109 protein-coding genes, 5 pseudogenes and 1 riboswitch (1 of these 115 cut by a window edge) are annotated in these 111088 nt (G+C 73.4%); of the genes and pseudogenes, 57 read left to right on the top strand and 57 right to left on the bottom strand.

Annotated elements, in window-relative coordinates; translation table 11 throughout:
- The first annotated feature begins 324 nt into the window (after positions 1 to 324).
- A complete protein-coding gene (locus KUM32_RS03580) occupies positions 325 to 1230 on the top strand; it encodes a CAP domain-containing protein (RefSeq protein ID WP_217140287.1) in 906 nt (301 codons plus the stop codon).
- 6 nt (positions 1231 to 1236) lie between these two features.
- Here the strand turns inward: KUM32_RS03580 and KUM32_RS03585 are convergent, their stop codons facing one another.
- The 5 genes and pseudogenes from KUM32_RS03585 to KUM32_RS03605 form a co-directional block, all read right to left on the bottom strand.
- Positions 1237 to 2547: a HAMP domain-containing sensor histidine kinase gene (locus tag KUM32_RS03585; RefSeq protein WP_217140288.1), complete on the bottom strand. Its 1311-nt coding sequence runs from the start codon at positions 2545 to 2547 to the stop codon at positions 1237 to 1239.
- The gene (locus KUM32_RS03590) at positions 2544 to 3233 is read right to left on the bottom strand and encodes a response regulator transcription factor (RefSeq protein WP_217140289.1); all 690 of its coding nucleotides are present in this window, start codon (positions 3231 to 3233) and stop codon (positions 2544 to 2546) included. Before KUM32_RS03590 ends, KUM32_RS03585 begins: the two co-directional genes overlap by 4 nt.
- Positions 3234 to 3286: 53 nt before the next feature.
- A complete protein-coding gene (locus KUM32_RS03595) occupies positions 3287 to 3805 on the bottom strand; it encodes a hypothetical protein (RefSeq protein ID WP_254404989.1) in 519 nt (172 codons plus the stop codon).
- A gap of 127 nt (positions 3806 to 3932) precedes the next feature.
- A pseudogene (locus tag KUM32_RS03600) lies at positions 3933 to 4373 on the bottom strand (cellulose binding domain-containing protein); the annotation flags it as partial.
- A 114-nt stretch (positions 4374 to 4487) separates the two neighbouring features.
- On the bottom strand, positions 4488 to 4754 hold the full coding sequence (locus tag KUM32_RS03605; protein WP_217140290.1) for a hypothetical protein: 267 nt from the start codon (positions 4752 to 4754) through the stop codon (positions 4488 to 4490).
- Positions 4755 to 4995: 241 nt separating this feature from the next.
- Between KUM32_RS03605 and KUM32_RS03610 the strand changes: the two genes are divergently transcribed.
- Together KUM32_RS03610 and KUM32_RS03615 are read left to right on the top strand one after the other, a co-directional pair.
- Positions 4996 to 6096 carry a DUF475 domain-containing protein gene (locus KUM32_RS03610; protein WP_217140291.1) on the top strand — a complete coding sequence of 367 codons (1101 nt, stop codon included), beginning with the start codon at positions 4996 to 4998 and terminating at the stop codon, positions 6094 to 6096.
- Between the two features lie 116 nt (positions 6097 to 6212).
- Complete coding sequence (locus tag KUM32_RS03615) at positions 6213 to 6635, top strand: DUF350 domain-containing protein (protein ID WP_217140292.1); 423 nt, start codon at positions 6213 to 6215, stop codon at positions 6633 to 6635.
- 12 nt (positions 6636 to 6647) lie between these two features.
- Here the strand turns inward: KUM32_RS03615 and KUM32_RS03620 are convergent, their stop codons facing one another.
- The 9 genes from KUM32_RS03620 to KUM32_RS03660 all read right to left on the bottom strand — a co-directional run bounded on the left by KUM32_RS03620 (position 6648) and on the right by KUM32_RS03660 (position 14475).
- Positions 6648 to 8081 carry a WGR domain-containing protein gene (locus tag KUM32_RS03620; RefSeq protein WP_217140293.1) on the bottom strand — a complete coding sequence of 478 codons (1434 nt, stop codon included), beginning with the start codon at positions 8079 to 8081 and terminating at the stop codon, positions 6648 to 6650.
- 98 nt (positions 8082 to 8179) lie between these two features.
- A complete protein-coding gene (locus KUM32_RS03625; protein WP_217140294.1) occupies positions 8180 to 9340 on the bottom strand; it encodes an oxygenase MpaB family protein in 1161 nt (386 codons plus the stop codon).
- 13 nt (positions 9341 to 9353) lie between these two features.
- Entirely contained in the window at positions 9354 to 10469 is a 1116-nt protein-coding gene (locus KUM32_RS03630; RefSeq protein ID WP_217140295.1) for a polyprenyl synthetase family protein, read from the bottom strand.
- Positions 10462 to 10755 (bottom strand): polyprenyl synthetase, encoded by a 294-nt coding sequence (locus KUM32_RS03635; RefSeq protein ID WP_217140296.1) that lies wholly within the window; start codon positions 10753 to 10755, stop codon positions 10462 to 10464. The genes KUM32_RS03630 and KUM32_RS03635 overlap by 8 nt, the downstream gene beginning before the upstream one ends.
- A gap of 138 nt (positions 10756 to 10893) precedes the next feature.
- Positions 10894 to 11085 (bottom strand): hypothetical protein, encoded by a 192-nt coding sequence (locus KUM32_RS03640; protein ID WP_217140297.1) that lies wholly within the window; start codon positions 11083 to 11085, stop codon positions 10894 to 10896.
- A gap of 49 nt (positions 11086 to 11134) precedes the next feature.
- Positions 11135 to 12211 carry a polyprenyl synthetase family protein gene (locus KUM32_RS03645; protein ID WP_217140298.1) on the bottom strand — a complete coding sequence of 359 codons (1077 nt, stop codon included), beginning with the start codon at positions 12209 to 12211 and terminating at the stop codon, positions 11135 to 11137.
- Between the two features lie 139 nt (positions 12212 to 12350).
- A complete protein-coding gene (gene ykgO, locus KUM32_RS03650) occupies positions 12351 to 12473 on the bottom strand; it encodes a type B 50S ribosomal protein L36 (RefSeq protein ID WP_217140299.1) in 123 nt (40 codons plus the stop codon).
- A gap of 29 nt (positions 12474 to 12502) precedes the next feature.
- Positions 12503 to 12667 carry a 50S ribosomal protein L33 gene (gene rpmG / locus KUM32_RS03655; protein WP_217140300.1) on the bottom strand — a complete coding sequence of 55 codons (165 nt, stop codon included), beginning with the start codon at positions 12665 to 12667 and terminating at the stop codon, positions 12503 to 12505.
- A gap of 380 nt (positions 12668 to 13047) precedes the next feature.
- The gene (locus tag KUM32_RS03660; protein ID WP_217140392.1) at positions 13048 to 14475 is read right to left on the bottom strand and encodes an FAD-dependent monooxygenase; all 1428 of its coding nucleotides are present in this window, start codon (positions 14473 to 14475) and stop codon (positions 13048 to 13050) included.
- Positions 14476 to 14521: 46 nt separating this feature from the next.
- Between KUM32_RS03660 and KUM32_RS03665 the strand changes: the two genes are divergently transcribed.
- Both KUM32_RS03665 and KUM32_RS03670 read left to right on the top strand, forming a co-directional pair.
- Entirely contained in the window at positions 14522 to 15199 is a 678-nt protein-coding gene (locus KUM32_RS03665; protein ID WP_217140301.1) for a TetR/AcrR family transcriptional regulator C-terminal domain-containing protein, read from the top strand.
- Positions 15200 to 15361: 162 nt separating this feature from the next.
- The gene (locus KUM32_RS03670) at positions 15362 to 16198 is read left to right on the top strand and encodes a lysozyme (protein WP_217140302.1); all 837 of its coding nucleotides are present in this window, start codon (positions 15362 to 15364) and stop codon (positions 16196 to 16198) included.
- Between the two features lie 36 nt (positions 16199 to 16234).
- On the opposite strand, the gene KUM32_RS03675 is transcribed toward KUM32_RS03670, so the two are convergent.
- From KUM32_RS03675 to KUM32_RS03685, 3 genes are all read right to left on the bottom strand, one after another.
- Positions 16235 to 16957: an FAD binding domain-containing protein gene (locus KUM32_RS03675; RefSeq protein WP_217140303.1), complete on the bottom strand. Its 723-nt coding sequence runs from the start codon at positions 16955 to 16957 to the stop codon at positions 16235 to 16237.
- A 184-nt stretch (positions 16958 to 17141) separates the two neighbouring features.
- Positions 17142 to 17945, bottom strand: coding sequence for an alpha/beta fold hydrolase (locus KUM32_RS03680; protein WP_217140304.1), 804 nt, complete (start codon positions 17943 to 17945; stop codon positions 17142 to 17144).
- 187 nt (positions 17946 to 18132) lie between these two features.
- On the bottom strand, positions 18133 to 18903 hold the full coding sequence (locus KUM32_RS03685; RefSeq protein WP_217140305.1) for a bifunctional 2-polyprenyl-6-hydroxyphenol methylase/3-demethylubiquinol 3-O-methyltransferase UbiG: 771 nt from the start codon (positions 18901 to 18903) through the stop codon (positions 18133 to 18135).
- A gap of 185 nt (positions 18904 to 19088) precedes the next feature.
- On the opposite strand from KUM32_RS03685, the gene KUM32_RS03690 reads away from it, so the two are divergent.
- On the top strand, positions 19089 to 19694 hold the full coding sequence (locus tag KUM32_RS03690; RefSeq protein ID WP_217140306.1) for a flavodoxin family protein: 606 nt from the start codon (positions 19089 to 19091) through the stop codon (positions 19692 to 19694).
- A gap of 119 nt (positions 19695 to 19813) precedes the next feature.
- Positions 19814 to 20377, top strand: a complete 564-nt coding sequence (locus tag KUM32_RS03695) for a Dps family protein (RefSeq protein ID WP_217140307.1) — start codon at positions 19814 to 19816, stop codon at positions 20375 to 20377.
- A gap of 428 nt (positions 20378 to 20805) precedes the next feature.
- Here KUM32_RS03695 and KUM32_RS03700 read toward each other — a convergent pair whose 3' ends face one another.
- Positions 20806 to 20970, bottom strand: coding sequence for a hypothetical protein (locus KUM32_RS03700; protein ID WP_217140308.1), 165 nt, complete (start codon positions 20968 to 20970; stop codon positions 20806 to 20808).
- A gap of 33 nt (positions 20971 to 21003) precedes the next feature.
- Positions 21004 to 21360: a PRC-barrel domain-containing protein gene (locus tag KUM32_RS03705; protein WP_217140309.1), complete on the bottom strand. Its 357-nt coding sequence runs from the start codon at positions 21358 to 21360 to the stop codon at positions 21004 to 21006.
- A 220-nt stretch (positions 21361 to 21580) separates the two neighbouring features.
- Between KUM32_RS03705 and KUM32_RS03710 the strand changes: the two genes are divergently transcribed.
- The 3 genes from KUM32_RS03710 to KUM32_RS03720 all read left to right on the top strand — a co-directional run bounded on the left by KUM32_RS03710 (position 21581) and on the right by KUM32_RS03720 (position 23834).
- Positions 21581 to 21934: an STAS domain-containing protein gene (locus KUM32_RS03710; protein WP_217140310.1), complete on the top strand. Its 354-nt coding sequence runs from the start codon at positions 21581 to 21583 to the stop codon at positions 21932 to 21934.
- Complete coding sequence (locus KUM32_RS03715) at positions 21931 to 22860, top strand: anti-sigma factor RsbA family regulatory protein (RefSeq protein WP_217140311.1); 930 nt, start codon at positions 21931 to 21933, stop codon at positions 22858 to 22860. The genes KUM32_RS03710 and KUM32_RS03715 overlap by 4 nt, the downstream gene beginning before the upstream one ends.
- A 131-nt stretch (positions 22861 to 22991) precedes the next feature.
- Positions 22992 to 23834, top strand: a complete 843-nt coding sequence (locus tag KUM32_RS03720) for an RNA polymerase sigma factor SigF (protein WP_217140312.1) — start codon at positions 22992 to 22994, stop codon at positions 23832 to 23834.
- 289 nt (positions 23835 to 24123) lie between these two features.
- On the opposite strand, the gene KUM32_RS03725 is transcribed toward KUM32_RS03720, so the two are convergent.
- The gene (locus KUM32_RS03725) at positions 24124 to 25158 is read right to left on the bottom strand and encodes a Ku protein (protein WP_217140313.1); all 1035 of its coding nucleotides are present in this window, start codon (positions 25156 to 25158) and stop codon (positions 24124 to 24126) included.
- A gap of 221 nt (positions 25159 to 25379) precedes the next feature.
- Here KUM32_RS03725 and KUM32_RS03730 point away from each other — a divergent pair, with 221 nt between their 5' ends.
- Positions 25380 to 26501, top strand: a complete 1122-nt coding sequence (locus KUM32_RS03730) for a peptidoglycan bridge formation glycyltransferase FemA/FemB family protein (protein WP_217140314.1) — start codon at positions 25380 to 25382, stop codon at positions 26499 to 26501.
- Positions 26502 to 26509: 8 nt separating this feature from the next.
- Here KUM32_RS03730 and KUM32_RS03735 read toward each other — a convergent pair whose 3' ends face one another.
- Positions 26510 to 27250, bottom strand: coding sequence for a class I SAM-dependent methyltransferase (locus KUM32_RS03735; RefSeq protein WP_217140315.1), 741 nt, complete (start codon positions 27248 to 27250; stop codon positions 26510 to 26512).
- A gap of 521 nt (positions 27251 to 27771) precedes the next feature.
- Between KUM32_RS03735 and KUM32_RS03740 the strand changes: the two genes are divergently transcribed.
- Both KUM32_RS03740 and KUM32_RS03745 read left to right on the top strand, forming a co-directional pair.
- On the top strand, positions 27772 to 29397 hold the full coding sequence (locus tag KUM32_RS03740) for an amidohydrolase (RefSeq protein WP_217140316.1): 1626 nt from the start codon (positions 27772 to 27774) through the stop codon (positions 29395 to 29397).
- An 83-nt stretch (positions 29398 to 29480) separates the two neighbouring features.
- Positions 29481 to 29858: pseudogene (locus KUM32_RS03745) on the top strand (type 1 glutamine amidotransferase); the annotation flags it as partial.
- 15 nt (positions 29859 to 29873) lie between these two features.
- On the opposite strand, the gene KUM32_RS03750 reads toward KUM32_RS03745, so the two are convergent.
- Positions 29874 to 31049, bottom strand: coding sequence for a GDSL-type esterase/lipase family protein (locus KUM32_RS03750; RefSeq protein ID WP_217140317.1), 1176 nt, complete (start codon positions 31047 to 31049; stop codon positions 29874 to 29876).
- 55 nt (positions 31050 to 31104) lie between these two features.
- On the bottom strand, positions 31105 to 31674 hold the full coding sequence (locus tag KUM32_RS03755) for a TetR/AcrR family transcriptional regulator (protein ID WP_217140318.1): 570 nt from the start codon (positions 31672 to 31674) through the stop codon (positions 31105 to 31107).
- Positions 31675 to 31745: 71 nt separating this feature from the next.
- Here KUM32_RS03755 and KUM32_RS03760 point away from each other — a divergent pair, with 71 nt between their 5' ends.
- The 8 genes and pseudogenes from KUM32_RS03760 to KUM32_RS03795 all read left to right on the top strand — a co-directional run bounded on the left by KUM32_RS03760 (position 31746) and on the right by KUM32_RS03795 (position 38718).
- A complete protein-coding gene (locus tag KUM32_RS03760; protein WP_217140319.1) occupies positions 31746 to 32237 on the top strand; it encodes an FBP domain-containing protein in 492 nt (163 codons plus the stop codon).
- A gap of 326 nt (positions 32238 to 32563) precedes the next feature.
- The gene (locus tag KUM32_RS03765) at positions 32564 to 33514 is read left to right on the top strand and encodes a GlxA family transcriptional regulator (protein WP_217140320.1); all 951 of its coding nucleotides are present in this window, start codon (positions 32564 to 32566) and stop codon (positions 33512 to 33514) included.
- Between the two features lie 136 nt (positions 33515 to 33650).
- On the top strand, positions 33651 to 34598 hold the full coding sequence (locus tag KUM32_RS03770; RefSeq protein WP_217140321.1) for a hypothetical protein: 948 nt from the start codon (positions 33651 to 33653) through the stop codon (positions 34596 to 34598).
- A 141-nt stretch (positions 34599 to 34739) separates the two neighbouring features.
- Positions 34740 to 35027 carry an SCO0607 family lipoprotein gene (locus KUM32_RS03775; RefSeq protein WP_217140322.1) on the top strand — a complete coding sequence of 96 codons (288 nt, stop codon included), beginning with the start codon at positions 34740 to 34742 and terminating at the stop codon, positions 35025 to 35027.
- A 208-nt stretch (positions 35028 to 35235) separates the two neighbouring features.
- Positions 35236 to 36048, top strand: coding sequence for a hypothetical protein (locus KUM32_RS03780; protein WP_217140323.1), 813 nt, complete (start codon positions 35236 to 35238; stop codon positions 36046 to 36048).
- A gap of 116 nt (positions 36049 to 36164) precedes the next feature.
- Positions 36165 to 37028 (top strand): DMT family transporter, encoded by an 864-nt coding sequence (locus KUM32_RS03785; protein ID WP_217140324.1) that lies wholly within the window; start codon positions 36165 to 36167, stop codon positions 37026 to 37028.
- An 80-nt stretch (positions 37029 to 37108) separates the two neighbouring features.
- Positions 37109 to 37363: pseudogene (locus tag KUM32_RS03790) on the top strand (arginine-ornithine antiporter); the annotation flags it as partial.
- Between the two features lie 92 nt (positions 37364 to 37455).
- Positions 37456 to 38718 (top strand): arginine deiminase, encoded by a 1263-nt coding sequence (locus KUM32_RS03795; protein ID WP_217140325.1) that lies wholly within the window; start codon positions 37456 to 37458, stop codon positions 38716 to 38718.
- A gap of 7 nt (positions 38719 to 38725) precedes the next feature.
- Here the strand turns inward: KUM32_RS03795 and KUM32_RS03800 are convergent, their stop codons facing one another.
- Complete coding sequence (locus KUM32_RS03800; protein ID WP_217140326.1) at positions 38726 to 39004, bottom strand: hypothetical protein; 279 nt, start codon at positions 39002 to 39004, stop codon at positions 38726 to 38728.
- Between the two features lie 372 nt (positions 39005 to 39376).
- On the opposite strand from KUM32_RS03800, the gene KUM32_RS03805 reads away from it, so the two are divergent.
- The gene (locus KUM32_RS03805) at positions 39377 to 39832 is read left to right on the top strand and encodes a hypothetical protein (RefSeq protein WP_217140327.1); all 456 of its coding nucleotides are present in this window, start codon (positions 39377 to 39379) and stop codon (positions 39830 to 39832) included.
- Between the two features lie 23 nt (positions 39833 to 39855).
- Here KUM32_RS03805 and KUM32_RS03810 read toward each other — a convergent pair whose 3' ends face one another.
- Both KUM32_RS03810 and KUM32_RS03815 read right to left on the bottom strand, forming a co-directional pair.
- Positions 39856 to 42240, bottom strand: coding sequence for a glycoside hydrolase family 65 protein (locus KUM32_RS03810; RefSeq protein ID WP_217140328.1), 2385 nt, complete (start codon positions 42238 to 42240; stop codon positions 39856 to 39858).
- Between the two features lie 48 nt (positions 42241 to 42288).
- Entirely contained in the window at positions 42289 to 44673 is a 2385-nt protein-coding gene (locus KUM32_RS03815; protein WP_217140329.1) for a phosphoketolase, read from the bottom strand.
- Positions 44674 to 44986: 313 nt separating this feature from the next.
- Here KUM32_RS03815 and KUM32_RS03820 point away from each other — a divergent pair, with 313 nt between their 5' ends.
- Both KUM32_RS03820 and KUM32_RS03825 read left to right on the top strand, forming a co-directional pair.
- Positions 44987 to 45718, top strand: a complete 732-nt coding sequence (locus KUM32_RS03820) for a TetR family transcriptional regulator (protein ID WP_217140330.1) — start codon at positions 44987 to 44989, stop codon at positions 45716 to 45718.
- 93 nt (positions 45719 to 45811) lie between these two features.
- The gene (locus KUM32_RS03825) at positions 45812 to 47386 is read left to right on the top strand and encodes an MDR family MFS transporter (RefSeq protein WP_254405000.1); all 1575 of its coding nucleotides are present in this window, start codon (positions 45812 to 45814) and stop codon (positions 47384 to 47386) included.
- 82 nt (positions 47387 to 47468) lie between these two features.
- On the opposite strand, the gene KUM32_RS03830 is transcribed toward KUM32_RS03825, so the two are convergent.
- Positions 47469 to 47981: a GNAT family N-acetyltransferase gene (locus KUM32_RS03830; RefSeq protein WP_217140332.1), complete on the bottom strand. Its 513-nt coding sequence runs from the start codon at positions 47979 to 47981 to the stop codon at positions 47469 to 47471.
- 375 nt (positions 47982 to 48356) lie between these two features.
- Between KUM32_RS03830 and KUM32_RS03835 the strand changes: the two genes are divergently transcribed.
- Entirely contained in the window at positions 48357 to 48812 is a 456-nt protein-coding gene (locus KUM32_RS03835) for a flavodoxin family protein (protein ID WP_217140333.1), read from the top strand.
- 329 nt (positions 48813 to 49141) lie between these two features.
- Here KUM32_RS03835 and KUM32_RS03840 read toward each other — a convergent pair whose 3' ends face one another.
- The 5 genes from KUM32_RS03840 to KUM32_RS03860 form a co-directional block, all read right to left on the bottom strand.
- Positions 49142 to 49960, bottom strand: coding sequence for an ABC transporter ATP-binding protein (locus tag KUM32_RS03840; protein ID WP_217140334.1), 819 nt, complete (start codon positions 49958 to 49960; stop codon positions 49142 to 49144).
- A complete protein-coding gene (locus KUM32_RS03845; protein WP_217140335.1) occupies positions 49957 to 50994 on the bottom strand; it encodes an iron ABC transporter permease in 1038 nt (345 codons plus the stop codon). The genes KUM32_RS03840 and KUM32_RS03845 overlap by 4 nt, the downstream gene beginning before the upstream one ends.
- A complete protein-coding gene (locus KUM32_RS03850) occupies positions 50991 to 51995 on the bottom strand; it encodes an ABC transporter substrate-binding protein (protein ID WP_374227478.1) in 1005 nt (334 codons plus the stop codon). Before KUM32_RS03850 ends, KUM32_RS03845 begins: the two co-directional genes overlap by 4 nt.
- Positions 51996 to 52160: 165 nt before the next feature.
- Positions 52161 to 52347: riboswitch (cobalamin riboswitch) on the bottom strand.
- 67 nt (positions 52348 to 52414) lie between these two features.
- Positions 52415 to 53347 (bottom strand): M56 family metallopeptidase, encoded by a 933-nt coding sequence (locus KUM32_RS03855; protein ID WP_217140337.1) that lies wholly within the window; start codon positions 53345 to 53347, stop codon positions 52415 to 52417.
- 6 nt (positions 53348 to 53353) lie between these two features.
- A complete protein-coding gene (locus KUM32_RS03860; RefSeq protein WP_217140338.1) occupies positions 53354 to 53740 on the bottom strand; it encodes a BlaI/MecI/CopY family transcriptional regulator in 387 nt (128 codons plus the stop codon).
- 221 nt (positions 53741 to 53961) lie between these two features.
- On the opposite strand from KUM32_RS03860, the gene KUM32_RS03865 reads away from it, so the two are divergent.
- The gene (locus KUM32_RS03865; RefSeq protein ID WP_374227479.1) at positions 53962 to 55257 is read left to right on the top strand and encodes a phytase; all 1296 of its coding nucleotides are present in this window, start codon (positions 53962 to 53964) and stop codon (positions 55255 to 55257) included.
- 22 nt (positions 55258 to 55279) lie between these two features.
- Here KUM32_RS03865 and KUM32_RS03870 read toward each other — a convergent pair whose 3' ends face one another.
- Both KUM32_RS03870 and KUM32_RS03875 read right to left on the bottom strand, forming a co-directional pair.
- Positions 55280 to 56968, bottom strand: a complete 1689-nt coding sequence (locus KUM32_RS03870) for a hypothetical protein (RefSeq protein ID WP_217140339.1) — start codon at positions 56966 to 56968, stop codon at positions 55280 to 55282.
- Positions 56969 to 57089: 121 nt separating this feature from the next.
- Positions 57090 to 57770, bottom strand: a complete 681-nt coding sequence (locus KUM32_RS03875) for a lytic polysaccharide monooxygenase (protein WP_217140340.1) — start codon at positions 57768 to 57770, stop codon at positions 57090 to 57092.
- A gap of 356 nt (positions 57771 to 58126) precedes the next feature.
- Here KUM32_RS03875 and KUM32_RS03880 point away from each other — a divergent pair, with 356 nt between their 5' ends.
- From KUM32_RS03880 to KUM32_RS03930, 11 genes are all read left to right on the top strand, one after another.
- Positions 58127 to 58783 (top strand): bifunctional 2-polyprenyl-6-hydroxyphenol methylase/3-demethylubiquinol 3-O-methyltransferase UbiG, encoded by a 657-nt coding sequence (locus tag KUM32_RS03880; RefSeq protein ID WP_217140341.1) that lies wholly within the window; start codon positions 58127 to 58129, stop codon positions 58781 to 58783.
- Positions 58784 to 58890: 107 nt separating this feature from the next.
- Positions 58891 to 59223, top strand: coding sequence for a gas vesicle protein GvpO (gene gvpO / locus KUM32_RS03885; RefSeq protein WP_217140342.1), 333 nt, complete (start codon positions 58891 to 58893; stop codon positions 59221 to 59223).
- A 36-nt stretch (positions 59224 to 59259) separates the two neighbouring features.
- A complete protein-coding gene (locus KUM32_RS43200) occupies positions 59260 to 59793 on the top strand; it encodes a gas vesicle protein (protein WP_254404991.1) in 534 nt (177 codons plus the stop codon).
- The gene (locus KUM32_RS03895; RefSeq protein WP_217140343.1) at positions 59790 to 60386 is read left to right on the top strand and encodes a hypothetical protein; all 597 of its coding nucleotides are present in this window, start codon (positions 59790 to 59792) and stop codon (positions 60384 to 60386) included. Before KUM32_RS43200 ends, KUM32_RS03895 begins: the two co-directional genes overlap by 4 nt.
- Positions 60383 to 61321, top strand: coding sequence for an SRPBCC family protein (locus tag KUM32_RS03900; protein WP_217140344.1), 939 nt, complete (start codon positions 60383 to 60385; stop codon positions 61319 to 61321). The genes KUM32_RS03895 and KUM32_RS03900 overlap by 4 nt, the downstream gene beginning before the upstream one ends.
- A 753-nt stretch (positions 61322 to 62074) precedes the next feature.
- Positions 62075 to 63172, top strand: coding sequence for a substrate-binding domain-containing protein (locus tag KUM32_RS03905; protein WP_217140345.1), 1098 nt, complete (start codon positions 62075 to 62077; stop codon positions 63170 to 63172).
- A gap of 118 nt (positions 63173 to 63290) precedes the next feature.
- Complete coding sequence (locus tag KUM32_RS03910) at positions 63291 to 64622, top strand: ABC transporter substrate-binding protein (RefSeq protein WP_217140346.1); 1332 nt, start codon at positions 63291 to 63293, stop codon at positions 64620 to 64622.
- A gap of 25 nt (positions 64623 to 64647) precedes the next feature.
- A complete protein-coding gene (locus KUM32_RS03915; RefSeq protein WP_217140347.1) occupies positions 64648 to 65637 on the top strand; it encodes a carbohydrate ABC transporter permease in 990 nt (329 codons plus the stop codon).
- Positions 65634 to 66497, top strand: a complete 864-nt coding sequence (locus tag KUM32_RS03920) for a carbohydrate ABC transporter permease (RefSeq protein WP_217140348.1) — start codon at positions 65634 to 65636, stop codon at positions 66495 to 66497. Before KUM32_RS03915 ends, KUM32_RS03920 begins: the two co-directional genes overlap by 4 nt.
- A gap of 59 nt (positions 66498 to 66556) precedes the next feature.
- The gene (locus tag KUM32_RS03925) at positions 66557 to 67537 is read left to right on the top strand and encodes a hydroxyacid dehydrogenase (RefSeq protein WP_217140395.1); all 981 of its coding nucleotides are present in this window, start codon (positions 66557 to 66559) and stop codon (positions 67535 to 67537) included.
- Complete coding sequence (locus KUM32_RS03930) at positions 67534 to 69429, top strand: DUF2264 domain-containing protein (RefSeq protein ID WP_217140349.1); 1896 nt, start codon at positions 67534 to 67536, stop codon at positions 69427 to 69429. The genes KUM32_RS03925 and KUM32_RS03930 overlap by 4 nt, the downstream gene beginning before the upstream one ends.
- 484 nt (positions 69430 to 69913) lie before the next feature.
- Here KUM32_RS03930 and KUM32_RS03935 read toward each other — a convergent pair whose 3' ends face one another.
- The 4 genes and pseudogenes from KUM32_RS03935 to KUM32_RS03945 all read right to left on the bottom strand — a co-directional run bounded on the left by KUM32_RS03935 (position 69914) and on the right by KUM32_RS03945 (position 72619).
- Positions 69914 to 70303 (bottom strand): DUF4406 domain-containing protein, encoded by a 390-nt coding sequence (locus tag KUM32_RS03935; RefSeq protein WP_217140350.1) that lies wholly within the window; start codon positions 70301 to 70303, stop codon positions 69914 to 69916.
- Between the two features lie 269 nt (positions 70304 to 70572).
- Positions 70573 to 70866 (bottom strand): annotated as a pseudogene (locus KUM32_RS45190) (Tn3 family transposase); the annotation flags it as partial.
- 156 nt (positions 70867 to 71022) lie between these two features.
- Positions 71023 to 71994 (bottom strand): CU044_5270 family protein, encoded by a 972-nt coding sequence (locus tag KUM32_RS03940; protein ID WP_217140351.1) that lies wholly within the window; start codon positions 71992 to 71994, stop codon positions 71023 to 71025.
- Positions 71987 to 72619: an RNA polymerase sigma factor gene (locus KUM32_RS03945; protein ID WP_217140352.1), complete on the bottom strand. Its 633-nt coding sequence runs from the start codon at positions 72617 to 72619 to the stop codon at positions 71987 to 71989. The genes KUM32_RS03940 and KUM32_RS03945 overlap by 8 nt, the downstream gene beginning before the upstream one ends.
- Before the next feature lie 100 nt (positions 72620 to 72719).
- Here KUM32_RS03945 and KUM32_RS43205 point away from each other — a divergent pair.
- The 3 genes and pseudogenes from KUM32_RS43205 to KUM32_RS03955 all read left to right on the top strand — a co-directional run.
- Positions 72720 to 72870: pseudogene (locus KUM32_RS43205) on the top strand (metallophosphoesterase); the annotation flags it as partial.
- A 441-nt stretch (positions 72871 to 73311) separates the two neighbouring features.
- Positions 73312 to 73542, top strand: a complete 231-nt coding sequence (locus tag KUM32_RS03950) for a hypothetical protein (RefSeq protein WP_217140353.1) — start codon at positions 73312 to 73314, stop codon at positions 73540 to 73542.
- 137 nt (positions 73543 to 73679) lie between these two features.
- Positions 73680 to 75959: a catalase gene (locus tag KUM32_RS03955; protein WP_217140354.1), complete on the top strand. Its 2280-nt coding sequence runs from the start codon at positions 73680 to 73682 to the stop codon at positions 75957 to 75959.
- Positions 75960 to 76013: 54 nt separating this feature from the next.
- Here KUM32_RS03955 and KUM32_RS03960 read toward each other — a convergent pair whose 3' ends face one another.
- Positions 76014 to 76895 (bottom strand): YegS/Rv2252/BmrU family lipid kinase, encoded by an 882-nt coding sequence (locus tag KUM32_RS03960; protein ID WP_217140355.1) that lies wholly within the window; start codon positions 76893 to 76895, stop codon positions 76014 to 76016.
- Positions 76896 to 76936: 41 nt separating this feature from the next.
- Positions 76937 to 78571: an FAD-binding oxidoreductase gene (locus tag KUM32_RS03965; protein ID WP_217140356.1), complete on the bottom strand. Its 1635-nt coding sequence runs from the start codon at positions 78569 to 78571 to the stop codon at positions 76937 to 76939.
- A gap of 69 nt (positions 78572 to 78640) precedes the next feature.
- On the opposite strand from KUM32_RS03965, the gene KUM32_RS03970 reads away from it, so the two are divergent.
- Together KUM32_RS03970 and KUM32_RS03975 are read left to right on the top strand one after the other, a co-directional pair.
- Complete coding sequence (locus KUM32_RS03970; RefSeq protein WP_217140357.1) at positions 78641 to 79258, top strand: TetR/AcrR family transcriptional regulator; 618 nt, start codon at positions 78641 to 78643, stop codon at positions 79256 to 79258.
- A complete protein-coding gene (locus KUM32_RS03975) occupies positions 79255 to 80838 on the top strand; it encodes a glycerol-3-phosphate dehydrogenase/oxidase (protein WP_217140358.1) in 1584 nt (527 codons plus the stop codon). The genes KUM32_RS03970 and KUM32_RS03975 overlap by 4 nt, the downstream gene beginning before the upstream one ends.
- Positions 80839 to 80874: 36 nt before the next feature.
- On the opposite strand, the gene KUM32_RS03980 is transcribed toward KUM32_RS03975, so the two are convergent.
- Together KUM32_RS03980 and KUM32_RS03985 are read right to left on the bottom strand one after the other, a co-directional pair.
- Positions 80875 to 81153, bottom strand: a complete 279-nt coding sequence (locus KUM32_RS03980; protein ID WP_308408587.1) for a hypothetical protein — start codon at positions 81151 to 81153, stop codon at positions 80875 to 80877.
- A 166-nt stretch (positions 81154 to 81319) separates the two neighbouring features.
- The gene (locus KUM32_RS03985) at positions 81320 to 81748 is read right to left on the bottom strand and encodes an ATP-binding protein (RefSeq protein WP_217140359.1); all 429 of its coding nucleotides are present in this window, start codon (positions 81746 to 81748) and stop codon (positions 81320 to 81322) included.
- Positions 81749 to 82188: 440 nt separating this feature from the next.
- Here KUM32_RS03985 and KUM32_RS03990 point away from each other — a divergent pair, with 440 nt between their 5' ends.
- Positions 82189 to 84942, top strand: coding sequence for a SpoIIE family protein phosphatase/ATP-binding protein (locus KUM32_RS03990; protein ID WP_217140360.1), 2754 nt, complete (start codon positions 82189 to 82191; stop codon positions 84940 to 84942).
- A gap of 75 nt (positions 84943 to 85017) precedes the next feature.
- Here the strand turns inward: KUM32_RS03990 and KUM32_RS03995 are convergent, their stop codons facing one another.
- Entirely contained in the window at positions 85018 to 85191 is a 174-nt protein-coding gene (locus tag KUM32_RS03995) for a CsbD family protein (protein WP_217140361.1), read from the bottom strand.
- Between the two features lie 152 nt (positions 85192 to 85343).
- On the opposite strand from KUM32_RS03995, the gene KUM32_RS04000 reads away from it, so the two are divergent.
- On the top strand, positions 85344 to 85490 hold the full coding sequence (locus KUM32_RS04000; protein WP_217140362.1) for a hypothetical protein: 147 nt from the start codon (positions 85344 to 85346) through the stop codon (positions 85488 to 85490).
- An 83-nt stretch (positions 85491 to 85573) separates the two neighbouring features.
- Here KUM32_RS04000 and KUM32_RS04005 read toward each other — a convergent pair whose 3' ends face one another.
- On the bottom strand, positions 85574 to 86179 hold the full coding sequence (locus tag KUM32_RS04005) for a TetR/AcrR family transcriptional regulator (protein ID WP_217140363.1): 606 nt from the start codon (positions 86177 to 86179) through the stop codon (positions 85574 to 85576).
- A 690-nt stretch (positions 86180 to 86869) separates the two neighbouring features.
- On the opposite strand from KUM32_RS04005, the gene KUM32_RS04010 reads away from it, so the two are divergent.
- On the top strand, positions 86870 to 88234 hold the full coding sequence (locus KUM32_RS04010) for an FAD-dependent oxidoreductase (RefSeq protein ID WP_217140364.1): 1365 nt from the start codon (positions 86870 to 86872) through the stop codon (positions 88232 to 88234).
- A gap of 262 nt (positions 88235 to 88496) precedes the next feature.
- On the top strand, positions 88497 to 89609 hold the full coding sequence (locus KUM32_RS04015; RefSeq protein ID WP_217140365.1) for an ABC transporter substrate-binding protein: 1113 nt from the start codon (positions 88497 to 88499) through the stop codon (positions 89607 to 89609).
- Between the two features lie 97 nt (positions 89610 to 89706).
- Here the strand turns inward: KUM32_RS04015 and KUM32_RS04020 are convergent, their stop codons facing one another.
- The 4 genes from KUM32_RS04020 to KUM32_RS04035 are packed head-to-tail and all read right to left on the bottom strand — an operon-like array spanning position 89707 to position 91859.
- Complete coding sequence (locus tag KUM32_RS04020; protein ID WP_217140366.1) at positions 89707 to 90081, bottom strand: hypothetical protein; 375 nt, start codon at positions 90079 to 90081, stop codon at positions 89707 to 89709.
- Positions 90082 to 90124: 43 nt separating this feature from the next.
- Positions 90125 to 90649: a roadblock/LC7 domain-containing protein gene (locus tag KUM32_RS04025; protein ID WP_217140367.1), complete on the bottom strand. Its 525-nt coding sequence runs from the start codon at positions 90647 to 90649 to the stop codon at positions 90125 to 90127.
- 38 nt (positions 90650 to 90687) lie between these two features.
- Positions 90688 to 91467, bottom strand: a complete 780-nt coding sequence (locus KUM32_RS04030) for a hypothetical protein (RefSeq protein WP_217140368.1) — start codon at positions 91465 to 91467, stop codon at positions 90688 to 90690.
- Entirely contained in the window at positions 91464 to 91859 is a 396-nt protein-coding gene (locus tag KUM32_RS04035) for a hypothetical protein (protein ID WP_217140369.1), read from the bottom strand. The genes KUM32_RS04030 and KUM32_RS04035 overlap by 4 nt, the downstream gene beginning before the upstream one ends.
- 321 nt (positions 91860 to 92180) lie before the next feature.
- Here KUM32_RS04035 and KUM32_RS04040 point away from each other — a divergent pair, with 321 nt between their 5' ends.
- Positions 92181 to 93284: a YihY/virulence factor BrkB family protein gene (locus KUM32_RS04040; RefSeq protein ID WP_217140370.1), complete on the top strand. Its 1104-nt coding sequence runs from the start codon at positions 92181 to 92183 to the stop codon at positions 93282 to 93284.
- Positions 93285 to 93325: 41 nt separating this feature from the next.
- Here the strand turns inward: KUM32_RS04040 and KUM32_RS04045 are convergent, their stop codons facing one another.
- Positions 93326 to 94120 (bottom strand): SDR family NAD(P)-dependent oxidoreductase, encoded by a 795-nt coding sequence (locus KUM32_RS04045; protein WP_217140371.1) that lies wholly within the window; start codon positions 94118 to 94120, stop codon positions 93326 to 93328.
- Between the two features lie 193 nt (positions 94121 to 94313).
- Here KUM32_RS04045 and KUM32_RS04050 point away from each other — a divergent pair, with 193 nt between their 5' ends.
- From KUM32_RS04050 to tgmB, 7 genes are all read left to right on the top strand, one after another.
- A complete protein-coding gene (locus tag KUM32_RS04050; RefSeq protein WP_217140372.1) occupies positions 94314 to 95459 on the top strand; it encodes a hypothetical protein in 1146 nt (381 codons plus the stop codon).
- Between the two features lie 177 nt (positions 95460 to 95636).
- The gene (locus KUM32_RS04055) at positions 95637 to 96197 is read left to right on the top strand and encodes a (2Fe-2S)-binding protein (protein WP_217140373.1); all 561 of its coding nucleotides are present in this window, start codon (positions 95637 to 95639) and stop codon (positions 96195 to 96197) included.
- Positions 96194 to 97183, top strand: coding sequence for a xanthine dehydrogenase family protein subunit M (locus tag KUM32_RS04060; RefSeq protein ID WP_217140374.1), 990 nt, complete (start codon positions 96194 to 96196; stop codon positions 97181 to 97183). Before KUM32_RS04055 ends, KUM32_RS04060 begins: the two co-directional genes overlap by 4 nt.
- 25 nt (positions 97184 to 97208) lie before the next feature.
- Entirely contained in the window at positions 97209 to 99338 is a 2130-nt protein-coding gene (locus KUM32_RS04065) for a xanthine dehydrogenase family protein molybdopterin-binding subunit (protein WP_217140375.1), read from the top strand.
- Between the two features lie 183 nt (positions 99339 to 99521).
- Entirely contained in the window at positions 99522 to 99842 is a 321-nt protein-coding gene (locus tag KUM32_RS04070) for a YkvA family protein (RefSeq protein ID WP_217140376.1), read from the top strand.
- Positions 99843 to 99960: 118 nt separating this feature from the next.
- On the top strand, positions 99961 to 100152 hold the full coding sequence (gene tgmA / locus KUM32_RS04075; RefSeq protein WP_073728776.1) for a putative ATP-grasp-modified RiPP: 192 nt from the start codon (positions 99961 to 99963) through the stop codon (positions 100150 to 100152).
- A gap of 16 nt (positions 100153 to 100168) precedes the next feature.
- Positions 100169 to 101155, top strand: a complete 987-nt coding sequence (gene tgmB / locus KUM32_RS04080; RefSeq protein WP_217140377.1) for an ATP-grasp ribosomal peptide maturase — start codon at positions 100169 to 100171, stop codon at positions 101153 to 101155.
- A 108-nt stretch (positions 101156 to 101263) separates the two neighbouring features.
- On the opposite strand, the gene KUM32_RS04085 is transcribed toward tgmB, so the two are convergent.
- Positions 101264 to 101479: a hypothetical protein gene (locus tag KUM32_RS04085; RefSeq protein WP_217140378.1), complete on the bottom strand. Its 216-nt coding sequence runs from the start codon at positions 101477 to 101479 to the stop codon at positions 101264 to 101266.
- Between the two features lie 108 nt (positions 101480 to 101587).
- Positions 101588 to 102049, bottom strand: coding sequence for a hypothetical protein (locus tag KUM32_RS04090; protein ID WP_217140379.1), 462 nt, complete (start codon positions 102047 to 102049; stop codon positions 101588 to 101590).
- A gap of 249 nt (positions 102050 to 102298) precedes the next feature.
- Between KUM32_RS04090 and KUM32_RS04095 the strand changes: the two genes are divergently transcribed.
- On the top strand, positions 102299 to 103312 hold the full coding sequence (locus KUM32_RS04095; RefSeq protein ID WP_217140380.1) for a GlxA family transcriptional regulator: 1014 nt from the start codon (positions 102299 to 102301) through the stop codon (positions 103310 to 103312).
- Positions 103313 to 103334: 22 nt separating this feature from the next.
- Here KUM32_RS04095 and KUM32_RS04100 read toward each other — a convergent pair whose 3' ends face one another.
- The 3 genes from KUM32_RS04100 to KUM32_RS04110 all read right to left on the bottom strand — a co-directional run bounded on the left by KUM32_RS04100 (position 103335) and on the right by KUM32_RS04110 (position 106433).
- Positions 103335 to 103598: a DUF5133 domain-containing protein gene (locus KUM32_RS04100; protein ID WP_217140381.1), complete on the bottom strand. Its 264-nt coding sequence runs from the start codon at positions 103596 to 103598 to the stop codon at positions 103335 to 103337.
- 384 nt (positions 103599 to 103982) lie between these two features.
- Positions 103983 to 105752 carry an ABC transporter ATP-binding protein gene (locus KUM32_RS04105; protein ID WP_217140382.1) on the bottom strand — a complete coding sequence of 590 codons (1770 nt, stop codon included), beginning with the start codon at positions 105750 to 105752 and terminating at the stop codon, positions 103983 to 103985.
- 138 nt (positions 105753 to 105890) lie between these two features.
- Entirely contained in the window at positions 105891 to 106433 is a 543-nt protein-coding gene (locus KUM32_RS04110; RefSeq protein WP_217140383.1) for a hypothetical protein, read from the bottom strand.
- A gap of 563 nt (positions 106434 to 106996) precedes the next feature.
- Between KUM32_RS04110 and KUM32_RS04115 the strand changes: the two genes are divergently transcribed.
- The gene (locus tag KUM32_RS04115; RefSeq protein ID WP_217140384.1) at positions 106997 to 107224 is read left to right on the top strand and encodes a DUF397 domain-containing protein; all 228 of its coding nucleotides are present in this window, start codon (positions 106997 to 106999) and stop codon (positions 107222 to 107224) included.
- 103 nt (positions 107225 to 107327) lie between these two features.
- Positions 107328 to 108248, top strand: a complete 921-nt coding sequence (locus KUM32_RS04120) for a helix-turn-helix transcriptional regulator (protein WP_217140385.1) — start codon at positions 107328 to 107330, stop codon at positions 108246 to 108248.
- A 108-nt stretch (positions 108249 to 108356) separates the two neighbouring features.
- Here KUM32_RS04120 and KUM32_RS04125 read toward each other — a convergent pair whose 3' ends face one another.
- The 3 genes from KUM32_RS04125 to KUM32_RS04135 form a co-directional block, all read right to left on the bottom strand.
- Complete coding sequence (locus KUM32_RS04125; RefSeq protein ID WP_217140386.1) at positions 108357 to 109175, bottom strand: SAM-dependent methyltransferase; 819 nt, start codon at positions 109173 to 109175, stop codon at positions 108357 to 108359.
- Positions 109176 to 109321: 146 nt separating this feature from the next.
- Positions 109322 to 110602 (bottom strand): ABC transporter substrate-binding protein, encoded by a 1281-nt coding sequence (locus KUM32_RS04130; RefSeq protein ID WP_217140387.1) that lies wholly within the window; start codon positions 110600 to 110602, stop codon positions 109322 to 109324.
- Positions 110599 to 111088, bottom strand: the final stretch of a protein-coding gene (locus tag KUM32_RS04135) for a branched-chain amino acid ABC transporter permease (protein WP_217140397.1). It continues 605 nt past the right edge of the window; 490 of the gene's 1095 nt are visible here — the last part of the coding sequence; its start codon lies beyond the right edge, outside the window; the stop codon is at positions 110599 to 110601. Before KUM32_RS04135 ends, KUM32_RS04130 begins: the two co-directional genes overlap by 4 nt.

Genomic DNA, 111088 nt, shown 5'->3' on the forward strand with positions numbered 1-111088 from the left:
GCGGTACGCCATGTGAGCCGGGCCACTCCTGACCCCGTGCGGTGGGGTCCCCCTCCTCCTCTCCCCCCTTCCCCCGCCACCGCCACCGCCTCCTCACCTCGCTCCCCCGCCCACCGCCCGTCGGGTCCGTCGCCCGGCCCGGGACCTCAACGGACTTTGGGGGCTCTTTTAAGGCTTTCTGAAGATGGCCTTCTCGCTGCCACTTCCCCGCCGGAGGGGTCCTAGGCTCTCGACCACCCCCCACGGTCCCGGTGGGCGCGATCGCGTCCACCGGGTACGGGGTGGTGTGCCGTCAGCCGAAGACAAGCCGAGGTGTCCTTGCGTATGGGTTCCCACCGAGCCGCTCGCCCGTCCCGTTCCCACGCCCGCCCCCGTGGCGGACTCAGAACACGCGGTACCGCGCTGGTGCTCGGCGCCGTCACTGTGACGGCGGGTGTCGGGGTCACCCTGACCGTCTCCGGGGGCGAGGACGGCGGCACCGCGGACCGGGTCACCACGAGGGCCGCCGGTGAGGCCGCGGGCGCCCGGGACGCCGCGGGCGGCGCGGCGCCGCTCGCGTCGCCGTCGGCGAGCCCGCGTGCCACGGCGTCCGGCTCGCCGTTCGCGAGTACCGAGCCGGACGGGGGTACCGAGCCGACCGGCAAACCGGCCAAGGCGGCCGGCTCGGCCACCGGACCGGCGAAGACGGCCGGGCCCGCGTCCGGGGCACCCGACAAGGCGACGGCGCGAAGCCGCGGCGACCGCCCGTCGGACGGCGGCAGCGGCTCCGGTGCGGGCACCCGGTCGGGGCCTGCTTCGGATCCGGGATCGGGGTCGGGTCCGGATTCGGGTTCCGGTGGGGCGGGCGACAGCCCCGAGGCGCGGGTTCTGGCGCTCGTCAACGAGGAGCGCGCCGCGGCCGGCTGCTCGCCGGTCACGGCGAACGACCGGCTGACCCGTGCCGCCGACGAGTACAGCGACGTCATGGCCGGCAGCGGCGTGCTGTCCCACACGGGACCCGACGGCTCCACCATGGCGAGCCGTGTCGAGGCCGCCGGTTACCAGTGGTCCGCGGTGGGCGAGAACATAGCCCAGGGGCAGAGCGACGCGGCCTCGGTGATGGACTCCTGGATGAACAGCGCGGGACACCGCGCGAACATACTCAACTGCTCCTTCAAGGAGCTCGGCGTCGGTGTCCACTTCGGCGACGGCGGCCCCTGGTGGACGCAGGACTTCGGCACCGGCCTCTGAAGCGCTTCAGCGTCCGCCGTCGGCGAGCGCGAACGACACCCGTACCCGCGCGCCGCCCAGTGGCGCGCGGTCGATGGACAGTTCACCGTCCGCCGCGCGCGACGCCCGGGCCACGATGTCCAGGCCGAGTCCCGTGGAGCCGCCGACGCTGACACCCCGGGTGAGTGCCGCCTCCGGGTCCGCCACGCCCGGCCCGGCGTCGTCGACCGTCAGGACGACGTGCCGGTCCGTCCGCTCCACACGGACGACGAAGGCGGTGCCCTGCGGGGTGTGCCGGAACACGTTGCCGATCAGCGCGTCGACGACGGCCGCGAGGTCGTCCTCGGAGAAGGCCACGGGCGCCGGGCGCGGCGTGAGCGAGCGCTCGCACAGGCGTTCCTGCTGGGCGGCGAGGACCGACCAGAAGTCCAGGCGCGTGGCGACCACTTCGGCGACGTCGCACGGTTTCGACGTACCGGTCCCCGCCCCGCCGGGCTGCGTCGCCGCCAGCGGCGTGCGCGCCGCGGCGATGATCGAGTCCAGCTCGCTCTCCAGCTCCCCCGCCGCCTGCCTGACCCGCCGGGCGCTGGGCGTCGCCCCCATCCGGTCGGCCTCCAGGTAGAGGGCGGTCAGCGGGGTGCGCAGCCGGTGGGAGAGGTCGGCGACCAGCTCCCGCTCGACGGCGAGCAGGTCGACGACCCGGTCGGCCATGGTGTTGAACGCCACCCCGGCCTCCTGGAGTTCGGGCGGCCCGTCGGGCTCCACCCGTACGTCGAGATCGCCGGAGCCGAGGGCGAGCGAGGCGCGCTCGAGGCTGCGGGAGGAGCGGACGACGCGGGCGCCGAGCCGGTCGGCGACCAGGACCGATCCACCGACCAGGCCCAGCGCGAGCAGGGCCATCACGCCCCACGAGGCGGCCACGCCCCGGGTGAGATCCGCGGCGGGCACATAGGCCTCGACGACCGCCACCCGGTCGCCCCGCAGGACGACGGGCTGGAGGTAGACCCAGCCGTCCGCGGTGTCGACGGCGAGCGTCTCACGCCCCCGCACGGCCCGGTCGAGGGCGTCCGTCGGCGCGTGCGGGGTCCCGACGAAGCCGCCGCCGGGCAGCCGTACGGCGAGTTGGTCGGACGAGCCGAGTTCCGCCACGGCCTGCTGGACGTCGGTACGCCGGGTGGTGAGGGCGAGGACCGGCGACAGGGCCGCGGCGCGCTGCTCGGCGGCGGTGGTGACCCGGTCGCGGGCCTGTTCGCGGACGAGGAGGGCGAGCGGGATGAGGAACGACAGCGCCACCATCGAGGTGACGGCCAGCGCGATGCCGGCGAGGGCACGCCTCATGGCGCGCTGACCAGTTTTATGCCGATCCCGCGCACGGTGCGGAGGTAACGGGGCGCTCGCGGGTTCTCCCCCATCTTGCGGCGGAGCGCGGAGAGGTGGACGTCCACCGTCTGGTCCTCCAGGTACGGCTGCTGCCACACCTCGGCGAGGATGCGCTGCCGGGACATGACCTGGTCGGCGTTGGCGGCCAGGTAGGCGAGCAGGTCGAACTCGCGGCGGGTGAGCGGCAGTTCCCGGCCGGCGAGGTGCGCGGTGCGGGCCGTGGGGTCGATGCGCAGGTCGGCGACCTGGAGGACCGGCTGCCGTGCGGTCCGGACGTCGGCGGGCACGGAGCGGCGCAGCACGGCCGCGAGTCGGGCCGCGAGCTGGCCGCCGGAGAACGGTTTCACCATGTAGTCGTCGGCTCCGGCGTTGAGCAGCCGGATGATCTCGGCGTCGTCGTCGCGGGCGGTGGCGACCAGCACCGGGACGCGGGAGACGCCCCGGATCATCCGCAGTACGTCCAGCCCGTCCAGGTCGGGCAGTCCGAGGTCGAGCACCACGATGTCGGGCGGGCTCTGGGTGATGTCGCGCAACGCCTCGAATCCCTGGTGGGCGGTCCTCACCGCGTAGCCGTGCCCGGTCAGGACCTCGATCAGCGCGGTCCGGATCACGGGGTCGTCCTCGACGACAAGTACGGAGGCCATGGGCAGGCACGTTAGCCGGTCCGTCACCATGGTGTCGTGCCCCGCCTCCTGCGTTACCTGATCATCTGGCTGTCGTGCACGGCCGCCAGCGTCACGGCCGTCATCATCACGATCCACTTCGTGGTGGGCTCGACGCGGCCGACCGCGCCGGTCGCGCAGTCGGCCCCGGAGGAGCTTCCGGCGTCCCCCCGGCCCACCGCGTCGAAGACGGCGAAGCGCTCCCCCAGCCCGTCGGCGACCAGCCGGGAACCCGGCCCGACGCCGTCCCGCACCCGTACGGGCGAGAAGACGCGCGAGCCGAGTCGGACACCTGCGCCGACGCCGACGCCGACCGCCCGCGCCACGCCCCCGGAGCCGTCGGCGGGAGGGGGAGAACCGGGGTGCGAGGAGGGCGGGTCCGGCGTGTACACCGTGCCGTCCGAGGGCGGCAAGGCGACCGTGCGCTTCGGCGCCGGCGGGGTGTGCCTGATCTCGGCCGTGCCGGACCAGGGCTTCACGGTGAGTACGGGCCAGGGCGCGCCCGAGACGCTGACGGTGACGTTCTCGGCGAGCCGCCACCGGTCGGAGATCACCGCGACGACGCGGCCGCGGAGCCAGGCCAGTGTCCGCGAGGTGTCGTTCTGACGCCCGTCGCCCGTCGGGCGCCCGGTGCCGGGCGGCGGGGGCGCGCGGCCCCCGCCGTCCGGTGCGCGCGTACGGTCACGTCGCGCGGCAGGCGGTGCCGTTGAGGCTGAAGGCGGCCGGGGCGGTGTTGGTGGCGCCCTTCCCGGCGGTGAAGCCGAGGGTGACCGTGCCGCCGGCGGGGATGGTGGCGGTGTAGGAGGCCGGAGCGACGCTCACCGCGCCGGCGTTCTGGGTGGCGGTGCCTCCCCACATGTTCGTGATGGTCTGGCCGTCCGCGAAGGCGAAGGCGAGTGTCCACGGGCCGAGGGAGGAGCTCCCGGTGTTGCGGACGGCGATCTCGCCCTGGAAGCCCCCGGGCCACTCGCCGACGACGCGGTATCCGACGGAGCAGGCGGTGCCCGGGGTGCCGCCGCCCGCGTCGGTCGTGACGTCCACGGTGGCGGAGCGGGCCGAGCGGTTGCCCGCCGCGTGGCGGGCGTAGACGGCGAAGGTGTAGGCGGTGTCGGCGGTGAGGCCAGGTGATCACCGCGCCGGGCGGGCGGCCCGAGCCGGCCCCCGGGGCCGCACACGACCGGCTGCTCGCGGCTCTGGTCGCACACCGGGGGCGCCGGCGCACACACCGGGGAGCCGTCAGGGCAGGTCGCCCCGCCAGTCGAAGCGCCGGGGGGCGCCCGGCCTCGGCCCGTACGCGCAGTGGCCGCCCGCCCCGTAGCGGCCCATCTCCGTGGCCAGTGACACTCCCCGGCCGCGCTCCTCCTCCGTGAGGTCGGTGACGTCCAGCAGCAGACCGTCCAGCGGCCCGCCCACCAGCTGCGCGTAGACGCGGCCGGCCCGCGGCCCGGGGTTGTCGTGGTCCGCGCCGTACACCCTGCCCCGCATGAACTCCACCTCATCCATGACGGGCAGCCTCGCATCCGCCACTGACAACGGCGCGGCCGGACAGGAAGGGGCGCCCTCAGAGCGGCGGGTCGTCCAGCGGTTCCAGCCGGCAGCGGGCCCCTTCCCGGGCTGTCGCGGCCCGTGCGGCGCCGGACACCGCGGGAACGGCGAACGATCGTGGTAGACATCGTGGGTGAGGGGCACTGGCAGGGAAGACCCGTTCCGGCACAGCGCGACAACAGGAGTGAGTGAGTAGCCCGTGCTATTGAAGACGTTCCGTTGGGCCTTCGCCGTCACCGCCCTGGGCCTGGCCGCCGGAGTGCTGTACGACGGGTGGACCGCCTTCGGTCTCGTCGCCATCCTCGCCGTGCTGGAGATCTCCCTGTCGTTCGACAACGCGGTGATCAACGCCGGGATCCTGAAGAAGATGAGTGCCTTCTGGCAGAAGATCTTCCTCACCGTCGGCATTCTCATCGCCGTCTTCGGTATGCGCCTGGTGTTCCCGGTCGTGATCGTGGCGGTCAGCGCCCGGCTGGGGCCGATCGAGGCCGTCGACCTCGCGCTCACCGACAAGGACCGCTATCAGGAGCTGGTGACGGACGCCCATCCGTCGATCGCCGCCTTCGGTGGCATGTTCCTCCTGATGATCTTCCTCGACTTCGTCTTCGAGGACCGGGACGTCAAGTGGCTGGGCTGGCTGGAGCGTCCGCTGGCCAGGCTCGGCAGGGTCGACATGCTGTCGGTGTGCATCGCCCTGATCGTGCTGCTCGTCTCCTCGATCACCTTCGGCGCCCACGCTCACCAGCACGGGGGCGTGCATGCCGACAAGGCGGAGACGGTCCTGCTCGCCGGTGTCGCCGGCCTGATCACCTACATGGTGGTGGGTGGTCTCTCCGGGTTCTTCGAGGACAGACTCGAACAGGAGGAGGAGCGCGGGCACGCGGCCGAGGCGGAGGCCGAACATGCGGGCAGGTCCCGCTCGTCCGTCGCCCTCACCGGCAAGGCCGCGTTCTTCATGTTCCTCTACCTGGAGGTCCTGGACGCGTCGTTCTCCTTCGACGGCGTCATCGGCGCCTTCGCCATCACCAACGACATCGTGCTGATGGCCCTCGGTCTCGGCATCGGCGCCATGTACGTCCGGTCCCTGACCGTCTACCTGGTCCGTCAGGGCACCCTCGACGACTACGTCTACCTGGAGCACGGCGCCCACTACGCCATCGGCGCCCTCGCCCTCATCCTGCTGGTCACCATCCAGTACCAGATCAACGAGCTCATCACCGGCCTCATCGGCGTGGTCCTGATCGGTTCGTCCTTCTGGTCCTCCGTGCGCCGCAACCGCGCGCTCGCGGCGGCTTCCTGACGCGGCGGCCGGTCGGTCGTACCGCAGGGGCCGGGTGGCCGAACGGGTGCGCTACATTTTGCATCGCCTTGACCGCGATCATTCACGATCTCTCACGCTACGGAGCCGGCATCCCCATGAGCGACATCGTCAACGGACTGGGCCGGGCCACCGCCTACGGCGGCCTGGGTCTGGTCCTCCTGGTCCTCGGCATCGTCCTGGTGGACGTGCTGACGCCCGGAAAGCTCGGCCGGCAGATCTGGGAGCAGCGCAACCGCAACGCCGCCGCGGTGCTCAGCTCCGCGCTGCTCGGTATCGGCGGCATCGTGTTCACCTCCATCTGGACGACCTACGAGGACTTCGGCAAGGGCCTGGTCTCGACGGCGGCGTTCGGCCTGCTGGGGCTCGTGATGATGGCCGTGGCCTTCCTGGTGGTCGACCTGATCACGCCGGGGCGGCTCGGCGCGACGCTGGTCGAGCCGGAGCCCCACCCGGCCGTGTGGGTGACGGCGTCCTGCAACCTCGCGGTCTCCGCCGTCATCTCGGCCTCCATCGCCTGAGGCCGCCCCCGGTCACACAAGACGCCTGATGTCCCCGCGCACCCGGTAGAAACCGCCCGACGCGGCGTGCAGGGCGTCGACCACGTAGCGTGCGCCCGGTTCCCGGATCGCCCTCGGGAACTGGACGTTCCACGACGGGTCGTACCCTTCCGACACCACGTGGATCCGGGTCCGGCCGTTCTCCTGGACGCACTCCACGACCACCGAACCCGCGGGTGCCGCGGCGACGGTCGTCACCGAACCGGCCGCGGTGGCGGGCGCGTACGTCGGCAGCGCGGCGGCGAGCTTGACGTCACGGGCGACGGGCACCGAGCCCTGCTGGGCGGCGGTGACCGCCGCCTCGCTCGCGTCCACGCACACCAGGGAACCGTCCGTGGTGACCAGGAAGAGCCGCTCGTCCCGGTACTGCATCGACAGGGCCGAGCCGCCGCCCGTGCCCAGCTTCCACAGCCGCGTGCCGTCCCGGTCGAAGCAGTACACCGAGGAGGCCGAGTCCCCGGCGAAGACGAACCGGCCGCCGGGCGAGGTGGCGCACGAGTACACCGGGCTGTCGCAGTGGTAGGTCGCCTCGATGGCGCCGGTGGCCTTCGACAGTCGCTGGACCGTGTGGCGCCCGGTACCCGCGTACACCGCGTCGTCCTCCTGCCAGCCGAAGAGCACGGCGCCCTGCGTGGGCGTGTGCCACAACTCGGTGCCGCCGTCCGGGGAGTGGGCCGTGACGCCGTGCGTGTGCCCGTGGTAGACGGCCCGGTCGTCGGCGCGCACCATCCACGCGTGCTCGCCGCGCCCGCCGCGCGCCCACTGGTGCTCGTCCTCGTGGTCGATCACGGTGAGCCGCCCGGCTCGGTCCGCGACGTTCAGCACGCCCTCGTGGATGTCGAGCCAGAAGATGTCCACGTCGGCCGCGATGTCGTAGGCCGCGAACGGCAGTTTGGACGACAGGTCGTACACCCGGCCGTCGTCGCAGCCGGCGTAGATCCAGAAGTCGTCGGCGACCAGGCACTTGACGCCGTCCGGCAGCTGGTAACGGGCGAGGACCTCGCCTCCGTGCGCGAGGGTGTAGACGTCGCCCGCCTGGTTCCCCACCCAGCAGCGCTCCTCGTCGATGTGGATGCCGAACGCGGCGGAGCCCGTGCGGAAGCGCCACAGGACGGGGGCGACGGCGCGGGCCGTGGACGGCGCCGAGGTCACCTGGCGGCGCGTGACCGCGCGGGGCGCCCGCTGCCCCTGCACGGCGGGGGCGTAGCCCTTGCGCACCTTCTCGCTGATCTTCTTCGCGGCCGCCGCCTCGGCCTTCTGGGCGGTGGGGAAGGTCGACGTCTGGGTCTGCCCCGCGGCACCGATCCGGCCGTAGCGCACCGTCACGACCTGCCCCTGGACGGTGACTTCGTAGAACTTGTGCGCGCCCCCGCCGTCCTGCGACAGCTCCAGATACGTCTTCGTCATGGCAGACCTCTCCCCGGATCGGCCCGCGGTGCGTCCGCGGGTCCCACTGACTGAACCGTAGAAGATCCCACTGACAATCGGGCGGCGCGCCCGGTGGCTCAGGAGACGGTCGCGGGCGGCGGGGTCCAGCGGCTGGTGCGGGAGGCGGCGCCGGCGACGCCGTACTCCTTCCTGAGCTGTTCGGGGATGGCGTAGTGCATGACGCGTCCGCGGGTGAGGGAGGACAGTTCGAGGATCGTGGTGAGGTGGCCGAGGCGGTCGAGCGCCCAGGCTCCCAGGGGGGAGCGGTCCTCGATCGTCTCCAGGACACCGAGCAGGTGCGGGGCGGCCGTCACGAGGGTGTCCCAGGGGCTGCGGGGCACGTCCAGCCAGTCGGCGCACGTGTCGCCGACGAGGTAGCGGATCAGGGCGGGGACGACCGGGTCGAAGAGGGTGCCGGGGACGACTTCCTCGTACAGGTCGATCAGCTGCCTCGTCAGGTGGGCGCCTTCCTCGGACGGGCCCATGTGGCGCAGCATGTAGAGGTCGAGGAACCGCCGCCCCTCGTCGAGCGTGGTGGGGACGGCCGTCTGGTCGACGCCGAGCATGGCGCCGACCACGCGCCACGCGTAGAAGTAGGCGTCCGCCCCCTCGGCGGACATGTGGATGCCGAGACGGTGCAGGCTGTCCAGGACGAGCAGGGAGAAGAACATCTGCCCGCCGATCATGTCCTCCTGGCAGATCGGCGCGCCGAGGGTCTCGGTGTCCCAGCGGTTCTCCCGTTTCAGGTGGTGGCGGACGGCGGCGTGCAGCAGGCGTACCTTCTGCGCTGCCGGGATGAACCGGCCCCCGGCTTCGAACGCGTCCGGACGCATGAGGTAGACGGTGAACTGGCCGGTCTCCGCCATCCGTTTGGAGGGGTAGCTCAGCCCGTGGGTGGCCGACAGCAGCTTGGCCACGTGCGGGACGACGTAGCAGGCGGGCATGGACGCGAACGACAGGGCCGTGGCGATGTGCACGTTGTTGTCGAGGAAGAACAGGCGGGCCTTCTCCATCTCGGACCAGTCCACCCAGTCGGGCGGTGTGCCGGTCACCCGCAGGTACTCCCGGGCCACCCCGGGCAGGCCCTCCGGTGGTTGCTGGCCGGTGGTGGAGACGTGGCGCATCAGGGAGTTGAACATGCCGACCTCGCCGCGCTCGAACAGGGTGGCGACGACGGCGTCGGCGAGTTCGTCGCCGTCGTGGCGGAGGGCGTCCATCGACGTCTCGGTGAAGCTCATCACGGTCTCCTCGTCAGTGGATGCGGTCGGTGGCCCGCTGGGCCAGGTCGCGCAGCGCCCGGCGCGCGTGCGGTGGCGTCCCGGTGTGGTCCAGGGCGCGGGTGGCCCGCTCCACGCGGGTGAGGATCATCCGCTCGACCCGTTGCGGAGCCTTCAGCTCCAGCATGAGGTCCCGGATGTCGCGCAGGTGGGTCGCGTCCAGGTCGCCGCGGCCCAACACGCCGCCCAGCAGCTCGCGCTGGGACGCGTCGGCGGCCTGCCAGGTCTCGGCCAGCAGTGCGGTGGGCCGGTGGGCGCGCAGGTCGTCCAGGGCCGCCTTGCCGGTGTGCTCCGGGTCTCCGAACAGGCCGAGCAGGTCGTCGCGGAGCTGGAACGCTTCGCCGAGCGGCAGTCCGTAGGCCGAGTAGGTGTCGCGCAGTGCGGGAGGGGCCCCGGCGAGCAGGCCGCCGATGAGCAGGGGGTGCTCGACGGTGTACTTGGCGGTCTTGTACCGGACCACCTTCAGCGAGGTCCCGGTGTCCGGTCGTCCGCCGGTGTGCAGGATCTCCAGGCACTCGCCGGCGACGAGTTCGCGGGCGAGCGCGGCCCACAGACCGCGGGCGCGGGCGAGGTAGGCGGCGGGGAGACCGCTGGTGATGAACAACTGCCCGGCGAGGGCCATCAGGTGGTCGCCCACCAGCATGGCCAGGGACCGGGCGGCCGCACGGACCCGGCGGCGGCCGTCCCGGGCCTGCTCCGGGGCGGGGTGGTGCGGGACAGGATGCCGGCCTGTCCCGCGGGCCGTCGTCAGTACGGCTTCCAGGGCGACGTGGGCGGTGGGCAGACCGTGGCGCAGACGGCTGTCGTCGATGAGGTCGTCGTGGACGGTCGCCGCGGCGTGCACCAGCTCCATGGAGGCCGCCGCCCGTACGAGCGCGTCGCTGTCGGGCTGTCCGGCCGCGCGCCAGCCCCAGTAGCAGAAGGCCGCTCGCAGCCGTTTGCCGTGCCCGGCCGCGTTCCGCAGTTGCTCGGCCACGGGCGTGAGAGCGTCGTCGACGGCCACGAAGTGGCCGGCCTCCTCCTCCAGGAAGGCGCGCAGGACGTCGTCGACGCGGGCCTTGAAGGCGTCCGGGTCCCAGCGGTCAGACATCGCCGCCGTCCGCTGCCCGCCGCGCCCGCGCGTGCCGGGCGAGCACCTCCAGGTGGGCGGGTGGCACGTTGGTCCAACGGTCCAGGGCCAGCCTGCCCCGGGCCTGGAGATCCTGTTCCGCCTCCCGCACCAGGTCGGCGGTGTCCGAGCGGCCGAGGAGCCCGCGCAGCCCGCCCACCGCCGCCCCGAACGTGCTCACCGCCAGGTCGGCGAGTCCGGCGACCAGCAGTACGGCCTGGTCGTCCAGGCCTCGGCCCCGCTGCGTCGAGTGTGTCGAGTGCGTCATGCTTCCCCCCGGAGGGCGCGTCGTCACTGATGCGTCTGGTCAACGGCGCATCGGCTCAGAGCATGACCGGGCACCCGGGGTGGAAGATCCCGAATACCCTTTTGAGTGACACGGGGAACAGGTGTCGGGCGGGCCGGTTCAGTCGTCCGAGTCGCCCCGCCCGCCCGGGCCGCGACCGGAGTTCCCCGGACCGCGTACCAGTTCGCCCACCGACAGGGTCGCGGCAGCCACGCCCCGCACCCACCGGGGGCCGCCCCGCGCCGCCCACACGACGCAGACACACCCACCGACGACGAGCACCAGGACGCCGGACAGAACCGCCACAGCCATGTACGTTCCCTTGCTCTTCCGTAGTCCCCCGGGACCCGTCGGCCGCCGGTCACCCGGCCCGGTCGATGCTCCACCCCGGCAGCCCCTCGAAGAAGGCGACCGCCTCCTCGCGCCACCGCGGACGCCAGCCCGCCGCCACCAGACGGGCCTGCTCAGCGTACCGCCGCATGTCCTCGCGCATCAGGGCGGGCACCCCGTGGCGCTCGCCGATCCCGCGGACCTCGGCGACGGTCTCCGGCGGGCAGGCGGGGTCGCCCAGGGCCGCCTCCACGACCGCGCGCTCGGAGCCGCTCACGGTGGACAGCAGGCGGACGACGGTGTAGCTGCGCCTTCCCTCGCGGATGTCGGTACCGGTCGGCTTTCCCATCGTGGCCGCGTCGCCGAAGAGGTCCAAGTAGTCGTCACGCATCTGCCCGCAGATGCCGACCAGGCGGGCGTAACGACGCAACTCCTGTGCGTGGGCGGCCGGTTGTTCACCGGCGGCCAGCAGTCCGAGTTCGAGGGGCGCGAGGACCGAGTAGCGGGCCGACTTGTGGTCGGCGACATCGTGCAGGACCTCGTCGTCCGGGACGGTGGCGGCGAAGTCGCGCTCCAGGTCGACGATCTGGCCGACGAACGTGTCGGCCGCGGCCCGGGTCTGGACCTCGACCATCGCCTGCCGCACGGCCGGGGGGAGCTCGGCGTCCAGGAGCACGCGCAGCGAGAGGGCGAGCGCCAGGTCGCCCGCGAGTACGGTCAGGGCGAGCGCCGCGCGCGGATGCCGGGGGAACCTGTCCCGGTAGGCGTAGTAGGTGGTGGGTCCGCCCCGGCGGGTGGCGCTGTCGTCGATGAGGTCGTCGTGCACCAGTCCGTGGGTCTGCAGCAGTTCGACGCTGAGCGCGGCGGCGTCCAGCCCTGGCACCGGCTCGGCGGTCACCAGGCGCGCGGCCTCGTGCAGCAGCACGACCCGCATCCGCTTGCCGCCTCGCAGCGAGAGGTCGCGCAGCAGGTCCAGGCAGTCCGGGGTGAAGCGGCTGAAGGAGGGCGTGTCCCACGTCGTGCCCAGCGTGTCGAAGTACTCCGCGAAGAGGGTGTCGAACCGCCGCTGACACCGGGCGGCGCGGTCCAGCGGGTGCTCGGTGGTCACGAGGTCCTCCTGGGGGTGGGGCGGATGGGCACGCACCGCAGTGTGCCAGGAGGCTCGGGCACCGAGCGGCACGGCCCGGCGGGCACGGACATGGCAGGGCCCGGCCCCGCCGGTGGCGGGGCCGGGCCTCGCGCGCGGCTCAGCCCTGGCGGGCCTTGGAACGCGGGTCCTTCTTGTTGATCACATAGGTCACGCCCCGGCGACGCACCACCTGAGCACCGGGCCTGGCCTTCAGTGAGCGCAGGGAGTTGCGCACCTTCATGAGAATCCCTCCTCGGTCCGTCGCGCCGTTCAGCGTTCCTCGCGGAACAGGACGTGCTCCGCCGCCACCGGGTCGTACTTGCGCAGGACGAGCCGGTCGGGGTCGTTGAGCCGGTTCTTGCGCGTCACATAGGTGACGCCGGTCCCCGCCGTCGACTTCAGCCGGACGACCGGGCGTGCGGTGCCGCGTGCCATGGGAACTCCTTCCGACCGCACGCGCGGCAACGGTTCTGATCCGCGCATGTCAGTCACGTCCCGCTCAACACCGTCCCCCGCCGGAGCATTCCCCGTGGCGCCGGCCGGGCGTGGCCCGGGTCAGCACCCCTGCCACAGCCGGGGCGTCGACGTGCGCGGCGTGCACGAGAGCGGCGTCCGGTCGCGGTGCCGGGCGCCGCGGACGCGGTGTTCGCCGGCGGCGGCAGCTCCTTCCGGCTGCCGGACGCGCCGCACCGGGCTGCGGGAGGGGCGAGTCCGGCACGCGTGCCTGGTCGCAGCGACGCCGGAGACCGTCCGGGCCTCCGGCGTCACCCGTACCGGCGCGTCGGCGCCCGTTCGGCCGGGGGCCGCTCCCCGGGTCAGGCCACGTGGCCGTCGGGGCGCACCAGCACCCTGCGTACGGCGCTCCACCCCGGGCCGGCGTCCACCGGGCGGACGGTGTGGTGACGGGTGCCGTGCGGCAGCGGGCGGCCGGCCGGCACCGCGTCGGCGCCCTGGTGGCCGTCGAGTTCGAGCAGCAGGTGCCTGCCGTCCCGCAGCAGGGAGAAGAGACCGGTGCCGTCCGCGAAGGCCAGGTCCGGGGCCCTGGTGCCGGCCAGCGGGTGGGAGGTGCCGGGGCCGGCCGGGGGGTAGCCGACGTCCAGCGCGCCGAGGCGTTCGGCGAGCGCGCGGGAGAAGGCGGGGACGGTGCCGATCAGGTCGGACAGGACGGCGCGCAGGGCGTGTCCTTCGGGTGAGTAGCCGGTCATGAGCGCGGTCTGCGCGCGGGTCCAGGTGAGCAGGTCCGCGCCGACGGGATGGCGTTCGGCGTGGTAGGTGTCCAGCAGCCACTCGGGGGCGGTGCCGAGCGCCGTCGCGGCCAGCTTCCAGGCGAGGTTGGTGGCGTCCTGGAAGCCGACGTTCAGTCCCACGCCCCCGGCGGGGAAGTGCATGTGCGCCGCGTCGCCCGCGAGCAGGACGCGGCCCCTGCGGTAGGCGGCGGCCTGGCGGGTGGCGTTGCCGAAGCGGGAGAGCCACTCGGGGTCGCGCATGCCGAAGTCGTCACCCAGGACACGCCGGGTCCTGCGGCGCATCTCCTCCAGGGTCAACTCACCCGGGTGGTCGCCGCGCCGGTCTTCCGGGGCGTGACCCACGAAGCGGGTGACCCCGCCCGGCATGGGCACCGCCATGAGGCCCCCCTCCGGCCCGGAGACGCTGAGGGGCAGGGCCGGGGTCCGGGCGAGGACGACGTCACCGAGCCAGCCCCAGAGGGTCGCGTCGGTGCCGGGGAAGTCGATGCCCGCGGCCTCACGGACCCGGCTGCGGGTGCCGTCGCAGCCCACGACCCAGCGCGCCCGCAGGACGTACGGCCCCGCGGGCCCCTCCGCCTCGATCCGCACGGCTTCCGGCCCCTGCTCCAGCCCCGTCACCCGGTGCCCGCGCAGGATGCGGGCGCCCCGGGACCGGGCGTGGCGTTCGAGGAGGGCCTCGGTGCGCGCCTGCGGCAGGAACAGGGTGAAGGGGTAGGGGGTGTCCAGGACCTGGAAGTCCATACGGGATTCCAGCGACCCGAAATGGCCCGTGGGCACCGGCATGCCCTCCCCGACGAAGTCGTCCGCGAGGCCTCGCATGCCCAGGATCTCCAGGGTCCGGGGATGGAGGGTGAGCGCCTTCGAGTGCGGATCGCGTTCGGTACGCGCCTCCAGCACGGTCACCGGGACACCCTGCAACCGCAGCTCCGCCGCCAGCCACAGCCCGGTGGGACCGGCTCCGACCACGACGATCTCTTCGATCTCTTCCACACCCATCTCCTTGGTCACTGACCAATACGTCTCCTCGCACTAAACTAGGTCAGTGACCAAAAAGCAAACGGACCCCTCCCCCCGCACCCGCCTGTCCCCCGCCGTCGTGGTGGACGAAGCCCTGCGGCTGCTCGACGAGGCGGGGCTGGAGGCCGTCACCACGCGCGCCGTCGCCGACCGGCTCGGCGTCCGGATGAACACGGTGCTGTGGCACGTCAAGACCAAGACACGACTGCTGGAACTGATGGCCGACGCCGTCGCCGGCACGATCACCTACGAGGCTCTGCCCGAGGACCCGGGCGAGCGGGCCCGTGAGCTGACGCGGCGTTACCGGCGCTCCCTGCTCGCCCACCGTGACGGCGCCGCACTGGTGGCAGGCACCTACGCCCCCGACCCGCACACCCTGCGCTTCGCCGACACCCTCGTCGCCGCCCTCGCGTGCCACGACGACACCCGGGACACGGCGGCCTGGACCCTGTACGCCCTCGTCTACTTCACCCTGGGGCTCACCCAGGAGGAACAGGCCGCGGACACCGCCGACGAGCACCGCCTGCGCGCGGCGGTCGCGTCCGGCCCGTACCCCGCCCTCGCGGCGTCCCTCGACACCCTCACCAGCCACCACTTCGACGCCCGTTTCGAGGACGGCGTCAACCGCATCCTCGGCGGCGGCACGCCCGCCGGACGAGCGGGGAGCGCGCGCGGCCCGTCGGCACCGCCGCTTCGCCCGTAGCCCGCCGCTGGACCGAACCGGGCACGGTCACCCTGCCGCCCCCGGGAGCGGCGTCCGGTCCGGTCCCGCGATCGGCGGATCCGTCACGGGTGGCGGACAGGGCAACACCGTCTGGGCGCCGTCGGGATGCGGTGCGGCGTGACAGCGGATGGCATGGGTGCCATGCGCAAACCCATAGCCGTGGCCTCGGGCCACTCACGCCTGCTCACATCGGGCGCCCTCCTCGCCGCCCAGTCACTCCTGCTGGCCCTGCCCGCGATCCCCGCGTCGGCCGACGAGTCCGACGGGACACCGGCCCGCGGTTCCGCCTACATGGGCATGGGTGTCCTCGCCCATGAGGGTGTCCAGGGACAGCCCGTCCCCTCCCGGGTCACCCAGACCGAAGGGGTGGACGTCTCCAGCCACCAGGGCGACGTCGCGTGGTCCACCCTCTGGAACAGCGGGGTGAGGTGGGCCTACGCGAAGGCCACCGAGGGCACCTCGTACCGCAATCCGAACTTCGCCCAGCAGTACAACGGTTCGTACGACGTCGGCATGATCCGCGGCGCCTACCACTTCGCGATCCCGGACGGCGCCGGCGGTGCCGCCCAGGCGGACTACTTCGTCGACCACGGCGGCGGCTGGACGAAGGACGGCAAGACACTGCCGGGCGTGCTCGACATCGAGTACAACCCGTACGGAGACACCTGCTACGGCAGGACGGCGAGTCAGATGGTCGGCTGGATCCGCGACTTCCTGGACCGGTACAAGGCGCGCACCGGCCGCCACGCCGCCATCTACACCTCCACCAACTGGTGGATCCAGTGCACCGGGAACTACAGCGGTTTCGGCTCCACCAACCCCTTGTGGATCGCCCGGTACGCCTCGACGGTGGGGCCGCTGCCGGCCGGTTGGAACGTCCACACGATGTGGCAGTACACCTCGACCGGGCCGACCGTCGGGGACCACGACAAGTTCAACGGCGCGCTGGACCGGGTCAAGGCACTCGCCAACGGCTGACCCGTACCGCACGGTGACCGGCGCCCGGGCTGCCGGTCAGCGACCGGAGAGGGAGCCCAGGATGCCGGCGACCTGCTCACGCACGACGCTCCGCGCCGCGGAGGGCAGTGCGCCGACATCCGTGCGCTCCAGCGCGTGCAGGACGTCGTCAGTCCCCCCGTCGCACGCCGTGGTCCCGCCGAGCACCTCGTAACCGTCCCGGACGGCGACCCGCAGGTGGGGCCGGCCCTCGCCGTCGCCGTGCACGGCGGTGGCCACGACCAGGGGCGGCGGTCCGCCGGCCTCGGCGGGCTGCTTGCGGTAGCCGCTGGCCACCGGGGTGCGCCAGCGCAGACCGAGCAGCAGGTGACGCTTGGCCACGACCTCGGCCAGGTCGGTCTCGTAGGCCCGGTCCGGCCCCAGCACCGTGGCACGGGCGTCCAGGACGAGGGCGGCGGGCAACAGGCAGCGCAGGCTGCTGCCGACGATGTTGCCACCGACCGTGGCCGTCCGGCGTACGGCCCCGGTCCCCACCGAGCCCGCCGCCCGCCGCAGCACCTCCGGTACGCGGTCGTCGATGCGGTGCAGCACCACGGCCGCACCCAGCGCCTCGGCCTCGACCGCGGTCGCCTCCGGCAGGTCACGCAGCGACATGGCCAGTTCCGGGAAGCCGTCCCGCTGCCAGGTGGCCCACACGAGGGTGGCTCCGCCGACGGGCACCGCCCCCTCCGCCATGCACTGCTGCGCCTCGGACACGGATGTGGGCAGACGCAACAGCATGGCGATCGACCTGCTTTCCCGGAGGGCGGCGGTCGGACGACACCGCGCCTCCCACCGCGTGATCACGGACACTGCGCATTGTCCGTACCGGCGCAGGGGCGCGTACAGGGCTCACTCACTCACTACGCGCGCCCTCCGCGCGCCGGGGCACCACGCGCCCGGACCGCCCGTCCCGCGCGTCCGGTCACAGCCGCGCGGCCAGGAAATCCAGCAGCGCGGCGTTGAACCGCTCGGGTCGCTCGACGCCGGGGAGATGGCCGGCCTTCTCGATGACGGCCAGGGTGGAGTGCGGGACGAGACGCCGGATGGACTCGGCCTCCGCGACGGGGGTGTAGACGTCGTCCGAGCCGACGACGACGAGGACCGGTGCCCGCACGGCGGCCAGCACGTCCCGGTAGTCCCGGCGTTCGGCCCGCCCCCGCAGTGCCGCCGCGGCACCGCGGGGATCGGTGGCGCGCATCATCGCCAGGACGCGGGCGGTCACGTCCGGCAGCGCGGCCACGTTGTAGGACGCGAGCATCTTGTCGATGACCTCGTGCGCGTAGCCGTCCATGCCCTCGGCGAGGAGCCGGTCGGCCAGCCGGTTGCGGAACTCCTTGCCCTCGGCGGTCTCGGCGGGTGCGGAGGTGTCGGACAGGACGAGCGCCCGCACCCGGTCCGGGTGACGCGCCTGGAACTCCATGGTGATCTGGCCGCCCATGGAGACGCCGCCGACCACCGCGCGCTCGATGGCCAGGTGGTCCAGGAGCGCGGCGAGGTCGTCGGCGAAGTCGGCGAGCAGGACCTTGCCGGGCGTCACGCTGCTGCGGCCGTAGCCGCGCAGGTCGGGTGTGACGACCCGGTACCCGGCTGCCGTCAGCGCCGTCACCTGGGGTGCCCAGAGGGTGCGGTTGAAGGGGTGCCCGTGGATCAGGAGGAGCGGGAGCCCGCCCGAGGGGCCGGAGTCGTCGTACTCGATCGTGGCGCCGCGCACGGTTGTGGAGTTCATTCCGGGCACCCTAACGGCGGTAGGACCGGAACGGGGCAGGGGCGTTGCCGACGTCTCACGGATTGTGGCGCACGGACGGGACGTCACCGTCGCCCTCGGCGGCGCGTCCCGCAGGAGCGGCTGCGCTTCCGGCCCGGCGGATCCGCCCGAGCGGCCCGGCGTCCGCGGGGCCGGAAGCGCAGCCGCTTCACCCCGTGCCGTCGTGAGGAGCGCGCCGCGTCTCCCGGCCGGCCTCGGGGCGCCGCGCGACGAAGACGAACTCCCGGCCCTCCCGGTCGGGAGCGTCGCGTACCTCCTCCACCACGTACCCCTGTGCCTCCAGGTCCGCCGCCACCTCCCCGCGCTCGCGGAATCGCAACGTCGAGTCGGAGGTCAGCGCCGCGCCGTCCGAGGCGAAGACGTAGGTCCAGCGGAAGCTCACCAGCGGCCACCTGACCTCCACCAGCCGGCACCAGCTCTCGACCGCCCCGGCACCGGGGACCTCCGCGACCCGGTACGTCCGGTCGCGGTCCCACTCCTCCCAGGCGCGCCGGGCCGGGTCCCGGGTCTCGAACACCAGCCGTCCGCCGGGTCGCAGGGCCTCGTACGCGCCGCGCAGCGTCCGGTGCCACACCCGCGTGTCGGTGATCTCCTGGGACGCGTTCGCCGTCATCGTCGCCAGGTCGACCCGCAGTGCGGGGAGCGAGGTCGCGTCGCCCTCGATCCACCGCACCCGGTCGCCGCCCGCCTTGCGCCGCGCCACCTCGACGGAGGCCCCGGCCGGGTCGACGCCGACGACCTCGATGCCGCGGTCGGCCAGCAGCAGGGCGAACACCCCCGTTCCGCAGCCGATGTCCAGCACCCGCCGGGCGCCGAACTCCTCCGCCATGCGCACGTACGCGTCGAGGTCGCCGCGGTCGGGGTCGAGGGCGTCGTACACCGCGGCCAGCCGTGGATGCCGGAAGCACTCGTCAGCCATGCGGCCGACGGTAGCCGACCCGGCGCCCCGGCCGGACCGCGGATCGTCCTGAGCGACGGCCCGGGCCCACGCGTGCGCAGGAGCGCCGCCCGGCCGCCCGCTCCCCCGGCCACCGCACGGCCGGGCGGGTGAACGCTCCCGCGGTCCGCCGGTCGGAGGCCATCGCCCGGGGAAGAGGGGTAGGCATGCGCGCACTCGTCATCAACTGCACCCTCAAGCCCTCACCGCAGCCGTCGAACACCGAGGCCCTCGCCGCCACGGTCATCGCGGCCCTGAAAGGCCACGGGGTGGAGGTGGACGTCGTACGGGCCGTCGACCTGCACCTGAAGCCCGGGGTCGAGACCGACATGGGCGACGGCGACGACTGGCCGGGCGTGCACGAGAAGCTGCTGTCGTCGCAGATCCTGATCGTCGCGTCGCCGACCTGGCTCGGCCGCCCGTCCTCGGTCGCCCAGCGGGTCCTCGAGCGCATGGACGCCATGCTCGCCGAGACCGACGACGAGGAGCGTCCCGTCGCCTACAACCGCGTCGCCGGGGTGCTGGTCACCGGCAACGAGGACGGCGCCCACCACGTCATCAGCGAGATCAGCGGTGCGCTCGCGGACATCGGCTACACCATTCCCGGCCAGGCCTGGACCTACTGGCACCTCGGCCCCGGGCCCGGTCCCGACTTCCTCGAGGACGACCGCGGCCACGACTGGTCCACCTCCACGGGCCGGGCCATGGCGTCCAACCTCGTCCACGCGGCGCGGGCGCTCAGCGCGATGCCCGTTCCGGCTCCGCCGTCCTGACGTCCTCCGGGGGACACGCCGTCCTCGGGCACACCGCCTGGGCATGTCTGCCTCGGCCGATGCTGGGCATTCGTGCAGGTGCAATGACGTACGCGAGGCATGAGGAGCTGAGGTCAGCCATGACGCACGACCTGACCCCGAAGTACACGGTCCCCGGCATCGAGCGCGAGGCCGCCGGACGGCTGATCGGCGTGCTGCGGTTGCGTCTGCACGCCCTCAACGATCTGCACCTGACCCTCAAGCACGTGCACTGGAACGTCGTGGGGCCGCACTTCATCGCGGTGCACGAGATGATCGACCCCCAGGTCGACCAGGTGCGTGAGATGGCCGACGACGTCGCCGAGCGCATCGCCGCTCTCGGCGGGGTGGCCCAGGGCACGCCCGGGGCGCTGGTGGCCGAGCGGAAGTGGGACGACTACTCCATCGGACGGGCCGACGCCCTCGCGCATCTCGGCGCGCTCGACCTCGTCTACACCGGCGTGGTCGAGGGCATGCGCGCGGCCATCGAGGAGGCCGGCAAGATCGACACTGCCACGGAGGACCTCCTGATCGGCCAGCTCAGGGACCTGGAGCAGTTCCAGTGGTTCGTGCGGGCCCACCTGGAGAGCGTCGGCGGCACCCTGGCGACGGCCAGCGCGGTCTCGGAGACGGAGGCCGCGGAACGCGGCGCGGAAGTCTCGTAGGCCTGCCCGGCGGGTCCGTCACGTGCACAGGTCCCGGACCCGACACGCGCATCCGCCTGACCGAGCGCCGGCGTGGCTCTGGGAGCCGTCGGCCGGACAGGTGCGAGCCCGCGCCGTCCCTGCGGCGCCTCCCCGCGCGGCAAGCGCGACGGCCGGCCGTCGCAGGGACGGCGCGGGGCTCCGCCGGGACCGGGCCCCGGGAGCCCGCCGACGTGATCGGGTGCCGGGCCCCGGAGGCCCGCCGACGCCGCCTGGCCGCCCGGCCCCCGGACTCCCGCCCCGGACCTCCTCCCCCGGTGACCGAACGCGTCCCTGGCGGACCCGGTGCCGGGACGGCCGGGCGCCGGCGCACCGCGCCGCCCGGGGAGCCGCGGCTCCCACGCCTGGTCCCGAAGACCTGTCGGACGACACGCACGTCACGGTCCGGCTCAGCGTGCGGGGCGCCCCCGGCGTCCGATGAGCACCCCGGCGAGGACCAGGTCGGCGACCAGGACCACGATCCCCACGACGAAGAGGTGGAACAGCCCCGCGACGGTCAGCCCGATCACGCCCAGCACGAGCGCCACCAGCAACAGCAGGAGGAACAGGCTCACGGTCGTCTCCCTCGGAGAGGCTCGTGGGACGCTTCAGCGCCGGCCGAGCCGGCGTTCGCCGCGGCTGCCCTGCTCGTACGGCAGCCCGTAGTGGGCGAAGACCGCGCCCTCGTCCTCGGCCGCGAGCTCGCCGTCCGGGTCGATTCCGGGCGCCTCCTTGACCAGCGCCTTGTCGTAGGTGACCTTCAGGTAGCCCGGTCCGACGGTGGCCCTGTCCACCGGGACGAATACCAGACGCCGTCGGGTCGGCAGGCCGATCATGACCGCGGCGAACGCGGGCCGGTCGGTGGCGGTGTCGAAGTAGAGGGACTCCAGAGTTCCGATCTTGCGGCCGTCGCCGTCGACGACGTCCTGGCCACGCCAGTCACGGATGTTGTCGGCTTCAAACATGCCCGGTCCTCCCTTCCGAGGACGCGCCTCACAGGACGCGCTCTTCTGTCGTGTTCCCCGCTTCACGCCCGCATCGCACGGTTTGTCCCCGCACCGGCCCACGGATCGGCTCCGCAGGGCGTCCGGAGCCGGGCGCCGGGATAGGCTGCCTGACCGGAAGAAGCGGCCCGGCGCCGGGCCGTGGTACGGATGTCCGGCGGATTCCCGAAGGAGACCGAGTGTGGATGCCACAGGCCACGGGGACGGCCCGGGCCGGCTGTGGGGCGGGGCCGTCCTGGAGGTGGGCCCGCTGTCCGGTCGTCCCGGTATCCGTGCCAGCGGAGAGATCGGCGTGACCACCCGCGAGTCCTGGGAGGGCGCTCTCACCGAGCTGTCCCGGCGGCACACGGACGTGTCCTACGTGGAACTGTCCGGCGTGCGGTTCGTCGACGTGGCCGGTGTGGCGGCGCTCGCCGTCACGGCCCTGAACCTGTCCGGGGGGCGGGTCGTGGTGGAACAGCCGCCGCCGCAGCTGCCCCGGGTGCTGGAGCTGTTCTGGCCGACCCTGCACCGGATCGAGGTGACGCCCCGATGAGCACGGTGACCACCGACGGCGCCTTCGCCCATCCGGCGCTGTTCTACGGCTCGGAGCAGGAGTACACCGAGCAGACGGTGACGTTCGTACGGGAGGGCCTGGCCGCGGGTGAGCCGGTCGCGGTGGCCGTCCCCGCCCCCAATCTCGAGCTGATCAGGACGGGGCTGGCGGCGGACGCGCAGGACGTCCTCTTCCTGGACATGGCCGAGGCGGGGCGCAATCCGGGGCGGATCATTCCCGGCGTCCTCAGGGCGTTCGCCGACGCGCACGCGCGGGAACGGGTGCGCATCATCGGCGAGCCGATCTGGGCCGGGCGCAGTGCGGCGGAGTACCCGGCGTGCGCCCAGCACGAGGCGTTGATAAACGCGGCCTTCGCGGGCCGCTCCGTGACGATCCTGTGCCCGTACGACGAGGCCCGGCTGGACGCTGGCGTCCTGGCCGACGCTCTGGTCACCCATCCGACGGTCATCGCCCGAGGCCGTGAGCGGGCCAGCGACACCTACGACTGGCCCGCCGTCGTCGACCGCTACAACGAGCCGCTGCGCCCCGCGCCGGACGCCGAGGTCCTCCCCTTCGGTGCCGCCGAGCTGCCGGATGTGCGCCGCTTCGCGGTGGGCCGGGCCGCCTCGCTCGGCCTGACCGAACGACGGTTGCAGGACCTGGAACTGGCGGTGGCGGAGCTGACCACCAACAGCGTGGTCCACGGCGGCGGTCACGGGACGCTGGCGATATGGGCCGAGGCGGGGCAGGTGGTGTGCGAGGTCCGCGACACCGGCCGGCTCAGCGACCCCCTGGCCGGCCGCCGGCCCCCCGAGCCTGGTCAGATCGGCGGACGCGGCCTGCTGCTCGTCCATCACGTGGCCGACCTGGTGAGGGTGCACACGACCGACGCCGGCACCGGCGTCCGCCTCCACCTCCGCCTCTGACCCGGCGTCAGGACCCCGCTGACCACCGGACCGGGACAAGCCATGCATGCGGTGCCTGGGTCGGGGTAGGCGGTTGTCGTCCGGCCGACAGGCGGCCGGACGACGGGGGCGATCGACAGGGAGGGCACATCATGGCGACGACGACCGTGCAGGCTACCGAGCGGGTCACCGGCATCCCGGAGATCACGGACCCCTCCAAGGTGGCGCCCAAGGACGCGCGGGAGTTGTCGAAGCTGTTCTTCGAGCGGCTGACCGTGCTGGAGGAAGGCACCGCCGAGTACCAGGACGCGCGCAACACCCTCATCGAGATGAACATGTCCCTCGTCCGCTTCGCGGCCGGCCGTTTCCGCAGCCGGGGCCCGGAGGAGATGGAGGACATCGTCCAGGTCGGGATGATCGGCCTGATCAAGGCCATCGACCGCTTCGAGCTGACCCGCGAGGTCGAGTTCACCTCGTTCGCCGTGCCGTACATCGTCGGTGAGATCAAGCGGTTCTTCCGTGACACCTCGTGGGCCGTGCACGTGCCCCGTCGTCTGCAGGAGGCCCGTGTCCAGCTGGCCCGGGCCACCGAGGAGCTGCGCAGCCGTCTGGGCCGCAACCCCACCACCAAGGAACTGTCCGAGCTGATGAGCCTCCCGGAGGACGAGGTCGTGGAGGCCCGCCTGGCGGCCAACGGCTACAACTCCGCCTCGCTGGACGCCACCATCAACGGCAGCGAGGACGGCGAGTCGGCCCTGGCGGACTTCATCGGCGCCGACGACGCGGCCCTCGCGCTCGTGGACGACTTCCACGCGCTCGCCCCGATGATCGCCGAACTCGACGACCGTGACCGGCAGATCATCCACTGGCGGTTCGTCGAGGAACTCACCCAGAAGGACATCGGCGAGCGCCTCGGTGTCTCCCAGATGCACGTGTCCCGGCTGATCTCGCGCCTGCTGGCCCGCCTGCGGGAAGGCATGCTCGCCACCCACTGAGTCGCGGCCCGGCCCTGTTCCGCGCTCGCCGTACGCGACCGAGGAGGTCTGCGGCGGCACACCACAGCGCGTGAGGCGCCGCCGCTGCGTGACCGCCGGCTCCGCCGCCCGCACCGGCCGGGGCAGCCGGACCGGCCACCCGGCGCACGCCCGCGCCCCTCGGGCCGCCGTGCGGGGCAGGGGGTCCGTTCGCGGTGTGCGGCCGACGCGGTCACCGCCGGGTGACGAGCGGCTCGCCTCCGTGCTCTCAGGCGGCGGTTCCGTGCTCTCAGGCGGCGGTTCCGTGTTCTCAGGCGGCGGTCTTCTTCCTGCGGCGGTCGCGGGCTCCGGTGAGGGCGTCGATGAGCTGGTCGCGACTCATCCTCGACCGTCTGGCGATGTCCTGCTCGGTGGCCCGCTCGTAGAGTTCCGCCTTGCTCAGCTCCCGCAGTTCCGACCGCTTCGGCGGCGCCTTGCGGGACGTGGCGGCGGCCTTCCTGCGTGGCGCGGAGGACTGCTTGCCCCTGGCGCTCCCCGCCTTCGCGGGTGACGGCCGGCCCCCGGTTCCCTTCGCCCGGTCCAGGCTGCTCCGCAGCACGTCCATCAGGTCGACCACGTTGGTGGCCGGGGGCGCCTCCTGCGCCGGGGCCACCTGCTCGCCCTCGGCCTTGGCCCGCACCAGTTCCCGGACCTTCTCCTGGTAGGTGTCGCGATAGCGGTCGGGCTCCCAGGGGCCGCTGAGCGCGTCGACGAGACGCAGCGCCATGTCGAGCTCCTTGCCGTGGCCCGCCCGTTCCGAGGGCAGTCCGGGCAGCTCCCGGACCGGGTCGCGGACCTCGTCGGCCCAGTGCAGGGTCTGGAGCACCAGGACCCTGTCCTCGGCGCGCAAGGCGGTCAGGTACTGCCTGTTGCGCATGACGAACGTGGCGACGCCGGCCTTGTCCGTCTCGGCGAGGGCGGTGCGCAGCAACTCGTAGACCTTGAGGTACTCCTTGCCGCGCGGGGCGACGTAGTAGGAGCGGCCGAAGTAGACGGGGGCGATCCGGTCCAGGTCGACGAAGTCGGTGATCTCCAGGGTGCGGGAGCGGCCCGGCGCGATCTCCTCCAGTTCCTCGGGCTCGACGACGACGTACTCGCCCTCGCCCACCTCGAATCCCTTGACGATGTCGTCGGGGCCGACTTCCTTGCCGGTGCGTTCGTTGACCCGCCGGTTGCGGATCCGGTCCGAGGTGCCGCGCTGCAGCTGGTGGAAGTGGACGGTGTGGTCCTCCGTCGCGGTGAACAGCCCCACGGGCACCGAGACCAGACCGAACGTGATCACACCTGTCCAGATCGCCCGTGCCATGGCCGTCCGCTCCGTCCGTCCTGCCCGAACCGCCCGTGGCGTCCACGCTCGCACTCCTCGGGCGGCCCCGCGCGCCGGACGGAGCACACGGGGCAAGGGCGGGGTCACAGCGCGCGAATCGGCCGCCGCCGGTATTCCCTGTGAGGTGCGGGACGGCAGCCGCGCTCGGCCGTGCCGCCCATCGAGCGACGTCGAACAGTCGAACAAGAGGGGCACCGCCCATGAGCTGTCACCTGAAGGCGATCACCCGTGCGGAACACCTCCGCTTCGTCGCGGCCCGGCCTTCCGTGAGTCACCTGCAGACCCCCTCGTGGGGCGACGTGAAGCCGGACTGGCGGGCCGAGAGCCTGGGCTGGTTCGACGAGGACGGCGCACTCGTAGGGGCGGGGCTGGTGCTGCTGCGGCCGTTGCCGAAGCTGAGGCGGACCCTGGCCTATCTGCCCGAGGGCCCCGTCATCGACTGGGGCGCGGCGGATCTGGAGCGGTGGCTGGAGCCGATGCTCGCGTACCTGAAGGAGCGGGGTGCCTTCTCGGTGAGGATGGGGCCGCCCGTGGTGACGCGGCGCTGGAGTGCCGAGGCGGTCAAGGCGGCGATCGCCGACCCGGCGGCCCGGCGGCTGGGGGACGTGGAGCCCACGGTGCGCGAGCCCGGGGCGGACGGCCTCGCCGAGCGGCTGCGCCGAATGGGCTGGCGGCCGACCGGGTCCGAAGGCGAGGACGGCTTCGCCACCGGCCAGCCGCGCTACGTGTGTCAGGTCCCGCTCGCCGGGCGGTCGCTGGAGGACGTCCAGAGCGGCTTCAACCAGCAGTGGCGCCGCAACATCAAGAAGGCCGAGAAGGCGGGCGTGAAGGTCGTCCGGGGCGGGGCCGAGGACCTGCCGGCCTTCCACGAGCTCTACCTCGAGACCGCCGAACGGGACGGATTCGTGCCGCGGCCACTGGCCTACTTCCAGCGCATGTGGAGCGCGCTGACGGCCGAGGACCCGGACCGCATGCGTCTGTATCTCGCCCATCACGACGGCGAGGTGCTCGCCGCGGCCACGATGCTGACCGTCGGCACACACGTGTGGTACTCCTACGGCGCCTCCACCAGCCGTCGGCGCGAGGTGCAGCCCAACAACGCCCTGCAGTGGCGGATGATGTGCGACGCCCACGAACTCGGCGCGGCCGTCTACGACCTCCGCGGCATCACCGACACGCTGGACGAGGACGACCACCTGCTGGGACTGCTCCGGTTCAAGGTCGGCGCGGGCGGCCAGGCGGTCGAGTACCTCGGCGAGTGGGACCGCCCGCTCAACAGGGTGCTGCACAAGGCCCTGCACCTGTACATGGCGCGGCGCTGACGTCGCCGTCAGCCGACCGGTTTCTCCCAGACCGACACATGGCCGCGGCTCTCGTGGGTGAACGGCTCCCGGGTCCACCCCTCCCACCGGTCGCGCAGCCGCAGTCCGGCGAGCCGGGCCATCAGGTCGAGTTCGGCGGGCCAGACGTAGCGGAACGGGCAGGACTCGTACTCGGCCCGTCCGTCGACGACGGTGACGTAGTGGGAGCTCATCGCCTGGGTGACGGTGTCGTAGGTGTCGAACGCCCACCCGGTGGGGCCGATGCGGAAGGGTACGGCGTTCTGCCCCGGGGGCAGACGGCGCAGCTCCGGGACGCCCACCTCGACGACGAAGCAGCCCCCGGGCTCCAGGTGCGCGGCGGCGTTGCGGAAGCAGTCGACCTGGGCGTCCTGGGTGGTCAGGTTGTTGATGGTGTTGAAGACGAGGTAGGCGAGCGTGAACGTGCCCGGCACCCTGGTCGTCGCGAAGTCGCCGATGGTCACCCCGATGGCGTCGCCGCCCGGTTTGGCGCTCAGCCGGGAGGTCATGGCCCGGGACATGTCGATGCCGTGCACCGGGACTCCGCGGGCCGCCAGCGGCAGCGCGATCCGGCCGGTGCCGACGCCGAACTCGAGCGCTCTTCCCCGGCCCGCCAGTCCGGCCAGCAGGTCGACCGCCGGTTGCACCGCCTCGGGTGTGAACATGTCCGCCGTCGACTCGTCGTACCGCGCGGCGACGCCTTCTCCGAAGTAACCGTCCTCATCGGGCATGCGGGGACCGTACCTCCCGCAGCCCGGTCGGCGCCTGTCTTTTTCGACGTGCGCCAGGGCCGCGCAGAGCGGCGGGGAAGGCTCCCCCACAAGTGGTGCCGGCGGCCTACGCGTTTGCTAATTGGTTGCACACTCAATAGCATTGATCTCATGCCGCCGAGTGCCACGCACAAGCGAATCCGCACATCCGGTCGGCCGCACGTGCGGATATCGTTGCGGACAGCATCGCAGCAACCTTCCGAGTGGCACCGGTCGGCGGACCGGAGGGCATCGCCCTCCGGCGGCTCCGGCTGGAGGGCGGGGCGGACCGCGCACCGGGGTCCACTGCCGGCGGCCCTCCGGACACCGGTCTTCCCCGGCACTCCCGGCGCCCTCGTCGACAGCGCCGGGACCGGCGACGGCCCGCCCGGGGTCCGGCGGGAGCCCGTCGCCACCGGGGGACGCGACCGCCGTCCGCCCGCGGGCACCCCGAAGACCGCCGCCCCGACCGAACCACCCTGAACCGCCCTCAAGGAGCGACTGTGCGCACCTCTCTCATCCTGATCTCGGCCCGGCTGCTCGACCCGGTCACCGGCGCTTTCCTGCCGCAGACCGCGCTGGCAGCGGTCGACGGGAGGATCGCCGCCCTCGGGGACGACCGGGAGATCCGCGCGCTCGCGGACGCCTCGACCACGGTGGTCGACCTCAAGGGCGCGGTGGTGACACCAGGTCTGGTCGACGGGCACTTCCACCCCGTCTCGGGCGCCGAGCTGACCCACGGGCTCGACCTGTCCCGCTGCACCGACGTCGACGAGGTGCGGGCGGCGCTGGCCCGCGCGGTGCGGGACCTCTCCCCCGGCGCGTGGCTGCACGGCTGGGGCCTGGACCCCAATGTCTTCGCCGGCGGCGCGGTCGAGTCGGCGCCCTTCGAAGCCGTGCTCGACGGTGTGCCCGCGCTGCTACTGCTCTTCGACGCGCACTCCATGCTGGCCAGCCGGCGTGCGCTGGAGCTCGCCGGGGTGGACGGGCCGCGCACCTTCGAGCAGGCCACGGCCGAGGTGGTGTGCGACGCGGACGGCAGGCCTACCGGTCTGCTGCTCGAGGACGCCGCCTGCGAGCTGGTGGAGCGGGTCGCTCCGCAGCCCACGCGCGAGGAGCGCCGCGATCGGCTCGCCGCGGCCCTGCGCGCCATGGCCGCCACCGGCCTGACCGGTGGCCATGTCATGGACGCGAACGGCGACAGCCTCGCCTTCTACGCCGAACTGGACGAGGCGGCGCGGCTGCCGCTGCGGCTGCGGGTCGCGCCCTGGTGCCAGCCCGGCACCGACGCCGAGGGCGTGCGCGCGCTCATCGAGCAGCAGGGCAAGGGCGGTCGGCTCTGGCGGACCGCCGGCGTCAAGATCTTCATGGACGGCACCGTCGACAACGGCACCGCGTGGCTGGAGCAGCCGGACTGCCACGGTGAGTCCCGGCACGCCTTCTGGCCGGACCCGCAGGAGTACACCCGGATCGTCGGCGAGCTGCACCGGGCCGGCGTGCCCACGGCCACGCACGCGATCGGCGACGCGGCCGTACGCCACGCCCTCGACGCCGTCGAGAAGGCCCAGGCGGGCAGCGATCGCACGGTACGGCACCGGATCGAGCACATCGAGACCGTCCCGGACGACACCTTGCGCCGGTTCGCCGAACTGGGTGTCGCCGCGTCGATGCAGCCCACCCACTGCTGCGACTTCACCCGGGCCGACCACACCGACAACTGGTCCCGCCGCCTGGGCGAGCCGCGTGCCTCACGGGCCTGGCGCTGCCGCGACCTGAACGACTCGGGCGCCGTCGTGGTCCTGGGCTCCGACTGGCCCATCGCCCCCTACCCGCCGCTGGGCGTGATGGCGGGCGCCCGGCACCGCCGGCCGAGCCGGGACCTGAGCCTGCCCCCGCACGGCCCGGAGCAGGCGCTGACGGCGCTGGAGGCCCTGCGCGGCGTGACCGTCAACGCGGCGTACGTGGCGGGCGAGGAGCACGAGGCCGGCCGGATCGCCGTCGGCCACCGGGCCGACCTGACGGTTCTCGCCGCCGACCCGCTGACCGTACCGGCCACCGAACTGGCCGATGTGCCGGTCCTGTTGACGGTCGTCGACGGCGAACCGACGCATCGCGCCGCGAGTCTGTGACGGGCCGCGGGGCTGCGGCCCGCCGCTTCGTGAGCGCCGGGCCGTTGTCCGACGGGTGACGGTGCGAAGCTGGGGGTGGGCGGATGTCGCGGCTGCCGGCGGTGCTGAACCATCCGGGGGGCGGGCCGGCCGGTTCGGTGACTGACTGGTCTGGTACGGGCTGTCACTGGAGGTGGGGCACGCCTACGCCGGCGCACCGCTCCCCCGGCGTACGGAGCACGAGGGCGTCACGGTGCTCGGCGGTGGCTGCCTGCCCGACGACGATGTCCGCGCCCCCTGGCTCGCGCCCACCCGGGCGCTGGTCGCCGGGGCACTGGAGCGGAGCACCCCCGTCTCCGGGATCCGTCTCGGCGGGCAGCTCCTCGCCCAGGTCGCGGGGGGGCACCGTCCGGGGCGACCACGGCGTACCGGAGTTCGGCAGTACGCGCCCCGGCACGGCGGCGCTCTTGGGGGCCCCGCCCTGACGTCCGTCGGTGTCAGCCCGTGAAGGCGCCCTTGCCGGTGAACACCAGCTGGGCGAAGCGTTCGCCCATGCGGCGGTGGGTGGCCGCGTCCGGGTGGAGGCCATCGGGCAGGGGGAGTTCGGCGAAGTCGGCCTCCCCGTAGAGGTCGCGCCCGTCCAGGTGGTACAGGTGGGGGTCGTCCGCCGCCCGCTGCGCGACGATCCTGGCCAGCTCGTCCCGGATGACGTGCAGGGTCAGTTTCCCGCTCGCGCGTTCCGCCGGGTCGCCCGTGGCCCGGAAGCGCAGCCGCCCCTCGGCGAGACGCGTGAAGTCGGGCGCGCTCGGTCCGGGCGTGTCCTCGTGGATGGGGCACAGGATGGGCGAGACGACCAGCAGCGGCGTGGTGGGGTGGCCTTCGCGGATGGTGTCGAGGAAGCCGTGCACCGCGGGGGTGAAGGCGCGCAGGCGCATCACGTCCTGGTTGACGACGTTGATGCCGATCTTGAGGCTGATCAGGTCGGCGGGGGTGTCGCGCAGGGTCCGCGCGGTGAACGGGTCGAGCAGGGCGCTGCCGCCCAGGCCGAGGTTGACGAGTTCGACACCGCCGAGGGAAGCGGCGAGCGCGGGCCAGGTGGTGGTGGGGCTCGCGGCGCCGGATCCGTGACTGATCGAGCTGCCGTGGTGCAGCCAGATCCTGCGGCCCGGATCCGGGGACGGTTCGACGGGGGCGTCGGTGCGCAGGGCGACGAGCTCGGTGGTCTCGTCGTGCGGCAGCCAGACCTCGATGTCCTTGGTGCCCTCGGGCAGACCGTCGAAGCGGAGGGTGCCGACCGGCCCGGGTTCGACGGCCGCCGTGCCGGCGGCCATGTCGATGGTCAGGGTCCTGCCGCCCGCGACGCTGCCCCGGCCCGCCGGCCGGCCGTCGACGAGCAGGTCGTACACGCCGTCCGGGCGTGGCGGCGTGCCGACGTAGACCCGCTTGGTGGGCAGGGTGTCCAGCTCGAGGGCGGTGGCCCGGGTGCGGACGGCCAGGCGTACGCCGGAGGGCTGGGACTCGGCCATGGCCAGCTGTCCGTCGGTGTTCTGGGCGCGGGCCCGGGCGGGCAGCCGGTGCGGCAGCACGCCGTGCTCGGTGCGCTCCAGGTCGAGCGCGCCCCGGAGGAGGTCCCGGGTGATCGGCGTGGTGATCCAGTCGTGGGTGGTGGGCATGTCGTCTCCGGCTGGTGCGGTGCGGGGGTTCGGGGCGGGGCTCACGGCGGCGGCGTCACCGGGCGGGCCAGTTGCGCAGCAGGGCGTCGAGGGCGTCCACGATCCGCGTCCAGGTCTCCTGGGTGTCGGGGGCGCTGTGGCTGAAGCCGCCGCCCATCTCCAGGCTGACGTAGCCGTGGAAGACGCTGCCCAGCAGCCGGACGGCGTGGGTCTGGTCGGGCTCGGTCAGGTCGTAGCCGCGCAGGACGGCCCGGGTCATCTGTGCGTGGCGTACGCCCGCGCTGGCCGCCGCCGTCTCCGGGTCGAGCCGCAACTGGGCGGCGGCGTAGCGGCCGGGGTGTTCCCTCGCGTAGTCGCGGTAGACGTCCGCGAAGGCGGCGAGGGCGTCCTTGCCGGCCCGGCCGGCCAGTGCCGCGGCGGCCCGGTCGGCGAGCTCGGCGAGGGCCAGCAGGGCGATCCGGGTCCTGAGGTCCTGGGAGTTGCGCACGTGCGAGTACAGGCTCGCGACCTTGACGTCGAAGCGTCTGGCCAGGGCCGAGACCGTCACCTGGTCGAAGCCGACCTCGTCGGCCAGTTCCGCGCCCGCCCGGACGAGGCGTTCCGTGGTCAGTCCCACACGCACCATCATCATCCTCCCATTCGCCTGAGATGATTATGCATTTGCCTAAAACCTTTAGGCAAATTAGCCTGCGTCGTATGAAGCCGCTGACCGACAAAGAGATCCGTGCCGCCTTCGTGAACTGCACCAAGGGCACGGCCAAGCGCCTGTCCGTGCCGCACGATCTGGCCGACCGCCCCTGGGACGACCTGGACTACTTCGGGTGGCGGGACCCGCAGGCCCCGGACCGCGCCTACCTCGTGACCGAGCTCGACGGCCGTCCGACGGCACTCGCGCTGCGCGTCTCCGGTGCCGCCTCCTGGCAGACGCGCCGCAGCATGTGCTCGATGTGCCTGACCACCCATTCCGGCGGCGTCAGCCTGATGGTCGCCCCGAAGGCCGGCAAGGCCGGGCAGCAGGGCAACTCGGTGGGCGCCTACCTATGCAGCGACCTGGCCTGCTCGCTGTACGTGCGGGGCAGGCGGGACGCGGGCGCCGGGGCGCGACTGCACGAAACGATCACGCTGGAGGAGAAGATCCGGCGGACCGTGGCGAACCTCGCCGCGTTCGTCGACAAGGTGATCGCATGAAGCGACGCAGACGACGGAGGACGACGGGGGCTCCCCCGCCGCCGTGTCCTCCGCCGCACGAGGCCGGACGGCGGTCACCCCACGCCACGGCGGTTCTGCGCTCGCCCGCCGGTGACCTCGGGGTTCCTTCCCCGCGGGGAGTCCCGTCCGCGCCGGGGGCGGTCGCGACGCTACCGGCGCCGACCACGCGTCCCCCCAGTGGCGTTCGTGACAGCTTCCGACGGGATGGCGCCACGGCCCGCCGACAGCGCTCCGGACCGAGGTGGCAACGGTCTCCCGGCGACCAGGACCGCGGTCGCGGCCCGGCGGAGAGGTACCTTCTGGCCATGCACACCGTCGCCGTTCTCGCGCTGGACCGGGTGATCCCGTTCGACCTGTCCACCCCGATCGAGGTCTTCACCCGCACCCGGCTCCCCGACGGACGACCCGGCTACCAGATCCGGGTGTGCGCCGAGCGACCCGAGATCGACACGGGCTCGTTCACGCTGCGCGCGCCCTGGGGGCTGGACGGGCTGAGGGACGCGGACACGATCATCGTGCCCGGTACGGCCACCCCCGCGGACCCGCTGTCCCCCGCCGTGCACGAGGCGCTGCGCGCGGCCGCCGCGAACGGCACACGGATCGCGTCCATCTGCTCGGGCACCTTCCCCCTGGCCTCCACCGGGCTGCTCGACGGCCTGCGGGCCACCACGCACTGGCTCGCCGCCGATGTCCTGGCCGGCGCCCACCCGGACGTCGAGGTCGACCCGGACGTCCTGTACGTGGACAACGGCCAGATCCTCACCTCGGCCGGCGCCGCCGCGGGGCTGGACCTGTGCCTGCACATGATCCGCCGCGACTACGGCTCGGCGGTCGCCGCCCATGCCGCCCGGCTGTCGGTCATGCCGCTCGAACGCGAAGGCGGGCAGGCCCAGTTCATCGTCCACGACTACACGCCCACTCCCCGGGGCTCCGCCCTCGAACCCCTGCTCACCTGGCTGCGGGAGAACCTGGCCCGCGACCTCGCCCTCGCCGACATCGCCGCACACGCCGGGATGAGCACCCGGACGCTGATACGCCGCTTCCGGGAACAGACCGGCACCACCCCGCTCCAGTGGCTCCACCGGGCCCGCATCCGTCAGGCGCAGCACCTGCTGGAGACCACACAGCACACCGTGGAACGCATCGCCTCCCAGGTCGGCTTCGGCTCGCCCACCGCCTTCCGTGACCGGTTCAAACGCACCACCGGCGTCAGCCCGCACGCCTACCGGCGCACGTTCAGCTCGCAGGAGGCATGAACGCGGGCGACGGGGGGACTCCTCTCACCGCCGGCCTCGCCGTGCCGGCCCGTGACACCCGGCGGCCACCTCACGCCCCAGGGCGGGAGCGGGGCGGCCGGAGCGGGCGCAGTCGTCGAGGCGGAGGCGGAGGACCATGCAGCGCAAGGGCGGGCACCGTCAGGAGACCGGCGATCCGCGCACGGAACCGGTCGAGTCGGTCCTCGACGAGCTCTACACCGCGCCGCCGGACGACTTCGTCCCCCGCCGTGAGGAACACGCCGCGGCCGCCAGAACGGCCGGCCGCAAGGACGACGCCCGCCGTATCCACGCCGCGCGCCGGCCGACCCTCGCCGCCTGGGCGGCCAACCTGCTCACGCGCTCCCTGCCGGAGGAGAGCCGGCGCTTCCTGGAGCTGGGCCAGGCGCTGCGCGAGGCACACCGCACCCTGGACGCCGCCGGTCTCAAGGAGCTCTCCGCACAGCGCCGGCGCATCGTCTCCGCCCTGTCCCGTCAGGCCGCCCGGCTCGCCCGCGAGGCCGGGCACCCCCTGTCGGAAGCGGCGCAGCGGGAGGTCGAGTCGACCCTGCGCGCGGTCCTCGCGGACCCGGACGCGGCCGGCCAGTGGGCGGACGGACGTCTGACGGGGTCACTCACCCCGCCGTCGGAGTTCCCCCCGGGCACCGCCCCGGCCGGATCCGCGCCGCGCGAGCGGTCACCCCGGCCGGCCTTCCCCGGCCCCTCGGCCGGGGCCCGGGCGAAGGACGAGCTCGCCGAGCGACGCCGCAGGCGGCAGGAGGAGCTCGCCCGGGCCGAGCAGATGGCGCGGGAGGCATCGCGGCAGCTGAGTGACAGACGGGCGGAACAGGCCGACGCCGAGGCGTCACTGCGGCGGGTGAACGAGGAACACGACCGGGCACGGGAAGAGGTGTCCGCCGCCGAGCAGCGGCTGCGGCAGGCACGTGAGCGGCTCGACCGGGTCGAGCGGGAGCGGCGGGAGGCTGAGGAAGCCGGTCGGGCGGTCGCGACGGCGCTGGCCCGGGCCGAGCGGCAGGCGCGTTCGGCCGCGCGCGAGGTGGACCGTTCGGCTCCCCGCCCCAGGTAGCCCGGCCCGGTCCCTCTGAGTACGCGTACTCATGAAGACCCTCCCCCGGCGGGGGAGGCTTGCCTCACACGTCATCCAGAGGAGTCAACCGTGCGCACCACCAGCCGAATTCACCGACCGTCTTCCCCGAACGTCAACCGTGTGACGCGGTACGTCCGAGGTCCGGTCCTGGCCTGCGCGGTCGCCGCCGCCGTACTGACCGGCTGTGCCACGGAGGACGCGATCTGCGGCGGCGGTGAGTACCCGGTCCTGGCCATCGGCAGCACCGGATCAGCGTGCGCGCCCAACGGCGAGGAGCCGCCCGAGGGTTACACCCGTTACCCGGAGGGGAAGGTCCCCGAGCACGTCGGTGACAAGTGGGACACCTACTGGGAGACCCACACCGTCGACAAGGACGGGCGGGTCATCGAGGTGCCCGAGGGCGAGTGAGCACCGGGGGCCCGTGCTCCGAACACCCGCACGAGGAAGGGGCGGCGGGACCTACTCGGGAGGGTCACCGAAGTCCTGCTGAACGGGCGGCACATACCACGGTGGCGGCCCGACGTGGTATACCGGCCCGGCAGCCAACAGGCGAACAGACCATGTCCCGCCGTTCCTCCCGTGCCTTCACGGCCCGCGAATCGAGAAGAGTCACACCATGTCCGAGAGCACGATGCAGGCCGCCACCGAACTGGCATCGCAGTACAGCGTCCAGGTGACCGACGACCTGGAGCGCAACGTCAAGGAGCAGGAACGCGTCAGCGCGGAGATCACCGCTCTGCAGCAGCAGCTGACCGCGTTGCAGCACGACCACGCCCTGCTGGTGAACATGCAGCAGGCGCTCGGCATCACCTCGGCGCCGGACCGTCCGACGAGCACGCCGGAGCCCGACGCCAAGGCCGAGGCAGACGCCAAGGCCGAGCCCACCGTGCCCGCTCCCCGTGAGGGTGCGGCCACGGAGTCGGCCACCGCCAAGCAGACGCGAGGCAAGAAGGCCGCCCCCGCGGCCAAGCGCGCCGCGGCCACGAAGCCGGGTGCGAAGCCCGCCCCGAAGTCCGTCGCCAAGCCGGCCGCGAAGCCGGCCGCCAAGTCGGCCGCGAAGGCCACCAGGAAGCCGGCGGCGAGGAAGTCGTCGACAGCCAAGGCGTCCTCGGCCGCTGCCGCCTCCTCTGCCGCCTCCTCGACGGCGAAGCGGGCCGCCCAGCCCACGCTGGTCGAGCTCGTCCGCAACCACCTCGCGGGACAGAGCGAGCCGCGCTCCGCCGCCGAGGTCGCCACGGCGCTCGGCGAGGCCCACTCCGGGCGCGCCATCAAGCCCACGGTCGTGCGCACCACACTCGAGGGGCTCGTCGCCAAGAACCAGGCCCAGCGCACCAAGCAGGGCAGCTCGGTCTACTACACCGCCTCCGCAGCACCGGAGCCGAAGCAGGACACCGAGACGAAGACGCCCGCCGCGCAGAGCGACAGCTGACGACGACGGCACCCGCCGCTGCCCGCCCCGGCCGGCCGAAGGGGCCGAGGCGCGTGCCCGGCACCCTCCGTGGTGTGCGGCGCGCGCGCCGGGCGGAACCGGGTGAGGATCGGTGGATGGGTGTTGTGCTGCCGGTGCTCTGCGCACTCCTCGCCGCGTTCAGCAACGCGCTGGCCACCGTGCTCCAGCGACGTGCCGCGTTGAGCGTGCCGCAGTCCCAGGGCTTCCGCCCGGGGCTCGTCGTCGACCTGTTGCGGCAGCCGGTCTGGATCGGCAGCCTGCTGGTCGTCGTCGTCGCCGGGGTGTGCCAGGCGGTGGCCCTGGCGACGGGACAGCTGTCACTCGTACAGCCCTTGTTCGTGCTGGAGCTTCCGATGGCCCTGCTGCTGGCCTCGCTGATGACCGGCCGGCGCCTGCCCCGCGCCGTGTGGCTCGCCCTGGGCGGGGTGGTCGTCGGACTCGGTGTGGCGCTGTCCTCGGCCGCGCCGGGCGGCGGCACGGCCGACGTGCCCCTGGAGCGCTGGGTGCTCACGCTGGCGGCCGGCGGCGGAGCGGCCGTGCTGCTGGCCGCCGCCGGCCTGCGCCGCCCCGTCGGCAAGGCACGCGCCGGTTGTCTCGGCGCGGCCAGCGCGGTGTGCTACGCCCTGACCGCCGGTCTGATGAAGGACGCCATGCGGGACCTGGACAGGTACGGCGTGGTCGGCCTCCTCACCGCCTGGCAGACGTACGCGTTCGCCGCGGTCGGCGTGGGCGCCGTGCTCCTGCTGGAGCACGCCATGCAGGGCGGACCCCTCGTCGCCTCCCAGCCCGCCCTCACCTTGAGTGACGTGACGGTGAGCCTCCTGCTCGGCATGGTCCTGTACCGCGAGGAGGTACGGGGCGGCTGGTGGGTGGTGCCGCAGGTGCTCGGCGTCGCGCTGATCGTCATGGGCGTCCTCACCCTCGCCCGGCGCGGCACCGACCTGCGCACCGGGCGGTGAGCGCCGCGCCGGGACAGGATGCCCGAAGCCGCCGCCTGATGCACAGTGGTCGCAGATCGCTCGGCGACCCAGAGGCACGCATGTCCAAGGCCGTTACGTCCGACACCGGCGGGGAGTCCCCGCCGGCCGCCAAGCTGCCGCTTTTCACCCTGACGGCCATGGTCGTCGGGTCGACGGTGGGCGCCGGGGGGTTCTCGCTCCCGGGACGTTCCGCCGCCAAGACCGGCGTGGCGGGGACGCTCATCGCCTGGGCCGTCGCGGGCACGGGCATGCTGATGCCGGCCTTCGTCTTCCAGTCCCTCGCCGTGCGCAGACCCGACCTCGACGGGGCGGTCCTCGGCATCGTGGCCCTGGCGGCCGGCTGGATCGGCCTGTGAGCGGCGCCCTCGTTTCCCCCTCCTCGTCCCGCATCCTTCCGGGAGGCCGTGTGACCAGCAACGACAGCACCGTGAAGCCCGTGCTCGGCGTCCACTCCGAGGTCGGCAGACTGCGCAAGGTCCTGGTGTGTTCCCCCGGCCTCGCGCACCGGCGGCTCACGCCCACCAACTCCGACGACCTGCTCTTCGACGACGTGATGTGGGTGGAGAACGCCCAGCGGGACCACGCCGCCTTCGTAGGCGAACTGCGCCGGCGCGGGGTGGAGGTGGTGGAGCTGCACGGTCTGCTGACGCAGATCCTGGCGCTCCCCGAGGCGAAGGCGTGGCTTCTGGACCGGAAGATCGTCGCCAACCAGGTCGGCATCGGGCTCGTCGACGCGACCCGCGCCTATCTGGAGACCCTGTCACCCAGGGAACTCGCCGAGTACCTCGTCGGCGGCCTCGCCACCAGTGATCTCCCCGAGGACTTCCGCTCCCCCCACCTCGCGCTCGCCCGCGAATCCACCGGCGCCCGCGAGTACTTGATGCCACCGTTGCCCAACACCCTGTACACACGTGACACCACCTGCTGGCTCTACGGCGGACTCACCCTCAACCCGCTGTACTGGCCCGCACGGCACGACGAGACGCTGCTGATGAAGGCGATCTACACCTTCCACCCCGACTTCAAGGGGGCGACGGTGTGGTGGGGCGATCCCGAAGCCGACTGGGGGCAGGCCACCCTCGAGGGTGGTGACATCATGCCGGTGGGCAACGGTGTGGTCCTCATGGGCATGAGCGAGCGCACCTCGCGGCAGGCCATCACCCAGGTCGCCGCCGCGCTGTTCCGCAGCGGCGCCGCCGAGCACGTCATCGTCGCCGGGATGCCGAAGCTGCGCTCCGCCATGCACCTGGACACGGTCTTCACCTTCGCCGACCGCGACGTGGTCACGCTCTACCCCCGGATCATGGACGCGGTGCACACCTTCTCCCTGCGCCCCGGCGACCGGGCACCCGGCTTCGACATCGTCGACGAGGGCACGACCCCCTTCGTCGACGTCGTGGCCAAAGCGCTCGGGCTGTCCACACTGCGCGTCGTGGAGACAGGCGGCGACGCCTACGCCTCGGAACGCCAGCAGTGGGACAGCGGCAACAACGCCGTCGCGGTGGAACCCGGAGTGGTGTTCACCTACGACCGCAACACCCTGACCAACGCGCTGCTGCGCGAGGCCCGCATCGAGGTCATACCCATCGTCGGCGCGGAACTGGGCCGGGGGCGCGGAGGAGGACACTGCATGACGTGTCCGTTGGTACGGGACCCCGTGGCCTTCTGAACCCGGATCACCGGCAGAACCCGTAGGCCTGCGACAGCCACCGGTGCAGTGCCTCGTGGACGCTGCCGGGGAGCTCGCTGAGCAGTTCGATGGCGGCCCGGTCGCCGGCGGAGGGCGCGATGCCCGCCGCGGTCAGGACGGCGAGCAGGTCCAGACGGCGCAGGTCGACGGGGTCGACGCGGCAGGGGACGCGCGCCGCCGGGTTGGGCGGCTGGAGCAGGTAGTCGCCCTGGGTGTCGTGGGAGTGCGTCAGGTCGGCGGCAGTCGGGGCAGTCATGGTGCGCATACCGCGGTCCTCCACTTGATGGGTCGCCGTTCTCGACGGCAAGAGACAGCGACGCGGGCGCCGACGGTTGCGGCCCGCCGCGACGACCACCCGGTGGATGCAATCGGCGCCTTATCGCACGAAACCGGCCGGGCAGGGTTCCGACCGGTTTCGTGCGGGAACGCGGGGTCGCCGCGGCCCGCGCCGGGTCCGGGGGTGGTGCCCTCGGCGGCACCGCGGGCACGCCGAGGGCAGGTGGCGGACGGCGCCCGGCCGGGCTCCCGGTGCGGGCCGTACTCCGTACGAGTGGTGTGTTTGCGGACACGGTCGTACCGTCGGGTACGGGGAAGCGGAGAGCGGAGACAAGCGACCACGAGACGGCCGGGAGCAGACATGGGCAGTAACCCGATGAGGGCGGCGGTCACGCTCTGTGCCGCCGCCGCGCTCGCAGTACCCCTGGGCACGGCCTTTGCCGTACCACCGGCGCAGGACACGGCCCGGCAGACGCAGGACGACCCCGTGCTGGTCGACTGCTCGTCGCAGCCCGACGTGCGGCCCGCGGCGTTCATACTCGCCTGCGGCGACGGCAACAGCCGGCTGAGCGCGCTGCACTGGGTGCGCTGGGACGCGGACGCCGCGGTGGGCCGGGGCACCAACGCCGTCAACGACTGCGTCCCCTACTGCGCCGCCGGCGCGTTCCACTCCTATCCCGTCACCGTGCGCCTCGACCAGCCGCGGGCCTGGGAGAAGGACCCCGGGGAGCAGCACTTCACCCGGATCACCCTGACCTACACCGACGGCAGGCCGGACGGTTTCCCGCGCGTGGTGACATATCCCCTCGGGGACTGAGTGACCCGGCGGCCCGCCCCGCCTCAGTCCTGGAGCGCCAGGCGGCAACCGTCCCCCGGCTGGAGCCGCACCGTGCGGTCCGGCAGCCTGACGTCGATCGGCAGGCGGTCGGACGACGGCACCGTGATCTCCATGTGGCCGTGCTCCAGCCGGAGCCGTACGCCCCAGTGGCCCTGGTAGCGGATGGAGAACCCGTACGAGGACAGCTCGGGCAGGGGCACCGGGTCCAGCCACAGGGCCCCCTCACGGGTCTCCAGCCCGGTCAGGCCGCGCTGGACGAGGTCGAGAGTGCCGGCCATGGCGCCGAGGTGGATGCCCTCTCCGGTGGTGCCGCCCTGGAGGTCGGCGACGTCGCCCTTGAGCGCCTCCTGGCAGAACGTCCACGCCTCGGCGCGACGGGCCCGGGCCAGCACCCAGCCGTGGACGAGTCCGCTGAGGGTGGAGCCGTGGCTGGTGCGGGCGAGGTAGTAGTCGACGGTGCGGTGCCAGGTGGCGTCGTCCAGTTCGTAGCCCAGCCGGCCGAAGAGTGAGCGCAGTTCGGCCGGGGAGAAGAGGTAGCCCAGCATCAGTACGTCGGCCTGCTTGGACGCCTTGTAGTTGTTGACGCTGTCGTCCTCGGCCTCCAGGAGACGGTCCAGCCGCCGGATGTCGCCGAAGCGCCGGCGGCACCCCTCCCAGTCGAGTTCGGCGAGGTCGCCGTAGCCCTCGAACTGGCTGATGACGCCTTCGTGATAGGGCACGTGGAGGGTCCGGGAGACGTCCTCCCACCGTTCGAGTTCGCCGCCGTCCAGGCCGGTGCGCTCGGCGAGTTCGCGCCGGCGGGCCTCGGGGAGGGTGCGCAGCACCTGCATGGTGCGGGTGAGGACCCAGGCGGCGGTGACGTTGGTGTAGGCGTTGTCGTCGAGGCCGGGCCGCCGCGCGCCGGGGTAGGCCTCGTGGTACTCGTCGGGACCGACCACGCCCCGGATGCGGTGGCGCCCCAGGCGCTCGTCCCAGGTGGCGGAGTCCGCCCAGAAGCGCGCGATCTGGAGCAGCATCTCGGCGCCCTCGGTGTGCAGGAACTCGGCGTCGCCGCTCGCCTCGCAGTACTGCCAGATGTTGTACGCCACGGCCGAGCCGACGTGCCGCTGGAGGTGCGAGTGGTCCGGCAGCCAGCGGCCCGAGTGGGGGTTGAGGTGGAGTCGCTGCGTCTCCTCGCGTCCGTCGCTGCCGCTCTGCCACGGGTACAGCGCGCCCTGCCTGCCGATGGCGCGGGCCGCCGCGCGGGCCCGGTCCAGCCGGCGGTGCCGGTAGTGGAGCAGGGCCCGGGACACCTCGGGGAAGTGCAGGTTGAGGAAGGGCAGGACGAACAGTTCGTCCCAGAAGACGTGGCCGCGGTAGGCCTCCCCGTGCAGTCCGCGCGCCGGTACGCCCACGTCCAGGTCGGCGGTGTGCGGGGAGAGGGTCTGCAGCACGTGGAACAGGTGCAGGCGCAGGATGCTGCCCGCCTCGCCGGGCACGTCGAGTTCGGCGCGGCGCCACAGCTGGCCCCAGGCCGTCCGGTGCTTCGCCAGCAGCGCGTCGAAGCCCGGTGCGTCGGCCACCCGGTCGACGGCGGCCTGCAGCGGGTCGCTGATCGCGGGGTCGCGTGAGGTGTGCAGGGTGACGACCTTGTCGACGGTGACGGTGCGGCCCGGTGCCGCACGCAACGTCGTGCGCTGGGTGACCCGCAGGTGCTCCCGTGAAGGGGTGACCGGCGCGTCGGCCGTCGTACGGGCCGCCATGCCGACGCGGATGTCCGAGGTGCGGGTGCGGCAGCGCAGCCACACCGTGCTGTCGTCGACGCTTCCGGTGTGCACGTGGATCAGGTGGTGGCCCTCCAGGTCCCGGTAGCGCGGCACCCCGGAGTTGCTGACGTCGCCGTCGAGGGCCGCCTCCACGTCGATGTCCGCCGTGCCGGTGTCGACCGTGAACTCGGTGCGCAGCGCGGCGAGATGGGGATCGGCCATGTGCACCAGGCGCAGCTGGCGCACTCGCAGCACACGTCCGTCGCCGAGCCCGTAGTGGGTACGGCGCTCCAGTGTGCCCGAGTCCAGGTGCACCGTCTGCCGGTGGTCGAGCACCTCGGCGGTGTCCGGCGTCAGCCACTCCCCTCCGTCGACCCGGAAGCGCAGGGGCAGCCAGTTCGGGAGGTTGACGATGTCTTCGTTCTCTACGTGCTCCACCTCTCGACCGGCGACGGTGGAGGTGAGCCGGTTGTAGCAGCCGGCCACGTAGGTGCCCGGATAGTGCACGTCGTCCGCGACGCACTCGGGCAGTGCGCCGCGGGTGGCGAAGTAGCCGTTGCCGAGCGTGCACAGCGACTCGCGCAGCCGCTCCTGGGCCGGGTCGTAGTGGTCGTAGTCCCAGGTCGAGGGGGTGGCGGTCACTGCGTTGGCTCCCTTCGCGCGGTGTGCCGGAGGCCGTCTGCCCGGGCCTCAGCCGTCCCACGTCCAGTCGGCGACCTCGGGCAGGTCCACTCCGTGCTCGCGGATCCAGTCGTAGTGCCGCAGCCGGACGTCCTCCATCCGCTGCCGTACGGCCGCCGCGCGCACCGCGAGGCCGGGCACACGGTCGATGACGTCCATGACGAGGCGGTAGCGGTCCATGTCGTTGCCGACCACCATGTCGAAGGGGGTGGTGGTCGTCCCGATCTCCTTGTAACCGCGCACGTGCAGATGCGCGTGGCCGGTGCGCCGGTAGGCGAGCCGGTGGATCAGCCAGGGGTACCCGTGGTAGGCGAAGATGACCGGCTTGTCGGCGGTGAACAGGCCGTCGTACTCGAAGTCGCTCAGCCCGTGCGGGTGTTCCCCGCTGGGCAGCAGCCGGGCGATGTCGACGACGTTCACCACGCGCAGGGCGAGTCCGGGCAGGTGGCGGCGGACGAGCTGGGCGGCGGCCAGCACCTCCTGCGTGGGTACGTCACCGGCGCAGGCGAGCACCACGTCGGGTTCGCGGGTGCCGTCCTCGGTGCCGGCCCAGTCCCAGATGCCGACGCCGCGCGCGCAGTGCACCCGCGCCTGGTCCATCGACAGCCAGTCGAAGCAGGGCTGCTTGCCGGCGACGATCACGTTGACGTAGTCGCGGCTGCGCAGGGCGTGGTCGGCGACGGAGAGCAGGGTGTTGGCGTCCGGCGGCAGGTAGACCCGTACGGCCTCGGGGCTCTTGTTGAGGATGTGGTCGACGAAGCCGGGGTCCTGGTGGGAGAAGCCGTTGTGGTCCTGGCGCCACACGTGGGAGGTCAGCAGGTAGTTGAGGGAGGCGATGGGGGCGCGCCAGGGCAGGCGGCGGGTCACGCGCAGCCATTTGACGTGCTGGTTGACCATCGAGTCGACGATGTGGACGAAGGCCTCGTAGCAGGAGAACAGTCCGTGGCGGCCGGTGAGGAGGTATCCCTCCAGCCAGCCCTGGCAGGTGTGTTCGGAGAGGATCTCCAGTACGCGGCCGTGCCGGTCGAGGTCCTCGTCGACGGGCAGTACGCGCTCCTGCCAGGCCTTGCCGCTGGCGGCGTAGACGGCCTGGAGGCGGTTGGAGGCGGTCTCGTCGGGGCCGACGAGGCGGAAGTCGCGCCGGGCGGCGGTGGCGACCATGACGTCCGCCAGTGCGTCACCGAGGACCCGGGTCGGTTCGTGCGTGCTCGCGCCGGGCCTGTCGACGGCGACGGCGTGCTTGTCCAGCGGCGGCAGGGGCAGCTCGCGCAGGAGCAGTCCGCCGTTGGCGTACGGCGTGGCGCCCAGCCGGCGCTCCCCCTCCGGGACGGCGGCCAGCACGGCGGGCCGCGGAGCTCCAGTGTCGTCGAACAGCTCCTCGGGCCGGTAGGAGCGCAGCCACCGCTCCAGCTGCGCGAGGTGGCCGGGGTCGGTCCGTACGGCGGACAGCGGGACCTGGTGGGCACGCCAGGTGTTCTCCACGGGCAGGCCGTCGACCTCGGCCGGGCCGGTCCAGCCCTTCGGGGTGCGCAGCACGATCACGGGCCAGCGGGGCCGGTCGGTGTCCCCCCGCTCGCGGGCGGCCCGCTGGATCGCGGCGATGCGGTCGAGGGCGGTGTCCATGGCGTGGGCCATGGCGCGGTGGACGGCGGCCGGTTCGTCGCCGGTGACGTGGAGCGGGTCGTGGCCGTAGCCGCGCAGGAGCTCGTCGAGTTCGGCCTCGGGGAGGCGGGCGAGCACCGTCGGGTTGGCGATCTTGTAGCCGTTGAGGTGCAGGATCGGCAGGACGGCGCCGTCGTGGACGGGGTCGAGGAACTTGTTCGAGTGCCAGGACGTCGCCAGCGGGCCGGTCTCCGCCTCGCCGTCGCCGATCACACAGGCGACCACGAGGCCGGGGTGGTCGAAGGCGGCGCCGTAGGCGTGCGCGAGCGCGTAGCCGAGCTCGCCGCCCTCGTGGATCGAACCCGGCGTCTCGGGGGCGACGTGGCTCGGCACGCCGCCGGGGAACGAGAACTGCTTGAACAGCCGGGCCATGCCGGCCGCGTCCCGGGTGATGTCCGGGTAGGTCTCGGTGTACGAGCCCTCCAGCCACGAGTTGGCCAGTACGGCGGGGCCGCCGTGGCCGGGGCCCCAGACGCACAGGGTGTCGAGGTCACGGGCCTTGATCACCCGGTTGAGGTGGGTGTGGACGAGGTTGAGGCCGGGTGAGGTGCCCCAGTGGCCCAGCAGTCGCGGCTTGACGTGCTCGGGGCGCAGCGGTTCGGAGAGCAGGGGGTTGGCCATGAGGTAGATCTGGCCGACGGCGAGGTAGTTCGCGGCCCGCCAGTGGGCGTCCAGGGTGGCGAGTTCCTCGTCCGTGAGCCCGGGAGGCGCCTGCTGCGTGTCGACGGACATCGGGGTCCTTTCCGTGTCGGGACAGCGTCGGCCGGAGTGGACGCGGGTGGCGCCGATGGAGCGGGGGCACCCGTGCCCATCCCACCACCTCGCGCGGACCGGCCGGGTACCCGGCACAGCCGTTCGGGTCACGTCGGATCCCCGGACAGGGGCGCTGCCGGAACAGGGCGCGGGCGGGCTCCGAGCCGGAGGCGCCGTGACGGCGAGCAGAGCGGCGGGGCACCGCGCGCGGGCCGCTGGGCCACCGGGCCACCGGGCCACCGGGCCACCGGGCCACCGGGCCAATTTTGCACGACGTGCATCTTTGCATATCATGCAACTTATGTCGGAGAAGAGTGCCGCGGGAGGCGGCGGCCTGCGAGAGCGGAAGAAGCGGGCCACGCGTGCCGCACTCGCCGAGGCGGCGGTGCGGCTCGCCGCCGAGCACGGGGCGGAGAAGGTCACCGTCGAGGCGATCAGTGCCGCGGCGGGGGTGTCGGTACGGACCTTCTTCAACTACTTCGACACACGCGACGACGCCTTCGTGGTCATCGACATGGACGCGGGCGCGCGCATACGGCGCGCCGTGCTCGACGCGCCGGCCGGACTCCCCCCGCTGGAAGCGCTGCGCGAGGCCATGGTGGCGGAACTCGCCGAGGCGGAGCAGCAGCACGAGCTGTGGCGGCTGCAGGCCGAGGTGCTGCACGCTTCGCCGCACCTCCTGGCGCGAAGCGTCGGAGCCCACCTCGCCGCCGAGGCGGACCTGGCCGACGCCATCGCGGCCCGCCTCCGCGGTGCGGGCGGCGGCCGGGGCGGGGCCGGGGCCACGTCCGGAACCGGGTCCGGGCCCACGTCCGGAACCGGGTCCAGGCCCCGGTGCGGGTCCGACGAGGACGGGCGTACGGCGCCCGGCCTCTATCCGCGCCTGCTGGCCTCGGTGGCGAGCGCCGCGGTGCGGACCAGCATGGACTACTGGTCCACCCATCAGGAGGAAGCCGCCTTCCTCGACGTCTTCCACGAAGTGTTCCGTCTCCTCGCCGCAGGCCTTCCGGCACCGCACGCGTAGACTCCGCGCCTCGCTCGCGCGACCCACCAGACCACCACCGAAAGAGATGTCGTGACCGCAGTCCAGGCGCCCGACGACGCGCCTCCCACCTCCATGGACCACAAACAGATACTCCAGGCCATGTCCGGCCTGATGGCCGGCATGTTCGTCGCGATCCTGGCCGGCACCGTCGTCTCCAACGCGCTGCCCACGATCATCGCCGACCTGGGGGCCAGCCAGTCCTCCTACACCTGGGTCGTCACCTCGGAACTCCTGGCGATGACGGCGACGGTGCCCCTGTGGGGCAAACTGTCGGACCTCTTCAACAAGAAGCTGCTGCTCCAGCTGTCGCTGGCCATGTTCGTGATCGGCTCCCTGCTGGCCGGCTTCTCCCACGGCGTCGGACTGCTGATCTTCAGCCGGGTCGTGCAGGGCATCGGCGCGGGTGGCCTGACCGCCCTCGCGCAGGTCGTGATGGCCTCCGTCATCCCGCCCCGCCAGCTGGGCAAGTACGCCGGCATCTTCGGTGCCGTCTTCGCCGTGGGCACCGTGGCCGGACCGCTGATCGGCGGCGTCCTGGTGGACACCTCCTGGCTGGGCTGGCGCTGGTGCTTCTTCATCGGCGTACCGTTCGCGCTGCTCGCCATCGCGCTGCTCCAGCGCACGCTGCGGCTGCCCACCACACGGCGTGAGGTGCGGATCGACTGGCTGGGCGCCTTCCTGATCGTCGCCGGTGTGTGCGCGCTGCTCATCTGGGTGTCGCTGGCGGGCAACGAGTTCGACTGGGCCTCCTGGCAGACCGGTGCCCTCGCCGGCGGTGGCGTCCTGCTGCTGGCCGCCTCGGTGTTCGTCGAGGCCCGGACCCCCGAGCCGGTCATCCCGCTCGACATCTTCCGCAACCGCACGGTCACGCTGACCACCGTCGCCAGCCTCCTGGTCGGTGTCGCCATGTTCGGCGGGACCGTCTTCCTCTCGCAGTACTTCCAGGTCTCCCTGGGCAAGTCACCGACGGTCGCGGGTCTGATGAGCCTGCCGCTGATCCTCGGCCTGCTGGTGTCGTCCACCATCGCCGGACAGGTCATCAGCCGGACCGGCAAGTGGAAGAGGTACCTGGTGGCCGGTGCGGTCGCCATGACCGTCGGCCTCGCACTGCTGGCCACGATCGACGCGAAGACGCACTTCGGTCTGCTCAGCCTCTACATGGCGATCCTGGGCGTCGGCGTCGGCATGCTGATGCAGAACCTGGTGCTGGCCGCGCAGAACGACGTGCCCGCCGCCGACCTGGGCGCCGCGACCTCCGTGCTGTCCTTCTTCCGCAGCATGGGCGGCACCATCGGCGTCAGCGTCCTCGGCGCGATCCTCGCCAACCGGGTCACCAGCGAGATCACCAACGGGCTCAGGGACGCGGGCATCACCGCGTCGACCAGTGAGGGCTCGGGCGAGGGCAGCGTCCCGGACATGACCACGCTCCCCGCCCCCATGCGGTCCATCGTCGAGCACGCCTACGCCGTCGCCACGGCCGACCTGTTCCTCATCGCCACGCCCTTCGCCCTGCTCGCGCTGGTCGCCGTCGTCTTCCTGAAGGAGAAGCCGCTGAAGACCACCAGCGGCATGGAGCGCCTCGCCGAGGAGGCCGGTGAGGCCTCCGCCGCGCCGGCCGGCAAGGGTCCGGCGGCGCCCGTCGCCTGAGGTACCCGACAGCAGCGGGGCCGCCCGTCCGGATGCGGACGGGCGGCCCCGCTGTCGTGCACGGCGGTGGTTCAGCCGGCGGTCAGATGCCGAACGGTGCCGCGTAGCGGACGGTGCCGGCGGGGAGCGGGTGACCGGCGTCCAGGGTGAGGGCCATGAGGGCCTCGTCCGGCACGTCGATGGTCACGCCGATGCCGTGGGCCGAGGCCCGGGTGAAGCCGAACCGGGGGTAGTAGTCCGGGTGTCCGAGGACGACGACGTGACGCTCGCCCAGCCGCCCGGCCGCGGTCAGCGCCGCCCGGACGGCCGCGGAGCCGACGCCGCTGTGCTGCCGCTCGGGCCGCACGGCGACGGGTGCCAGGCACAGCGCCGGGCTGTCCCCGATGTGGCAGCGGGTCAGCAGGGCGTGACCCACGGGGCGGTCGCGGTCGTCCACCGCGACGACGGACAGTCCGTCGATCCAGGCGTCGGGGTCGGCGCGCAGCGCGTCGACGAGCGCGGCCTCCTCCGGAGTGGGGAAGGCGGCGCGGACGATGTCACGGATGGCGGGGACGTCGGCGCCGGTCTCGGCGCGCGTGTTCCAGATGTGGGACATGACGGGATGTGGATCCCTTTCCGGGAGTGCGGTTCGTCAGGGTAGGACCGTGGCCCGGGGCACGAGAGCCCCGGGCGCCGCGGGGAGCGGCTTCCTGCGCGGTCATCGACCCCACCTCCTCGTCGTCCCGGTCGTCCCGGTCGTCCTGAGCCTGATCGAACGCGAACGCGAGCCAGTGTATCCGCGCGGCGGCGTGACGTACGGTCCGCGTGGCCGGGTCCGGCCTCCGGACGGTGTCACCCGCGCCGTCGAGCGGCTCTCCCGGTGATCCGGGCGGTGCGAGGGGCCGGTCGCGACGGCTGATCCGGGGGCCCGCGACGGCCGGCCGGGGGTGTTTCTTGCGGTCGGCGGGTGCCGGACGGCAGGCTTCGGGATGTGTCCACTTTGCTGATCGTGCATCACACGCCCTCGCCGCACTGCCAGGCGATGCTGGAGTCCGTCGTCTCCGGGGCGACCGCCCCCGGGATCGAGGGGGTGCGGGTGGTCCGGCGCGCGGCACTGGCCGCCACGGCGGTGGACGTGCTGGAGGCCGACGGTTACCTGCTGGGCACGCCCGCCAACCTGGGCTACATGTCCGGGGCCCTGAAGCACTTCTTCGACCAGGTCTACTACCCCTGCCTGGACGGGACACGCGGCCGGCCCTACGGCTACTACGTGCACGGCGGCAGTGACACCACGGGCGCGGTGCGCGGCATCGAGTCGGTCACGACGGGCCTCGGCTGGCAGCGCGCGGCGACGGCGGTGAGCGTGGCCGGTGAGCCCACCAAGGCCGACCTGGAGGCCTGCTGGGAGCTGGGGGCGACGCTCGCCGCCGGGCTGATGGACGGCTGACGCCGACGCGGGCCGGTGCCGGCGGGGCGGTGCCCGCGCACCGGGGCGGCCACGCGAGCACGACCGGCCGGCCGGGGTGTGATCCGCGTCGGCACCGCCCTGCGTCCCTGCCGAGGCCGGCAGTGCGTGGCACGCTCCGCCCGACCGGCCGGGGAGTCGTCCGCGGCGCCGGTGCCGTACGTCGCCGCCGACGCCGGGCCGCACACGGCACGCTCCTGCGCGGCGTGGAGGCTCGCCGTCGGGACGGGGCCGGCACACGCGGGGGCCGCCCGATGGAGCGGGGGGGCGGCGGCTCGGACGTCCCGCCCGCGTCGCCCACCGTGCGGCGGTCACTCCCGGACGGGCGGACCGCCGGACGGGGGCGGGCTCGGCGGCTGTCCCGTCAGCGTGCCGAGGAACCGGACGTGCGGACGGCCGCCCGGGCCGGTGCCGGTGACCTCGGCGCGTACCCGGTAGACGTCCGCGACCAGGTCCGCCGTGAGGACCTCCGCGGGGTCGCCCGACGCCACCACCCGCCCCTCGGACAGCACCACGAGATGGTCGCAGTACATCGCCGCGAGGTTGAGGTCGTGCAGGGCGACGACGGTGGTGACGGGCAGGGCGGCCACGAGGGCCAGCACATCGAGCTGGTGCTGGATGTCGAGGTGGTTGGTCGGTTCGTCCAGCAGGAGTTCGCGCGGCCGCTGGGCGAGGGCGCGGGCGATCTGGACGCGTTGCCGTTCGCCGCCGGAGAGCGTGTGCCAGAGCCGCTCCGCCCGCCCGGTCAGGCCGGTGCACTCCAGGGCCTGAGCGACCGCCTCCTCGTCGGCCGCCGACGCCGGGGCCCAGGCGCGGCGGTGCGGGATCCGGCCCAGCCGGACGACGTCCCGGACGGTCAGCTCGACCTGTGTGTCCGCCTGCTGCTCGACCACGGCCACACGCCGGGCGACGTCCCGGCGGCCCACCCGGTCCAGCGGGCGGCCGTCCAGGGTGACGACGCCGCCGGCCGGGGCGAGGACGCCGGCGAGCAGCCGCAGCAGGGTGGACTTGCCCGAGCCGTTGGGGCCGAGCAGGCCGGTCGTGGCGCCGGGACGGGGGCTCAGGCTGACGCCGTCCAGGATCAGCCGCCCGCCGGCGGTGCGGGAGACCCGCTCGGCGCCCAGCGTCACCGTGCCCTCCGGGTGCGGTACAGCACGAGCACGAAGGCGGGCACGCCGATCAGCGAGGTCACCACGCCCACCGGGACCTCCTGGGGTGCGAGGACGGTGCGGGCCAGGGTGTCGACCCACACCAGGAACACCGCCCCGGCGAGCGCGCAGACCGGCAGCAGCCGGGCGTGTCCGGGGCCGGTCAGCGCCCGTACGGCGTGCGGCAGTACGAGGCCCACGAAGCCGATGGCGCCGACCGAGGCGACCAGGGCCGCGGTGAGCAGGGCGGTGGCGCACAGCAGCACCAGCCGGGTGCGGGCGACGTGGACGCCGAGCGTGGCCGCCGCGTCCTGGCCGAACGCGAAGGCGTCCAGCGTCCGGGCGTACCCGAGGCACACGGCCAGGACCAGCACCAGGACCGCCGTGCCGGTCCCCACGTCCGTCCAGTCCGCGCCGCCGAGCGAGCCGAGCAGCCAGAACAGCACGCCGCGGGTGGTCTCGGCGTCGGCCGCGGTCATCACCACGAAGGAGGTGAGCGCGGAGAACAGCTGCATCGCCGCCACGCCCGCGAGCACCACCCGGTCCGTAGTGCCGCCGAGACTGTGGCTGAGCAGCATCACCAGCGCGAACGAGCACACCGCCCCGATGAAGGCGCCGCCCGACACGGACAGCGCGCCGCCGCCCACGCCGAGCACGACGACGAGGACGGCACCGGACGAGGCTCCGGACGAGACGCCCAGCACGAAGGGGTCGGCGAGCGGGTTGCGCAGCAGGGACTGGAGTACGGCCCCGCACACGGCGAGTCCGGCGCCGCACACCGCCGCGAGGAGGGTGCGGGGCAGTCGCAGGTCCCAGACGATGCCGTCCCGGATCGGCGTGACGTCCGCGGCGCCGGTGCCGCCGAGGTGGGCGGCGACCACGGACCACACCTCGCCGACGCCGATGTCCGCCGGGCCGACGGTGACGGCCGCGGCCACGGAGACGCACAGGACGACGATCCCGGCCGCCGCCCACGCGGGGTGGCCACGGCCCGTCGCGCGTATGCCGGTGGTCACGTGGCGAGCCCGTGGGAGCGCAGGGCCGCCGCCAGCTTCTCCACACCCTCGACGGAGCGGACGGTGGGGTTCATGGCCTGTCCGCTGAGCAGCACGTACCGCTTCTTCCTGACGGCGGTCATGTTCCTGGTGACGGGGTTGGACTCCAGGAACTCGATCTTCTTCGCGGCCGTCTCGGCGGTCTGGGACCTGCGGGTGAGGTCGCCGAGGACCAGGACGTCGGGGTCGCGGTCGGCGACGGTCTCCCAGCCGGCCTGCGGCCATTCCTCGTGGGTGTCGTCCATGACGTTCTTCGCGCCGACCGCCCGGGTCATGATGCCGGGGGCGCCGCAGCAGCCCGCCAGGTAGGGCGAGGTGGAGTTGGCGAACCAGTACATGAGGGTGACGCCGGAGGCGTCGATGCCCGAGGTCGCCCTGTCGATCCGGCTCCTGAGTCCGGCGACCAGCTCCTCGCCGCGCTGCTCGACGCCGAAGACCCGGGCCAGGTCGCGGACTTCGGCGTAGACGGTGTCCATGGTCAGTGGCTCGACGCGGCTGCCGTCGCCGTCGCCGCCGTTGTCCTTCCCGACGCAGTCGGACGGGGACAGGTAGGCCGGCACGCCCAGTTCGGTGAACCGTTCGCGGGTGGCCACGCCGCCGGTGCCGAGGGTGGAGGCGAACGACGCGGCGACGAAGTCGGGTTCGGCGTCCAGGACCGTCTCGAAGGACGGCATGTCGTCGGCGAGCCGGGGCACGCCGGCGTTCGCCTTCTCCAGCCCCTTCATGACCGGGTCGGTCCAGGTGGCGGTGCCCGCCATGCGGTCCTCCAGGCCGAGCGAGAGCAGGATCTCCGTGGTGCCCTGGTTGAGGGAGACCGCCCGCCGGGGCGGTGCGGTGATCCTCACCTGCTGCCCGCAGTCACTGACGGTGCGTGGATAGCCGGCGGCCGTCGGCTCCGCCGCGGCGGAGCCGGTGGCGGGCTTCCCGGAGCCGCAGGCGGAGACCAGCAGGGCGCCGGTCACCAGCAGGACGGGACCGCGGAACGAACGGCGGCAGCGGGGACGGCGGGAGAGGCGGAGAGGACGGAGGAGGCGGCGGGGGCCGACGGGGCGTGCTGCGGGCAAGGAAGATCCTCTGGCGTCGAGGGCTCATACGCGAAGCCCGTTCGTACGGTGCGGCCCGCGCCCTGCGCGGGCGCGGGTGCCAGCAGGTCTTCGGACTCGGGATCGACCGGACGGGACGCCTTCCCGGACGGCGTGTGCCGCCCAGTGGCCCGTGTCCCGCCCGTCCCCCTCACCGCTGCGCGTCAGTTCCGGACTCTCACCGGATTCCCTGACCCACCAGGTGGGTACGACTGGCTCCCGCAAGCTACCACAGGGTCATCCCGCCTCCGCGGGGGCGGCCGGCTGCCCGGCCGCCCCGTCCTGGCCCCTGGCGTCGCTCACAGGGGCGTCGCGGCGCGGAGGATGAGGAACATGGTGACGGCGGCGTTCGCGGACGACATCGCCGACACGGCGGTTCCGGCGGCCGCCGCCCACGCCGCCAGGCCCACGGAGGTGAACACCGAGGGCCAGGTGCGGGCCGTCGGCGCGGGGCCCAGCAGGGCGGCCACCCGGCGCGGCACCGGGCCGGGGGCCGCGAGGCCGGCGAGGGTGGCGACGGGGGTGCCCCGCGAGACGAGGGCCGCCTTGCCGATCGCGGTCGCCACCGCGCGGCGGCTGCCGACCGCCCGCGCGGCCGCCTCGTCCGCCCACCGCTCCGCCGTGTAGGCCACGGCGGTCCGCAGGGGCCGCAGGAACGGGTTGGCCAGCGCGGCGAGCCGGACGGCGAGCAGGAAGCGGTGGTGCCGGGCGGCGAGATGGGCCCGCTCGTGGGCGAACAGCGCGCGCCGCTCGGCCGGTTCGAGACAGTCGAGCAGGGCCGTGCTCACCACCACACGGTCCCGGTCCCCGCCGGGCAGCGCGTACGCGTAGGGCACGTCGTCCGGCAGTACGGCGACCCCGGTGCCCGGCAGCCCGGCCAGTGCGCGGTGGGCGCGGCGACGTACCCTGCCGTGCCGCCACAGGGCCCGTGCCGAGGCCACGACCACCGCGCACAACGCCGGGATCGCCGCCTTGCCGACGACTTCGTCGTACGGCACCGCCGCCCGGACCTCGGGGTCCGACCAGCCGTCCGGCAGGGGGTTGCCCGGCAGCTGCGCGGTGCCCACCACCATCACCAGGGCCAGGCAGACGGTGCTGCACAGCGCCATCACGGCGGCCACGGCGGTGAGCAGCCGGGTCGCGGTCCGCGGGTGCAGATGCTGTTCGGCCAGCCGGGCGATCGGCCACGCCGTCAGCGGCAGGACCAGTGGCAGGAAGACGAAGACCCCCATGAGGCGTCAGTCTTCCTCCGTGTCGGGCGTGTGCCCCAGGAGGTCGCGCAGCAGCCGCTCGTCGTCCGGGTCGAGGCCGGTGACGAAGCTGGCCAGCACCGCTTCCCGGTCGTTCTCGGCGTCCAGGACCTTGCGCATCTTGCGCGCGGCCAGGCCCGCCTGGTCCGAGGCGGGGGTCCAGGCGAAGGAGCGGCCCGCGCGCTCGCGGCCGACCGCCCCCTTCTCCAGCAGGCGGGTCAGGATCGTGATCACCGTGGTGTAGGCGAGGTCGCCGCCCAGGCGCTCCTGCACCCAGCCGGCCGTCGCGGGCCCGTCCGCCTCGCGCAGCGCCGACAGCACCAGCGCCTCCAGCTCGCCCTGGCCCCGCCGCCGCGGACGCCGGTGATCCGTCACGACCCGCCTCCTTCCGCCGCTGTGCGTCGTCCGAGGTCACATCGTATAGAAGTCCGTGCGGAGCCCTTCCCGAGCGCCCCGGACGGTCCCCGGGGGCCGCGTCCGCCGTTCCCCCACCGGTCTCCTTTCCTTCACCGCGCGGACCTCTCGGCGACCGACTCCGCCACCAAGATCACCCGGTGTAACACCGCTGTCATGTTCCCGACTTCAGGAGAACCGACGTGACCAGCCCCCTCAGGCGGCCGGCCGCCTACGCCCTCGCCGCGGCCGTCGCCCTGCTCCCCGCGATACCGGCCATGGCCGACAGCGACGACACGCTGCCGGCCGTGCACCCGCGGTCCGAGACGGCCCCCCTGTACGACGACGAGGCCGGCGGGAACGCCGACGCGGACGACCCCGCGATCTGGCGCAACCCGGCGAACCCCGACCGCAGCCTCGTCGTCGCCACGGCGAAGGAGGGCGGCCTGCGCGTCTACGACCTCGACGCGCAGCTGGTGCAGTCGGTCCCGGCTCCCCCCGGGCCCGGCCCCGACGACGCACCCGGCCGCTTCAACAACGTCGACCTCGTGCACGGCATGAAGCTGTCCACCGGACGGGCCGACCTCGCGGTCACCTCCGACCGGGGCAACGACCGGCTGCGCGTCTACCGCGTCGACCCGGCCAAGCCGGACCGCCCCCTCACGGACGTCACCGACCCGGCCGCCGCGCCGATCTTCTCCGCCGACCAGGACGAGATCAACGAGGAACGCACCGCGTACGGCCTGGCGACCTGGACCGACAAGGCGTCCGGCCGCTCGTACGCCCTGGTCAGCCAGCGTGAGCGCACCAGGCTCGCCCTGCTGGAGCTGACCGCGACCGACTCCGGGCACGTCGGCTACCGCCAGGTCCGCACCCTGGACCTGCCCGCTTCCTTCCGGCTGCCGAACGGCACCGACTGGTCCCCCTGCGGGGAGCCCGGCGAGCTGCCGCAGGTCGAGGGCATGGTCGTCGACCCGGCGAACGGCACCCTCTACGCCGGCCAGGAGGACGTCGGCGTCTGGCGTCTGCGCGCCGACCTGACCGGTACGCCCCGGCTCATCGACAAGGTCCGGGAGTACGGTGTCCCGGCCACCTACGACGAGCCCAGCGACGAGTGCGTCGCCGGTGAGGACCCCGGCTACGGCGGCACCCGGCTGACCGCCGACGTCGAGGGGCTGACGCTCCTCCAGGAGGCGGACGGCGACGGTTACCTGCTGGCCTCCAGCCAGGGTGACAACACCTTCGTCGCCTACGACCGCGAGATCGGCGACCGCAACGAGTACGAGGGCGGCTTCCGCGTCACGGCCGCCTCGGGCGGCCCGGACGGCTCCGAGGAGTGCGACGGCGCCGCGGTGCTGAACCAGCCGCTGGGCAGCCGCTACCCCAACGGCCTGCTCGTCGTGCAGGACGGCCACGACGCTCCCGGTGACGGCGACCGGTCCGCCACCAACTTCAAGTTCGTCGACCTGGGCAAGGTCATGGACACGCTCGACAGCTGACGCCGACGGGCACCGAGCCGGCTCAGCGGTCCGCGGCGCAGCAGTCGCCCGGACCGCCCGGGGCCGGCCCGGTGCCGAGGCGGCAGAAGCAGGAGGCGTCGACCCGCACGTCGGCCAGCGCGGCGGCGAACGTCAGCTGCTGCGCCACGATCCGCGCCTCCCCCGTCCTGCCCAGGCGTACCAGGCACTCGTGGAGTCCGTGCAGGGCCCAGACGTTGCCGGGGTGCTGCAGGGGGCGGGGCAGGGTGTCGTCCAGGCCCAGGTCGGCCCGGTAGACCGCCTCGGCCTCCGCGACACGGCCCTGTTCCAGGAGCAGGGCGCCGTAGGCGTGCCGGGTGGGCTGCATCCAGCCCCACGGTTCGTCGTACGGCAGGTTGTCGTCGAGTTCCACCGAGCGCTCCAGTGCGGCGAAGGCGGCGGCGTGGTCGCCCTTGCGGTACTCCAGTTCGCCGTCGAGCATGGCGGAGGCGACGGCGAGGATGTCGGCGCAGGTGTTGTTGAACAGCGTGCGTGTCCCCGGCACGCGGGCCACCGCCGCACGGAACAGGACGCGTTCGGCCTCCGCCCCGGCGATCTCGCCGGTGGCCGAGAGGGCGACTCCGCGGGCGTAGTGGAGCATCGCGGTCGTCACGCGGTACAGGTCCGGGTCGGCGGGCAGTGGCAGCCGGAGGATGTCCGCCCAGCGGCCGAACCGGATCAGCACGTGCACCCGCATGGCCAGGAAGCCCTCCAGCCAGTCGGCCATCGGGGGGCTCTCGACGCGCAGCAGTTCCTCCGGGACGGACGCCTCCAGTCGCGCGGCGGCGTCGAGGGCCACCTCGTACTGGCCGAGGAGCATCGCGCCGTAGATCTTGAAGTGGTGGTTGTGCGCACGGTAGAGGGTGTAGAAGTTCATCGCCCCGGCCCGCGCGTGGTACTTCTCGTCGGCGGCGATCGCGGCGCTGTTGTCCGACACCACGCGCCGGTAGTCGCCGCACAGCACTTCCAGGTGTGACGGCATGTGCAGGAGGTGCCCGGCGTCGGGTACGAGGCCGCGCAGCCGGTCGGCGACGGGCAGGGCCGCCTCGGGGGTGGCGGACATCTCCATCAGGTGGACGTACAGGTGCAGGACGCCCGGGTGGTCGCGTCCGGTCCCGGTGGCCAGCGCCCGGTCGAGGACGCCCTTCGCCTCGAGCGTGCGGGCCCCCTCGGCGGGCAGGCCCGTGCGCAGGTCCCACAGCTGCCAGGGCGTCAGGTTCATGAGCGCGTCGGCGTAGAGGGCGGCCACGTCCAGGTCGTCCGGGGCGAGTTCGTGGACGGCCCGCATGCTCTCGGCGTACGGCGCGTTCCACACCGAGCAGTCCTCGACGGCACGTGCCTGCGGGTAGCGGGCGCGCAGGGCGCCGATCAGGGCGCGTTCGACCGGGGTGGCCCGGTCCGCCTTCTCGTGGGCGCGTTCGACGGCGGCGTGGGTGCGGTCGACGGCCCGTGCGAGCTCCTGGGCGTCGAAGGCCTCCCAGGGCTTGTTGTAGTTGGGGCCGAGGGCGTAGGCGATGCCCCAGTGGGCCATGGCGCAGTCAGGGTCGGCCGCGGCGGCGGCCTCGAAGCAGGAGACGGCCTCCTCGTGGTGGAAGGCGTACGTCCACACGAGCCCGCGGTCGAACCACCGTTGCGCCTCCGGGGACGAGGTCGTCACGGGGCGGCCGTGGGTGCCGAGGTCGTAGTAGTCCATGGGGGGACGTATACCGCACACCCCGGCGGGCACGGAGGACTTCACGTGACGGTCACACCGACCGGTGCTCCCCGCCGGACGCGGCGCGCCCGGCGGGGGTGGGGGGACGGGGTGGTGCGGGTCAGCCGAAGTCCACGTCGCTGCACAGGAAGTACGTCTGGTCCATGTGCGACGCCTGCCAGATGGTGTAGACGACGTGCCGGCCGCTGAGGCCCGACGTGCTCACCGGGATCTCGTAGTTCTGGCTGGGGGCGTACCTGCCCGTGGTCGCGACCAGTTGGAGGTCGTCCCAGCCGAGGGGCTGCGTGGCGGGGTCGAAGCCCTGCCGGGTGACGTACACCCGGAAGTAGTCGGCGCCGTGGCTGGCCTGGTCGTACAGCTTGACGGTGAAGTCGTCGGTGACGGCCGTGGTCTTCCAGGCGCCCACGGTGTCCAGGGAGTCGTAGCGCCCGCCCTCGGTCCGGCCGCCGCTGCAGAGCTGGCCGTCGGGGACGACGGCCGGGAAGTTGCCGCCGGAGCCGTTGCGGTACAGGCCGTTCCAGTTCCACATGGCGTTGGGGTCGTCCTGCCACGCCTGCCAGCACATCGGGTCTTCCTGGGCCATGGCGGGGTTCTGGAAGTCGTCGCCCCAGCGCAGCCAGCAGCCGTAGTTGCGGGAGGCGGGGTCGACCACCGAGCCGTGGGCGACGGCGGTTCCGCTCCAGGGGACGAGGGTGAGCAGGGCCGCGGCGAGGGTGCCGAGCGCGAGGGTCGTACGGCGTCGGACACGACGGCCAATCGTGGCGCGATCATGACAAGTCATGGGTGTCCTTCCTTCACGTGGGGGGACGGCGGCTGCGAGGGCGAGGTCGCGCGGGTGCATGGGAGCGCTCCCAACAAGCCCTCGGTGAACAGGCTGCGCCCAGCCAAAGGGAACGGCAACGCGCGAATGCGCCACTTCCCGTCCGCGATGGCGTGTTCGATCCGTTCGACGGTGGCGTTCACTGCCGTGGCGCGGCGGTGGCACCAGGACGTGCCACCCCCTGGTCCGCGCAGCCGGGTGCCCGGCGACGACGATCGGGTTGTCGGCCGGCGGCTCGCCCGGCGGGCTCCTTGTCGGCGGCTCGCTCCCGGTGGAACGATGCCTACGGCACCGGCTCACCCACCGGAGGGACCGTCGTGGACGACGAGCAGCAACGGCGGCGGCCCGCCGCCGCGTTCGACGCGCTGGGCGCCGAGTACGAGAAGGCCTTCGCCTCGTCGAAGACGCACCGGCGCTCACTGAAGTGGCTGCTCGGTCGGCTCGCGCCGGGCAGCCGGGTGCTGGACGTCGGCAGCGGCACGGGCCGTCCCACCGCCGAGACGCTCGCGAACGCCGGGCACGAGGTACTGGGCATCGACGTCTCCCCCGTCATGGTGGACCTGGCGACGCGGCAGGTACCGGGCGCATCCTTCCGGTGCGCCGACATCCGCGACGTTCCGCTCGCGGACGGTTCCTTCGACGCGGTCTGCGTGTGCTTCTCACTGCTCCAGCTGGACCGCCGGGAGCAGACGGCGGTCGTCCGGCGCCTCGTACGGGCGCTGACACCGACGGGCTACATGGTCCTGGCCACCGTGCCGCTGGACGTGGAGGGCGTCGACGCCACCTTCATGGGGCAGCCCGTGCGCGTCACCAGCTTCACCGCGCAGGATCTCACCGCCGTGGCCGAGGAGGCCGGCCTGGAGGTGCTGGCGCAGGAGGCGTCGATGTTCACCCCGACCCACCCGGACGCCCGGCCGGAGCCGCACGTCTTCCTGCACTGCCGGCGCCGGGCCACCACCGCGCCGGGCGTCTGACCCCCGCGCCCGCGGACGGTACGCCGCCGTGGGCCTCCGCCCCGTACAGCCCCGGATGGGGTAACTGCGCACGCGCGGACCGGGACCCGCGGGCCAGAGTGAGCACCATGACAGCACCTGGCGAGCGACGGCGCGGCACGACCTCCGCGTCCACGACCACGCGGGAGCGTGCCGTGGGGGGCGCCCGGGACGCGGCCCGGCACGCCGCGGACGTCCGGTCCGAGCTGATCCGGCACCCCCTGGAGGGGGTCTCCGCGGTGTGCCGGAACGAGGACGACGGCTGGCTCGTGGACGTGGACGTGGTCGTGCCGGCGGCGGCACGCATCCCCGACAGCACCAGCCTGCTCGCCACCTGCGAGGCCGAGCTGGACCCGGGGGCGGGCGCCCTGCTGCGGTACCGCCGGCTCGCCCGCTACCGGCGCGGTGCCCAGGACCAGTGACCGGGCCCCCGGCCCGGCATCCGGAAGGACCACCGCATGATCACCCACGACGGCGAGGCCGTCTGCGCGCGCCGCGCCGGAAACCTCTACGACGCCCTCGGCATCGTCCTCGACCGCGGCATGGTGACCGACGCCTTCGTGCGCGTCTCCCCGGTCGGCAACGAGATCCTCACGACCGACGCCCGCATCGTGGCCGCGAGCGTCGGCACCTGTCTGCGGTACGCGGAGGCCCGCAGCCGGCTGGGCCCGGAGCACGGCGTGCGTTCCAGGACCGTGCCCGAGAGGTCCGGCGGTCCGGTCGCCAGGACCATGGGCAGGGCGGGTGCCGGGCGGACGGCGCGCACACGGCGCCGGCCCGGCCACGAGGCCGACGTCCGGCCGGCTGCGGCGCTCGCCCTCGGTGTCCTCCGCGGGGCGCGGCGCGCGGCGCGGGAGGTCCTGGACGAGGACGCCGTCGATGAGTCGGCCTTCGAACGGGAGGAGGAGCGCCTGCTCGCCCTCCTCGAACGCCCGGCGCGGCCCACCGGCCGCACGACAACCACGGATCCAGCGCGGAGAAGACACGCATGAACGACAACAGAGCGGCCATCGCCGCGGCCATGGCCGGCGGATACCTGCTGGGCCGCACGAAGAAGGCGAAACTGGCCTTCGCCGTCGCCTCCTACCTCGCGGGCCGGCGCATCGGTCCGGCCCCCGGCCAGGTGCTGTCCCAGGGGCTGGGCAGGCTCCAGCTGGCGCCGCAGTTCCAGGAGCTCTCGGACCAGGTGCGCGGCGAGCTGCTGACCGCCGGCCGCACGGCCGTCACCGCCGCGGCGAACCGCGGACTCACCGGCCTCGCCGACAACCTCCGCGCCCGAACCGACGCGCTCACCGGCGCGGGACGAGGAGGCGGCGGGGCGGCGGAGGACGGCGACGGCGACCACGGCCAGTACGACGACGGTGCCCCTGACGAGGACGCCTACGCGGACACCGACGCGGACACCTACGACGAGGACGCCTACTTCGACGACGAGGACCGGGAGGAGGACCGCGAACCCGCTCCCGCGCCGCCCCGGCGGGCCGACGAGAACGCTCGGCCGCGCAAGGCGGCCCCCGCGGGGAAGGCCGCCGCGGCCAGGAGCACCACGGGGTCGGGCGGTAGGCGCGGAGGTGGGCGCGGATGACCCCCACCCGGCAGGAGAGCGGGGGGCCGTCCCCCCTCGGCGACCTGAAGGACGCTCTCGGCGGCTACGTCACCGCCACGGGCCAGAGCCTCGTGGGCAAGGCGGGGGAACGGATCGGAGGGCTGACCGACCGGCTCACCTCGTCCGCCGACGGCCGCGGTTCCAAGGGCAGAGGCGGGTCACGCCGCCCGAGCGTCAAGGCGACGCACATCATGGAGACCGTCGACATCGGCGTCCCCCTGCGCACCGTCTACGACCAGTGGACCCGGATCGAGGACTTCAGCGGCTTCACCAAGGGCGTCCGCAACGTCTCCCCCAAGGACGAGATCACCTCCGACTGGATCGCCAAGATCGGTCCGTCGAGCCGCAGCTGGAAGGCGACGGTGCTCGAACAGGTCCCCGACGAGCGGATCGTCTGGACCTCCGAGGGCGCCAAGGGCAGTACGCGCGGCGCGGTCACCTTCCACGAGCTGGCGCCCCGGCTGACGCGGGTCGTCGTGGTCGTCGAGTACTACCCGGCGGGCTTCTTCGAGAAGACCGCCAACCTGTGGCGTGCCCAGGGACGCCGGCTGCGGCTGGACGTGAAGCACTTCGCGCGGCACGTGACCCTGATGGGCGACGAGGAAGTGGAGGGCTGGCGCGGGGAGATCCGTGACGGCGAGGTCGTCCGCAGCCACGAGGAGGCGCTGGAGGAGGAGAACGCCGGCGACGAGGAGGACGAGTACGACGCCGAAGAGGGCGAGGACGACGAGGAGAGCGTCGGGTACGGGAGGGACCAGGACGAGGACGAGGACGACGAGGAAGGTGAGCACGACGAGGGCGACCGGGACCACCGGGACGACCGGGACGACCGGGACCACCGGGAAGGTGAGGAAGACGACGAGGACGACGGAGGGCCGTACGAGGACGACGAACGTGCCCGCCCGTATCGCTGAGGGCGCGGGGAGTACGCGGTGACGGACGTCGACCCGCCGCTTCGCGAGCCCCGAGACGCAGACCTGCGCGCCCGTCACCGGCGACCTGGGCGCGCCGCTCGACCGTCTCCGGGGCCGTAGGGAACGGGCGGTGCAGGTGCGCGCCACCGAGCACGCGACCGGCACCGCCGTCGCCACCACCGGTGCCGGTGCCGCCGTCAGCGGCGGGCGTGCCTGCCTCAGCCGGGCCGGCGCTCGGTGCCGGGACCGGCAGGAGGCGCACGAGCGGCGCCGGCCGAGGCGGAGACCGTCGACGCGGAACTGCGGCCGTATCGGCCGTACGCCGTCGCCGCGACACGGCACCGCCCGCAGAGCGAGCGACCGACCGGGCGGCGCGCTCCGCAACCGCTCGGTGCCGCCCACCTGGTGGAGGACACGGCGTGCTCCGCCTGGACCCGCGCCCTCGCCGAGCTCGCCGCCGCCGGACGCATCCGGCCGTGGTCGGGGTGCCGGGGCCGTGGATCCCGTACTCCTTCGCCCGCTGGGACGAGCACCCGGACGCCACCGAGCGGGACGACACGGCACACGGGCGCACGGAACAGGGGCCCGCTCATGACCGCCTGGGCTCCCGGAAGCCGGGTCCGGCGCCCGTGCCCCGCGGCGGCCCGGAACCGTACGCACCGGTCGGGGGGCCGGAAGCGGCGCACACCCGGGACGACCGATCGCTATGATGGCGGCAAATCGCTCAAACGAACATTCCCGGGTGGAGGCCTGATGCGGGAGCCGGTCGATCTCAGGCGCCAGCGGATTCTGGCGGCGGTCCAGGCACGCGGCACCGCGCGGGTGCGCGATCTCGCCGACGAGTTGCAGGTCTCCGTGGTGACGGTGCGCCGGGACGTGGAGGAGCTGACGCGGGAGGGCAGGCTGCGGCGCGGGCACGGCGTCGTCCGGTCGACGCTGCCCGCACCGGACGCGCCCCCCGACGCGGCGGCGGCCGGGGACCGGGTGGCCGTGGTGGTCCCCGCGCGGCACTCGTATCTGAACGAGACCCTGCACGGCGCCCGCACGGTCCTGGAGGGGGCCGGGGTGCGCATAGCCCTGCACCTCGCGCCGCAGGCGTCCGGCGCCGAACGCCCGCTGGTGGAGCGCGCGCTGGCGGACGGGGCGCACGGGCTGCTGATCGCCCCGCGCTGGCGCGGCCGGGCCGAGGAGGAGGCCGACCACGAGTGGCTCGCCGCGCTCGGGGTGCCGACGGTGCTGATGGAGCGACGCCCGTGGCGCGGCAGCGCGCTGCACGCCCTGGACTCGGTGTGCTCGGACCACTGGTACGGCGCGCGTCTGGCCGTGGAGCACCTGGTGGGGCTCGGGCACCGGCGCATCGTCTTCGCCACGCGTCACGACAGCCCCACCGCGCGTTCGCTGCGGGCGGCCTTCGCCGAGATCGCGCGGGCGCATCCCCTGGTGGAGCGGTGGGCGTGGGCACTGATCGCGCCGGAGGCCGGGGCCGACGGACCGTACTCGGCCGACGAGACGGCCGAGTTGCCGGCGCTGCTGCGCAAGGTGGGCGCGACCGCCACGGTGCTGCACGGCGATGTGGACGCGCTGATGATCGTGCAGCGGCTGGCGGAGGAGGCGGTCCGGGTGCCGCGGGACTGCTCGGTCGTGGCGTACGACGACGTCGTGGCCGGGCTGGGTTCACCGCCGCTGACGGCCGTGTCGCCGCCGAAGACCGAGGTGGGGCGGATGGCGGCGGAGCTGCTGCTCCAGCGGCTGTCCGAGCCGCCGGGCAGCGGGCCGGGCCGGCGCGTGGAGTTGCTTCCGCGACTGATGGTGCGGGGATCCACGGACCGCCCGACCGATGTGAGCGTTTGAGCGTTTTATTTTCTTCTGATCGATCTATTGACCGTTTGTATCGGAGCCTTCAGGATTCCCGTGTCCCGAACAGTCGGGTCCGCACCCACGCGGACCCGCAGGAGCCGCGGGAGGCGCCATGCCCGGACGACCCAGCCGTCGGTCCGTGCTCGCCGCGATGGCCGCCGTACCCCTGACAGGAGCCGCGAGCGCCTGCAGCGGGGAGAACGGCGCCTCGTCGGCCCGCACGAGCAGCACCACACGCATCACCTTCTGGTCCGCCCTGCGCGGCAGCCAGCAGGTGGTCGACGCGTTCAACCGCACGCACAGGAACATCCAGGTGGAGTTCCAGCAGATCCCCTCCGGCGGGCAGGGCGGGTACGCCAAGCTCAGCAACGCCGCCCGGGCCGGCAACGCGCCCGACGTCGCCACCATCGAGTACCCGCAGGTGCCGGGGTACGCCATCGACGGCGTCGCCCGCGACATCACCGACCTCATCGGCGACCGCCTGCGCCGCAAGCTGCTGCCGCAGGCACTCGGTCTGACCACCTTCGAGGGACGGGTGTTCAGCGTGCCGCTGGACGTCGAACCCATGGTGATGCACTACCGCGCCGATCTGTTCGACCACTTCGGTCTGCGGGTCGCGCGCACCTGGGACGAGTTCGCCGAGCAGGCGGCGACCGTGCACCGGGAGGCGCCCGGCCGGCGCCTGGTGCTGTTCCCCACCGACGGCATGACCCAGTTCGCCGCGTACGCCTGGCAGGCGGGCGCCCGCTGGTTCGACACCTCCCGGGGCGCCTGGAACGTCTCCCTCGCCGACGCGCCCTCCCGACGGGTCGCGGACTACTGGCAGGGGCTCATCGACCGGGACGACGTCTTCGTGAACGCCGTAGAGAGCAGGCAGGCCGACGCGCAGATCGGCAACGGCCTGGTCCTCACCCGGCTCAGCGGCGCCTGGGACGCCGGCGCCCAGATGAACGCGCGGCCCGGGCAGAGGAACCAGTGGCGGATCGCCCCGCTGCCGCAGTGGGACACCGCCCGTCCTTCGGCCGGCACGCACGGCGGCTCGACCTTCGCCGTCACCAAGGACAGCCGCCACCCGGAGGCCGCCATGGAGTTCATCGAGTGGCAGGTCTCCCACCCGGACGCCCTGCGCGCCCGCCTCTCCAGCGGCACCAGCAGCCAGTACCCGGCCGCCCCCGACCTGGTCACCGTGGGCCGCGAGGCGTTCGACCGGTCGTACTACGGCGGACAGGACATCTACAGCCTGTTCGAGCAGGAGGCCGAGAGGATCGGCGAGGGATGGCTGTGGGGTCCGCGGATGAGCGCCACCCAGAAGGTCATGCAGGACTCCTTCGCCCGCGTCGGCGCCGGCCAGGGCTCCCTCGTCGAGTCCCTGCGCACCGCGCAGGAGGGCACGATGCCCGACCTCAAGGCCCTCGGCCTGTCCACCACCCAGCGCAGCACCTGAGCCGACGAAAGGCAGGTGACACCCCATGACCACGACCACCCGGCCACGGGTGCCGGCCGGCGCGTCCCGCGCCACCGTCCCGGCACCCTCCGCCTTCGGGCTGCGTGCCCGCAGAGCGGCGAAGCGCCGCCAACTGGCCGCCTGCGGCGTCCTGATGACGCCGTTCTTCGCCCTGCTGGTCACCGTCTTCCTGATCCCCGTCGGCACGGCGGTCCACCTCAGCTTCTACAGCGACGACCAGCCCGGCCTCGGCTTCGGCCCCGAACGCACGGTCTTCGTCGGTCTGCGCAGCTACGCGGCCGTCCTGGCCGACCCCACCTTCCTCGGGGGGCTCGGCACGGTGGCCCTGTACTGCCTGATCTACATCCCGCTCATGGTGCTCGGCGCGCTCGCCCTCGCCCTGCTGCTGGACTCCGGGGTGGTGCGGCTGCGCGCCTTCGCCCAGCTCGGCCTGTTCCTGCCGCACGCGGTGCCCGGCATCATCGCCGCACTGATCTGGCTGTACCTGTACACGCCGGGCATCAGCCCGGTGATCGACCTGTTCGCCCGCGCCGACATCACGATCGACTTCCTCGGCATCCACACGGTGATCCCATCCATCGTGAACATCGCCCTGTGGAGCAACCTCGGCTACAACATGGTGGTCTTCTACGCCGCCCTGCAGGCCGTGCCCCGCGAGGTGATCGAGGCGTCCGTGGTGGACGGCGCGGGACCGGTGCGCACGGCGCTCCAGGTCAAGACGCCACTGGTGCGGTCCTCGATCGTGATGGTCGCCATCTTCACCCTGATCTGGGCGCTCCAGCTGTTCACCGAGCCGATGCTGCTGAGCCAGTCCTCCCCCATGATCAACTCCCGCTTCTCACCCAGCATGTACATCTACGACGCGGCGTTCACCCGCAACAACTACAGCCTGGCGGCGGCCGCCTCGGTCGTCCTGCTCGTCTGCACCATCGCCCTGTCCTACGGCGTCACCCGCTTCACCAGTCGCGCCGACACCGCCGAGGAGGTCCGATGAGCGCCACCGACAGCTCCCTGCTCCGCCCGAGGCTGCTGGGCCGGGCGACGGTCAACGTGGTCGTCGCCGTCTCCGTCCTCTACACGCTGCTGCCCGTGCTCTGGCTGCTCCTCGCCTCCACGAAGACCCGGGACGCGCTGTTCAGCAGCGACCTGCTGTCCCTGAGCGACTTCTCGTTCGTGCAGAACCTCGAGGACCTGTTCGCCATGGACGGCGGACTGTACGGCCGCTGGTACCTCAACAGCCTGCTCTACGCGGTGCTCGGCGCCGCCCTCGGCGCGCTGCTGAGCGTCGCCTGCGGCTACGCCTTCGACAAGTACCGCTTCCGTCACAAGGAGAAGCTGTTCGGCCTGGTCCTCGCGGCGGTCATGGTGCCGCAGACCGTGCTCGCGCTGCCGCTGTACCTGATGGCCTCCGAGGCCGGCCTGGTCAACACCTTCTGGGCGGTGTTCATCCCGGTGCTGTTCAACCCGTTCGGCGTCTACCTCGGCCGCGTCTTCAGCCGGGGCTACGTGCCCGACGAGGTGCTGGAGGCGGCACGCGTCGACGGGGCGGGCGAGCTGACCACGTACGCGCGCGTGGCGCTCAGGATGCTCGGCCCCGGTCTGATCACCGTCTTCCTCTTCCAGCTCACCGCGATCTGGAACAACTTCTTCCTGCCCATGGTGATGCTGTCCGACCATGACCTGTATCCGGTCAGTCTCGGCCTGTACCAGTGGAACAGCTCGGCTTCCGTCTCGCCGGAGTACTACCCCGTGGTGATCATGGGTTCGCTGCTCGCCGTCCTGCCGCTCATCCTCGCCTTCGTGCTGCTCCAGCGTTTCTGGCGCAGCGGCCTGACCGCCGGAGCCGTCAAGTGACCGACCCGCACGCCCCCGACGCGCCCGGCCGCGGGTTCCGGCCCCGTGCCGCCGTGGCCATGTCCCAGGACGCCGCCGCGGCCGTCCTCGACCCGCAGTCGCTCGGCGCGTTCCGCCGGGTGTGCGACCTCGCGCCCCTCCCGGCGCTGGACGACCTGTCGACACCGCGGGCCGGATCCGTGCTGGCCGACGTCGAGCTGCTGATCACCGGCTGGGGCTGTCCGCCGCTGGACGCCGGGGTACTGCGGGCGGCGCCGCGGCTGCGGGCCGTGGTGCACACGGCGGGCAGCGTCCGGGGGCACGTCACCGACGCGTGCTGGGAGCGGGGGATCGAGGTGTCCTCCGCCGCCGCGGCCAACGCCGTGCCGGTGGCCGAGTACACCCTCGCGATGATCCTGCTCACCGGCAAGCGGGTGCTGGAGCGGGCCCGCGACTTCCGGGCCTCCCGCGTCCGCGGCAACTGGCTGCACACCCCGCGCAGCGTCGGCAACTACCGCCGCACGGTCGGCATCCTGTCGGCGTCGCTGATCGGCCGCCGGGTCGTGGAGCTGCTGCGCCCGCACGACATCGACGTCCTGCTGCACGATCCCTACGTCAGCGCGGCGGACGCCGCCGAACTCGGCGTCCAACGCGTCGAGCTGCCGGAGCTCTTCGCGCGCTGCGACACCGTCAGCGTGCACACCCCGCTGCTGCCCACCACCCGGGGCCTGGTCTCCCGCCCCCTGATCGACTCGATGCCGGCCGGGGGCGTACTGATCAACACCTCCCGGGGCGCGGTCGTCGACCAGGAAGCGCTCACCGACGCCGTCCTCGCGGGCCGGATCCGGGCCGTCCTCGACGTCACCGACCCCGAGGTGCTGCCCGCGGACCACCCGCTGTGGGACTGCGAGAACGCCCTGATCACCCCGCACCTCGCCGGCTCCGAGGGCAACGAGTGGCGCCGCCTGGCGGACCTCGCCCTCGCCGAGAGCGCCCGCTGGGCCTCCGGTGCCGGCTTCCTCCATCCCGTACGACGCGAAAGGCTGGCGTTCCTGGCATGAGCATCCCGTTCGAACTGCCCACCGAGAACCGGGCGCTGAGCCCGTACACCGGTTACACCCGGGCCCACTGGGAGGCCGTCGCGGACGGGCTGCTGGAGGCTGCGTGGCGCTGGAGCACTCCGGGCTCCGCCCTGCTCGACCTGCCGGGGCGGCCCTCGCGGTCGGGGGTGCGCTCCGACGGTCTGGAGGGCTTCGCCCGGACGTTCCTCGCGGCGGCGTTCCGGGTCGCGGGCGCCGACGGCGACGATCCGCACGGCTGGCTCGACCGGTACGCGCGGGGCCTCTCCGCGGGCACCCGCTCCCCCGGCCGCGACGACACCGAGTCCTGGCCGCTGATCCTCGACCACGACGTCCAGGGCCAGCCGATGGTCGAGTCGGCTTCGGTCGCCCTCGGGCTCAGGCTGACCGCGCCGTGGCTGTGGAAGCACCTCGACGCCGGGGTCCAGGACCGGGCGGAGGAGTGGCTGCGCGGATCGCTGCGGCACGTGCCGTCGCCGAACAACTGGTACCTGTTCCCGTACACGGTCGCCGGTTTCCTGGAGTCGGTCGGCCGCGGCGACGCCGAGACGGCCGCGGTGCGGGAGCGGGCGCTGGAGCTGATGGAAGGCTGGTACCGGGGCGAGGGCTGGTACGCCGACGGCGACGGCCGCGCCTTCGACCACTACAACGGCTGGGCCCTGCACCTGTACCCGGTGCTGGACGCCCATCTGTCGGGCGACACCGAGCAGGGTGCGCGGTACGGTGACCGGCTCCGTGCGCACCTGGAGAGCTACTCGCTGATGTTCGGCGGCGACGGGGCGCCGGTGCACTTCGGCCGGTCGCTGGCATACCGCTTCGCGGCCTCCTCGGCCGTGGGGCTGGGCGCGCTGACCGGGCACACGCCGCTGACGCCGGGTGCCTCGCGCCGGCTGGCGAGCGGCAGTCTGCGCTACTTCCTCGACCGCGGCTCGCTGACCGACGACGGGCTGCTCAGCCTGGGCTGGCACGGGCCGCACGAGGCGTCGCTGCAGCCGTACTCCGGCCCGGCCTCGCCGTACTGGGCGTCGAAGGCGTTCGTGTCGCTCCTCGCACCGGCCGGCCACCCGCTGTGGACGGCCGCGGAGGAACCCGCGCCGGTGGAGGTGGCCGACCGGGTCCTGGCCCTGAACGCCCCCGGGCTGCTGGTGCAGGCGACCCGCGACGACGGGATCGTACGGCTGCACAACCACGGCAGCGACCACGTGCGGCCGCACGAGGGTGAGACGGCCGCCGAGGACGACCCGCACTACGGGCGGCAGGCGTACTCGACCCGGACGGGCCCCACCGCGTCCGGCAACGTCGCGGACAACCACCTGTCGGTGGAGGTGAACGGCCGGCGCAGTGTGCGTCGCCGCGTCCATCCGCTCGGCGCGGGCCACGGCGACGGCTGGGGCTGGGCGGCGTCCTGGCACCGGCCCGTGTTCGCCGGCGGGCCTCCGATGGTGCCGGGGCTGCGGGTGGAGAGCGTGACCGTGGCGCGGGGGCCGTACGAGCTGCGGGTGCACCGGGTGGTCGGCGCGCCGGCCGGGACGCGGCTCACGCAGACCGGCTGGGCCACCGGCCCCGAGGAGCCCCTGGTCTCGGCGCTGCACGGCCTGCACGGCTGGCACCCCGAGCCCGGGACCGTGCGCGCCCCGCAGGGCACCGCCTACGCGCGGTGGGCCGAGATGCCCCGGCTGTCGGGCGACGCGGGCGGAACCTCCCTGCACGTGTGCCTGGCGGCGCTCACCGGTGAGCCGGGCCCCGCTGCGCCGGCGGAGGCCGTCGCGGAGGTCGTGGCCGACGCCACCGGCGTCGAGGTGACCTGGGCACTCGACGGCGCGCGCACACGGGTCACGTTCGACCCGGTGGGGGTGACCCACACGACGAGCTAGGCACGCACCGGACACCGCCTGGCACGGGCCGGAGCACACCACCCGGCACGGGCCGGAGCACACCACCCGGCACGGGCCGGGGCACACCGCCGGGCCCGTGACGGGCGCCGCCTGGCCCGGGCCGGGCCGGACGTCCGTGGCACGCCGGGCTCCTCCTGGTGCGCGCCGGGCACGCACCGGCCGTCCGGGCGCCCATGGCTCACGCCGGACACCTCCGGGCCCGTTGCCGGACATCCACGGCGGCTCGCGCCGAGCCCCTCGCGGTGCGCGCGGCCATGAGCGGTGGCGAGTTGTCAGGCCCCGGCCACATCCGCGTAGAGCAGCAGGCCCGGCGGAACTCCTGCCGGGAAACGACCGCCGCCACCACCATGGCCGACACTCCAGCACCCCGTCAGACCGACGGTCAGCGGCTCGCCCCAAGGCCAGGTGGCAGTGCACCAGGTAGGTGAGGCCGCCGCAGACGAGGGTGGCCGGCAGCGGGCGGTCAGGCGTCAGGGTCGGCTTCGGGGTGCGTGAAGCGCACGGGCTTGCCCAGCGACCGGGCGTAGGCGATCTCGGCTCGGGTGCTGTCGCCGACGTAGTCGCCGACCACGAGCACCTCGTCGGCGAGCCGGATCTTCGCCCGGTGCAGATCGCCGAGTCGGACCTTCAGCGCCTCGGCCTCGACAGGATCGGACCGAAGCGCGTGCGGCGACTTCATGTCACCGCTCGGTTTGACGACAATCCTCCCGGCTTCGGTCTCCCGCAGATCGGCCTCGGTCATCTCGGTCATGAAGCGGGTGGAGCCGCAGATCACGACGATACGCGGGAGGCTCAGCAGCTTCTTCGCGTCGGCGAGCTTCTCCTCGGGGGTGAGCAGGTGCGGGTATGACACTGGTTCCTCCTGGTGGTGTGGCCCAAGGGATGCCCGCGGGGACGAGAACGACGGTGTCCCGAGGGCATGCGGTTGACCGTCCGCGAGGAACGACCGCGTCCAGGGGCGTCAGTCCTGGACCGTACGTCATCGGCGCGGTCCTCTGCTTCCCGGGCGAGGCAGCGGGAGCCCGGGCCTCCGGGGCGACCGCTGCGGTCATCTCCCTCCCCGCTCCCACCGGCACCCTGTTCACCGCGTCGTCCGTGCTGGTCGACGGGCCGGCCGCGCGGTCACGCGTCGTCGGGGACGTGCTTGTCGCGCAGGGGCCGCAGGCCGCCGGGCAGGCCGGGAAGCCGGAAGGAGCAAGGCGGCGTCCACGGAGCGGGTGTTGAACAGCACGAGGACGTCGAGGACCAGGCCGAGCGACCCGATCCGGTCCTCCATGCCGTCCTGCAGCGCCGGCAGAGCTGCCCGGCGCGGCCGTGCAAGATCATCTTCCGGACGAGCGGGTGGCGGCCTTCCTGGAGGGTGGCCTGCACCTTGGTCCGGCGCCGGTAGCCGGGCTCCTCGGCGAGGCGCGGGATGGGTGACCGCGGCTACGACCACGACAAGTACCGCCGTCTGGTCCTGGAATCCCGGCTGCGGCATCCGCACTGACCTCCCGGAGGCAGACCTCGGGGCCGCCGGCGACCGTCTGCCGGTGCCGGCGGCCCCGAGGGTCCCGACCGCGGGACAGCGGCCTACGGGCGCTGCCTCACCCGGTCGACGATCCCCCAGTCCACCACGTGCGACAGCTGGATGTACTTCTCCTTCCCGGAAGCCGAGACCCGCTCGTCGCGGAAGCCGAGGAACTCGTACGACGCCGGATCGAAGATCAGGTACTTGCTCTTGTAGGACCCGCGCCCGGTATGGGCGATCCCCACCCCGGCCCGCCCGGCGGAGTCCTTCACTCCCGGGATCGTCCTGACGCCGGGCACGAGGGCCAGCGCCTCGTACGCCGCGGGGCGCAGTCCCCTGGGCAGCACCGGGTTCTTCAGGAGCTCGCCGAGCAGCCAGTAGGCCTCGTACCGATCGGGCTCGTCGAGATCGCCGATCGACCGGTCGTCGGCGCGGGAGCCGAAGGAGAGGATCGCCAGGACGAGCCTTTCCGGGTCCTGGGGGAGCTTCTTCAGCTCGCTCCACTTCCGGGGTGGCCACACCCCGCCGCCCTTCTCCTCGGCCTCCTCCCACATCTCGCGGCCCAGTTCCATGGACAAGGAGGGCTTGGAGACGTCCACCGAGTCCCACATCTCGTCGGTGTAGGACTTGACCTCGCCGGTCTCCTGCTCCGTCTCCTTGATGATCCGCTTCGAGTAGATGAACTGGTCGTCGCGGGGTGCCACCGGCTCCTTCTCCTGCTCGCGCTCCCACGCCGCCGCCCCGTTCAGCACCGTCGCGGCGGCGTTCTCCACCCGCGGGGTGCTCGTGCCCGGTGCGCCGCCCTCGCCGGAGCCGTCCGTGCCGGTCAGCACCGCCGTCCCCGCGACCGCCGTGGTGACCACCGCGGCCGCCGCGAGGCGCAGTGCACGGCGGCGGCTGGGGCCGGTGCCGGTGCGCCGGTCCGCGTGGGCCATCGCGTTGAGCAACTGGTGCCGGGCCCGGTCCCGGGCCGGACCGGTGAGCGGGGCCGCGTCCGCGTCCCACTCCCTCAAGAGTTCGAGTTCGTCATTCATGGTCGGACACCTCTCGCAGTGCCGTCGGATCGGATCCGCCCAATGCTTCGCGCAGCTTGCTGCGAGCCCGGTGCAGCCGTGATCTGACCGTGCCCACGGGGATACCGAGGGCCTGGGCCGCCTCCTCGTAGCCGAGATCACCCCAGGCCACCAGCAGCAGCACGTCCCGGTGCCGGGCGGGCAGCGCGGCCAGTGCCGCCGCCAGCTCGCGGCGTACGGCCCGCGCCACCACTCGGTCCGCGGCCCGGTCGGCCAGCGGCTCGTCGTGGTCGGCGGGGGCCGGGACCCGGGCCATGGCCCTGAACCGGCGGGCCTCGGCCCGCCTATGCCGGCCGACCAAGTTGGTCGCTATGCCGAACAGCCAGGGCCGGGCGTCGGCGCCCGCGCCGCGGGCCGGGTCGTAGCGATGCCGCTGCTGGAACGCGGTGGTGAAGGTCTCCGCCACGAGGTCGTCGGCGACCTCACCGCCGAGGCGGCGGGCCGCGTAGCGGTGCACGGCGTCGGCGTGCCGGTCGAAGAGCGCGGCGAACGCCTCGGGCTCGTCCCGGGACCGCGCGATCACTGAGGCGTCGCTCTCCGCATCGGCACGCGCGGTGCCGGTGCCGACGCCTGGTCCGACGGTCATCGGGGCTCCTCTCGTCCAAGGGACGACGCTCGAATACTTGGGCTTTCACCTGTCCTTCGCCCATCCCGCCGAAGCGGTTCCCTCAGCCCCCCTCGGCGACACCGTGGTCCGCGGCCACACCCGCATCCCGGCTCGTCCGCCTCGCCCACGGCCGGCTCGTGATCGACCCGGGCAGCGGCATCGGTATGCCCTACGGACGGACCGGAGCGTACTGGGCCCTGCTGGGCCCGGGCGGCGAACTCCGTACCACTCCGAGCTGACCGTCCCTCGGACGTCTGCGCGCAGTGCCGGTTGTCCGGCGCCGGACAGGAGTGGAGGAGGCCGGCCGCCTTGGTCTCCTTGGCGCGCTCGGTCTTGCCGAGGGCGCCGGCGCCCTTGAGGCCGTGATCAGATCGTCGCTCCCGGTCTGGACGCTCGGCGTTCCGCCCTTGCCCGTGCCGGGCGTCCGTGGCCCGTACCGGCGACCCGCCGCTCGTGCCGGACAGCCGCCGCCCGCAGCAGGCACCCGGGGCCCGCCGCCGGGCAGCCACCCGCGTCGTCCGTACGGGGGCGCCCGCGGCTCGTGTCAGGGCGTTTCCAGGGCCCCGACCGGTGTGTCCGGTCGGGGCCCTCCCTCGTGCGCGCGTCTCCGGTGGCGCGTCGCATCCGCGCCGGTGACGCTGGTACGGCACCGGTGAGAAGGAGCTCCCCCCATGCGCCAGTCGTCGTGGGCCGTGATCGCGGCCCTGGCCGTGTCGGTCCCGTGCGCCGCTCCGGCGAGGACCGTCGTACCCCGCGCCGCACACCGTCCGGGCGGCGTGAGAGCGACCGAACGCGTCCGGGGCGGCGGGGCGAACCTCCCTGCGGACCGGGAGGGGGCGGGCACCGGCTCCTCCACGGCACGCGGCCGGGGCGGTGTCCACGACGGGGAGACCCTCACCTGAGCCGACCGCTTCCGTTCCCCCGCGCCCATGCCTTGAGTCCCGATCGCTGGGTACGCGGTCACGGCCCCACACGCCCAGTCGGTACTCGAATCAACCCGGCCGCGTGCAGCGGCCCGCGCAGAACGGAGAAATGGCTGATGAGCGAGGCCAACCCCCTCAAGCGGGTAGCCCACAAGGTCACCGAGACCCTGCAGGGCGACGGTGGTGGACCGGCCGACGGGATTCCCGGCAAGCCCGGTCCCGAGTCGCCCCCCGTCGCCGAGCCCACCGAGCCCAGGGAGCCGCTGCCCCCGAAGCCGGACCAGAGCGGTCCGGACACCGTGTCGCCGACCGGCCAGCCGACCGGTGCCGAGCAGGCCCGGGTCGCGCAGTCCGGGAGCTATCTGACGAACGCCCAGGGCACGCGGCTGTACGACACCGACCACTCGCTGAAGGCCGGGCCGCGCGGGCCCGTGCTGCTGCAGGACCATCACCTGCGCGAGAAGGTCATGCACTTCGACCACGAGCGCATCCCGGAGCGCGTGGTGCACGCCCGGGGCGCCGGCGCGCACGGGGTCTTCCAGAGCTACGGCACGGCGGCCTCCGTGACCAAGGCCGGGTTCCTGGCGGCGGACGTGGAGACGCCGGTGTTCGTGCGGTTCTCCACGGTGGTCGGCTCGCGGGGGTCGTCCGACACCGTGCGCGACACCCGTGGTTTCGCGACGAAGTTCTACACCAGTGAGGGCGTCTTCGACCTGGTCGGCAACAACATCCCGGTCTTCTTCATCCAGGACGCCATCAAGTTCCCGGACGTCGTCCACGCCGCGAAGCCGCACCCCGACCGGGAGATCCCGCAGGCGCAGAGCGCGCACGACACCTTCTGGGACTTCGTCTCGCTGCACACCGAGGCGACCCACCACACCATCTTCTTCATGGGCGACCGCGGCATCCCGCGCTCCTACCGGATGATGGAGGGCTTCGGCGTCCACACCTTCCGGCTGGTGAACGCAGAGGGCGCCACGACGCTGGTGAAGTTCCACTGGAAGCCCAAGCTGGGCGTGCACTCCCTGGTGTGGGACGAGGCCCAGATCATCAACGGCGTCGACCCGGACTTCCACCGCCGGGACCTCGCCGACGCCATCGAGGCGGGCGCTCACCCGCAGTGGGAGCTGGGCATCCAGACCTTCCCCGACACCCCGGAGCAGACCTTCGAGGGCATCGACCTGCTCGACCCGACCAACATCGTCCCCGAGGAACTGGCCCCGGTGCAGCCGATCGGGCTGATGACCCTCAACCGCAACCCGTCCAACTTCTTCGCCGAGACCGAGCAGGTCGCCTTCCACGTCGGCCACCTCGTGCCCGGCATCGACATCACCGACGACCCGCTGCTCGCGGGGCGGCTGTTCTCGTACCTGGACACCCAGATCACGCGTCTGGGCGGCCCCAACTTCCCGCAGCTTCCGATCAACCGGCCGCACGCCCCGGTCAACGACATGCTGCGCGACGGCATGCACCAGACCGCCGTGCACCGAGGGGTGGCGCCCTACCGGCCCAACTCCCTCGACGGCGGGTGCCCGTTCGTGGCCGGGGCGGCCGAAGGCGCGTACATCGAGGCGCCGGTACGGGTCCCGGAGGCGACCAAGGTGAGGGAGGCGCCGGAGTCGTTCGCCGACCACTTCAGCCAGCCGCGCCGGTTCTGGCTGAGCATGAGCCCGGTGGAACGCGAGCACATCATCGGCGCCTACACCTTCGAACTCGGCAAGTGCTACGAACAGGCCGTCAGGGAGCGGACCCTCCAGGTCCTGGCCAACATCGACCCGGAGCTGTGCGCGGGCGTCGCCGAGGGGCTCGGCCTGCCCGCCCCGCAGCCGACCGTGCCACTGGCCGACGTCGAACCCAGCCCGGCGCTGTCCCAGGTCGGGCGCACCTGGCCCGTCGAGGGCCGGATCGTCGGCATCGTGACCGGCGGGGCCGATCTGGAGGGCGTGGCGGCCGTGCGGGAGGCGGTGCTGAACGCGGGGATGGTGCCGCTGGTGGTGGCGCCGACCGGCGGCACCATCGGTTCGGGCGGCGAGGCGCTGACCGTGCAGCGCAGCTACGTCACCGCGCGGTCCGTGGAGTTCGACGCCGTCCTGCTGGCGGGGACGCCCGAGATGGGCGGCGACGCCTACACGCCACGGGACTACAAGGCCGCTCCGGCACCCATGGGGCCGGGCGCGATCGACCCGCGGGTGAGCCTGCTGGTGTCGGAGGCCTTCCGGCACGGCAAGGCGATCGGCGTCTGGGCGGGCGGCGAGACGGCTCTCCAGGCCTCGGGCGTTCCCGCCGACGCTCCCGGTGTGGTCGTCGCCGAGTCCGGCACCGCGGCCCTGGCGCGGGTCACGGAGCTGATGGGCTCCCACCGGGTCTGGGAACGCTTCACCACCCCCCGGGGCTGATCCGCGCACCCGCCGGGCCGCTCGCCGTCGTCGGCGTCCGGCCCGGCGGCGTGTTCAGCACAGGACGCGCAGGGCCCCGGGCAGCACCCTGGCCGTGACGGGGACGACGGCCTCGACCTCGCCGTCGGCGCCGTAGGGTACGGCCCGGTCGGCGTCGATGCGGACCTCCCGGCCGCGCAGGACGCGCACCTGGGGCCTGCGCACGTGGGCGCCCGACCCGAGTTCGCTCATGAGGGCGAAGAACAGCCGTCGCGGCGCCTCGTGGATCATCACGACCTCCAGCAGTCCGTCGTCCACCCGGGCGGACGGGGCGATGAGGCGGTTGGAGCCGTAGTAGCCGGAGTTGGCGGCCACCACCGTGTAACCGGTGAACGCCCGTTCCTCGCCGTCGACGGTGACCCGGTAGCGCGTCGCACGCCAGCTCGCGACGGCACGCAGCGCACCCGCGTAGTAGGAGGCGGTACCGCGCAGCAGCCGCGCGTGGTTGGCGTGGCGGTTGGCGAGCGCGTCGACACCGGCGTAGACGCTGCCGAGCACGACGGTGCGGTCGTGGACGGCCGAGGTGACCTCGATGGTGTCGACCGGCCGCCCTCGCCCGCGCAGGAGCACCCGGGCGAGGGCGGCGGGCTCGGTGGGCAGGTCCAGGGCGCGGGCGAAGTCGTTGCCGCGGCCGGCCGGGACGAGGCCGAGCAGGGCCCCGGTGCCGCTGAGGGCACCGCCGATCCCGCCGGCCATGCCGTCGCCGCCCACGGCGAGCACCACCCGGCCCCGCTGTCCGGCCTGCCGGGCGAGCTCCCGGGCGTGCGCGAGGCTGCGGCTGTACTCGGTCTCGAGCTCCGCGCCCGCCTCCCGCAGCAGCCGGGCCACCCCGAGCAGCGCGGCGGCCGGGGCGGCACCGCCCGCGGTGGGGTTGACGACGGCGGTGAACTGTCGCATGGACGTGCCTCCGGGCTGACGGGTGGGGCCGGACTGTTGTCTCACGGGGTGGCCGGGCGCCGGACGGCTGCGTGGTTCCGGTCCGCGGGCAGCAGGATCCCCGGGTTGAGCAGCCCGGCGGGGTCCAGGCTCCGCTTGACGGCGCACAGGGCCCGGGCGCCGAGGGGGCCGGCCTCGCGGACGTACCAGTCGCGGTGGTCGGTGCCGACCCCGTGGTGGTGGGTGATGGTGCCGCCGGTGGCGAGGATCGCCTCGTTGGCGGCGTGCTTGGCCCGCGCCCAGTGCGCCACCGCGTCCTCGCCCTGGGCGGAGACGACCGTGAAGTACAGGGAGGCGCCGTTCTCGTAGACGTGCGAGATGTGGCACATGACCAGCGGTGGCGTCCCGGCCTCGGTGAGGGTGCCGGTGAGGGCGTCGCGGACCGCGGCGTACAGGGCGGGGAGGCGGGACCAGTAGGCCGCCGTCTCCAGGGTCTCGGCGAGCGCCCCGGCGTCGAGCAGCGCGTCGCGCAGGTACGGCGCCGAGTAGCGGCCGTGGGCCCAGCGCTCCCCCGGTTCCTCGCCGGCGAAGGTGCCGCCGCTCTCGCGCAGCACGGGGGCGGCGCCCTCCCGGCGGTGCGCGGTGTCCTCCTCGGTGCCCTCGAAGCCGACGACCGCGAGGCATCCGGTGTCCCGCCGTGCGAGGGTGTCGCCGAGGGCGTCGGGCTGGGCGAGGCCGATCAGCGTCTCGGCCTCGTCGGACAGCCTCAGCACCGTGGGACGCGGGCCGTCCTGGGCGAGGCGGCGCAGGGCCGCGGTGCCGTCGTCGAAGGAGGCGAAGCGCCAGCCCTCGTAGCGGCGGACGCGCGGCACGGGGCGGACGCGCACGGTGACGGAGGTGATGACGCCGAAGGCCCCCTCCGAGCCCAGCACGAGCTGGCGCAGGTCGGGTCCGGCCGCCGAGCGGGGGGCACGGCCGGTGTCGAGGGTCCCCTCGGGAGTGGCGAGGGTCAGGCCGAGGACCATGTCGTCGAAGCGGCCGTAGCCGGCGGAGGCCTGTCCGCTGGAGCGGGTCGCGGCGAAGCCGCCGATGGTGGCCCACTCGTAGGACTGGGGGAAGTGCCCGAGGGTGTACCCGTGTCCGGCGAGCAGCGCCTCGGCCTCGGGTGCGCGCAGGCCGGGTTGCAGGGTGGCGGTGCGGGAGACCTCGTCGAGGCCGAGCAGGCGGTTCATGCGCCGCAGGTCGAGGGCGACGAAGGGCCGGCCGCGACCGGGGGCGAGACCGCCGACGACGGAGGTGCCGCCGCCGAACGGGACGACGGCGAGGCCGTGTCGGGCGCAGGCCTCCAGCACGGCGAGGACCTCGTCGTGGCTGTCCGGGAGGACGACGGCGGCCGGGGTGTCGGCGGTGTCGCCGGCGCGTATCCGCAGCAGGTCGGGGGTGGACTTGCCGCGGGTGTGCCGGACGCGGGTCTCCGCGTCCGTGCGCAGGCACTCCGCGCGGTCGCCGACGGCGGCCGCGAGCGCTCGGTGGGCGGCGGCGTCCAGCGGCGACCGGGGCACCTCGATCTCCTCCAGCGCTACGGACGCGGCCTCGCTGGGCCGGACGCCGAGCAGCTCGCCGAGCAGACCGGTCACCGTGTCGGGCAGCGGCGTCGCCCGGTCCGGATCGCCCCAGCCGTTCCACAGCATGTCCATGGCCTGTCGTCCTCACGGTCGGTGCGGGGATGCCGTCGGCGTGGCCCCACGGGCGTTACACTGTTACACATGACGCCTAATCGTCACAACCACTCGGGCCGACCGGACCCCGCGGGCAACGACGCGGTGCTCGACGCCGTGCGCGACTGCGTCCTGGCCGTCGGTGTCCGCCGTACGACCATGACCGACGTGGCCCGCCGGGCCGGCGTCTCCCGGATGACGCTCTACCGGCGCTGGCCCGACGTACGGTCCCTGGTCGGCGACCTGATGACCCGCGAATGGGTCGCGGTGGCCACCGGGGCCGTCCCCGGACCCCGGGCGGGCCTGGACACGCGCACCCGCATGGTCGAGGGGCTCGTGGCGGGCGTGGCGGCCTTCCGCGACCACCCGCTCTTCCGCAAGATCGTCGACGTCGATCCCGAGCTGCTGCTGCCCTACGTCCTGGACCGCCGGGGGGCGAGCCAGGAGGCGCTGCTGGAGCTGCTGGCCCGGTCCGTGCGGGAGGGGCACACCGACGGGTCGGTGCGCCCGGGGCACCCCGAGCGGCAGGCCCGGTCCCTGCTGCTGGTCGTCCAGTCCTTCGCCCTGTCGCTGCGGACCATGACCGACGAGGACGACGCCGAGCTGTCCCCCGCGGCCTTCCTGGCGGAGCTGCGCACCGTCCTGGAGAGGACCCTCACGCCATGACCCCGACCAGCGTCCCCGCCGCCGGGGCCTCCCTGTCCGCGGCCCGGCGCTCGCGCGAACTGGCCGACGCCGTCGGCGGCCCCGTCGTGGACGTCCTGGTCGTCGGCCTCGGCGCGACCGGTGCGGGCACCGCCCTGGACGCCGCGGCCCGCGGTCTGAGCGTCGTCGCGGTGGACGCGCACGACCTGGCCTTCGGCACCTCCCGCTGGAGCTCCAAGCTCATCCACGGCGGCCTGCGCTACCTCGCCTCCGCCCAGCTCGACGTCGCCCACGAGAGCGCGGTGGAGCGCGGCGTGCTGATGGAGCGCACCGCGCCCCACCTCGTGGGCGCCCAGCCGTTCGTGCTCCCGCTGACCCCGCTGGTCTCCCGCGGCCGGGCGGCCCTCGCGTGGGCCGGGTTCCGGGCCGGCGACTCCCTGCGTCTGGCGGCGCGCACGGCGCGGGCCACGCTGCCCGCGCCGCGCCGGCTCTCCGCCGTGGAGACCCGCCACCTCGCGCCGGCGCTCCGCCCCGACCGGCTGCGCGGCGGCCTGCTGTCCTGGGACGGCCGGCTCACCGACGACGCCCGGTTGGTGACGGCGCTCGCCCGGACCGCCGCCGCGCGGGGCGCCCGCGTCCTGACCCGTGTCCGCGCCCTGGAGCTGACCTCGTCCGGCGCCCGGATACGCGACGAGGTCACCGGTGAGGAGGGTGTGATCCGGGCCCGCGCGGTGATCAACGCGTCCGGCGTGTGGGCGGGCGGCCTCGTGGACGGCATCCGGGTCCGGCCCTCCCGCGGGACCCACCTCGTCCTGCGCTCCGACCGGCTCGGCCCGCTCCCGGCGGGCCTGCACGTGCCGGTCCCTGGGGAGACCGACCGCTTCGTCCTCGTGCTGCCGCAGGGCGACGGCCGCGTCTACGTGGGACTGACCGACGAGCCCGTCGACGGGGAGATCCCGGACGTGCCCGAGGTGCCGGAGAGCGACGTGGGCTTCCTGCTCGACGTGCTCGGCTCCGTGCTGGACGTGCCGGCCCGGCGCGCGGACGTCGTCGGGGCCTTCGCGGGCCTGCGCCCGCTGCTGGACACCACGCCCGCCGGCCGGCCGGGCGGCGGGCCCCGTACGGCGGACGTCTCCCGTCGGCACGCCGTGCTCACCTCGTCGGAGGGGGTGATCACCGTGGTCGGCGGCAAGCTCACCACGTACCGGCGCATGGCCGAGGACGCGGTGGACGCCGCCGTCGCCGCCCGCCGGCTGGCCGCCGGCCCGTCCCGCACCGCCGCGCTGCCCCTGGTCGGCGCCGCCGCGCCGCACGCCCTGGCCGCGCTGCGCGCCCCGCGCCGCCTGGTGCGGCGCTACGGCACCGAGGCACCGGCCGTCCAGGCCCTCGCCGCCCGAGATCCCCGGCTCGGCGAGCGCGTCCTGCCGGACCACCCCGTCACCGGGGCCGAACTGCTCTGGGCGCTGCGCCACGAGGGAGCCCTCGACGAGGCCGACCTGCTCGACCGGCGCACCCGCATCGGGCTGGTGCCCGCCGACCGCGCGGCGGCGCTGGACACCGCTCGCGCTCTCGTCGGCGAGGTCGCGGACGCGCAGGCCTGAACCCCGCCGGGCCCGGCGGGGTTCAGCCCGCACCGCTCAGGTGCCCTGGCCCCCGTCCTGGACGGCCTTGCGGACCTTCGCCTCGATCTTGTGCCGGGACTGGCCCCCTTCCTTGATGTACTCCGTCATCGCGGACTGCGCGTCCCGGTCCAGGTCGCGCCACGCCCGTACGGCGGTCTCGTACGTCTGCGACTGCCGTCGGGTCCACTCATGCTGCGTAGGAGGCCCGTACGAGTCGCGCAGCTCCTCGACCCGGTGCTGTGCCAGGTCCGCCGCGCGGCGCTTGTGCACGAGCTCCTCGAATGTGTGTGCCACCACATCTCGACCGTAGTCAGCGCAGCGCGGTCGCGCGCGTCGAGCCCGTCGGGGCCGGTCAGGAGGACCGCGTCCGCGCCCCACGGCCTCGTGCACCGGGGCCCGGTGCGACGGCGCCGGGCACGGTGGCCGGCCGTCCGCCGGACCACCGCCCCCGGCGCCGGGCTCAGCGCAGCGGCAGGCGCGCGTACACCGTCTTGCCCGTCGCGTGGGGCTTGGTGATCACTTCGTCGCACAGGCGCGTCACGATCTCCAGGCCGTGCCGGCCGACCCGCAGGGGGTCGCGGGGCAGGAACGTGGGAAACCCGTCCCCCGTGTCCGACACGGCGATCTCCACGCCGCCCTCCACCAGGGTCAGCTCCAGCCGACAGGGTCCGGGCGCGTGCCGGAGCGCGTTGGTCACCAGCTCGGTGGCGACCAGGCGGGCGGCGTCGAGGAAGCTGTCGGCCAGCTCCACGTTCCCCTCGCCGAGTCGCCCGACGAAGCCGTGCACGACGTCCCGGGAGGCGGGGATCATCGCCGAGCCGCCCCTGAATTCCACCGCCGTGGACACGGCGGAGGCGTCCGCGGCATCGGGTCCGTGCGCCGGAGTCATACAGAGCCTCACTGTCCGGTCCGGGGCCGAGTGGGGCGCGCGGGCCCCTGCCCCCTCACGATACGCACCGGGACGGTTCTTACCGGCACCTTGCCCCAACTTCTGTTGGACGCGCCGTTTTTGACCGCCGCCTTGCCGGGGAGCACCGGGCATGACCGGGGGCGCACCGGGCCGGGCTCGGCTGCGGCCCGGTGCGCCGGCGCCACCCGGACGGGCGCACCGATGCGCTGGGCCCGCCCTGCGGGCCGGGGCTCGGCGCGGGCCCTGAGGCCCCGGTACCCGCCGACGGAGTTCCGCGTCGGGCCGGGTGCCGGCCTTGTCCTCCTCTGCGCGGACGCGCGGGGACCGACCCCACGACATCGTCCGGCCGGTCGTCACCCGTCGCCCGTCCCACGGGGTGCCCCTCGCCTCCTGCGGCGCGGCAGTGTAGACATGGGCACATGGTCCGGCTGAGGGGTCGATCGGGAGAGCGGTCACCCCGTCGTCCCAGCGGTCCCCTCGCCCGACGCCGGCGAGACGAGGACCGTTCACGGCGGGGAGCAGGCGCGGGACGGCGGCGGCGTGCCGCGGCTGTGCGCTCGGCGCTGTCCGGACGCAGTGTCGCGGGTCAGGTCTTCGTCCTGAACGTGGTCATCGTGCTGCTGCTCGTGGTGGCCGCGGTGGTCGCTCTGGTGCTCCAGGTACGGCACGACAGCGAGACGGAGGCACGCAACCGGTCGGCCGCCGTGGCCGCGACGTTCGCCGACGCCCCCGGCACCCGCGAGGCGCTGCGCGCCCCCGACCCCACCGCGCTCCTCCAGCCACGGGCCGAGGCGACACGCAGGGCGACGGGCGTGGACTTCGTCGTCGTCATGAACACCGACGGGATCCGCTACACCCACCCCCGGACCGACCGCATCGGCAAGAAGTTCGTGGGCAACATCGCCCCCGCGCTGGCCGGGAAGACGGTGACGGAGGAGATCGAGGGCACCCTGGGGCCGCTGGTCCAGGCGGTCGTCCCGGTCGAGGCGCCCGACGGCACGGTCGTGGGTCTGGTCTCGGCCGGCATCACCACGGAGAACGTGGGCGGCGTCGCCGACCGGCAGCTCCCGCTGGTCCTGACCGCGGCGGCCGTCGGGCTCGCGCTGGCCACGGGAGGCACGGCGCTCGTCAGCCGACGGCTGCTGCGGCAGACGCACGGCCTGGGGCCGCACGAGATGACCCGGATGTACGAACACCACGACGCGGTCCTGCACTCCGTCCGGGAGGGCGTGCTCATCGCCGGCGGTGAGGGCCGCCTGCTGCTCGCCAACGACGAGGCGCGCCGCCTGCTCGACCTGCCCGCCGACGCCGAGGGGCGGCACGTGCTCGACCTCGGGCTCCCGGCCGACACGGCGGAGCTGCTGGCCTCCCAAAAGGCCGCGACGGACGAGGTGCACCTGGTCAAGGACCGGCTGCTGGCGGTCAACCAGCGGCCCACGGACGTACGGGGCGGCCCGGCCGGCAGCGTCGCCACACTGCGCGACTCCACGGAGCTGCGGGCCCTGTCCGGACGGGCCGAGACCGCCCGGGAGCGCCTGGACATGCTGTACGACGCCGGCGTGGGCATCGGCACCAGCCTGGACGTCACCCGTACGGCCGAGGAGCTGGCGGAACTGGCGGTGCCCCGTTTCGCGGACTTCGTCAGCGTGGACCTGTACGACGCCGTACTGGCGGGCGGTCAGCCGGAGGGCGCGACGCGGCTGAGCCGAGCCGCGCTCGGCGGCATCCGCGAGGACGCTCCGCTCTACCCGGTGGGCCCGGGGATCCACTACGCGCCGTCCACCCCGCACGGCCGGGCCCTGAGCACCGGCCGGCCCGTGCTGGAAGCCCGCCTCGGCCGGGCCCGGGACTGGCGGGCACAGGACCTCGAACGCACCGCCCAGGTGATGGAGTTCGGCATCCACTCACTGATCACGGTGCCGCTGCGGGCGGGCACCCTGGTGCTCGGGGTGGTCGGCTTCTGGCGTTCGGACAAGCCCGAGCCGTTCGACGAGGACGAACTGGCCCTCGCCGAGGAACTGGTCGCACGCGCCGCGGTCTCCATCGACAACGCGCGTCGCTACACGCGCGAGCACAACATGGCGGTGACCCTCCAGCGCAGCCTGCTGCCCCGCAGGATGCCCGACCAGAACGCCCTGGACGTCGCCTACCGTTACCTGCCCGCCCAGGCGGGGGTCGGCGGGGACTGGTTCGACGTGCTGCCGCTGTCAGGGGCCCGCGTCGCGCTCGTGGTCGGCGACGTCGTCGGCCACGGGCTGCACGCCGCGGCCACCATGGGACGGCTGCGGACGGCCGTGCACAACTTCACCGCCCTCGACCTGCCGCCCGACGAACTGCTGAGCCTGCTGGACGAGCTGGTCGGCCGCATCGACCAGGACGAGTCGGCCGACGAGAGCAGCGCGCCGGTCACCGGCGCGACCTGCCTCTACGCCATCTACGACCCGGTCTCCCGCGCCTGTGTGCTCGCCCGCGCCGGTCACCCGCCCCCGGCGCTGATCCACCCCGACGGCCGCGTCGAATTCCCCGAGGTGACCGCCGGCCCTCCGCTGGGCCTGGGCGGCCTCCCGTTCGAGACGACCGAGCTGCGCCTGGCGGAGGGCAGCCGGCTGGTCCTGTACACCGACGGACTGGTCGAGGACCGGCAGCACGACATCGACGTGGGCCTGGAACAACTGCGCCGGGCTCTCGAGACGGCAGGCGAGTCGCCCGAGGAGACGTGCCGGTCCGTCCTCGACGCCCGGCTCCCCGAGCGCCCGGGCGACGACATCGCGCTGCTCGTCGCCCGCACGCACGCGCTCGGTCCCGGCCGGGTCGCGGAATGGGCGGTTCCGTCCGACCCGGCGGCGGTCGGCGAGGTGCGGGCCCGGGTCACGCGGCGGTTGACGGAGTGGGGGCTGGACGACCTGGCGTTCACGACGGAGCTGATCCTGAGCGAGCTGGTCACCAACGCGATCCGGTACGGCGGCGAGACCGTCCACGTCCGGGTCCTGCGCGACCGCAGCCTCGTCTGCGAGGTGTTCGACAGCAGCAGTACCTCGCCCCATCTGCGCTACGCCGCGATGACGGACGAGGGCGGGCGCGGACTGTTCCTCGTCGCGCAGCTCGCCGAGCGCTGGGGCACCCGCTACACCCCGGCCGGCAAGGTCATCTGGGCCGAGCAGCCCATCCCCTGACCCAGGCGGGACCGCCCGACGCGTCACGCGGGCCGCGGAACCGGGTGGTTCCGCGGCCCGCGTGACGCGTCGGCGTCAGTGCCGGAACGCGTCCTTGCCTTTCTCCTTGGCGTGCCGGGCGTCGCCCTTGGCCTGCTCGGCGCGGCCCTCGGCCGTCATCCTCTCGTTGCCGGCGGCCCGGCCGGCGGCTTCCTTGGCCTTCCCCTTGACCTGTTCCATCTTGGCCTTGGACTTCTTGTTGCCGGCCACAGTGGTTCACCTCTCGGCGTCGGCTTGCGGTGTCCTGCCCTACGGGTGCCCTTCCCCGCGAGGCCAAACCCGGCGGCGGCCCGCCCGGGTGGTCGCGGGACCTCGGGGTAGGAGGACAGACGAGGAGAACCGTCGTCGCCCTGGAGGTCGTCATGGCCGGAATACTGGACCGCATCAAGCGCTTCGCGCGCAGCCCGCAGGGCCGCCGGGCGGTGGAGCAGGCGCGGCGCGCGGCCTCGGACCCCCGCCGCCGCGCGCAGGCCCAGGAGATGCTGCGGAAGTTCGGGAAGCGCCGGTGAGCGAGGGCCGGTCCGTGCACCGCACGGCGGAGGAGGCGTGACGGAGGGTCCGCGCACGCGTCCGCCGGTGTCGCCCGTCGGCATCAGGACGCCCGGGACCCCCGCAGCCCCTGGAGGAGCAGCTCGATCAGGTGCCGGGGGTCGTAGCGGGGGTCGGTGTCGCGCCCGATGCAGAGGTTGCCGATGCCACGCATCAGCTCGTAGGGGCGTGTGCCGGGGCTGATGTCGCCGGCGTCGACCGCGGCGTCGAGCAACTGGGCGCAGACGGGCTCCAACCGGTCGACGAGGTAGGTGTGCAGCGCGGCGAAGCGGTTGCTGTCGGACTGCAGCGCGTCGGCGAGGCCGTGCTTGGTGACCAGGAAGTCGACGAAGAGGTCGATCCACTGGCGCAGTGCGTCGAACGGGGAGTCGGCGTCGGCCAGCAGATTCGGGCCGGCCTCGGCGCACGCCTCGATCTGGTGGCGGTAGACGGCGGTGACGAGATCCGCACGGGTCGGGAAGTGACGGTAGATCGTGGCCATGCCGACACCCGCCCGGGCCGCGATCTGGCGGATCGGCGCGTCGACGCCCGAGGTGACGAACACCTCGGCGGCCGCGGCGAGTACCGCCTGCTGGTTACGGAGTGCGTCGGCCCGCTTGCTTCGGGCCGGCGCCTTCCCGCTGGGGCCGGTGGGGCTCTCGGTGGGCATGACGCTTTCCCTCTGACGCCGCTTGACAAAACGGAGCGGTGCACCGGATATTCTTCTGGAGCATCGCTCCGCTTCAGGTTAGCCGAAGCGCGCCGCCGCCTGCGACCTGCCCGCGCACGCCTGCCCCCGCCGACTGCCCGCGCACACCTGCCCCCACCACCGCGGGTCCGGCCTCCGCGTCCGCGCCGCACGATGGCCACGCCCCACGCGCCCGGACCGGGCGACACCGAGACCGGCGAACCTCACACGCGATCCCGCGCCCACCACCGCCGGCCCCCCGCGGCCCCCGGTCGGAGCCCTATCCCTGGTCCGCAGGGCGACGATCGTCACGTCGAGCAGGATCATGGACCCGGCGACCAGGGTCACCCACCGGGCCCGCCACCGGTTCGGGGCCGGGCGGCCGTCGGGACGGTGCACGGGGGGACTCCTTCACGACGGGCGGGGCGAGCGAGGGCGCGACCGTGGCGCCTCACGCCCGCGTCAGCCGTGGCGTGGAGTTCAAAACAGTTCGCACCCGCCCGGCCACCCGCCCCGGCCCCGGCCCCGGCCCCACCGACCACAAACCCATGCCATGAGTTGCCATAAGTTCGGCTTATGGGCTCATAGACCGGACCCGCGTACCGACTTAGGCTTGCCTTAGCTTAGGCTTCCCCGAGAGTCGATCTGTCACCGCTCGAAGGGAACCTGAACATGCCCCGCCCTCTGCGGGTAGCCATCGTCGGATCCGGCCCGGCCGGGATCTACGCCGCCGACGCCCTGCTCAAGTCCGAGGTGGCCGCCGACCTCGGTGTGTCCATCGACATCTTCGAGCGCATGCCCGCCCCGTTCGGACTGATCCGTTACGGCGTGGCACCCGACCACCCGCGGATCAAGGGCATCATCACCGCCCTGCACCAGGTGCTCGACAAGCCGCAGGTCCGTCTCTTCGGCAACGTGGACTACCCGACCGACATCAGCCTGGACGACCTGCGCACGTTCTACGACGGTGTGATCTTCGCCACGGGCGCCATGGCCGACCGGGCGCTGCCCATCCCCGGCATCGACCTCGACGGCTCCTACGGTGCCGCCGACTTCGTGTCCTGGTACGACGGCCACCCGGACGTACCGCGCACCTGGCCGCTGGAGGCGGAGAAGGTCGCCGTCCTCGGTGTCGGGAACGTCGCCCTCGACGTGGCCCGCGTCCTGGCCAAGACGGCGGACGAGCTGCTGCCGACCGAGATCCCGCCGAACGTCTACGAGGGCCTGAAGGCCAACAAGGCGATGGAGGTCCACGTCTTCGGCCGCCGCGGACCGGCGCAGGCGAAGTTCAGCCCGATGGAACTGCGGGAGCTGGACCACTCCCCCAACATCGAGGTCATCGTCGACCCCGAGGACATCGACTACGACGACGGTTCGATCGCGACCCGGCGCGGCAACAAGCAGGCCGACATGGTCGCCAAGACGCTGGAGAACTGGGCGATCCGCGACGTCGGCGACCGCCCGCACAAGCTGTTCCTGCACTTCTTCGAGTCGCCGGCCGAGATCCTCGGCGAGGACGGCAAGGTCGTCGGCCTGCGCACCGAGCGCACCGCGCTGGACGGCACCGGCAACGTCAAGGGCACCGGAGAGTTCAAGGACTGGGACGTGCAGGCGGTCTACCGGGCCGTCGGCTACCTGTCCGACCAGCTCCCCAAGCTGCCCTGGGACATCGACTCGGGCACGGTCCCGGACGAGGGCGGGCGCGTCATCCAGGAGTCCGGCGAGCACCTCCGGTCGACGTACGTCACCGGCTGGATCCGGCGTGGTCCGGTCGGCCTGATCGGCCACACCAAGGGCGACGCCAACGAGACGGTGTCCAACCTGCTGGACGACTACGCCAACGGCCGTCTCCAGACGCCCGCGTCGCCGGTCCCGGAGTCCGTGGACGCCTTCCTCACCGAGCGGAACATCCGTTTCACCACCTGGGACGGCTGGTACCGCCTCGACGCGGCGGAGAGGGCGCTGGGCGAGCCGCAGGGGCGCGAGCGTGTGAAGCTCGTCGAGCGCGAGGACATGCTCCGGGAGAGCGGCGCCTGATCCGGCGGTCCGGCACCGGCGGCCTTCGGCGAGGCCCCGGTGCCGGCCGTCACGCGGACGGCCCGTCCGACCCGTTCGTCCGCGCGCCGCACCCGGCGCGGGCGGCGGCCCGGCGGACCGATAACCGGTTGCCTGCCGGTGATGGTCCCGGTGCAATGTCCGGCATGGTCACCCAGGTGCGCCCGCCACGGCGGGACGAGACAAGCGCGTACCACCGGACCTCGGCACCCCGCGAGGCGGCCGACGCGACGGACGGCGACGCATGAGTACGCCACCGCCGCCGTCCGGTGCGGAGCGCACCGACGGGGCAGCCGTCCGGATCGGCGCTCTCGTTCCGTTGAGCCGGCCCGGCTGGGTCGAGGCGGGCCGCCACCTGCTCGCCGGACTCGAGCTGGCCGTTCGCGAGGTCAACGACGCCGGGGGAATCGCCGGAAGACCACTCGAGCTGGTGGTCCGGGACACCGCGGCCGATCCGCGGCGGGCCGCGGCGGCCGTGGACGAACTCGCCGGCCTGGGTGTGGCCGCCCTGGCCGGCGAGTACCACAGCGTCGTCGCTCGCGCCGCTGCCGCCAGGGCCGACGCCCTCGGTCTGCCCTTCCTGTGCTCGTCGGCGGTCCTCGACGCGCTCACCGAGCGGCCGACGCCATGGGTCGCACGCCTCGCCCCGGCGCAGTCCCACGGCTGGCGGATCTACGCGGACTTCCTCCTCGGCGGGGGCCACCGTCGCATCGCCGTGGCGGCCGAGTCGAGTGTCTACTGGGCGTCCGGGGCCCGCATCCTGCGGGACCACGTCGCTCCGCGCGGCGGCACCGTCGCCGCACTCGACATGGGCGCGCTCACCCCCGGGGCCGTGTCCGACGCGCTCGTCGACCGTCGTGCGACGGCCCTCCTTCTCCTGGTCGGCCACCCGGAGCCTGCCGTGTCGATCGTCGAGGCGGTCCGCCGCGACCAGCGCCTCGCCGGGACCATGATCGGCGCCCCGGCCGGGCAACCGGAGTTCGCGCGATGGGCGGCGTCCCTGGGCGGCGCCGGCGCCGGGATCCCGTTCCTGCGCTACCTGCCCGAGCGCCTGGGCCCGCTCGGCGCACGAGTCGGAACGGCCCTTCGCGAGCGGCTGGCCGAGGCGCCCTCCTTCGTCGCCCTCGAGGGCTACGACACGGTCGCCGTCCTCGCGGAGGTGCTGCGTTCCCACGGCGTGGACCGGGCGCGCGTTGCCGGGTCCTGGCCGTGCGTCGCGGTCGAAGGCACCCGCGGGCCGATCCGGTTCTCGCGGACGCCGGGCATCGGCGTGTGGCAGTGGGCCTGGCCGCCCGTCCAGGTCGTCGACCGGGACCCGGCGGATCCCGGCCGCTTCCGGGTCCTCCACGCCGGCTGAGGCGGCCGGCCGGGAAGGGACGGGAACGGGCCGGGTGGGGCCGGGGACGGGAAGTGTCCTGTCCCCGGCCCCACCCGGCGAGCGGTCCGTACGACGGTCAGACCTCCAGCTCGGACTCGATCCGGCGCAGTTGGTGGCGGGCCATCGCGAGGTTGGCGCGGCTCGCGTCGAGCACCAGGTAGAGGAACAGCCCGTCGCCGCCACGCCCCTTGAGCAGGCGGATCAGATGGTACTGGCTGCTGAGGGTGATCAGGATGTCCTCGATCTCCTCCTTCAGACCGAGGTGCTCCATCGTGCGCAGCTTGGACCGCACGACGTCGGTGTTGCCGGCGGCTGCGACCTCGAGGTTGAAGTCCTTGCTCCCGCCGAGCGTGCCGAGGGCCATGCCGCTGGTGTAGTCGACCAGCGCGACGGCGGTCGCTCCGTCGATGGAGCTCAGGCATTCCTTGAGGGAGGTCTCCAGGTTGGCCATGCGTGGGTTCCTTTCCGGACGTGATCAGTACGCGATCGGTGGATCAGGTCGGCCGGCGGTCGAGGCCGGCCGGGGCAATCGGCTGGTGGGCGGGGAGCGGCGGGGTGCGCACCGGCAGGGTGCCGATGGGCCGGGCGGCGTCCGCGGGCGGCGTGGTGCCGTGTTCGCCGGACGGGGGACGGCCGCGCTCCGGGCCGAGGTGGGCGACGACCAGCTCCCCGACCCGGGCGCCGCTGCGCCGCCCCTCCAGGTGCAGCCGTCCCACGTTGACCCGGCCGTCGGCGAGCAGGGTGAGGACGGCGGCCGGCCCGGCGGCGTACGTGGCGACGTAGCCGTCGGTCCCGCGCAGCAGCAGCTCGCGGAACCCTCCGCGCGCGGTGGCGTCGGCCATGCGGTGCGCGACGCCGAGCGCCGCGGCGGTCAGCGCGGCGAGGCCCTCGGGTTCGGTGCCCGGCGCGTCGTGGGCGAGGACGAGCCCGTCGACGGTGGCCGCGAGCGAGCCGGTCAACTGGGGTACGCGGTGGCGGAGTCGGTGCAGTTCGTCCAGGACGTCGCTCTCGACGGCCATGAGCTGTCTCCTTTCGGCACGCTGGCGGCGCGCGCGGATCACAGGGCCTCCAGGGCGTCTCGAAGCCGTCGCAGCAGGGCCGTGTCCGGGTCGTCCCACACCACGCCGCGCGGCTCCGGGGCGGGGGTCGTGGGAGCGGACGGCGCGGCGGTGACGAGGCCGTCGGCGGCCAGGCGGCGCAGTTCGACGAGGGTGTGGTACGTGCGGCAGGCGAGCGCCGAGGCGATCTCGGAGGCGGTGCGGACGCCGTCGACCTGCGTCAGGGTCCGGCTGCGCCGCACCGGCAGGTCGGCGGGGCCGGCGTCGGTGACCCGGGTGAGGGGGACGGCGTCGATGTCGGGGTCCGGCCATATGCGGTCCAGCAGGGCGCGACGGCGTGCGGACTCGCGGACGACGACGTCCACCGGTACGGACCGGACCGCGCCGAGCCAGTGCGCGGCACCGGGCCGGAAGCGGTGCGCGCGCGTGCCGGGGGCGACGGCGAAGTACGCGGCGTCGAAGAGCGCGCCGAGGTGGCACAGTTCCAGCGCTCCGGCGGCGAGCCGGCCGCTGTCCACGAGCCGGTGCCCGACCCGGTGCTGCCTCCCGCCCCGGTCGACCGCGTCCCACCAGCCGTCCGGTGCGACGGTGCCGCTGCGGATGAGTAGTGCGCCGAGGTCGGGGGTGAAGGGGGACTCCACGTGCACGACACGGCCCGCGGAGAGGTAGACGATCCCCCGCTCGCCCGAGAGGGCACCGGTCGCCCCTTCGGCCGCGAGTGCTCCGAGGGCCGCCGATGTCGTCCCGTGCGGGGCCCCGGTGGTCGTGACCCTTGTCATCCGAGCACCAGACGATCCGCCGTCCCGGCCAGCCGGATGCGGGCCAGGGCCAGGTTCCCGTCGTGGCGGTCCAGCCACAGGTGGAGGAAGACGGTGCTGTCGAAGGGGGTGCTGACGAACCTGAGCAGGTGGTAGGCGTCGCCGGTCGTGGCGATGATGTCCTCGACCGGCGGTTCCTTCTCCGCCGCGGCGGCACCGGCCGCGGCCAGGGAGCCGCTCTCCGCGACGTGCCGCGCCAGTTCCGCGCTCTCCGCGGCCGTCGCCTCCCAGTCGCCGCCGGGCGCGTCACCGACGGCGCCCAGGGCGAGCCCGCTGATCCAGTCGACCAGCGACGCACCCCGCGCGCCGGGCAGTCGCATGGCTTCCAGCAGACTCTCGTCGATTCCGGGCACGCCGGATCTCCCTCCCCTGCACGGCTGTACCGCGAACGTGATGCCGAGACTACGGAACGTGTACGCATCCGGTGAGCGCTTTGGCATTTTCCAGAGGAACGTGCGCGCGCTGCGGCATACTGCGGAATTTCAGCCGTGCGAAGGCTTGGCGGGGGCGCGCGGCCGGGCCTGCCCGCGCCACGCGGGAACGGCGCCGCTTGGGGGGTGGCCGCACTCCCGGCGCGCATATCCCGGGCGCTTCCCGGCGCGCATCCCTGGCGCGTCTCGCGCGCCTCCCGCGCACGGGGGCGTGAGCACGCCGGGACGGGCAACCCGGGGTGCATGGCCCGACTGCACCTCCCCCATCGCGGGAAGCACACGAAGGACGGCACGGACGGCACGCCGGCCGGCACCGCCGCCGGCGCGGCGGAGGACTCGCCGGACGCCTCGGCTCCCGAGGACTACGGCCCGCGGCCCGCCACCGAGCGCGCCGCTCCCGATTCCCCCACGCAGCTGCCGAAGCGCTCGTGGTCCGCGCTGCTGCGGCGCGTACTGGCCGAGTTCAAGGACGACGAGCTGACCGACCGCGCCGCCGCCCTGACCTACTACGGGATCCTGTCGCTGTTCCCGGCCCTGCTGGTGCTGGTCTCCCTGCTGGGGATCGCCGGGCGCTCGGCCACCCAGGAGGTGCTGGACAACCTCCAGAAGCTCGCTCCCGGTTCCGCGCGGGACGTCATCACCGACGCGGTGGCTCAGTTGCAGGCGAAGGCGGGTCTGGGCTCCGTGCTGGCGGTGGTCGGACTGGTCGGCGCCGTCTGGTCGGCGTCCGGCTACGTGGCCGCGTTCATCCGCGCGGCGAACGCGGTCTACGACATGCCCGAGGGACGTCCGGTCTGGAAGGTGCTGCCACTGCGGGTGGCCCTGACGGTGGTGCTGCTGGTGCTCGCCGTGGTCAGCTCGCTCATCGTCGTGTTCACCGGCGCCCTGGCCCGGCAGGCGGGCACCGCGCTCGGCGTCGGCGACAGCGCGCTGACCGTGTGGTCGATCGCGAAGTGGCCGGTACTGGTCGTGCTGGTCATGTTGATGATCGGGATCCTCTACTGGGCCACCCCGAACGCGCGGGTCAAGGGCTTCAAGTGGATCTCACCGGGCAGTTTCGTCGCCCTGCTGATCTGGCTGGTCGCCTCCGCGGGGTTCGCCTTCTACGTGGCGAACTTCGGCTCGTACAACAAGACCTACGGCACCCTCGCCGGAGTCATCATCTTCCTGGTGTGGCTGTGGGTGACGAACCTGGCCATCCTCCTCGGCCTGGAGTTCGACGCCGAACTGGCCCGGCAGCGCGTCATCGACGGCGGCCATCCGCCCGACCGGGAACCGTACGTCGAGCCGCGCGACACCCGCACCTGGGACGAGGCGGACCGGCGGCGCGCGGCACCGGACGAGTGACCCCCGGCCCCGCCGGCGAAGGGCGGGGCCGGCCCGGGCCCCTACGGGAGGATGGAGTCGACGTATCCCCCGTCGACGCGCACGGCCGCGCCGGTCGTGGCGGACGCCCGGGGGGAGCTGAGGTAGACCACGAGGTTGGCGATCTCCTCCGGCTCGATCAGCCGCTGGAGCAGCGACTGCGGACGGTGTTCGCGCATGAAGACGCGCTGGGCCTCGTCCCAGGGCAGGTCGCGGTCGACCAGCTGGTACACGAAGTCCTCGACGCCCTCGGTGTGGGTGGGTCCGGCGATGACGGAGTTCACCGTGACGCCGCTGCCGGCGGCCTCCTTGGCGAAGCCGCGGCTCACCGCGAGCAGTGCCGTCTTGGACACGCCGTAGTGGATCATCTCCGCCGGGATGACGACGGCCGAGTCACTCGCGATGTACAGCACCCGGCCCCAGCCCCGTTCCTTCATTCGGGGGAGGTGGGCGCGCGTGAGCCTGACACCCGCGAGCACGTTGATCTCGAAGTAGCGGCGCCACTCGTCGTCGCTGATCTCCAGCGCGGGCACGGCACCGAAGACGCCGAGGTTGTTCACCAGGACGTCCACGTCGGGCAGCGTCTCGAGGGCCCGCTCGGCGCCCTCCTCGGTGCCGAGATCGGCCGCGACCGGGACGAACACGCCGTCCGGCACCTCGGCCCGCAGTTTCCCGACGCTTTCCTCCAGGCGGGCGGCGTCGCGTCCGTTGACGCCCACGGTGGCGCCGGCCCGGGCCAGTCCGGCGGCGATGGCCGCCCCGATGCCCTGTGAGGAGCCGGTCACCAGCGCGGTTCGTCCGTCGAGGTCGAGATTCATCCGGTCGCTCCTTCTCGTGCCGTACGGTCCGTCGTCCTACTTCCTGCCCACCCTCGCCCACGGCGCACGCCGGACCCGCCGACCGCACCGTGGCCGCTCCGCGGCCCGCCCGGTCGGCGGACCCCGAGTGCTCCGTACTGGCCTGCGGCGACGATACTGGCCTGTATCCGTTCCCCTGCTTCCCCATGGACTCATGCCGACCTCTTCGACCGCCCGCCCCACGACTCCGCCCACGCTGTGGACCGCTCGCGGCCGCCACGTCGGATCCGCGGCGGAGGACACCGTCCGGCGCACCCTCCAGCGGCTCAAGGACAGCCGTGTCCTCGACGACTTCCTGGAGCTGCCCGAGGAGACGCCGGACACCGGCCCGCGCGTCTTCGAGGCGCGCTGGAAGGCCCCCGGCGGCGTCACCGTCCGGGCCAGGCTGATCCTGGAGCCCGGATCGGCCGGCGGGCAGACGTGGACGCTGCTCGCGGAGGCCGAGGAGGTCTGGGACACCGCCTGGCCCTCCCCCGCCACCATGTTCTGGCCCGACGACCCGGACGTCACCTGGGACCGGGACATCGCCACGGGACTGCGGCTGCGGGGCATCAACACCCTGCCGGACGACGACAAGGCCGTACGCCGGCTGCTCAAGGAGGCCGGGCGCAGCCCGTGGAACATCCACGTCGTCGTGCACGAGGCGATGACCCCCGACCACCGCGGCCGGGTGCCGCTCGCGGACCGGCTGCCGCCCGGCCTGCGGCACCTGGTGGTCGAGCACCGCGCCGCGCCGCAGCAACTGCGGGTCGTGAACTGGGCTCTGGAGGACTTCGGCGTCCAGGTGCCGCGCGGCGGCGCCGTGGTCCTGCCCGGCACTCCGGCGCCCTCCGGCTACGACGCCCAGGAGTGCTCCGTCCGCACCGTCTTCCTGGACGGATCCGAGCCGACCGGCCTGATCGCGGCGGTGACGGCCTTCGCCGCGCTGCCCAGGCCGCTGCCGGACGGCGCGGAGGACGCCCTCACGGCGCTGCGGGACGACTGGCGGCTGCTGACCCTCCAGGAAGAGCTGGAGCGCGAGCGCAAGCTGGTCGCCATGTACGCCGAGGCGCTGGAGGCCATGACGCAGTCCCGGGACCTGTACCGGGAGGCGGCCGAACGCGCGACCGAGGCGCTGGCCGCGTACCGGGAGTCCGCCGGGGCGGCCCCCTCGGGGCCACCGCCGGCCGAGTCCCCGCTGCCGTCCCCGCTGCGGGGGCTGACCCGCACCCTGGAACGGTTCAGGAGCTCCGGCCGGGCCCCGCGCTCCGAGACCGGACACCGGGAGGCCACCCAGCCGCCGGCCGATCCCGGGGACTGACGGCGGCACGCGCCGCACTCCGCGCGGCTCCGGCCCGCTCCCGGCCGACCGCCCCGGGCCGTCGGCCGGCCGGGAGCGGGACACGGCCGCCGCCGGGACCGGGCGTGTGTCAGCCGGCGCAACCTGGATACGCGGACTGCACGGCAGTACGGCCCGCCCCGGAAGGTCATCGACGCCATGGACAGCCAGCGCCCCACTTCCGCTTCCCGCCCACCGGAATCCTCCCGTTCCCAGACCACGCTCCGGGTCAACGGCAAACCGCACACCCTCACCGTCGACCACCGCCGTGTCCTGCTGGACCTCCTGAGGGAGGATCTCGGGCTCACGGGCGCCAAGAAGGGCTGCGACCACGGGCAGTGCGGCGCCTGTACGGTCCTGGTGGACGGGCGGCGCGTCAACAGCTGCCTGTTGTTCGCCGTCGCCCTGGACGGCTGCGAGGTCACCACCGTCGAGGGTCTCGCCGGTGACGGCGAGGAACTGCACCCGGTGCAGCGGGCGTTCCTGGAACGCGACGCCTTCCAGTGCGGGTACTGCACCCCGGGCCAGATCTGCTCGGCCGTCGGTGCACTCGCCGAGGCCGCCGCCGGCCACCCGTCGCACGTCACCGACCCGCGGACACCCTCGGGCGAGCCCGTCGCGCTGGACCGGGAGGAGATCCGGGAGCGGCTGAGCGGCAACCTGTGCCGGTGCGGTGCCTACCCGCGCATCGCCGACGCGGTCGAGGACGTGATCCCGTGAAGCCCTTCACCTACATACGGGCGGACAGCGTCGAGGAGGCCACCGGGGCGTTCGTCGCCCATCCCGGCGCCCGCTATCTCGGCGGCGGCACCAACCTCGTCGATCTGATGAAGCTCGGCGTGGAGACGCCCTCCGCCCTCGTCGACGTCACCCGGCTCCCCCTGGACGCGGTGGAAGAACTGCCGGACGGCGCGCTGCGCGTCGGCGCGATGGTCCGCAACAGTGATCTCGCGGCCCACCCCGTCGTCCGGGACCGCTACCCCGCGCTGTCCCAGGCCGTGCTGGCGGGCGCGTCGGGACAGCTGCGCAACGCCGCGACCACGGGCGGCAACCTGCTGCAGCGCACCCGCTGCCCCTACTTCCAGGACCTGTCCAAGCCCTGCAACAAACGCGAGCCCGGCACCGGCTGCGGCGCGCTGGCGGGCGTGCACCGCGATCACGCGGTGCTCGGCCACTCCGACCGGTGCATCGCCACCAACCCCTCGGACATGGCGGTGGCGCTCGCCGCCCTCGACGCACGCGTCGAACTGCACGGCCCCGAGGGCACGCGGAGCGTTCCCGCCGCCGACTTCCACCGGTTGCCGGGCCTGCACCCGGAGCGGGACACGGAGATCCACCCCGGCGAGCTGATCACCGGCGTGCTCCTGCCGGCCGCGACGGGCGGGCTGCCCTCGGCGTACCGCAAGGCCCGGGACCGGGCGTCGTACGCCTTCGCGCTGGCCTGCGTCGCCGCCGTCCTGCATCTGACGGACGGGGTGGTGGAGCGGGCCGGGATCGCCTTCGGGGCACTGGCGCACAAGCCGTGGCGGGCCCGGCGGGCCGAGGACGCTCTGGTGGGCGCGGCACCGACGGCGGCGGCGTTCGAGCACGCCGTCGATCTGGAGCTCGCCGCCGCCGAGCCGCTGCGGGACAACGCCTACAAGGTGCCGCTGGCCCGCCGGCTGGCCCTGGACGTACTGGGCCGGCTCGCTCCGGCCACGACCTGAACCCGGCGTGCACGAGGAGGACTCCATGACCGCCACCGAGACCGTCCTGGGCGCTCCGGCCGAGCGCCGGGAGGGGCGGGAGAAGGTCACCGGCACCGCCCGGTACGCCGCCGAGTACGACGCCCCCGGCCGTGCCCAGGCCTGGCCGGTGTCGGCGGCGGTCGCCCGGGGCAGGGTGACCGGCGTCGACACCGCCGCCGCGCTCGCCCTGCCCGGCGTCGTCGCGGTGCTGACGCACGAGAACGCGCCCCGGCTGGCGGACCCGGAGGATCCCACTCTGGCCGTGCTGCAGAGCCCGCACGTCCCGCACCGGGGCTGGTTCGTGGGCCTGGTGGTGGCCGAGACGCTGGAGGCGGCCCGCGCCGGCGCGGGTGCCGTCCGGATCACGTACGAGACGGAGGGCCACGACGTGACGCTGACGGCCTCCCATCCGGAGGCGTACGTGCCCGAGACGGCCAACGGCGGGTTCCCGTCCGTCACCGAGCAGGGCGACCCCGACGGCGCCTTCGACTCGTCGGCGACGCGGCTCGACGTGGAGTACCGGACACCGCCGCTGCACAACCACCCGATGGAGCCGCACAGCAGCACCGCGCAGTGGGCCGGCGACCGGCTGACGGTGCACTCCTCCAGCCAGGGCAGCACGGCCGTCCGCGCCGAACTCGCCCGCATGTTCGGGCTGCCCGAGGACCGGATCACGGTGCGCGCGGAGCATGTGGGCGGCGGTTTCGGTTCGAAGGGCACGCCCCGCGTCGATGTGGTGCTGGCGGCGATGGCGGCGCGGCTCACCGACCGGCCGGTCACCGTGGCGCTGCCGCGCCGCTACCTGCCCGCCGTGGTCGGCCATCGCGCGCCGACCCTGCACCGGCTGCGCCTCGGCGCCGGCACCGACGGCCGGCTCACCTCGCTGGTGCACGAGGTGACGACGCAGACCTCCCGGGTGAAGGAGTTCGTGGAGCAGGCGGCGGTCCCCGCGCGCGTCATGTACGCCGCTCCCGCCCTGCGCACGCTGCACCGTGTGGTGCGGCTGGACGTGCCCACGCCGTCCTGGATGCGCGCGCCGGGCGAGTGCCCCGGCATGTACGCGCTGGAGTCCGCGGTGGACGAGCTGGCCGCCGAACTCGGCGTCGACCCGGTGGAGTGGAGGATCCGCAACGAACCGGAGACCGAGCCCGACAGCGGGAAGCCCTTCAGCAGCAGGCATCTGGTGGAGTGCCTGCGGGAGGGCGCCCGCCGCTTCGGCTGGGAGGACCGTGATCCGCGGCCGCGGTCGCGGACCGCGGGGCCCCTGCTGGTGGGCAGCGGGGTGGCCGCCGCCACGTACCCGGTCATGGTGTCGCCGTGCGTCGCCTCGGCGCGGGCCCTGCCCGACGGCGGTTTCCTGGTCCGGGTCAACGCCACCGACATCGGCACGGGCGCCCGGACGGTGCTCGCGCAGATCGCGGCCGACGCCCTCGGCACCCGCCTGGACCGGGTCCGTGTCGAGGTCGCCGACAGCGGCATCGGATTCGCCCCCATGGCCGGCGGCTCCTCCGGTACCGCCTCCTGGGGCTGGGCCGTCCACGAGGCGTGCGTCCGGCTGACCGGCCTGCTGGCCGGACACTCCGGGCCGCTGCCCGACGAGGGGATCACGGCGGACGCCGACACCTCCGGCACGGCCGACGCCGAGAGCCCCTTCGCGCGGCACGCCTTCGGCGCGCACTTCGCCGAGGTCACCGTGGACACGGTCAGCGGTGAGGTGCGTGTGACGCGGCTGCTGGGTGTGTTCGCCGCCGGCCGCATCCTCAACCCCCGTACGGCGCGCTCGCAGTTCATCGGGGGCATGACGATGGGGCTCGGCATGGCGCTGACCGAGGACAGCACGATGGACCCGGCGTTCGGCGACTTCGCCGAGTCCGACCTGGCGTCGTACCACGTGCCCGCGCACGCCGACGTCGCCGCCCTGGAGGCGCACTGGCTGGACGAGGACGACGGCCACCTCAACCCGATGGGCAGCAAGGGGATCGGCGAGATCGGCATCGTCGGCTCGGCGGCGGCCGTCGGCAACGCCGTCCACCACGCCACCGGCATCCGCTTCCGGGAACTCCCGCTCACTCCCGACCGGGTGCTCACCGGCCTGCTCGAACACGAGCACCCCGCCGGCATGCTGGGGGTCTGACCACCGGCACGTGGGCCGCGCCGGAGCGTCCGGCGCGGCCCACGTCGTACCCGGCCCGTCCCGCGGGTGGACCACAGGGATGAGAGGCCCCTCCCCCCGGACTTGCCACCGCCGCGAACGGGCATCCGGGAGACAGGGCGCGCGCCGCGCGCCGCGGGCCGCCGCGGGAAGGGGAGGGACGGGGTGGACACGAGTACCGGGGTGATCGCCGTGGCGGTGCTGCTCGCGGCGGTCGTCCTCGCGACGGCGGTCGGCGTCCTGGTGCGTCTGGTCCGTATCCGACGGGACCTCGGACGGGCCGGGCTTCCCACCGGTCCGCGGTGGGTCTTCTGGGGGGCCGTCCTCTACCTGGTGCTGCCGGCGGACCTGGTGCCCGATCCGGTCTACCTGGACGACGTCGGTGTCCTGCTCCTCGCCCTGCGCTCCGCGCGAGGCGGTCCCAAGGGGCGGCGGACCGCGGACGGGCGAGAGGGACCGCGCCCGCCCGGCGACTACGCAGCGTAAGGAAACCATTCACCCGTTCGATTCGTATAAGTCTCTGGAAGCCGAAGGAAGTCGGCGGACCGGGCGACGGCGCACAGGGGCCCTCGCCTGATCGGGGCAGCACCATCAGGGAGAGACGATGCAACCGTTCGCGCTCAACTACGCACGGCCCGCAGTGGAGTTGGAAGCCACCACTCCGTACGTCTACGACTCCGGGCTGCAGTTGAACGTGCTCCTCGACGGGCGGGTGGCCGCAGGTGACCACGCGCTGTTGAGAGAACTGGGGACCACGACCTCCACCGCGGGGTCGAAGACTCACTTCGACGACTGAACACGGGCCGTCGAGAATGACCGTGCTGATCCTGACCTGTGAAGAGGACGTCACCGCGGACATGGTGGTCGTGCACCTCAACGCGTCGGGAGTACCGGTGGTCCGCCTGGACCCCGCCGATCTGACGGACTCCGTCGCGCTCTCCGGCGAGTTCGTGCACGGCGCCTTCCGGGGGCACCTCTCGTCCGGGGGCCGCCTGGTGAGCATCGGCGGACTGCGTTCCGTGTGGGTGCGCCGGCCGGGCCGGGCGGCCACGCGTGCCGCCGAGCCCTCCGGCTGGCTGACCGAGGAGTCCGAGCAGGCGCTCTACGGCATGCTCCGCGACTGCGGGGCACGCTGGATGAACCAGCCCGACGCGGCACACCGCGCCCGGTACAAGCCCTGGCAGCTGCGTCTCGCCCAGCGGTGCGGGCTGCCCGTGCCGGCCACGCTGATCACGACCTTCCCCCGGGCGGCGCGGGAGTTCGCCGAACGCTATCCGGACCTGGTGGTCAAGCCGGTCTCCGGCGCGCATCCGCAGGACCCGCCGCTGGCGGTGCCGACCAGCAGGGTCCCGCCCGAGACGGACTTCTCCGCCGTCGCCCACGGCCCCACCCTGCTGCAACGCCGGGTGGCCAAGCGCGCCGACATCCGCCTCACCGTCGTCGGCGACGAGTTGCTGGCCGCCCGGAAGACGACCCTCGCGGACCTGGGCCCCGAGGAGGTGGACGTCCGCTTCACCACGTCCCGCGAGCCGTGGCGGCCCGCCGAGGTGCCGCCCCGCGTCGCCGAGGCCGTCCGTGCCTACGTCCGTGCGGCGGGGCTGGCCTACGGCGCCTTCGACTTCGCCGAGGACGGCGACGGCACCTGGTGGTTCCTGGAGTGCAACCAGTCGGGGCAGTTCGGCTTCGTCGAGGTGGACACGGGCCAGCCGATCGCCCGCACGATCGCGGCGTGGCTGGCCCGGCCCGGCGCCGACGAGCCGGTGGACACCGACGGCGCGCACCGGACGGCCGGCAGGTGAGGCGGGCCCGGCACGACGCCGGCCGGTCGACGAGACCGCCGGTGCGGCGGCCCCCGTCGGCCGCACGACGTCCGTCCGGCGCCACCCCGGGACGTGCGCCGGCGGCCCTCAGTGCGGGCGCGGGCCCGGCAGCAGGGCGGTGCGCTGCCAGCCGGCACCGGGGGACGGCCGGCGCTCGGCGCCGGGCAGGTGGCCGGGTGAGTGCAACGGGCGCATGACAACCTCCAGCTCCCTGCTCACGCGCTCGGCCTCCCGCCGCACCTGCGTGGGGATGTCACCGCATTCGGCGACGAGTCGGTCGTAGATGGGGGAATCCTGGAACACCCGTCAACGTGCCTTTCGTGTCGTCCGCCCCCGTACGGAGGCGCGACTGAGCAGTCTAGGCGTCCGTCCACCCGCTCGTGCGCATTCCGTTCAGGACGTGACGGCCGCTCAGGCGCCGGTCGTGGAGCCGGGCCGGACGATCATGAGGACCGTGACCGTGGCCCACAGCAGGTTGAACAGGCCGGTGAACATGGCGAGCCGGGCAGTACGGGCGCGCTCGACGGGCTGTCGGCCGGTCAACTGCTCCAGCAGTTCCTCCTGACGGGGCAGGACGAAGGCGACCAGGATCCCCGCGGCCGCCGCGGTCAGGGCGACGGACGTGACGAGCCACGCGTCCCGCAGCACGTCCATCGCGGCCGCGGTGGCGAAGCCGAGGACCGGCACCGCCAGCCCGAGCCCGGCGTAGACGCGGCAGATGCGGTGCAGCAGCCGTACGGTCCCCACGTCCCCGGCCCCGTCGGGCAGGCCCACGCGACGCACGGCCGGCGGGAACATGCTGGCCGCGACGGTGACGGGACCGATGGCGATGATGGCGGCCAGGACGTGGAGGGACAGCAGGACTTTGGTCATGGATCGGGCTCCGGAGGGCAGGATCGGGCGGAAGGGTGCGGCGGGCGGCGGCACGCCTCGTCACGTAAGGCTTCGGCCCGCCGGAGCCACGTTAGGAAGCGGTCCGGTGCGCGCACAGAGGCTGAAATGACAGCTTCCAACGGATTCTCGCCAACACCCCCACCAGGAGGTATCCGGCCGGACGGCCGTCCGTACGGGCTCGTGCCACGGACTTCTGCGCGGGGCGGGGATCCGCCTATCGTGGCGGCCATGCACTCCGTGGCGATCCTGGTCCTCGACGACGTGGTGCCGTTCGACATGGCGGCGCCCATGCAGGCGTTCGACTGGACGCGGCTGCCCGACGGGCGCAGCCCCTACCGGGTCCGGCTGTGCGCGGAGTCGCCGGAGGTGCGCACGGAGGGACTCGCCCTCCGTATCGACCGCGGCCTGGACGCGCTGGAGGCCGCCGACACGATCATCGTGCCGGGGCGGTCCGAGGAGTCGGGCCCGCCCTCGGAGCGTGTCCTCGCGGCGCTGCGCCGGGCGGCCGGGGCCGGTACGCGGATCGCGTCCGTGTGCGTGGGCGCCTTCGTCCTCGCGGAGGCCGGGCTGCTGGACGGGCTGCGCGCCACCACGCACTGGATCGCCGCGGCGGAACTGGCCCGCCGCTATCCGCGCGTCGAGGTGCAGCCGGACGTGCTCTACGTCGACAACGGGCAGATCCTCACCTCGGCGGGCGCCGCCGCCGGTCTGGACATGTGCCTGCACATGATCCGCCAGGACCTGGGGTCGGCCGTCGCCGCGCACGCCGCCCGGATGTGTGTCGTACCGCTGGAACGGGAGGGCGGCCAGGCCCAGTTCATCGTGCACGAGCACCCGCCCGTACCGCGCGGCTCGGACCTGGAACCACTGCTGGAGTGGATCGAGGACAACCTGGCCGGGGAGATCACCCTCGCGGCGATGGCGGCGCGCGCGGGAATGAGCGAGCGCACCTTCAGCCGCCGGTTCCGCGAGCAGACGGGCACCACCGCCTTGCAGTGGCTGTTGCGGGCGCGGGTGCGGCGCGCGCAGTACCTGCTGGAGAACGGTGACCACCCGATCGAACGGATCGCGCGTCAGGCGGGGTTCGGGTCCCCCACGGCCTTCCGGGAGCGGTTCCGCCGGGTGGTCGGCACCACGCCGCACGCCTACCGGGCGGCGTTCCACGGGAAGCCGGCCGCTGCGGGGGATCGCGCGCGGGGCCCGTCTCACGGATCAGGCCGACGCGTTCGGCCTGATCCGTGAGACGGGCCCGGGTACCACGGTGTCACACGGCCAGCGACAGGCCGCTCTCCTCGTCCGGGTCCGCCGCGCGGGCGGCCTCCTGCGGCTGCCCCTTGGCGAGCAGCAGCGCGTCCGCCTTGGCCACCGCGTCGTGGATGCCGGTCGTCGCCATCATCACGCACAGCGTGTAGCTCACGTCCGCCAGCTCGCGCGCCGTCGCCGGCCTGTCCCTCTCCGCCTGAGCGATCCGCAGTGACGCGTATCGCGTCAGCAACTCCCTGACGACCTTCGGGTCCGGTTCGAGCACGAAGCGCCCCTCTCTCGATTTTCGCTGCGTATGCCCGGACACGGGGGAAGCATTCACACCATGCGCGCCTCTGCTCGCAATTGGCGAAATTACGTCGTTTACTGTCCGGCCTTTGCCGCGAGAAATGACGAAACTTGATCGAAAAGGGACGGAATGGCCGCCTTCACTTGACGCGTTCGCTCGCGGCAAGCCGCGCATCCCCACGTGGCTCCGGTCCGTGGAAGCGCCTGCCGCGAGTCGCCGGCCGGGCCCGACCTCGTCGAGCACCCGGCCGGCCCGGAAGGCGTGCCCCGCGACCGGCGGACGTCCCCTCCCACGTCCGCCCACACGACACGTCCACCCACGCGACACGTCCGGGCGACGCGGAGCGTCCGGGCCGCGCGGTCAGGCGACCTGGCCGCTGTGCAGCGCCGTGTACGCCCCTCCCCTGCGCAGCAGTTCCTCGTGCGTGCCGGTCTCCTGAATGCGGCCGTCGCCCATCACCACGATCCGGTCCGCGCCCCGCACCGTGGAGAGCCGGTGGGCCACGACGAACGTGGTCCGTCCGCGCAACAGCCGGGCCAGCGCCTGCTGCACGAGCGCCTCCGACCGGGTGTCCAGCGCCGAGGTGGCCTCGTCCAGGATGAGGACCCTGGGGTCCCGGATCAGGGCCCGGGCGATGGCCAGGCGCTGGCGCTGCCCGCCGGACAGCCGTGCCCCGTGCTCACCGACCAGGGTGTCGAGCCCCTTCGGCAACCGGTCGACGAACTCCAGCGCGTTGGCGTCGCGCAGCGCCGCGCGCACCGCCTCCTCGTCGGCGTCGTCCATGCCGTAGGCGACGTTCTCCCGGATCGTGCCGTCGAACAGGATCGACTCCTGCGGCACGACCGAGACGAAGCGCCGGTACGTGCGCAGGTCCAGGGTGTTCATGTCGGTGCCGTCCAGCAGCAGCCGGCCCGAGGTCGGGCGCAGGAAGCCGATGACCAGGTTGAGCACGGTGGACTTGCCCGCGCCGGACGCCCCCACCAGCGCGACGGTCTCGCCGGGCTCGACCGTGAGGGTGAAGTCGCTCACGGCGGGCCGCCCGTCGCTCTCGTAGACGTGCCCCACGCCCTCGAACGCGACCGCCCCGCGCAGCGAGGTGAGCTCCGTCTTGCCCTCGTTGTCCTCCAGTTCGGGAGCCTGGAGCACCTCGCCGACCGATCGGACGGACTCCAGGCCCTTGGTGATGACGGGCGCCAGTCCCGCCAACGTGGTCGTGGAGCTGGTGAGGGTGGTCAGGAAGGCACTGAGCATGACGACGTCGCCCGCGGTCACACCCCAGACGTCGTAGTACGAGATCAGCGCGGCGCCCGCGAGGACCAGTACACCGACCACGTTGAGCACCACCCAGGCCAGTGAGCCGAAGCGGCCGTTGACCAGGTCCAGGCGCATCCCGGAGGTGAGCAGGCGGTCCAGGGTGCCGTCCATGCGGCGCAGCGCCTTGCCCTCCAGACCGTGGGCGCGGGTGACCGGTATCAGCCGGGTCATCTCCGTGACCCGGGAGGACAGGGTCTCCACCTCGTGGCGGAAGTGCTCGTTGTGGGTGCGCAGACGGGCGCGGAGCTTGGCCACGAGGAGGGAGGCGGCCGGTACGACGACGAGGAAGACGGGCAGGAACTCCGGTGTGCGGATGGCGATGATGACGAGGCCGCCGGCGAGGACGGTGAAGGCGCCGAGCCCCGTCTCGGCGGTCTGCTGGACCATCTGCTCCACCGTCTCCACGTCCCGGACGACCTTGGCCTGCAGGACGCCGGCGCTGACGCGCGAGTGGTAGCCGATGGAGAGCTGCTGCATGCGCGTGCACAGCGCGGAGCGCAGCCCGGTGCCCATGCGGCGCACACTGCCGTACAGGAGGCGGACGTACAGCACGTGCAGCGGGTAGTTGACCACCAGGATGAACATGATGATCCCGGTGCTGGTCCACAGGTCGCCGATCGGGCCGTGCTGGACGACGGTGTCGATGATCGACGCGGTGATGAGGGGCAGCAGCCAGACCGGGCTGTGCTTGACGGTGAAGACGGCGACCGCCCCGGCCAGACGGCGGCGGTCGGCGCGGAACAGGTAGACGAGCGTACGTATCGGGTGCTCGCCCCGGTAACGGTGGTCGAGCGGTTTTTCGGGCGGCGACGCCATGGGCGTGGTCCTCCAGTGACCGAGTGGGGCAAGCGCTTTCTTCCCGCGCTTTCCTACCCCGTCGGCGAGGACTACGCCACATCGTTCCGTCAGCCGGAAGGGAGACCCGCGCCTCCTCCCCCGCGGAGGGCGCGGGTCTCAGTCTCCGAGTGTGCGGGCCAGTTCGGTCGTGGCCCGCTCGATCTCGCTGTCGCCCTCGGCCAGTAGCCGCTCCAGCTCGTCCCGCCGGGCCCGGACGGCCTGCCGCGCCGCTCGCTCCCACGCCACCGGGTTCTCCCGGTGGTTGAGCAGCTTGGGATAGACGGTGGCGGTGGTCTCCCACTGCCGGGCGTCCGCGATGTTCTTGAGCAGTTGGATGATCTGGGCCCGGCAGTTCACCTGCGGCCGCTGAGCCAGGTCCCACAGGAACGGCACGGTCGCGGCGGTCGCCTGTTCGACGACGAAGCCGTACTGGCAGATCCGCTTCCGGAGATCGCCGAGGGCGGCCCGGGCGGTCTCGGCATCCCCCCAGGCGACCTTGCGCAGCAGCCGGGGAATGGCCGCGGCCGAGCCGCTGGAGTCCTGGATCTCGCTCCAGGGCACCCCGTCCAGTCCCGCGAGGGGGGCGGTCCGGGGTGAGCCGGATGGCGTCTGACGGTCGGTGCGCTGGGTGCTCGGCTTCGGTGTCGGAGCGCTGCGCATGGTGTGGGGCCCTTCCGCGGCAGTCGGGTCGGATGACGGGGCGGGACGGCGAGGCGGCCCGGACGGTCCTGCCCGCCGGAGGTTTCGGGGACCGGCCCCGCTCCTCCGCCGGGGCGCCGACGGTGCCGGTCCGCGTCCGTGCTCCTGAGGGGCGGAGCGGGCGGACGGGCCGGCGTCGGGCGCGTCGCCCCGCGACGGGAGTCGGCGGGCGTCAGGTGACCGGGGTCCGGGACGAGTCCCGGCCCGGTCCCCGAGAACCGCCGCGCGACCCGGCCGATGACCGGCCGCGTCGCGGGCGGGGTCCGTCGAGCCGGATCGTCACGCCCGTGTCCGGCACGGGTGCGCCGGGCGACCGGAGTGCTGGATGCGCGGATAACGGCACGACATCTCCCTGATGGGACGTCAAGATCGTGTGTCAACCGGGGGGTTGACGCCACGGCTATTATCCACGCTGACAGCGCTCGCGTGCAATTGCACGAGAAATTGCGCGAAAAGAAATCGGACGGGAGCGTCCGGGGACCGAAGGGACTCGGCCCGCTCCCGCGAACGGCAAGGAGACCGCGGTGCCACCAGTGCGCAACGGAGTGCAGGCCAGCTCGTTGGACGTCCGCTGGAAGAAGAGTCGCCACAGCAACGCCGAGGGCAACTGCGTCGAGGTCGCCCTCGTGGACGGAGGCGTGGCGATGCGCAACTCCCGTGACCCCGACGGCCCCGCGCTCGTCTACACCTCCGCCGAGGTGGCGGCCTTCCTGGCCGGGGCGAAGGAAGGCGAGTTCGACCACCTCCTGTGAGGCGGGCGGAGGCCAACTCCCCGATCACCACGGGGCGATGCGGTGCGCACCGGCGGGATGCGATAGTCTGTTCTTCAAGTCTGCCGGTCTGCTGGGAGTCAGGATGTCCGCCGCGCCGCATCACCTCTCCCACCTCGAACCCTACCTGGATCGCGCCGAGCCCGCTCCGACTCTGCTGAAGATGCTCGTCGGTGTGCAACTGGCCGGTTTCCGCGAGGACGCCGGCCTGTCCCAGGAGCAGGCGGCACGCGAGCTGGGGTTCAGCGCGGCGAAGCTCTCGCGCATCGAGTCGGGCAAGGGCCGCAGGCCCCCGACGGAGACCGACGTCCGGGCACTGCTGAAGCGGTACGGCACGGGCGCCTACGAGGTCTCGGTCCTGCTCAAGCTGTTGCGGCGCGCCGGTGAACCGGGCTGGTGGCAGCGGTACGACAAGCGTCTGATGCCGGAGTGGTTCGACCGCCTGGTCGGCCTCCAGGAAGCGGCCGCCACCATCCGCACCTTCGAGATCCAGTACGTCCCGGGCCTGCTCCAGACGCCGGAGTACGCCCGCGCCGTGGTCGAGCGGGGGCTGCCGAACGCGCCCGCGGGCGAGGTGGGGCGGCGGGTCGACCTGCGGGTGCGCCGGACGAAGCTGCTGGACCGCGCCGACGCCCCGCAACTGTGGGCGGTCATCGACGAGTCGGTACTGCTCCGGGTGCTGGGCAGCCGCGAGGTCATGCGGGACCAGCTCGCGCATCTCGTGGACATGGCGAAGCGCCCCCAGGTGACCCTGCAGATCGTGCCGCTGGACGCGACCAACGCGTCAGCACCGGCCATACCGGTCACCTATCTGCGCTTCGGTGGCGGCGACCTTCCCGACGTCGTCTACCTCGAGCACATCAGGAGCGCCAACTTCCTCGAGGACCGCGACGAGACAGAGGAGTACCGGGTCGCCCTGGACCGGCTGGCCGACGAGGCGCTGACGCCGCGGGAGTCGGTGGAGCTGCTGCGCGAGACCATGGCGACGCGCTACGCGGCGAAGTGAGCGTCCGGGCGGGCGCACCCGCCGACGCGAGGTCCGTGCGCGTCGCCCTCCTCGCGGTGGTGTGCTTCGCGGCCGCGTTCCTCGGCGCGCACACCCGCTCGGCGTGCGTCAGCGCAGTCGGCCCAGGCCGCCGAACTCGATCCACTCGTCGGTGAGCTGTCGCGGCACCACCTCGCTGTCCGGACGCCAGGTGGACACCTCCACCAGACCCGGCTCGAGGATGTCCATGCCCTCGAACCACGCCTCGACGTCCTTCCGTTCGCGGACCCTGCCCCAGTGTCCCTGGGTCGCCTGGTCCATGAACTCGGTGACGAACTTCCGTACCTCGGGGTCATCGCTGACCAGCTGGCACATCACCGCGTAGCTGCCGGGCACGAGCCGCTCGGCCACGCGGCGGACGACCGCCGGCGGACCGTCGGTGTCGCTGTCCGGGATGCAGTGGAAGACCGAGTTGAACAGCACCGCCACCGGCTGCGAGAAGTCGATCAGCCGCTGGGTGTCCGGGTGGGAGAAGATCTCCTCCGTCGAGCGCATGTCGGCGTGAATCACGGCGGTCCGGTCGTTCTGGTCCAGCAGGGCCCGGCCGTGGACCAGCACCATCGGGTCGTTGTCCACGTACACGACGCGCGAGTCGGGCGCGACACGCTGGGCGATCTGGTGCACGTTGTCCTGGGTGGGCAGGCCGGAGCCGTGGTCGAGGAACTGGCGTATGCCGTAGTCCCGCGCGAGGGTCCTGACGACCCGCTGCAGGAAGCGCCGGTTGTTCAGCGCCAGGCGACGGGTACTGGGAACGACCTTGTCGAGCTCGCCGACCGCCGCCCGGTCGGCCGCGTAGTTGTCCTTGCCACCCAGGTAGTAGTCGTACATGCGTGCGGCCGTGGGCACATTGGCGTCGATCTCCGTGGACAACCGCTTGTCGGCTTGCATCGTTCCCCCAGCTCCGTACCGCGCCAACTGGACCGGCATGACAGAGAGTACATCCTTGGGACCCGGTGGTCAGGCGAAACAGCAGCCGGATCGAGCGGCCGTCAAGACACCTGCCGGACAGGCGAGTTGACGGCCGCTCCCGTAGGTCAGCCGCGGGCGGACAGGTACGCGTCGACTCCGGGCGCCTGGTGGGCCTCCTCCACGCCGACCAGGCCACCGACCGCCTTGGCGTCGGGCTTGAGCACGTAGGTGGACCGGCTCGCCGGCGCGGACACGTCGGTGAAGTTCTGCGGCATGCCGAGGCCGGTGTCGGCGTTGCTCTGCGAGCGGTGGGCCTTCACCACGGCCTCCCGGGTGAGGCTGCCCCCCTCACAGGCCTTCTTCAGGTCGGCGCCCAGCAGCTGTGCGGCGTTGTACCCGGAGAGCACGCCGGAGTCCACCGGCTGGCCGGGGTACTTCTCGGTGTACGAGGCGACCATCTTCCTGACGCCCGGCAGCTCCGAGCTGACCGCCGGTGCGGCGCTGGCCACGTGGACCATGGCCTCCAGCGCCGCCGCAGCGGGCGTCTTCATCAACTGCGGCGCGTACCCCGGAGCGCTGCTGACGATCGGCACCTTCAGCCCCCGGGCCGCTGCCACACCGGCGAGGGACGCGGTCTGCGCGGGGCCCGCGCTGATCAGGACCGCCTTCACCCCGGCCTTGTTCAGCGCCGACACCTGCGCGGACAGATCGGTGTCCGTCGCTTTGATCTTCTGGCCGACCACCTTCATCCCGGCCTGCCCGGCGGCCCACTGCGAGCCCTCCAGCGCGTTGGCGCCGTAGTCGCCCTCGAAGTACACGTGGCCGATCGTGTCGCCCTTGGCGATCTTCTTGGTGCGGGTGAGGAAGTCGACGGCGGCGATCATGTCGAGGTCGTAGGTGGTGCCGAGTACCTGGACGGAGTCCTTGCCGAGCAGGGAGGCGGCCCAGGCCTGCGGGAAGGTCAGGATGTGGTCCCGCTGGATGTCGTCGAGCAGGGCGGCGACCACCGGCGACCCGATGACCTGGGGCAGGGCGACGACGTCCGGGGAGATGTCGGCGTAGGCGGTGACCGCCTTCTGCACGTCGTAGCCGTGGTCCTTGACGACGATCTCGACCTTGCGCCCGCAGATGCCGCCGGCGGCGTTGGTCTCGTCGGCCCACATCTGCTGGGCCTGCACGATGCTCTTGCCGAGAGTGGCGTACGGGCCGGTGAGGTCGGTCAGCGCGCCCAGCCTGATGGCCTTGTCGCTGACTCCGGGGCCGGCCTTGACGCCGTCGGCGCCGTCGTCGGTGCTCTTGCCGTCCGCCTTGGTGCTGCAGGCGGTGCCCGCGAGCAGCACGGCGGCCAGTGCCGCGGCCAGCGCGGCGGTCCGGGTGGTGCGGGGCCTGGTGTGCGTGACGTTCACGGGGTGTGCTCCTTGGCTCGTGCGGTGCTGGCGGAGGACGGGGGCGTGCCCCCGGTGCCGGGAGGGTCGGTGACGGGTGACCGGCGGCGCAGGCGGGCGCGGGTCCGGCGGGCCAGTCCGTGCAGGCCGTCCGGGGCGTACAGCAGGATCACGACGATCGCGGCCCCGTAGAGGTAGCGGGAGGCCTCGGTCGGGCCGATCGAGCCGTCGCCGGAGCCCGGGGTCGCGACCAGCGGCAACTGGTCGGCGTAGCGGGTCATCAGCAGGGGCAGCGCGGTGACGAAGACCGCTCCGGCGGTGGCTCCGGCCACCGAGCCGAGGCCGCCGATGACGATCATGGCGAGGTAGTCGACGGAGAGGGCGAGGGAGAAGTAGTCGGGCACGACACGGCGGAAGGACAGCGCCAGCAGGACCCCGGCGAGGCCCGCGTACATCGAGGAGACGACGAACGCCGCCGAGCGGTACCCCGCCACGTGCACGCCCATC

The sequence above is a fragment of the Streptomyces sp. AC627_RSS907 genome, assembly GCF_019049165.1.

Excerpts from the sequence above, each read along its gene's own strand:
- tgmB (WP_217140377.1), top strand. The coding sequence starts at position 100,169 with ATGACCGTGCTGATCCTGACCTGTGAAGAGGACGTCACCGCGGACATG.
- KUM32_RS03585 (WP_217140288.1), bottom strand. The coding sequence starts at position 2,547 with ATGAGGCGTGCCCTCGCCGGCATCGCGCTGGCCGTCACCTCGATGGTG.
- KUM32_RS43200 (WP_254404991.1), top strand. The coding sequence starts at position 59,260 with ATGATCACCCACGACGGCGAGGCCGTCTGCGCGCGCCGCGCCGGAAAC.
- KUM32_RS03725 (WP_217140313.1), bottom strand. The coding sequence starts at position 25,158 with ATGGCACGGGCGATCTGGACAGGTGTGATCACGTTCGGTCTGGTCTCG.
- KUM32_RS03990 (WP_217140360.1), top strand. The coding sequence starts at position 82,189 with ATGGTCCGGCTGAGGGGTCGATCGGGAGAGCGGTCACCCCGTCGTCCC.
- ykgO (WP_217140299.1), bottom strand. The coding sequence starts at position 12,473 with ATGAAGGTGCGCAACTCCCTGCGCTCACTGAAGGCCAGGCCCGGTGCT.
- KUM32_RS03965 (WP_217140356.1), bottom strand. The coding sequence starts at position 78,571 with ATGGACATGCTGTGGAACGGCTGGGGCGATCCGGACCGGGCGACGCCG.
- KUM32_RS03755 (WP_217140318.1), bottom strand. The coding sequence starts at position 31,674 with ATGGTGCGTGTGGGACTGACCACGGAACGCCTCGTCCGGGCGGGCGCG.
- KUM32_RS04000 (WP_217140362.1), top strand. The coding sequence starts at position 85,344 with ATGGCCGGAATACTGGACCGCATCAAGCGCTTCGCGCGCAGCCCGCAG.
- KUM32_RS04110 (WP_217140383.1), bottom strand. The coding sequence starts at position 106,433 with ATGCGCAGCGCTCCGACACCGAAGCCGAGCACCCAGCGCACCGACCGT.
- KUM32_RS03660 (WP_217140392.1), bottom strand. The coding sequence starts at position 14,475 with ATGGGTGTGGAAGAGATCGAAGAGATCGTCGTGGTCGGAGCCGGTCCC.
- KUM32_RS04055 (WP_217140373.1), top strand. The coding sequence starts at position 95,637 with ATGGACAGCCAGCGCCCCACTTCCGCTTCCCGCCCACCGGAATCCTCC.
- KUM32_RS04005 (WP_217140363.1), bottom strand. The coding sequence starts at position 86,179 with ATGCCCACCGAGAGCCCCACCGGCCCCAGCGGGAAGGCGCCGGCCCGA.
- KUM32_RS03720 (WP_217140312.1), top strand. The coding sequence starts at position 22,992 with ATGGCGACGACGACCGTGCAGGCTACCGAGCGGGTCACCGGCATCCCG.
- KUM32_RS03805 (WP_217140327.1), top strand. The coding sequence starts at position 39,377 with ATGGGCAGTAACCCGATGAGGGCGGCGGTCACGCTCTGTGCCGCCGCC.
- KUM32_RS03680 (WP_217140304.1), bottom strand. The coding sequence starts at position 17,945 with ATGAACTCCACAACCGTGCGCGGCGCCACGATCGAGTACGACGACTCC.
- KUM32_RS03960 (WP_217140355.1), bottom strand. The coding sequence starts at position 76,895 with ATGCGACAGTTCACCGCCGTCGTCAACCCCACCGCGGGCGGTGCCGCC.
- KUM32_RS03905 (WP_217140345.1), top strand. The coding sequence starts at position 62,075 with ATGCGGGAGCCGGTCGATCTCAGGCGCCAGCGGATTCTGGCGGCGGTC.
- KUM32_RS03590 (WP_217140289.1), bottom strand. The coding sequence starts at position 3,233 with ATGGCCTCCGTACTTGTCGTCGAGGACGACCCCGTGATCCGGACCGCG.
- rpmG (WP_217140300.1), bottom strand. The coding sequence starts at position 12,667 with ATGGCACGCGGCACCGCACGCCCGGTCGTCCGGCTGAAGTCGACGGCG.
- KUM32_RS03950 (WP_217140353.1), top strand. The coding sequence starts at position 73,312 with ATGCGCCAGTCGTCGTGGGCCGTGATCGCGGCCCTGGCCGTGTCGGTC.
- tgmA (WP_073728776.1), top strand. The coding sequence starts at position 99,961 with ATGCAACCGTTCGCGCTCAACTACGCACGGCCCGCAGTGGAGTTGGAA.
- KUM32_RS03715 (WP_217140311.1), top strand. The coding sequence starts at position 21,931 with ATGAGCACGGTGACCACCGACGGCGCCTTCGCCCATCCGGCGCTGTTC.
- KUM32_RS03910 (WP_217140346.1), top strand. The coding sequence starts at position 63,291 with ATGCCCGGACGACCCAGCCGTCGGTCCGTGCTCGCCGCGATGGCCGCC.
- KUM32_RS03750 (WP_217140317.1), bottom strand. The coding sequence starts at position 31,049 with ATGCCCACCACCCACGACTGGATCACCACGCCGATCACCCGGGACCTC.
- KUM32_RS03685 (WP_217140305.1), bottom strand. The coding sequence starts at position 18,903 with ATGGCTGACGAGTGCTTCCGGCATCCACGGCTGGCCGCGGTGTACGAC.
- KUM32_RS03855 (WP_217140337.1), bottom strand. The coding sequence starts at position 53,347 with ATGGGGGTCTTCGTCTTCCTGCCACTGGTCCTGCCGCTGACGGCGTGG.
- KUM32_RS04090 (WP_217140379.1), bottom strand. The coding sequence starts at position 102,049 with ATGACCAAAGTCCTGCTGTCCCTCCACGTCCTGGCCGCCATCATCGCC.
- KUM32_RS04045 (WP_217140371.1), bottom strand. The coding sequence starts at position 94,120 with ATGAATCTCGACCTCGACGGACGAACCGCGCTGGTGACCGGCTCCTCA.
- KUM32_RS03690 (WP_217140306.1), top strand. The coding sequence starts at position 19,089 with ATGCGCGCACTCGTCATCAACTGCACCCTCAAGCCCTCACCGCAGCCG.
- KUM32_RS03675 (WP_217140303.1), bottom strand. The coding sequence starts at position 16,957 with ATGCTGTTGCGTCTGCCCACATCCGTGTCCGAGGCGCAGCAGTGCATG.
- KUM32_RS03945 (WP_217140352.1), bottom strand. The coding sequence starts at position 72,619 with ATGACCGTCGGACCAGGCGTCGGCACCGGCACCGCGCGTGCCGATGCG.
- KUM32_RS03955 (WP_217140354.1), top strand. The coding sequence starts at position 73,680 with ATGAGCGAGGCCAACCCCCTCAAGCGGGTAGCCCACAAGGTCACCGAG.
- KUM32_RS03620 (WP_217140293.1), bottom strand. The coding sequence starts at position 8,081 with ATGACGAAGACGTATCTGGAGCTGTCGCAGGACGGCGGGGGCGCGCAC.
- KUM32_RS04125 (WP_217140386.1), bottom strand. The coding sequence starts at position 109,175 with ATGCAAGCCGACAAGCGGTTGTCCACGGAGATCGACGCCAATGTGCCC.
- KUM32_RS03735 (WP_217140315.1), bottom strand. The coding sequence starts at position 27,250 with ATGCCCGATGAGGACGGTTACTTCGGAGAAGGCGTCGCCGCGCGGTAC.
- KUM32_RS03940 (WP_217140351.1), bottom strand. The coding sequence starts at position 71,994 with ATGAATGACGAACTCGAACTCTTGAGGGAGTGGGACGCGGACGCGGCC.
- KUM32_RS03985 (WP_217140359.1), bottom strand. The coding sequence starts at position 81,748 with ATGACTCCGGCGCACGGACCCGATGCCGCGGACGCCTCCGCCGTGTCC.
- KUM32_RS04050 (WP_217140372.1), top strand. The coding sequence starts at position 94,314 with ATGCCGACCTCTTCGACCGCCCGCCCCACGACTCCGCCCACGCTGTGG.
- KUM32_RS03780 (WP_217140323.1), top strand. The coding sequence starts at position 35,236 with ATGTCCGAGAGCACGATGCAGGCCGCCACCGAACTGGCATCGCAGTAC.
- KUM32_RS04065 (WP_217140375.1), top strand. The coding sequence starts at position 97,209 with ATGACCGCCACCGAGACCGTCCTGGGCGCTCCGGCCGAGCGCCGGGAG.
- KUM32_RS03830 (WP_217140332.1), bottom strand. The coding sequence starts at position 47,981 with ATGTCCCACATCTGGAACACGCGCGCCGAGACCGGCGCCGACGTCCCC.
- KUM32_RS03875 (WP_217140340.1), bottom strand. The coding sequence starts at position 57,770 with ATGACTTGTCATGATCGCGCCACGATTGGCCGTCGTGTCCGACGCCGT.
- KUM32_RS04025 (WP_217140367.1), bottom strand. The coding sequence starts at position 90,649 with ATGGCCGTCGAGAGCGACGTCCTGGACGAACTGCACCGACTCCGCCAC.
- KUM32_RS03800 (WP_217140326.1), bottom strand. The coding sequence starts at position 39,004 with ATGCGCACCATGACTGCCCCGACTGCCGCCGACCTGACGCACTCCCAC.
- KUM32_RS03970 (WP_217140357.1), top strand. The coding sequence starts at position 78,641 with ATGACGCCTAATCGTCACAACCACTCGGGCCGACCGGACCCCGCGGGC.
- KUM32_RS03695 (WP_217140307.1), top strand. The coding sequence starts at position 19,814 with ATGACGCACGACCTGACCCCGAAGTACACGGTCCCCGGCATCGAGCGC.
- KUM32_RS03785 (WP_217140324.1), top strand. The coding sequence starts at position 36,165 with ATGGGTGTTGTGCTGCCGGTGCTCTGCGCACTCCTCGCCGCGTTCAGC.
- KUM32_RS03640 (WP_217140297.1), bottom strand. The coding sequence starts at position 11,085 with ATGGCTGTGGCGGTTCTGTCCGGCGTCCTGGTGCTCGTCGTCGGTGGG.
- KUM32_RS03705 (WP_217140309.1), bottom strand. The coding sequence starts at position 21,360 with ATGTTTGAAGCCGACAACATCCGTGACTGGCGTGGCCAGGACGTCGTC.
- KUM32_RS04120 (WP_217140385.1), top strand. The coding sequence starts at position 107,328 with ATGTCCGCCGCGCCGCATCACCTCTCCCACCTCGAACCCTACCTGGAT.
- KUM32_RS03930 (WP_217140349.1), top strand. The coding sequence starts at position 67,534 with ATGAGCATCCCGTTCGAACTGCCCACCGAGAACCGGGCGCTGAGCCCG.
- KUM32_RS04105 (WP_217140382.1), bottom strand. The coding sequence starts at position 105,752 with ATGGCGTCGCCGCCCGAAAAACCGCTCGACCACCGTTACCGGGGCGAG.
- KUM32_RS04030 (WP_217140368.1), bottom strand. The coding sequence starts at position 91,467 with ATGACAAGGGTCACGACCACCGGGGCCCCGCACGGGACGACATCGGCG.
- KUM32_RS03615 (WP_217140292.1), top strand. The coding sequence starts at position 6,213 with ATGAGCGACATCGTCAACGGACTGGGCCGGGCCACCGCCTACGGCGGC.
- KUM32_RS03770 (WP_217140321.1), top strand. The coding sequence starts at position 33,651 with ATGCAGCGCAAGGGCGGGCACCGTCAGGAGACCGGCGATCCGCGCACG.
- KUM32_RS03605 (WP_217140290.1), bottom strand. The coding sequence starts at position 4,754 with ATGGATGAGGTGGAGTTCATGCGGGGCAGGGTGTACGGCGCGGACCAC.
- KUM32_RS03760 (WP_217140319.1), top strand. The coding sequence starts at position 31,746 with ATGAAGCCGCTGACCGACAAAGAGATCCGTGCCGCCTTCGTGAACTGC.
- KUM32_RS03975 (WP_217140358.1), top strand. The coding sequence starts at position 79,255 with ATGACCCCGACCAGCGTCCCCGCCGCCGGGGCCTCCCTGTCCGCGGCC.
- KUM32_RS04010 (WP_217140364.1), top strand. The coding sequence starts at position 86,870 with ATGCCCCGCCCTCTGCGGGTAGCCATCGTCGGATCCGGCCCGGCCGGG.
- KUM32_RS03920 (WP_217140348.1), top strand. The coding sequence starts at position 65,634 with ATGAGCGCCACCGACAGCTCCCTGCTCCGCCCGAGGCTGCTGGGCCGG.
- KUM32_RS04095 (WP_217140380.1), top strand. The coding sequence starts at position 102,299 with ATGCACTCCGTGGCGATCCTGGTCCTCGACGACGTGGTGCCGTTCGAC.
- KUM32_RS03925 (WP_217140395.1), top strand. The coding sequence starts at position 66,557 with ATGTCCCAGGACGCCGCCGCGGCCGTCCTCGACCCGCAGTCGCTCGGC.
- KUM32_RS04020 (WP_217140366.1), bottom strand. The coding sequence starts at position 90,081 with ATGGCCAACCTGGAGACCTCCCTCAAGGAATGCCTGAGCTCCATCGAC.
- KUM32_RS03825 (WP_254405000.1), top strand. The coding sequence starts at position 45,812 with ATGGACCACAAACAGATACTCCAGGCCATGTCCGGCCTGATGGCCGGC.
- KUM32_RS04040 (WP_217140370.1), top strand. The coding sequence starts at position 92,181 with ATGGCCCGACTGCACCTCCCCCATCGCGGGAAGCACACGAAGGACGGC.
- KUM32_RS03815 (WP_217140329.1), bottom strand. The coding sequence starts at position 44,673 with ATGTCCGTCGACACGCAGCAGGCGCCTCCCGGGCTCACGGACGAGGAA.
- KUM32_RS03670 (WP_217140302.1), top strand. The coding sequence starts at position 15,362 with ATGCGCAAACCCATAGCCGTGGCCTCGGGCCACTCACGCCTGCTCACA.
- KUM32_RS03870 (WP_217140339.1), bottom strand. The coding sequence starts at position 56,968 with ATGGACTACTACGACCTCGGCACCCACGGCCGCCCCGTGACGACCTCG.
- KUM32_RS03625 (WP_217140294.1), bottom strand. The coding sequence starts at position 9,340 with ATGAGCTTCACCGAGACGTCGATGGACGCCCTCCGCCACGACGGCGAC.
- KUM32_RS03580 (WP_217140287.1), top strand. The coding sequence starts at position 325 with ATGGGTTCCCACCGAGCCGCTCGCCCGTCCCGTTCCCACGCCCGCCCC.
- gvpO (WP_217140342.1), top strand. The coding sequence starts at position 58,891 with ATGACAGCACCTGGCGAGCGACGGCGCGGCACGACCTCCGCGTCCACG.
- KUM32_RS03730 (WP_217140314.1), top strand. The coding sequence starts at position 25,380 with ATGAGCTGTCACCTGAAGGCGATCACCCGTGCGGAACACCTCCGCTTC.
- KUM32_RS03895 (WP_217140343.1), top strand. The coding sequence starts at position 59,790 with ATGAACGACAACAGAGCGGCCATCGCCGCGGCCATGGCCGGCGGATAC.
- KUM32_RS04015 (WP_217140365.1), top strand. The coding sequence starts at position 88,497 with ATGAGTACGCCACCGCCGCCGTCCGGTGCGGAGCGCACCGACGGGGCA.
- KUM32_RS03900 (WP_217140344.1), top strand. The coding sequence starts at position 60,383 with ATGACCCCCACCCGGCAGGAGAGCGGGGGGCCGTCCCCCCTCGGCGAC.
- KUM32_RS03915 (WP_217140347.1), top strand. The coding sequence starts at position 64,648 with ATGACCACGACCACCCGGCCACGGGTGCCGGCCGGCGCGTCCCGCGCC.
- KUM32_RS03635 (WP_217140296.1), bottom strand. The coding sequence starts at position 10,755 with ATGACGCACTCGACACACTCGACGCAGCGGGGCCGAGGCCTGGACGAC.
- KUM32_RS03765 (WP_217140320.1), top strand. The coding sequence starts at position 32,564 with ATGCACACCGTCGCCGTTCTCGCGCTGGACCGGGTGATCCCGTTCGAC.
- KUM32_RS03630 (WP_217140295.1), bottom strand. The coding sequence starts at position 10,469 with ATGTCTGACCGCTGGGACCCGGACGCCTTCAAGGCCCGCGTCGACGAC.
- KUM32_RS03820 (WP_217140330.1), top strand. The coding sequence starts at position 44,987 with ATGCAACTTATGTCGGAGAAGAGTGCCGCGGGAGGCGGCGGCCTGCGA.